The sequence below is a fragment of the Burkholderiales bacterium genome, from assembly GCA_036262035.1.
Lineage (GTDB): Bacteria > Pseudomonadota > Gammaproteobacteria > Burkholderiales > SG8-41 > JAQGMV01.
On record DATAJS010000005.1, the window covers coordinates 172,604 to 285,768 of the forward strand.

General features: G+C 67.3%; 107 protein-coding genes and 1 pseudogene (2 of these 108 running past the window's edge). 41 read left to right on the plus strand and 67 right to left on the minus strand.

Annotated elements, in window-relative coordinates:
- A protein-coding gene (gene lplT / locus VHP37_03740) for a lysophospholipid transporter LplT (protein HEX2825432.1) crosses the window boundary here: on the plus strand, positions 1–1,071 show its 3' portion. Its footprint begins 225 nt before the window's first position; only the last 1,071 of its 1,296 coding nucleotides appear in the window; its start codon lies off the left edge, out of view; the stop codon is at positions 1,069–1,071.
- 97 nt (positions 1,072–1,168) lie between these two features.
- Here the strand turns inward: lplT and VHP37_03745 are convergent, their stop codons facing one another.
- From VHP37_03745 to VHP37_03795, 11 genes and pseudogenes are all read right to left on the minus strand, one after another.
- Positions 1,169–1,669, minus strand: a complete 501-nt coding sequence (locus VHP37_03745) for a hypothetical protein (protein ID HEX2825433.1) — start codon at positions 1,667–1,669, stop codon at positions 1,169–1,171.
- Positions 1,670–1,720: 51 nt separating this feature from the next.
- On the minus strand, positions 1,721–2,320 hold the full coding sequence (locus tag VHP37_03750) for an isoprenylcysteine carboxylmethyltransferase family protein (protein HEX2825434.1): 600 nt from the start codon (positions 2,318–2,320) through the stop codon (positions 1,721–1,723).
- Between the two features lie 13 nt (positions 2,321–2,333).
- Positions 2,334–4,844 (minus strand): VWA domain-containing protein, encoded by a 2,511-nt coding sequence (locus tag VHP37_03755; protein HEX2825435.1) that lies wholly within the window; start codon positions 4,842–4,844, stop codon positions 2,334–2,336.
- 7 nt (positions 4,845–4,851) lie between these two features.
- Positions 4,852–5,676 (minus strand): CbbQ/NirQ/NorQ/GpvN family protein, encoded by an 825-nt coding sequence (locus tag VHP37_03760; protein HEX2825436.1) that lies wholly within the window; start codon positions 5,674–5,676, stop codon positions 4,852–4,854.
- Positions 5,677–5,794: 118 nt separating this feature from the next.
- Positions 5,795–6,283 (minus strand): TPM domain-containing protein, encoded by a 489-nt coding sequence (locus VHP37_03765; protein ID HEX2825437.1) that lies wholly within the window; start codon positions 6,281–6,283, stop codon positions 5,795–5,797.
- Positions 6,284–6,352: 69 nt separating this feature from the next.
- Entirely contained in the window at positions 6,353–7,228 is an 876-nt protein-coding gene (locus VHP37_03770; GenBank protein ID HEX2825438.1) for a TPM domain-containing protein, read from the minus strand.
- A gap of 9 nt (positions 7,229–7,237) precedes the next feature.
- Positions 7,238–7,894, minus strand: coding sequence for a LemA family protein (locus VHP37_03775; protein HEX2825439.1), 657 nt, complete (start codon positions 7,892–7,894; stop codon positions 7,238–7,240).
- Positions 7,895–7,959: 65 nt separating this feature from the next.
- Positions 7,960–8,532 (minus strand): annotated as a pseudogene (locus tag VHP37_03780) (uracil-DNA glycosylase).
- Between the two features lie 204 nt (positions 8,533–8,736).
- Complete coding sequence (gene rimI / locus VHP37_03785; GenBank protein HEX2825440.1) at positions 8,737–9,195, minus strand: ribosomal protein S18-alanine N-acetyltransferase; 459 nt, start codon at positions 9,193–9,195, stop codon at positions 8,737–8,739.
- Positions 9,173–9,856 carry a tRNA (adenosine(37)-N6)-threonylcarbamoyltransferase complex dimerization subunit type 1 TsaB gene (gene tsaB, locus VHP37_03790; GenBank protein HEX2825441.1) on the minus strand — a complete coding sequence of 228 codons (684 nt, stop codon included), beginning with the start codon at positions 9,854–9,856 and terminating at the stop codon, positions 9,173–9,175. The genes rimI and tsaB overlap by 23 nt, the downstream gene beginning before the upstream one ends.
- A gap of 32 nt (positions 9,857–9,888) precedes the next feature.
- Positions 9,889–11,826, minus strand: coding sequence for a tetratricopeptide repeat protein (locus tag VHP37_03795; GenBank protein HEX2825442.1), 1,938 nt, complete (start codon positions 11,824–11,826; stop codon positions 9,889–9,891).
- Between the two features lie 134 nt (positions 11,827–11,960).
- Here VHP37_03795 and VHP37_03800 point away from each other — a divergent pair, with 134 nt between their 5' ends.
- Positions 11,961–13,013 (plus strand): tartrate dehydrogenase, encoded by a 1,053-nt coding sequence (locus VHP37_03800; protein ID HEX2825443.1) that lies wholly within the window; start codon positions 11,961–11,963, stop codon positions 13,011–13,013.
- Positions 13,014–13,232: 219 nt separating this feature from the next.
- On the opposite strand, the gene VHP37_03805 is transcribed toward VHP37_03800, so the two are convergent.
- Both VHP37_03805 and VHP37_03810 read right to left on the minus strand, forming a co-directional pair.
- Complete coding sequence (locus VHP37_03805; GenBank protein ID HEX2825444.1) at positions 13,233–14,201, minus strand: tripartite tricarboxylate transporter substrate binding protein; 969 nt, start codon at positions 14,199–14,201, stop codon at positions 13,233–13,235.
- An 18-nt stretch (positions 14,202–14,219) separates the two neighbouring features.
- Positions 14,220–15,413, minus strand: coding sequence for a CaiB/BaiF CoA-transferase family protein (locus tag VHP37_03810; protein ID HEX2825445.1), 1,194 nt, complete (start codon positions 15,411–15,413; stop codon positions 14,220–14,222).
- Between the two features lie 182 nt (positions 15,414–15,595).
- Between VHP37_03810 and VHP37_03815 the strand changes: the two genes are divergently transcribed.
- Positions 15,596–15,952: a RidA family protein gene (locus VHP37_03815; protein ID HEX2825446.1), complete on the plus strand. Its 357-nt coding sequence runs from the start codon at positions 15,596–15,598 to the stop codon at positions 15,950–15,952.
- A gap of 104 nt (positions 15,953–16,056) precedes the next feature.
- Here the strand turns inward: VHP37_03815 and VHP37_03820 are convergent, their stop codons facing one another.
- From VHP37_03820 to VHP37_03830, 3 genes are all read right to left on the minus strand, one after another.
- The gene (locus VHP37_03820) at positions 16,057–17,187 is read right to left on the minus strand and encodes a DGQHR domain-containing protein (GenBank protein HEX2825447.1); all 1,131 of its coding nucleotides are present in this window, start codon (positions 17,185–17,187) and stop codon (positions 16,057–16,059) included.
- 184 nt (positions 17,188–17,371) lie between these two features.
- On the minus strand, positions 17,372–17,701 hold the full coding sequence (locus VHP37_03825) for a hypothetical protein (GenBank protein HEX2825448.1): 330 nt from the start codon (positions 17,699–17,701) through the stop codon (positions 17,372–17,374).
- 7 nt (positions 17,702–17,708) lie between these two features.
- A complete protein-coding gene (locus VHP37_03830; GenBank protein HEX2825449.1) occupies positions 17,709–18,074 on the minus strand; it encodes a hypothetical protein in 366 nt (121 codons plus the stop codon).
- Positions 18,075–18,235: 161 nt separating this feature from the next.
- Between VHP37_03830 and ompR the strand changes: the two genes are divergently transcribed.
- Both ompR and VHP37_03840 read left to right on the plus strand, forming a co-directional pair.
- Positions 18,236–18,970, plus strand: coding sequence for a two-component system response regulator OmpR (gene ompR, locus VHP37_03835; protein ID HEX2825450.1), 735 nt, complete (start codon positions 18,236–18,238; stop codon positions 18,968–18,970).
- 105 nt (positions 18,971–19,075) lie between these two features.
- On the plus strand, positions 19,076–20,383 hold the full coding sequence (locus VHP37_03840) for an ATP-binding protein (protein HEX2825451.1): 1,308 nt from the start codon (positions 19,076–19,078) through the stop codon (positions 20,381–20,383).
- A 203-nt stretch (positions 20,384–20,586) separates the two neighbouring features.
- Here VHP37_03840 and VHP37_03845 read toward each other — a convergent pair whose 3' ends face one another.
- From VHP37_03845 to ispD, 4 genes are read right to left on the minus strand one after another with little or no spacing between them, the layout of a single operon-like run.
- The gene (locus tag VHP37_03845; GenBank protein ID HEX2825452.1) at positions 20,587–21,069 is read right to left on the minus strand and encodes a cyclic nucleotide-binding domain-containing protein; all 483 of its coding nucleotides are present in this window, start codon (positions 21,067–21,069) and stop codon (positions 20,587–20,589) included.
- Between the two features lie 31 nt (positions 21,070–21,100).
- The gene (gene thpR, locus VHP37_03850; protein ID HEX2825453.1) at positions 21,101–21,628 is read right to left on the minus strand and encodes an RNA 2',3'-cyclic phosphodiesterase; all 528 of its coding nucleotides are present in this window, start codon (positions 21,626–21,628) and stop codon (positions 21,101–21,103) included.
- Complete coding sequence (gene ispF / locus VHP37_03855; protein ID HEX2825454.1) at positions 21,628–22,119, minus strand: 2-C-methyl-D-erythritol 2,4-cyclodiphosphate synthase; 492 nt, start codon at positions 22,117–22,119, stop codon at positions 21,628–21,630. Before ispF ends, thpR begins: the two co-directional genes overlap by 1 nt.
- Entirely contained in the window at positions 22,116–22,808 is a 693-nt protein-coding gene (gene ispD, locus VHP37_03860) for a 2-C-methyl-D-erythritol 4-phosphate cytidylyltransferase (GenBank protein HEX2825455.1), read from the minus strand. Before ispD ends, ispF begins: the two co-directional genes overlap by 4 nt.
- 110 nt (positions 22,809–22,918) lie before the next feature.
- Between ispD and amrB the strand changes: the two genes are divergently transcribed.
- From amrB to VHP37_03890, 6 genes are all read left to right on the plus strand, one after another.
- Positions 22,919–23,725 carry an AmmeMemoRadiSam system protein B gene (gene amrB / locus VHP37_03865; protein ID HEX2825456.1) on the plus strand — a complete coding sequence of 269 codons (807 nt, stop codon included), beginning with the start codon at positions 22,919–22,921 and terminating at the stop codon, positions 23,723–23,725.
- Positions 23,726–24,274 carry an AmmeMemoRadiSam system protein A gene (amrA, locus tag VHP37_03870; protein HEX2825457.1) on the plus strand — a complete coding sequence of 183 codons (549 nt, stop codon included), beginning with the start codon at positions 23,726–23,728 and terminating at the stop codon, positions 24,272–24,274.
- Positions 24,271–25,365 (plus strand): AmmeMemoRadiSam system radical SAM enzyme, encoded by a 1,095-nt coding sequence (amrS, locus tag VHP37_03875; GenBank protein HEX2825458.1) that lies wholly within the window; start codon positions 24,271–24,273, stop codon positions 25,363–25,365. Before amrA ends, amrS begins: the two co-directional genes overlap by 4 nt.
- A gap of 144 nt (positions 25,366–25,509) precedes the next feature.
- Positions 25,510–28,923, plus strand: coding sequence for a transcription-repair coupling factor (mfd, locus tag VHP37_03880; GenBank protein ID HEX2825459.1), 3,414 nt, complete (start codon positions 25,510–25,512; stop codon positions 28,921–28,923).
- 148 nt (positions 28,924–29,071) lie between these two features.
- Positions 29,072–30,547, plus strand: a complete 1,476-nt coding sequence (locus VHP37_03885; protein HEX2825460.1) for an ATPase domain-containing protein — start codon at positions 29,072–29,074, stop codon at positions 30,545–30,547.
- Positions 30,544–32,154 (plus strand): ATP-binding protein, encoded by a 1,611-nt coding sequence (locus VHP37_03890; GenBank protein HEX2825461.1) that lies wholly within the window; start codon positions 30,544–30,546, stop codon positions 32,152–32,154. Before VHP37_03885 ends, VHP37_03890 begins: the two co-directional genes overlap by 4 nt.
- Before the next feature lie 65 nt (positions 32,155–32,219).
- Here VHP37_03890 and VHP37_03895 read toward each other — a convergent pair whose 3' ends face one another.
- From VHP37_03895 to VHP37_03905, 3 genes are all read right to left on the minus strand, one after another.
- Entirely contained in the window at positions 32,220–32,585 is a 366-nt protein-coding gene (locus tag VHP37_03895) for a hypothetical protein (protein HEX2825462.1), read from the minus strand.
- An 83-nt stretch (positions 32,586–32,668) separates the two neighbouring features.
- A complete protein-coding gene (locus VHP37_03900) occupies positions 32,669–32,977 on the minus strand; it encodes a hypothetical protein (GenBank protein ID HEX2825463.1) in 309 nt (102 codons plus the stop codon).
- A gap of 18 nt (positions 32,978–32,995) precedes the next feature.
- Positions 32,996–33,367 carry a hypothetical protein gene (locus tag VHP37_03905; protein ID HEX2825464.1) on the minus strand — a complete coding sequence of 124 codons (372 nt, stop codon included), beginning with the start codon at positions 33,365–33,367 and terminating at the stop codon, positions 32,996–32,998.
- Positions 33,368–33,472: 105 nt separating this feature from the next.
- On the opposite strand from VHP37_03905, the gene serB reads away from it, so the two are divergent.
- Positions 33,473–34,312, plus strand: coding sequence for a phosphoserine phosphatase SerB (gene serB / locus VHP37_03910; protein ID HEX2825465.1), 840 nt, complete (start codon positions 33,473–33,475; stop codon positions 34,310–34,312).
- On the opposite strand, the gene VHP37_03915 is transcribed toward serB, so the two are convergent.
- The 13 genes from VHP37_03915 to VHP37_03975 form a co-directional block, all read right to left on the minus strand.
- On the minus strand, positions 34,306–35,343 hold the full coding sequence (locus VHP37_03915; protein HEX2825466.1) for a metal-dependent hydrolase: 1,038 nt from the start codon (positions 35,341–35,343) through the stop codon (positions 34,306–34,308). The genes serB and VHP37_03915 overlap by 7 nt on opposite strands.
- A 1-nt stretch (position 35,344) precedes the next feature.
- Positions 35,345–35,665: a non-heme iron oxygenase ferredoxin subunit gene (locus tag VHP37_03920; protein ID HEX2825467.1), complete on the minus strand. Its 321-nt coding sequence runs from the start codon at positions 35,663–35,665 to the stop codon at positions 35,345–35,347.
- A complete protein-coding gene (locus tag VHP37_03925; protein HEX2825468.1) occupies positions 35,665–36,228 on the minus strand; it encodes a NifU family protein in 564 nt (187 codons plus the stop codon). The genes VHP37_03920 and VHP37_03925 overlap by 1 nt, the downstream gene beginning before the upstream one ends.
- Before the next feature lie 102 nt (positions 36,229–36,330).
- A complete protein-coding gene (locus tag VHP37_03930) occupies positions 36,331–36,825 on the minus strand; it encodes an SUF system NifU family Fe-S cluster assembly protein (GenBank protein HEX2825469.1) in 495 nt (164 codons plus the stop codon).
- A 120-nt stretch (positions 36,826–36,945) separates the two neighbouring features.
- Positions 36,946–38,187 carry a cysteine desulfurase gene (locus VHP37_03935; protein ID HEX2825470.1) on the minus strand — a complete coding sequence of 414 codons (1,242 nt, stop codon included), beginning with the start codon at positions 38,185–38,187 and terminating at the stop codon, positions 36,946–36,948.
- Positions 38,188–38,195: 8 nt separating this feature from the next.
- On the minus strand, positions 38,196–39,494 hold the full coding sequence (gene sufD / locus VHP37_03940; GenBank protein HEX2825471.1) for a Fe-S cluster assembly protein SufD: 1,299 nt from the start codon (positions 39,492–39,494) through the stop codon (positions 38,196–38,198).
- Positions 39,491–40,279 (minus strand): Fe-S cluster assembly ATPase SufC, encoded by a 789-nt coding sequence (sufC, locus tag VHP37_03945; protein ID HEX2825472.1) that lies wholly within the window; start codon positions 40,277–40,279, stop codon positions 39,491–39,493. Before sufC ends, sufD begins: the two co-directional genes overlap by 4 nt.
- Positions 40,276–41,709, minus strand: coding sequence for a Fe-S cluster assembly protein SufB (gene sufB, locus VHP37_03950; protein ID HEX2825473.1), 1,434 nt, complete (start codon positions 41,707–41,709; stop codon positions 40,276–40,278). The genes sufC and sufB overlap by 4 nt, the downstream gene beginning before the upstream one ends.
- Positions 41,706–42,041: an iron-sulfur cluster assembly accessory protein gene (locus tag VHP37_03955; protein ID HEX2825474.1), complete on the minus strand. Its 336-nt coding sequence runs from the start codon at positions 42,039–42,041 to the stop codon at positions 41,706–41,708. Before VHP37_03955 ends, sufB begins: the two co-directional genes overlap by 4 nt.
- Positions 42,042–42,052: 11 nt before the next feature.
- On the minus strand, positions 42,053–43,201 hold the full coding sequence (locus VHP37_03960; protein HEX2825475.1) for a cysteine desulfurase family protein: 1,149 nt from the start codon (positions 43,199–43,201) through the stop codon (positions 42,053–42,055).
- Entirely contained in the window at positions 43,198–43,692 is a 495-nt protein-coding gene (gene iscR / locus VHP37_03965; protein HEX2825476.1) for a Fe-S cluster assembly transcriptional regulator IscR, read from the minus strand. Before iscR ends, VHP37_03960 begins: the two co-directional genes overlap by 4 nt.
- A 172-nt stretch (positions 43,693–43,864) precedes the next feature.
- Positions 43,865–44,584: a serine O-acetyltransferase gene (cysE, locus tag VHP37_03970; GenBank protein ID HEX2825477.1), complete on the minus strand. Its 720-nt coding sequence runs from the start codon at positions 44,582–44,584 to the stop codon at positions 43,865–43,867.
- Positions 44,585–44,726: 142 nt separating this feature from the next.
- Positions 44,727–45,452, minus strand: a complete 726-nt coding sequence (locus VHP37_03975) for an RNA methyltransferase (protein ID HEX2825478.1) — start codon at positions 45,450–45,452, stop codon at positions 44,727–44,729.
- 107 nt (positions 45,453–45,559) lie between these two features.
- Here VHP37_03975 and VHP37_03980 point away from each other — a divergent pair, with 107 nt between their 5' ends.
- Positions 45,560–46,372, plus strand: coding sequence for an inositol monophosphatase family protein (locus VHP37_03980; GenBank protein HEX2825479.1), 813 nt, complete (start codon positions 45,560–45,562; stop codon positions 46,370–46,372).
- On the opposite strand, the gene VHP37_03985 is transcribed toward VHP37_03980, so the two are convergent.
- The 4 genes from VHP37_03985 to VHP37_04000 form a co-directional block, all read right to left on the minus strand.
- Positions 46,369–47,031 carry a tetratricopeptide repeat protein gene (locus VHP37_03985; GenBank protein ID HEX2825480.1) on the minus strand — a complete coding sequence of 221 codons (663 nt, stop codon included), beginning with the start codon at positions 47,029–47,031 and terminating at the stop codon, positions 46,369–46,371. The genes VHP37_03980 and VHP37_03985 overlap by 4 nt on opposite strands.
- On the minus strand, positions 47,028–47,987 hold the full coding sequence (locus tag VHP37_03990) for a tripartite tricarboxylate transporter substrate binding protein (protein ID HEX2825481.1): 960 nt from the start codon (positions 47,985–47,987) through the stop codon (positions 47,028–47,030). The genes VHP37_03985 and VHP37_03990 overlap by 4 nt, the downstream gene beginning before the upstream one ends.
- Positions 47,987–49,081, minus strand: coding sequence for an acetamidase/formamidase family protein (locus tag VHP37_03995; GenBank protein HEX2825482.1), 1,095 nt, complete (start codon positions 49,079–49,081; stop codon positions 47,987–47,989). Before VHP37_03995 ends, VHP37_03990 begins: the two co-directional genes overlap by 1 nt.
- Positions 49,082–49,151: 70 nt before the next feature.
- A complete protein-coding gene (locus VHP37_04000) occupies positions 49,152–50,060 on the minus strand; it encodes a diguanylate cyclase (protein HEX2825483.1) in 909 nt (302 codons plus the stop codon).
- 125 nt (positions 50,061–50,185) lie between these two features.
- Here VHP37_04000 and VHP37_04005 point away from each other — a divergent pair, with 125 nt between their 5' ends.
- Genes VHP37_04005 through VHP37_04015 form a run of 3 tightly spaced genes read left to right on the plus strand, consistent with a single transcriptional unit; the run spans position 50,186 to position 55,896 of the window.
- Positions 50,186–52,354, plus strand: a complete 2,169-nt coding sequence (locus tag VHP37_04005; GenBank protein HEX2825484.1) for an AsmA family protein — start codon at positions 50,186–50,188, stop codon at positions 52,352–52,354.
- Between the two features lie 54 nt (positions 52,355–52,408).
- Positions 52,409–54,982: a DNA mismatch repair protein MutS gene (gene mutS / locus VHP37_04010; protein ID HEX2825485.1), complete on the plus strand. Its 2,574-nt coding sequence runs from the start codon at positions 52,409–52,411 to the stop codon at positions 54,980–54,982.
- Positions 54,979–55,896, plus strand: coding sequence for a hypothetical protein (locus tag VHP37_04015; protein HEX2825486.1), 918 nt, complete (start codon positions 54,979–54,981; stop codon positions 55,894–55,896). Before mutS ends, VHP37_04015 begins: the two co-directional genes overlap by 4 nt.
- 98 nt (positions 55,897–55,994) lie before the next feature.
- On the opposite strand, the gene VHP37_04020 is transcribed toward VHP37_04015, so the two are convergent.
- Positions 55,995–56,477: a peptidylprolyl isomerase gene (locus VHP37_04020; GenBank protein HEX2825487.1), complete on the minus strand. Its 483-nt coding sequence runs from the start codon at positions 56,475–56,477 to the stop codon at positions 55,995–55,997.
- Complete coding sequence (locus VHP37_04025; protein ID HEX2825488.1) at positions 56,468–56,974, minus strand: peroxiredoxin; 507 nt, start codon at positions 56,972–56,974, stop codon at positions 56,468–56,470. Before VHP37_04025 ends, VHP37_04020 begins: the two co-directional genes overlap by 10 nt.
- A 103-nt stretch (positions 56,975–57,077) precedes the next feature.
- Here VHP37_04025 and VHP37_04030 point away from each other — a divergent pair, with 103 nt between their 5' ends.
- The 3 genes from VHP37_04030 (at position 57,078) to VHP37_04040 (ending at position 59,192) form a co-directional block, all read left to right on the plus strand.
- Positions 57,078–58,205, plus strand: a complete 1,128-nt coding sequence (locus VHP37_04030) for a cupin domain-containing protein (protein HEX2825489.1) — start codon at positions 57,078–57,080, stop codon at positions 58,203–58,205.
- Positions 58,202–58,723: a hypothetical protein gene (locus tag VHP37_04035; GenBank protein HEX2825490.1), complete on the plus strand. Its 522-nt coding sequence runs from the start codon at positions 58,202–58,204 to the stop codon at positions 58,721–58,723. The genes VHP37_04030 and VHP37_04035 overlap by 4 nt, the downstream gene beginning before the upstream one ends.
- Before the next feature lie 163 nt (positions 58,724–58,886).
- Entirely contained in the window at positions 58,887–59,192 is a 306-nt protein-coding gene (locus VHP37_04040; GenBank protein HEX2825491.1) for a hypothetical protein, read from the plus strand.
- 157 nt (positions 59,193–59,349) lie between these two features.
- Here VHP37_04040 and VHP37_04045 read toward each other — a convergent pair whose 3' ends face one another.
- Genes VHP37_04045 through VHP37_04060 form a run of 4 tightly spaced genes read right to left on the minus strand, consistent with a single transcriptional unit; the run spans position 59,350 to position 62,783 of the window.
- A complete protein-coding gene (locus VHP37_04045; GenBank protein ID HEX2825492.1) occupies positions 59,350–60,117 on the minus strand; it encodes an MBL fold metallo-hydrolase in 768 nt (255 codons plus the stop codon).
- 10 nt (positions 60,118–60,127) lie between these two features.
- Positions 60,128–61,285, minus strand: a complete 1,158-nt coding sequence (gene bamC, locus VHP37_04050) for an outer membrane protein assembly factor BamC (protein HEX2825493.1) — start codon at positions 61,283–61,285, stop codon at positions 60,128–60,130.
- A 26-nt stretch (positions 61,286–61,311) separates the two neighbouring features.
- The gene (dapA, locus tag VHP37_04055; GenBank protein ID HEX2825494.1) at positions 61,312–62,193 is read right to left on the minus strand and encodes a 4-hydroxy-tetrahydrodipicolinate synthase; all 882 of its coding nucleotides are present in this window, start codon (positions 62,191–62,193) and stop codon (positions 61,312–61,314) included.
- A gap of 50 nt (positions 62,194–62,243) precedes the next feature.
- The gene (locus VHP37_04060) at positions 62,244–62,783 is read right to left on the minus strand and encodes a class I SAM-dependent methyltransferase (protein ID HEX2825495.1); all 540 of its coding nucleotides are present in this window, start codon (positions 62,781–62,783) and stop codon (positions 62,244–62,246) included.
- Between the two features lie 79 nt (positions 62,784–62,862).
- Here VHP37_04060 and VHP37_04065 point away from each other — a divergent pair, with 79 nt between their 5' ends.
- Positions 62,863–63,834, plus strand: coding sequence for a tripartite tricarboxylate transporter substrate binding protein (locus VHP37_04065; GenBank protein ID HEX2825496.1), 972 nt, complete (start codon positions 62,863–62,865; stop codon positions 63,832–63,834).
- A 118-nt stretch (positions 63,835–63,952) separates the two neighbouring features.
- On the opposite strand, the gene VHP37_04070 is transcribed toward VHP37_04065, so the two are convergent.
- Positions 63,953–64,294 carry an Hpt domain-containing protein gene (locus tag VHP37_04070; GenBank protein ID HEX2825497.1) on the minus strand — a complete coding sequence of 114 codons (342 nt, stop codon included), beginning with the start codon at positions 64,292–64,294 and terminating at the stop codon, positions 63,953–63,955.
- 178 nt (positions 64,295–64,472) lie between these two features.
- On the opposite strand from VHP37_04070, the gene VHP37_04075 reads away from it, so the two are divergent.
- The 4 genes from VHP37_04075 to VHP37_04090 all read left to right on the plus strand — a co-directional run bounded on the left by VHP37_04075 (position 64,473) and on the right by VHP37_04090 (position 69,713).
- Entirely contained in the window at positions 64,473–65,201 is a 729-nt protein-coding gene (locus tag VHP37_04075; GenBank protein ID HEX2825498.1) for a sulfite exporter TauE/SafE family protein, read from the plus strand.
- A gap of 26 nt (positions 65,202–65,227) precedes the next feature.
- Positions 65,228–66,061 (plus strand): fumarylacetoacetate hydrolase family protein, encoded by an 834-nt coding sequence (locus VHP37_04080; protein HEX2825499.1) that lies wholly within the window; start codon positions 65,228–65,230, stop codon positions 66,059–66,061.
- A gap of 66 nt (positions 66,062–66,127) precedes the next feature.
- Positions 66,128–66,985, plus strand: a complete 858-nt coding sequence (locus VHP37_04085; GenBank protein ID HEX2825500.1) for a phosphate/phosphite/phosphonate ABC transporter substrate-binding protein — start codon at positions 66,128–66,130, stop codon at positions 66,983–66,985.
- A 28-nt stretch (positions 66,986–67,013) separates the two neighbouring features.
- Positions 67,014–69,713, plus strand: coding sequence for a response regulator (locus VHP37_04090; GenBank protein HEX2825501.1), 2,700 nt, complete (start codon positions 67,014–67,016; stop codon positions 69,711–69,713).
- 134 nt (positions 69,714–69,847) lie between these two features.
- On the opposite strand, the gene VHP37_04095 is transcribed toward VHP37_04090, so the two are convergent.
- Positions 69,848–71,266, minus strand: a complete 1,419-nt coding sequence (locus VHP37_04095; GenBank protein ID HEX2825502.1) for a saccharopine dehydrogenase C-terminal domain-containing protein — start codon at positions 71,264–71,266, stop codon at positions 69,848–69,850.
- A gap of 89 nt (positions 71,267–71,355) precedes the next feature.
- Entirely contained in the window at positions 71,356–71,640 is a 285-nt protein-coding gene (locus tag VHP37_04100; protein HEX2825503.1) for a hypothetical protein, read from the minus strand.
- Positions 71,641–71,808: 168 nt separating this feature from the next.
- Here VHP37_04100 and VHP37_04105 point away from each other — a divergent pair, with 168 nt between their 5' ends.
- The 4 genes from VHP37_04105 to VHP37_04120 all read left to right on the plus strand — a co-directional run bounded on the left by VHP37_04105 (position 71,809) and on the right by VHP37_04120 (position 76,888).
- A complete protein-coding gene (locus tag VHP37_04105) occupies positions 71,809–73,236 on the plus strand; it encodes an aldehyde dehydrogenase family protein (GenBank protein ID HEX2825504.1) in 1,428 nt (475 codons plus the stop codon).
- 176 nt (positions 73,237–73,412) lie between these two features.
- Positions 73,413–74,921, plus strand: a complete 1,509-nt coding sequence (locus tag VHP37_04110; GenBank protein ID HEX2825505.1) for an AMP-binding protein — start codon at positions 73,413–73,415, stop codon at positions 74,919–74,921.
- Positions 74,921–75,535, plus strand: a complete 615-nt coding sequence (locus VHP37_04115; protein ID HEX2825506.1) for a class I SAM-dependent methyltransferase — start codon at positions 74,921–74,923, stop codon at positions 75,533–75,535. The genes VHP37_04110 and VHP37_04115 overlap by 1 nt, the downstream gene beginning before the upstream one ends.
- Positions 75,536–75,655: 120 nt before the next feature.
- Positions 75,656–76,888, plus strand: a complete 1,233-nt coding sequence (locus tag VHP37_04120; protein HEX2825507.1) for a YhjD/YihY/BrkB family envelope integrity protein — start codon at positions 75,656–75,658, stop codon at positions 76,886–76,888.
- Positions 76,889–77,015: 127 nt separating this feature from the next.
- Here VHP37_04120 and ppa read toward each other — a convergent pair whose 3' ends face one another.
- Entirely contained in the window at positions 77,016–77,558 is a 543-nt protein-coding gene (gene ppa / locus VHP37_04125) for an inorganic diphosphatase (GenBank protein HEX2825508.1), read from the minus strand.
- A gap of 143 nt (positions 77,559–77,701) precedes the next feature.
- Here ppa and VHP37_04130 point away from each other — a divergent pair, with 143 nt between their 5' ends.
- Positions 77,702–79,405, plus strand: coding sequence for a PQQ-dependent dehydrogenase, methanol/ethanol family (locus tag VHP37_04130; GenBank protein HEX2825509.1), 1,704 nt, complete (start codon positions 77,702–77,704; stop codon positions 79,403–79,405).
- 97 nt (positions 79,406–79,502) lie between these two features.
- Here the strand turns inward: VHP37_04130 and VHP37_04135 are convergent, their stop codons facing one another.
- A complete protein-coding gene (locus VHP37_04135; protein HEX2825510.1) occupies positions 79,503–79,694 on the minus strand; it encodes a hypothetical protein in 192 nt (63 codons plus the stop codon).
- Between the two features lie 194 nt (positions 79,695–79,888).
- Here VHP37_04135 and VHP37_04140 point away from each other — a divergent pair, with 194 nt between their 5' ends.
- Entirely contained in the window at positions 79,889–81,472 is a 1,584-nt protein-coding gene (locus VHP37_04140; protein ID HEX2825511.1) for a multicopper oxidase domain-containing protein, read from the plus strand.
- Positions 81,469–82,869, plus strand: coding sequence for an alkaline phosphatase PhoX (locus tag VHP37_04145; GenBank protein ID HEX2825512.1), 1,401 nt, complete (start codon positions 81,469–81,471; stop codon positions 82,867–82,869). Before VHP37_04140 ends, VHP37_04145 begins: the two co-directional genes overlap by 4 nt.
- A 173-nt stretch (positions 82,870–83,042) precedes the next feature.
- Here the strand turns inward: VHP37_04145 and VHP37_04150 are convergent, their stop codons facing one another.
- Positions 83,043–84,185, minus strand: a complete 1,143-nt coding sequence (locus tag VHP37_04150) for a hypothetical protein (GenBank protein ID HEX2825513.1) — start codon at positions 84,183–84,185, stop codon at positions 83,043–83,045.
- A 404-nt stretch (positions 84,186–84,589) separates the two neighbouring features.
- Here VHP37_04150 and nikR point away from each other — a divergent pair, with 404 nt between their 5' ends.
- From nikR to VHP37_04165, 3 genes are all read left to right on the plus strand, one after another.
- The gene (gene nikR, locus VHP37_04155) at positions 84,590–85,039 is read left to right on the plus strand and encodes a nickel-responsive transcriptional regulator NikR (GenBank protein HEX2825514.1); all 450 of its coding nucleotides are present in this window, start codon (positions 84,590–84,592) and stop codon (positions 85,037–85,039) included.
- Between the two features lie 64 nt (positions 85,040–85,103).
- Entirely contained in the window at positions 85,104–87,146 is a 2,043-nt protein-coding gene (locus VHP37_04160) for a TonB-dependent receptor (protein ID HEX2825515.1), read from the plus strand.
- Between the two features lie 29 nt (positions 87,147–87,175).
- Positions 87,176–88,021, plus strand: a complete 846-nt coding sequence (locus VHP37_04165; protein HEX2825516.1) for a hypothetical protein — start codon at positions 87,176–87,178, stop codon at positions 88,019–88,021.
- A gap of 44 nt (positions 88,022–88,065) precedes the next feature.
- Here VHP37_04165 and VHP37_04170 read toward each other — a convergent pair whose 3' ends face one another.
- From VHP37_04170 to VHP37_04180, 3 genes are read right to left on the minus strand one after another with little or no spacing between them, the layout of a single operon-like run.
- Positions 88,066–88,929: a CHAD domain-containing protein gene (locus tag VHP37_04170; protein HEX2825517.1), complete on the minus strand. Its 864-nt coding sequence runs from the start codon at positions 88,927–88,929 to the stop codon at positions 88,066–88,068.
- 7 nt (positions 88,930–88,936) lie between these two features.
- Positions 88,937–90,043 (minus strand): phosphate signaling complex protein PhoU, encoded by a 1,107-nt coding sequence (phoU, locus tag VHP37_04175; protein HEX2825518.1) that lies wholly within the window; start codon positions 90,041–90,043, stop codon positions 88,937–88,939.
- Positions 90,044–90,070: 27 nt separating this feature from the next.
- Entirely contained in the window at positions 90,071–91,840 is a 1,770-nt protein-coding gene (locus VHP37_04180; protein ID HEX2825519.1) for an ATP-binding protein, read from the minus strand.
- A gap of 165 nt (positions 91,841–92,005) precedes the next feature.
- Here VHP37_04180 and VHP37_04185 point away from each other — a divergent pair, with 165 nt between their 5' ends.
- Positions 92,006–92,335: a hypothetical protein gene (locus VHP37_04185; GenBank protein ID HEX2825520.1), complete on the plus strand. Its 330-nt coding sequence runs from the start codon at positions 92,006–92,008 to the stop codon at positions 92,333–92,335.
- Here the strand turns inward: VHP37_04185 and phoB are convergent.
- Positions 92,286–92,972 (minus strand): phosphate regulon transcriptional regulator PhoB, encoded by a 687-nt coding sequence (phoB, locus tag VHP37_04190; GenBank protein HEX2825521.1) that lies wholly within the window; start codon positions 92,970–92,972, stop codon positions 92,286–92,288. The two genes, VHP37_04185 and phoB, sit on opposite strands and share 50 nt — an antisense overlap.
- 141 nt (positions 92,973–93,113) lie before the next feature.
- Here phoB and ppx point away from each other — a divergent pair, with 141 nt between their 5' ends.
- Entirely contained in the window at positions 93,114–94,649 is a 1,536-nt protein-coding gene (gene ppx, locus VHP37_04195) for an exopolyphosphatase (protein HEX2825522.1), read from the plus strand.
- 15 nt (positions 94,650–94,664) lie between these two features.
- Here the strand turns inward: ppx and VHP37_04200 are convergent, their stop codons facing one another.
- The 6 genes from VHP37_04200 to pstS all read right to left on the minus strand — a co-directional run bounded on the left by VHP37_04200 (position 94,665) and on the right by pstS (position 101,063).
- Entirely contained in the window at positions 94,665–95,108 is a 444-nt protein-coding gene (locus VHP37_04200; protein ID HEX2825523.1) for a histidine phosphatase family protein, read from the minus strand.
- A 5-nt stretch (positions 95,109–95,113) separates the two neighbouring features.
- A complete protein-coding gene (ppk1, locus tag VHP37_04205) occupies positions 95,114–97,255 on the minus strand; it encodes a polyphosphate kinase 1 (GenBank protein ID HEX2825524.1) in 2,142 nt (713 codons plus the stop codon).
- A gap of 7 nt (positions 97,256–97,262) precedes the next feature.
- Positions 97,263–98,069, minus strand: a complete 807-nt coding sequence (pstB, locus tag VHP37_04210) for a phosphate ABC transporter ATP-binding protein PstB (protein HEX2825525.1) — start codon at positions 98,067–98,069, stop codon at positions 97,263–97,265.
- Positions 98,066–98,905 (minus strand): phosphate ABC transporter permease PstA, encoded by an 840-nt coding sequence (pstA, locus tag VHP37_04215; protein HEX2825526.1) that lies wholly within the window; start codon positions 98,903–98,905, stop codon positions 98,066–98,068. The genes pstB and pstA overlap by 4 nt, the downstream gene beginning before the upstream one ends.
- Positions 98,902–99,846 (minus strand): phosphate ABC transporter permease PstC, encoded by a 945-nt coding sequence (gene pstC / locus VHP37_04220; protein HEX2825527.1) that lies wholly within the window; start codon positions 99,844–99,846, stop codon positions 98,902–98,904. Before pstC ends, pstA begins: the two co-directional genes overlap by 4 nt.
- A gap of 170 nt (positions 99,847–100,016) precedes the next feature.
- Positions 100,017–101,063 (minus strand): phosphate ABC transporter substrate-binding protein PstS, encoded by a 1,047-nt coding sequence (gene pstS / locus VHP37_04225; GenBank protein HEX2825528.1) that lies wholly within the window; start codon positions 101,061–101,063, stop codon positions 100,017–100,019.
- Between the two features lie 244 nt (positions 101,064–101,307).
- Between pstS and VHP37_04230 the strand changes: the two genes are divergently transcribed.
- A complete protein-coding gene (locus VHP37_04230) occupies positions 101,308–102,327 on the plus strand; it encodes a 2-dehydropantoate 2-reductase (GenBank protein HEX2825529.1) in 1,020 nt (339 codons plus the stop codon).
- A 253-nt stretch (positions 102,328–102,580) separates the two neighbouring features.
- Here VHP37_04230 and VHP37_04235 read toward each other — a convergent pair whose 3' ends face one another.
- The gene (locus tag VHP37_04235; protein ID HEX2825530.1) at positions 102,581–103,456 is read right to left on the minus strand and encodes an ADP-polyphosphate phosphotransferase; all 876 of its coding nucleotides are present in this window, start codon (positions 103,454–103,456) and stop codon (positions 102,581–102,583) included.
- Between the two features lie 262 nt (positions 103,457–103,718).
- Between VHP37_04235 and VHP37_04240 the strand changes: the two genes are divergently transcribed.
- Both VHP37_04240 and VHP37_04245 read left to right on the plus strand, forming a co-directional pair.
- Positions 103,719–104,624 carry an ATP-binding protein gene (locus VHP37_04240; GenBank protein ID HEX2825531.1) on the plus strand — a complete coding sequence of 302 codons (906 nt, stop codon included), beginning with the start codon at positions 103,719–103,721 and terminating at the stop codon, positions 104,622–104,624.
- Positions 104,621–107,128 (plus strand): EAL domain-containing protein, encoded by a 2,508-nt coding sequence (locus VHP37_04245; protein ID HEX2825532.1) that lies wholly within the window; start codon positions 104,621–104,623, stop codon positions 107,126–107,128. The genes VHP37_04240 and VHP37_04245 overlap by 4 nt, the downstream gene beginning before the upstream one ends.
- 59 nt (positions 107,129–107,187) lie before the next feature.
- Here the strand turns inward: VHP37_04245 and VHP37_04250 are convergent, their stop codons facing one another.
- Positions 107,188–109,815, minus strand: a complete 2,628-nt coding sequence (locus VHP37_04250) for an EAL domain-containing protein (GenBank protein ID HEX2825533.1) — start codon at positions 109,813–109,815, stop codon at positions 107,188–107,190.
- A gap of 264 nt (positions 109,816–110,079) precedes the next feature.
- Between VHP37_04250 and VHP37_04255 the strand changes: the two genes are divergently transcribed.
- Positions 110,080–110,532 carry a cupredoxin family protein gene (locus VHP37_04255; protein ID HEX2825534.1) on the plus strand — a complete coding sequence of 151 codons (453 nt, stop codon included), beginning with the start codon at positions 110,080–110,082 and terminating at the stop codon, positions 110,530–110,532.
- An 89-nt stretch (positions 110,533–110,621) separates the two neighbouring features.
- Here the strand turns inward: VHP37_04255 and VHP37_04260 are convergent, their stop codons facing one another.
- Genes VHP37_04260 through xth form a run of 3 tightly spaced genes read right to left on the minus strand, consistent with a single transcriptional unit; the run spans position 110,622 to position 113,083 of the window.
- A complete protein-coding gene (locus tag VHP37_04260; GenBank protein ID HEX2825535.1) occupies positions 110,622–111,509 on the minus strand; it encodes an NAD(P)H-hydrate dehydratase in 888 nt (295 codons plus the stop codon).
- Positions 111,506–112,285, minus strand: coding sequence for a histidine phosphatase family protein (locus tag VHP37_04265; protein HEX2825536.1), 780 nt, complete (start codon positions 112,283–112,285; stop codon positions 111,506–111,508). Before VHP37_04265 ends, VHP37_04260 begins: the two co-directional genes overlap by 4 nt.
- A 21-nt stretch (positions 112,286–112,306) precedes the next feature.
- Positions 112,307–113,083, minus strand: coding sequence for an exodeoxyribonuclease III (gene xth, locus VHP37_04270; protein ID HEX2825537.1), 777 nt, complete (start codon positions 113,081–113,083; stop codon positions 112,307–112,309).
- Positions 113,084–113,148: 65 nt separating this feature from the next.
- On the opposite strand from xth, the gene VHP37_04275 reads away from it, so the two are divergent.
- A protein-coding gene (locus tag VHP37_04275; protein ID HEX2825538.1) for a Gfo/Idh/MocA family oxidoreductase crosses the window boundary here: on the plus strand, positions 113,149–113,165 show its start. The gene runs 1,369 nt beyond the window's last position; only the first 17 of its 1,386 coding nucleotides appear in the window; its start codon is at positions 113,149–113,151; its stop codon lies off the right edge, out of view.

Consider the following 113,165-nt stretch of genomic DNA (forward strand, 5'->3'; position numbering starts at 1 on the left):
CTGGTGAAGATCGCCGGCTGCCTGATTATGTTTTTCCATGAATGGCTGACCGTGCCCGGCGTCGCCGCCTTCTGGGTGGTGCTGCTCGCGTACAGCGTCGTCGGCCTGGGCGCGGCGGCTTATTCTCCGGCGAAATACGGCATCCTCACCGAGCTCCTGCCGCACCACCGCCTGGTCATCGCCAACGGCTGGATCGAGGGCCTGACCGTGGCCTCGATCATCCTCGGCACGCTGCTCGGCGGCGTGCTCATCAGCCGCGCGGTGTCGTCGATACTGCTCGCGTTCGACTTCCCCGGCATCGACACCGGCATCGACACCGCGCCCGAAGCGGCGATCGCGGTGATCGCGGTGTTCTACGTCATCGCCGCGATCTTCAACCTCTACATCCCCGACACCGGCGTCGACCACCGCCAGCCGAGCCGCAATCCCTTGTTCCTCGTGCGCGAGTTCGCGCACTGCGTGAAGCTCCTGTGGAGCGACAAGCTCGGGCAGATCTCGCTCGCCACCACGACGCTGTTCTGGGGCGCGGGCGCGACGCTGCAGTTCATCGTCCTCAAGTGGGCGGAAGTCGCGCTCGGCTATTCGCTGTCGCAGGCGACGGTGCTGCAGGGGGTGTGCGCGGTGGGCATCGCGATGGGGTCGGTCGTCGCGGCGCGCTTCGTGCCGCTGCGGCGGGCCGTGGACGTCGTGCCGGTCGGGGTCGCGATGGGCCTGATCGTCATCGCCATGAACCTCGCGACCAACGTGCACGTCGCGATTCCCCTGATGATCCTGATCGGCGCGCTCGCCGGATTCTTCGTCGTGCCGATGAACGCCCTGCTCCAGCACCGCGGCCACATCCTGATGGGCGCCGGCCATTCGATCGCGGTGCAGAACTTCAACGAGAACCTGTCGATCCTCGTCATGCTCTCGGTCTACGCCACGCTGATGTGGCTCAAGTTCTCGATCTACACCGTCGTCGTGATCTTCGGGCTGTTCGTGTCAGGGACGATGCTGCTGGTGAGGAAGCGGCACCAATACAACGTGAAGCAGGGCGGGATACCGGTGATTCCGGCGGATGCGCAGCACTAGGCGAAGTGACGGATGAGGCGGTGACGAAAGGCGTTTGCGCGGTGCGACCCGTCACCGTTTCACCCGTCACCGCATCACCCGTCACTTTTTCCGCAAATCAGACCGCCTCGAACTTCAGCCTCTTCACCTTCTCGAGATTGGTGCCTTCGATGCGGATCAACCGGGTCGGGCCGGTGCGGCTGGGGGAGTGGAGGTCGCCTTCGTTGTAGACGTGGGCGTCGCCGAGCTTGAGCTTGTACTCGCGCTTCTTCTTCACCTTGCCCGCTTTTTCGGTGCTCGCGGGCTCGAGCAGGTCCCAGTCGCTCATCGTGGTCTCGCCGCGCGCCTGGCCGTAGATCGCCCACGACGGGCCGTGGTCGTGCGGGGCGCTTTCCTTGGCGCCTTCGTAGTTGTGCGCGATGATGCAAAAGCCCATCTCGGGGTCCTCGTAGAGGATGTTGCGCTCGCTGGTCTCGCCGGCGAAGCTCTGCGCGACGAAGTCCTCGTCCTTCAGCGCCTTCTGGAGCAGCACGGCGACCTTGGCCCTGCCCTTAGGGGTGTTCTCGGCTTTGAGAATGTCGTGGGCCTGCGCGGAAAATTCCTGCACCGTCATCGCCATGGCGTCTCCTTCATCGAAAAGTCATGCGGGGAAACGTCGATGCTAGCACGGTCACAGCCAGCGCCGCACCCGCCGCCGATACGCCTCGTAGCGCTCGCCGTGCAGCGTCGAGAGATATCCTTCCTCGAGCCTCACCTGGAGCTGTATGAAGATCTCGGCCGCCACGAGCAGCGCGAGCGTCGCCGCCGCCGGATAGACGAGGACGAGGCCGAGCAGGTTCGCGCGCAGCGCGAGGAAGATCGGGTTGCGCGACATCGCGAACAACCCGCGCTCGACCAGCGCCGTCGGATGCTCGCGGTCGATGCCGATGCGCCACGATGCGCCCATCTGGGCCTGCGCGACCGCCATCAGGACGAGCGATGCGCCGAGCATCGCGCAGCCCACGATGAAGACCGCCTGAGAACGCAGCGCCGGCAGCGCGCCGAGCACGTCGAACGGCACGAGCCCGATCGCCAGAACCACGCTCGCGCCGCCCGCGGAGACCGCCTGCAGCCCGCGAGCGACGTAGAGCGCGACCTCGCCTTCCTTCGGCAGCACCAGCGGATTCACGCCGGTTCGCTTGCGCACGATGATCGACCGCGCGACGAAGAGGACCCCCACGAACACCATGTAATACGCGAGCAGCCCGTAGCGGAAGATCGGGTCGCCCATCGCGGGAGCGGCGCTAGCGCCGCAGGCGGAAATAGATCTCGGGGAGCTTGTTGGGCAGGCTGTTGATGTGGTCGAGCACGAGGTAGTGGCCGGGGCCGAAGATCTGCGGCAGATACTGGTTGGCCATCGTATCCACGGTGATGCAGAAGGGATGCACCCCTTTCGAGACCGCTTCCTTCACCGCCATGCGCGTGTCTTCGTGGAGATAACGCCGGTCGCCGCCGTCGTCGTAATCCTCGGGACGCCCGTCCGACAGGATGAGCAGCAGGCGCCGGCGCGTCTCGATGCCTTCGAAGCTCGCGGTCGCGTGCCGTATCGCCGCGCCCATGCGCGTCGCGAGCCGGCCCGACATGCCGCCGATCTGGCTGCGCACGTCCTCGGACAGCGGCTCGTCGAAATCCTTGATGTTGTAGTAGCTCACGTTGTCGCGATACTTGGAGCAGAAGCCGGCGATCGAATAGCTGTCGCCGACTTCCTCCATGCTCTCCGCGAACAGCAGCACGCCCGCGCGCACGCGGTCGACCAGGCGCCCGCCGCCTTCGGGCAGGTGCTGCATGATGGAAGTCGACATGTCGGCGAGCAGCGTCACCGCGATCTCGCGCTGGCGCATCTCGCGGCGCTTGTAGATGTCCGCCTTGGGCGAGCGTCCCGCGACTTTTTCGGCGACGTAGCTCACCACCGCGTTCAGGTCCATGTCGTCGCCGTCGAGCTGGCGCAGCTGCGGCGCCATGCGCGTCGGTTTCTGCGACTGGATCGCTTTCTTCAGGCGCTTCAGCGCGTTCGAATACTGGTTCATCAGGCGGCTGGTCTCCGCCATGTTCGATTCGCCGAGGCGCTTCTCCTGCACCCAGCTCCAGTTGCGCTTGTAGCGGTTCTCGCGGTAATCCCACTCGGGATACGGTATGCCTTTGTCGCTGCCGCCTTTGTCGCCGCGCTCGCTCTCCGCTTTCGCCGCCGCCTGCTGCGACGAGCCGCTCGACTCGCCGTAGCCCGCGACCTCCTCGCGCTGGCCGCTGTCCTGCTGGTCGCCGGCTTCGGCGTTCTGCGGCGTGCTCTCCTCCTCGCCCTCCTGCTGCTGCTCGTTCTGCTGCTCGGCGCCGGCCTGGGTCTGCTGGTCCTCGTCCTGCTGCTCCTGCGGATGCGCGAGCCGCGTCGAGTTCGGCGCGCGGCCGGGCAGATACGCAGCGTGGAACGCATCCAGGTCGCCGACGCGCGGCAGCGACGTCTCGGCGTAGATCGCGCCCGCCACGCGATACGAATCGGCGACGGTCGCCCCGCGCTCGAGCAGCGGTGCGAAGCGCGGATCGACGCCGCCCTGCCCGCGCGCGGCTTGCAGCGCGCCTTCGACCGTCGCGAGCGCGAGATCGTAGTAGGCGCCGGTCTCGGGATGCTTGGCGCCCGCGTCGCGCGCGGTCGCGGCGAGGCGGTGCAGATAGTTCGGGATGGCGCGCTGGACGCGGAAATCGACGCGCAGGTCCTCGCACAGGTCGAAGATGAGCTGGAAGCGCAGCGCGTCGTCGCCGTAGCGCACGAAGAGCGGCGCCCACGACACCGCGTCGCCTTCCGGGAACTCGATGTTCGCGGCCTTGAACAGCGCGCGCATGGCGTTGCGCTCGAAGGTGCCGTAGCGGATGTGCGCGGCGGCGTGCAGCACGCCGAGGATCGCCTCGCTGCGGCTCGGCATCACCGCGGGCACGAAGATCGTGCGTCCGTCGGTCTCGACGAAAGGCCGCCCTTTCTCCGGCGACCAGCTCGATTCCTTCAGATCGAAGGCCGCGCCGTACCAGACGTCGAGCAGCATGGTCAGCAGCCGGTTGCGGTCGGCGAGCCTGAAGCCCGGCAGGTGCTCGAGCAGGAGCGCGAGGCTCTCTTCCGATTCCAGCCTGAAATACGCCTCGCCGCGCGCGCGGCCCGACTGCATGATGTCCGCGCCGCGCAGCGCCCACGGCAGGATCGCCTGCGCGCCGAGCAGGTTACGCACGCGGATCGCGCCGCCGAGATACGTCGACAGCATCAGCTTGCGCGATTCGAAGAGCTCTTCGGCGGGCGCGCTCAACTGCTCGACGCCGGTGACGCCCTGACGTCCCGCGAGATCGAGCACCGGGGTCGTGAAATACGTCGAGCCGCTGTCGATCTGGCGCGCGCACCACACGAAGCCGATCTCGGCCCAGCGCTTCTCGCCGCTGTGCCCGAGCGACCCGAACGCGCGCGGCAGGTTCGCCATGAAGCCTTCGAGCGCGCGCCACGACCCGCGCCAGCGCATGAACTGCAGCGCCTGCTCGGTCCACGGCAGGACGGTTTCGGAAACTTCCTCGGCGGGCGCGCTGCCGCGGATGAAGGCGCGGCCGGCTTCGCGGTCGAAATCGAAGAGCGTGCGGCATGCGTTCAGCCACTCGACGGTCACGACCTCGCCGTGAGGCTCGATGACGGCGAGCGTCTCTTCGATGTCGCGGTGCGCGGCGTGGCTGTCGCGCTCGAGCTCTGCGAGCAGCGCCGCGACCGCGGGCTTACGTGCTGCGGCCATCGGCGCGTTACGCGAAATGCGCCTGGACGATCTCCATCAGCGCGTCGGCGAGCTCGACGTCGTCGGTGATCGGATTGACCATCGCGACCTGGCACGCGGCGATCGGATCGAGCCCGGCGTTCATCATGTTGGCGGCGTATACCAGCGCGCGCGTCGAGGTCGCTTCCTCCAGGCCGTGGTCCTTGAGCAGGCGCGCCTTGCGCCCCGCGGCGACGAGTTGGTGCACGATCTCGGGCGAGATGCCCTGCGCTTCGGCGAGCACGATCCTGCGCTCGATCTCCTCGGGCGGGAAATCGAAGTTGATCGCGATGAAGCGCTGCTTGGTCGAAGGCTTGAGATCCTTGAGCACCGTCTGATAGCCGGGGTTGTACGAGATCACGAGCATGAAGTCTTCGTGCGCGTCGATCTCCTGCCCCTTCTTCTCGATCGTGAGACGGCGGCGGTGGTCGGTGAGCGAATGGATCACCACGGTCGAGTCGGTGCGCGCTTCGACGATCTCGTCGAGATAGCAGATCGCCCCGGCTTTGACCGCGCGCGTCAGCGGTCCGTCCTGCCAGACCGTCTCCGCGCCTTCGAGCAGGAAGCGGCCGACGAGATCCGAGCTCGTCAGGTCTTCATGACACGACACCGTGACGAGCGGGCGCTCGAGCTGGAAAGCCATGTGCTCGAGGAAGCGCGTCTTGCCGCACCCCGTCGGGCCCTTGAGCATGATCGGCAGGCGCTTCTTGTAGGCGGCCTCGAAGATCGCGACCTCGTTGCCCTGCGGCTCGTAATACGGCGCGGTCTCGCCGACCTGCGGGACCTGCACGATGTCGCGTTCGACACCTTTCAATCGATTCACTGCGGTTTTCATCAACACACGGCCTTTGGTGGGAGTGCGGGTGTAACGATATTAATACAGTTCGGCGCCCGAGGTTTCCGGGTCCGAGCCTGCGAGCTTCGTGCCCTGCTCACAGTAAGGTCGGAGCGTTCGGAAGCTCGTCCGGATTCGCGCCCTCCGCCGGGAAATGGGCGGCGAGGCGCTCGCCGATCTCGGCCACGCCGGCCGCCGCGCCCTGCTCGAAGCGTCGCTCGCCGAACGCCGCCTGCATGCGCCCGCAGATGGCGTCCCACGCCGACTGCGGGATCGCGCGAGCGATGCCGCGGTCGGCGACGATCTCGATGCAGCGGTCGACGAGCTGCACGTAGACGAGCACGCCGGTGTTTTCCTCGGTATCCCACACTTTCAGCAGCGAGAACACTTCGAGCGCGCGCTCGCGCGGCGTGAGCCCGCGCAGGACCGGCAGAAACTCCAGCGCGCCTTCGACGGCGAAGCGGATCTCGCCGCGATGCGCATTCTCCGATGCGCCGATCGCCGCTTCGATGCGCGCGATCGCCGCCTGCGGAAAGGCGCGGCGCACGATCCACGGCGCCGCGAAGAGATGACGAAATGGGCGCATGCTCATTTCGTCATCGCGAGGCGCCCGCAGGGGCGCCGTGGCGATCTCGTGGCGCACGGATGCGACGCATCACCAGCGCCCCGAAGCCCCGCCGCCGCCGAAGCCGCCGCCGCCACCGCCCCAGCTTCCACCGCCTCCGCCGCCCCAGCCGCCGCCGATGCCGCCGCCGGGCCAGCCGCCCGAATACCAGCCGCCGCGGCCGTGGCGGCCCGCGAAACCGCCCATCAGCGACAGGAACATCGCGACGATCGCGACCACGATGCCGATCGCGATCGATCCGAGCATGAGCCAACCGGCGATCCCCGCGAGTCCGCCGATCACGCCCGAGCCCGCGAACCTGCCGAGCATCGCGCGCAGCAAGCCGCCGACGATGAAGACCAGGACGAAGCCGACCATCAGGAAGCTTTCGAGCCCGCCGCCGTCGCCGGGCCCCTGGATCTCACCCCGGCGGGCCGGCGGCAGCTTCTCGCCCTCGATCAGCGCGATGAGGCGCGTGACGCCCGCGTCGATGCCGCCGTAGAAATCACCGCGCTTGAAGTGCGGCACGATGTCGTCGGACACCACGCGCTTGGCGACCGCGTCCGGGATCACCCCTTCGAGGCCATAGCCGACCTCGATGCGCAGCGTCCGGTCCTTGATGGCGACGACGAGGATCACGCCGTCGTCGATCTTCTTGCGGCCGGGCTTCACCTGCTCGGCGAGGCGTATCGCATACTGCTCGATCGCCTCGGGCTGGGTCGTCGGTACGACGACCACCACGATCTGCGAGCCTTTCTTCGCTTCGAAAGCCCGCAGACGTTCTTCGAGCGCCGAGCGCTGCTGCGCGGTGAGCGTGCCTGACGTGTCGGTGACGCGCGAGGTGACGTTCGGCAGCGCCACTTGCGCCAGCGCCGCGAACGCGGCGAAGAGCAGCGCTGCGGCGGCGAGCGCCGCTCGCAGCGGCATCGTCATCGCTTACTTGGCCGGCGCGGGCGCCGGCTCGGGCCGCGGCGACTGCGCGCGGTCGCGCGAAGGCTGGCTGGTGCCGAAATCGACCGTCGGCGGCCGCGCGATCTCTTTCTCGTTCTCGACGGTGAACTGCGGCTTCTCCTTGTGCCCGAACATCATCGCGGTGAGGTTGGTCGGGAACGAGCGCACCGTCACGTTGTATTCCTGCACCGCCTTGATGTAGCGGTTGCGCGCGACGGTGATGCGGTTTTCGGTGCCTTCGAGCTGCGCCTGGAGGTCGCGGAAGTTCTGGTCGGACTTCAACTGCGGATAGGCTTCGGCGACCACGAGCAGCCGCGACAGCGCGCCGGTGAGCTGCCCCTGCGCCTGCTGGAATTGCTGGAACTTCTGCGGATCGGTGAGGATGTCGGGGCTGGTCTGGATGCTCGTCGCCTTGGCGCGCGCCTCGGTGACGCCGATCAGCACGTCCTTCTCCTGCTGCGCGTAGCCCTTCACCGTGTTGACGAGGTTGGGGATGAGGTCGGCGCGGCGCTGGTACTGGTTGACCACCTCCGACCATGCCGCCTTGATCTGCTCGTCCTGCGACTGCAGCGTGTTGTAGCCGCAGCCGGACAGGCCGAGCGCGACGATACAGAGCATGACTGAAGCGAGCCAGCGAGCCATGGCTATCCTTAGTTGAGCGCGAGAGCGCGCGATCCGTATGATAAATGGGTTTCGCGGCGCGCGTTTCAAGCGCCGGCGTTCGCGGCCTGCAGCCCGTGCATCGTCCTGCGCGCGAAGCACAGGTCTTCCCATGCCTTCGCCTTGTCGCCGAGGGTGCGCAGCAGGTACGCCGGATGGTAGGTGACGATGAGCGGCGTTCCGGCGAACTCGAGCACGCGCCCGCGCAGGCTCGCGATGCTCGCTTCCCTCGCCAGCAGGTTGAGCGCCGCGACTCGCCCCAGCGCGATCAGCAGCTTGGGTTTCACCAGCTCGATCTGCCGCCGCAGGAAAGGCAGGCATAGTGCCGCCTCGCCGGGCTCCGGATTGCGGTTGCCGGGCGGCCGGCACTTCACGATGTTCGCGATGTACACGTCCTCGCCGCGCTTCAAACTGATGGCGGCAAGCATGCTGTCGAGGAGCTTGCCCGCCTGGCCGACGAAAGGATCGCCGAGCGCGTCCTCGTCGGCCCCGGGCCCCTCGCCGACGAACATCCAGTCGGCGTTCTCGTCGCCGACGCCGAATACGGTGTTGGTGCGCTTCGCGTGCAGCGCGCACGACATGCACTGCGCGACCGCCGCCTTCAGCTCGGGCCAGTCCATGCGCATGATCGCGGCAGCGCGGTCGCCCGCGATCGCGGAATGCGTCGCCGGCGGTGCTGCAGGTGCCGAGACTCTCGCAGCAGGAGGCGCCGCTTCCGCGGCGAGCGGTGCTGCGGCGGGCGCGACGTCCTCGGCAACGGCGTCGCGCGAGCGCCACACCGCGAGCCCCATCTCCTCGAGCATCTCTTCGCGCGTGCGCTTCATCTAAAGAGCCATCTCCATCACCACCGCGTCTTCGCGGCCTTCCGTCGCGGGATAGTAGCCGCGGCGCAGGCCGATCTCGGCGAACCCCGCGCGCGCGTACAGCGCCCTTGCCGCGCCGTTCGACGGCCGCACTTCGAGGAACATCCTGCCCGCGCCGTAATCGCGGGCGAGCTTCGCCAGGAAAGCGGTGAACGCGGCGCCGATGCCCTGGCGCTGCCATTGCGGCGCGACCGTGAGGTTGAGCAGATGCGCTTCCTCGGCGCCGACCGCGACGACGGCATACGCGGCGAGACCTCCGTCGCGCTCGGCGATCCAGCAGTGATAGCCCGCTCCGATCGAATCGGAAAAGTTGCCTCGCGTCCACGGGCTCGGATGCATCCTGCGCTCGATCGCCTCGACCGTGTCGAGATCGGCCGCGGTCATCCTGCGGTAGGTGTCAGGAAGCCGCGCGTTGTTCATCGATGCGTAGCGCCACCTTGTTGCGCACGTAGACCGGCGCCGCGAGCTCGGGCGCGAGCGCTTCGCCCGCGGCGAAACGCGGAGCGGCGAGCCGCGCGATGTCGGCCGCGTGCGGATAGGCGTCGGGCTCGATACGCGCGAGCCGGTCGCCGTAGCGCGCTTGCAGCGCGTCGCGATAGGCGCGAAAGCCGCTCCCGCAGCCCACCCAGCCTTCACCCGGCACCTGCGGCCCTTGCGCCGCCGCGCACACGATCGGCTCGTGCACGGTGCGCCATACGCCCCCGTGCTTCTCGTAAGCGCCGAAATAGATCTCGTTCATGCGCGCGTCGATGCACGCGATCACGCGGTCGGCGCCGCTGCCTTCGGCCATCGCAAGGAGCGTCCCGACGCCGACGACCGGCAGGTTCGCGCCGAACGCGAGGCCCTGCACCACGCCGCAGGCGATGCGCAACCCGGTGAAAGAGCCGGGTCCTTCGCCGTACGCGATACCGTCGAGGCCGGCGAGCGCAGCTCCGCGCTCGCGCAGCAGCGCATCGACCATGCCGAGCACGAGGCGCGAATGCGTCTGTCCCGCGAGCTCGCCCCGCTCGACCGTCTCGCCGTCGAGATGGAGCGCGGCCGAGCAGTATTCGGTCGAGGTGTCGATGGCGAGGATGTTCAACGGGGCGCAATTCCAGTGAGCTCCGGCGGATTTTACCGTAGCAACGCCGCCGTTCTCGCCGCGCACCACGCTTTCCACATCGCTCGATAGGCCCGCTCCAGGTCGCGCGTATACCCCGCTTCGTCCATGAGCGCAGAGACCCGGAAACGCTCGCGTATCGCGGCGCGCCGTGCGCCGTCGGCGCGTCCGTGGCGCGCGAGGTCGGCGGCGATGCGCACGTAGGCGTCGGCTCCGTCCGCGATCCACTCGCCGAATCCCGCCGACGCGAGAATGCTCGAGCCGCTGCGCGACACCGACGTCTCGCCGCGCAGCGTGACGACCGGCACGCCCATCCACAGCGCGTCGCACACGGTGAAGCCGCCGCTGTACGGCGTGGTGTCGAAGCACACGTCGACCTCGCGGTACGCGGCGTAGTACTCCGATTGCGTGAGCCGCGGCAGGAGCCGCACGCGCGCGCGGTCGATTCCCGCCGCTTCGAATCTTTCCAGCAGGTCGCGCTGCGCTTCGCCGCGCGGCACCGTGAGCATCGTCAGCGTCGATCCCGGGGCCGCGTGCAGCGCCGCGATCCACAGCCCGAGCGTGGTTTCGGACGCTTTCGCGTAGCGGTTGAAGGAGCCGAAGCACACGGGCCGCTCCCCGTGGCCTGCATCGGAGACTTCGATGCGCGCCTCGTGCGGCGGGCGATAGCTCCAGAGGCTACGCGGCAGGCGCTGCAAGGTCTCGGTGTTGAAGGGCTCGGTGCCCGGCGGATCGAGCACGGCGTCGGTCAGCCGGTGCGTCATCGAAGTCAGGCCGCTCGTCGAGATATAGGCGAACCACGTGACCTGCACCGGAGCGGGACGGCGCGCGAACGCGCCCATGCGCGACGCGGTGGTGTAGCCCGCGAGGTCGACGAGGATGTCCACCCCGTCGGCCTCGATCCGCGCCGCGAGCGCGGCATCGTCGAGGTCCTGCACATCGCGCCACAGATCGAAGCGCGGACGCATGCGCTCGGTGTAGGCGTCCGCCTTCGACGACAGCGAATACGCGATCGGCGCGACCGCATCGGGGTCGTGATGCTCGAGCACGTGCTCGAGGAGCAGCGAACAGGTATGCGCATGCAGGTCGCCGGAAAGATAGCCGACGCGCAGGCGCTTGCCGGGCTCGGGGACATTCGCATGCGGCAGGACGCGCGCCGGCGCTTCGGCTTCGAAGAGCGCAGCGACGCGCCGGTGCTCGGCGGAGAGCTCGCGGGCGCCCAGCTTGTCCGAGAACAGCAGCGTGAAAAGAGCGACGACGCGCGTCCGCTGCGATGCCGGGTGTGCGTCGAGCGTGCGACGCGCGAGCGCGATCGCCTCCTCGATCCGGCCGATCTCGGTGAGCGCGAGCACCACGCCGAGCGCGGCGTCGGCGGAATCGGGCGCGGCCTCGAGGGCGCGCCGATGGCTGCGGAGCGCCTCGTCGATGTCGCCGGTGCGGTACAGCAGGAGCGAGTAGTTCCTGAGCGCGCCGGCGTGCGCCGGATCGACGTCGAGCGCGGCGCGCAGCTCGCGCAACGCAGCGGGCATATCGCCGCCGGCTTCGAGCGCGTCGGCGAGCACGATACGCGCGTCGACGAACGACGGAGCGGCGTGCACGGCCCGCGCGAGCGACACGGCGGCTTCGGCGTTGCGGCCGTGCGCGCGGTGCAGACGCCCGAGGTTGTAATGCGCCACCGCCGAGCCCGGCGCGAGCGCGGCGGCGCGCTCGAACGCTGCCGACGCGTCGGCGTCGCGTCGCTGGAGCTGGAGCGCGAGGCCGAGGCTCAGCCATGCAGCGGCGGAGCCGGGCGCGAGCCCCAGCGCCTCGCGCGAGAGCCGCTCGGCTTCAGCGTGCTCGCCGCGAGCGTCTGCCTGCTCGGCGCGATCGAGCAACGCACCCACCGCGCCGGCGCTGCCGCGCGCTTTCAGTGCGCCCGCTACGTTGCGCGCGAGTTTTCCGAGGAAGCTCATCGAGGCCGATTATCTACGCCGCGGGTCAGTGCGGCCAAGCCGCACCTCCCCGCGCAACGGCGCGCTCATGCGCCGGCGCGCGTCACAGCCCGGCGCATTATCATTCGCGCTTTACGACATCCGGAGCTGAGCGCGTGCGCACGTACAGGATTGCGGCAATACCCGGCGACGGGATAGGGATCGAGGTCATCGCGGCAGGCGTGCAGGTGCTCGACGTGCTGGCGCAGCGCGACGGCACGTTCAGGCTCGAGTTCGAGCACTTCCCGTGGAGCAGCGAGTACTTCCTGAAGAACGGCTACTACATTCCGGAAGGGGGTCTTACGAAGCTCAAGACGTTCGACTCGATCTTCTTCGGCGCGGTCGGCGCGCCCAACGTGCCGGACCACGTGTCGCTGTGGGGGCTGCGGCTGCCGATCTGCCAGGGCTTCGACCAGTACGCGAACGTGAGGCCGGCGCGGGTGCTGCCGGGCATCACCAGCCCCTTGCGCGGCGGCGAGGACATCGACTGGGTGATCGTCCGCGAGAATTCCGAAGGCGAATATTCCGGCGCCGGCGGCCGCGCGCACCGCGGACTGCCGGAAGAGGTGGCGACCGACGTCGCGTTGTTCACGCGCACGGGTGTGGAGCGCATCCATCGCTACGCTTTCGAGCTCGCGCGCTCGCGGCCGCGCAAGCACCTCACGCTCGTCACCAAGTCGAACGCGCAGCGTCACGGCATGGTGATGTGGGACGAGATCTTCTACGAAGTCGCGCAAGGCTATCCCGACGTCGAGACGCAGCGCGTGCTCGTGGACGCGGTGACGACGCTGATGGTCGGACGCCCGCGGTCGCTCGACACCGTCGTCGCGACCAACCTGCACGCCGACATCCTCTCCGACCTCGCGGCCGCGCTGACCGGCAGCCTCGGCATCGCGCCGACGGCGAACCTCAATCCCGAGCGCAGGTTCCCGTCGATGTTCGAGCCGATCCACGGCTCGGCGTTCGACATCACGGGCAAAGGCATCGCCAACCCGGTCGCGACGTTCTGGACCGCGTCGATGATGTTGGATCACCTCGGCGAGAAAGACGCCTCCGTGCGGCTCATGAAAGCCGTCGAGGCCGTCACCGCGAAAAAGCTCCACACCCCCGACCTCGGCGGCGAAGCGACGACCGAGCTGGTGACGGAAGCGGTGTGCGACGCGCTTTAACTTCCAAAAGCAATCGACCGCAAAGGACGCCAAGGACGCAAAGGAAAAGCAAAAGCGACGTCAAACGATTCGTCATTCCCGCGCAGCCGGGAATCCATTTTCAAAACCGTCAAAGTCAAATTGGATTCCCGATCACTTCCGCTACCGCGGGTCGGGAATGACGATGTTTATCGCCTCTCCTCTGCGCGCTTCTGTGCGCCTCTGCGTTAAAACACGCCGTCAATCGATCTTGGCGCCGGAGGCTTTCACCGCCTTGCCCCACTTCGCGATCTCGTTCTTGATGAACTGCGCGAAGTGCTCCGGCGTATCCGCGCCGATGTCGCCGCCTTCGGCCGCGAAGCGGTGCTGCACGTCCGGCTGCTTGAGGATGCGCACGAGCTCGCCGTGCAGCCTGGCGAGGACGTCCTTCGGCAGCCCGGCCGGCGCCATCACGCCGTACCAGTTCGTCACCTCGTAGCCCGGTACGCCGGCCTCGGCGATCGTCGGGATGTTGGGCAGCGTCGCCATGCGCTTCGCCGAGGTCACGCCGAGACCGCGGACGCGTCCCGACTGCAGGTGGGGCAGCGCGGGCGGGATGCTGCTCAGGTAGATCGCGATCTCGCCGCCCATCAAGCCGGTGAAAGCCGGCACCGCGCCCTTGTACGGGATGTGCGTCATCCTGATGTTCGTCATCGTCTTCAGCAGCTCGGTGCCGAGATGGCCGGTCGTGCCGTTGCCCGGCGAGCCGAACGTGACCGTATCGGGCTTCGCTTTGGCGATCGCGATCAGCTCCTTCAGGTTCTTCGCCGGAAACGACGGGTGGGCGACGAGCACGAGCGGCGAGGTCAGCGCCAGCGTGATCGGCTGCAGGTCTTTCACCGGGTCGTACGGCAGCTTCGAATACAGCGCCGGCGCGATGCCCACGTTCGCGAGCTGGCCCAGCACGAGGTTGTAGCCGTCCGGCGGCAGCTTGGTCGCGGCGGCGAGGCCGATCGTCCCGCCCGAGCCCGGACGGTTATCGGCGATCACCTGCTGTCCCCACGCCCTGGTGAGCTCGGTCGCCAGCGTGCGCGAGATCACGTCGGTGCCGCCGCCGGGGGGAAACGGGATGATCCAGCGAATCGGCTTGCTCGGATAGTTCTGAGCGTGGGCGGAGAATGCCGCGCAGACGGCAGCCGCGGCGATGCAGGTTCGGGTGATGCGTTTCATGCTTGCTCCTCGGTGTTGTCAACTGCGCGATGCGACGACGTTGCCGCTGACCATCGCATCGATCTGTTGCTCGGTGTAACCCACGCTCGCGAGCGCCTCGCGCGTGTGCTCGCCGGCCTGCGGCACGTCGAGCCGCGTGCCGAAGCGCCGGCCGCCCATCTCGATCGGCAGCACCGGCACCTTGGTCTTCGCGCCGTTCTGCAGCGTCACCGGCGCGAGCCCGCCGGAAGCGTTGAGGTGAGGATCGTCGAAGAGGTCTTCGGGCTTGGCGATGGGCGCGAAAGGCAAGCCCAGCTCCTCGCACTTGTCCATGAGCGCCTGCTTGCTCATCTTCGAGAAGATATCGGTCACGATCGGCAGGATGCGCGGACGCTCTTCGACGCGCTGCGGGTTGGTCTTGAGCGACGGGTCCGCCAGCAGGTCGGTCAGCCCGAACGCTTCGCAGAAGATCTTCCACTGCGTGTCGGTGACGACGCCCACGAAGACGAGCTCGCCGTCCTTCGTCTTGAAATTGTCGTACAGCGCCCATGCGCGGATGCGGTCGGGCATCGGCGTCACGGGCTTGCGGGTGATCAGGCCTTCCATCATGTGCTGCGCCATCAGGAAAGCGCAGCTTTCGTACAAGGCGCTCTGCACGTACTGCCCCTGCCCCGTCTCCTTGCGCTGGTGGAGCGCGCCGAGGATCGCGATCGCCGCGAACATGCCGCCCATCACGTCGATCACCGAAGCGCCGGCGCGCAAGGGTCCGTAGCGCCCGCCGGTCATGTACGCGAGCCCGCCCATCATCTGCACCACCTCGTCGAGGCCGGTGCGATGGTCGTACGGCCCCGGCAGGAAACCTTTCAGCGAGCAGTAGATGATGTCCGGCTTCGCCTTGCGCGCGCCTTCGTAGCCGAAGCCGAGCTTGTCCATCGCGCCCGGACGGAAGTTCTCGGTGACGACGTCGGCGCTCGCGATCAGCTTCAGCACCGCGGCCTTGCCCTCTTCCGATTTGAGATCGACCGCGATGCTCTTCTTGTTGCGGTTGTAGGTCGGGAAGAAGCCCGCGCCGGAAGCGACGAGCTTGCGGGTGTGGTCGCCGTCCAGCGGCTCGACCTTGATCACCTCGGCGCCCATGTCGGCGAGCACGAGGCCGCAGGTCGGCCCCATCACGACGTGGCAGAACTCGATGACGCGGATGCCTGCGAGCGGAAGGCGGCTGGTTGGGCTCATGGGGAACTCCTCGGAGGGAACGCGATTTTAGCCGTGATAGGACGTAGCGCCGCCAGGCGCTCTAAGCGCGCCTTTCGCGCGGCGAGGGTCAGCGAAGCTGGCCCGAAGCAGCGGCGTAGACCTTTCCGCGACTACAATTCGCGCGGGCCGTCGGCCGACGGCAACATCACGGAGAAAGCGAAATGAAAGATATCGTCAGGGTCGACCCGATCGGCGGAAAACTCTCGGACGCCGTAGAGCACAACGGCCTGGTCTACCTCGCGGGACAGGTCTCGGAAAAGCTCGACGGCGACATGAAGGCGCAGACCGAGGACGTGCTGCGCGCGATCGACGCGCTGCTCGCGAAGTGCGGCAGCGACAAGTCGCGGATCCTGACCGCCACCTGCTACATCAAGGACATGAAGCAGAAGCCGGGCATGGACGAAGCGTGGATGGCGTGGGTCGACCGGAGCAATCCGCCGGCGCGGGCGACCGTGCAGGTGGAGCTGGGGTCGCCGGATACGCTCGTCGAGATTCAGTGCATCGCCGCCAAGCGCTGAGGCGCCGCGTCGTCATTCCCGCGAAGGCGGGAATCCATTCCTGAAGTCGAGGCCTTGAAAATGGATTCCCGATCCCGCTCGCGCGGGTCGGGAATGACGGTCCGTCAGTCGCGCGACTTGGCGGGACTTTTGACCTCGATCCCCGCCCATTTCGCGAGATCGCGGTGGATGCGGGCCACGCGCTCGATCTGACCTTTCGCCGGGAAGCGCTCGTAAAAGCCGTCCGCGCGGAAGTTGCGCTGCTGCTCGGACCACGGGGCGAGGCGCTCTTCCCAGCGCTTGACGCGGCCTTCGGGCGGGTCGGCGTCCGCGCGCGCGAGGTCGGCGCAGGCGCGCACCATCGCCTTCAGCGTCACCGGCTTGGTGACCATGTAGTTGTCGTTGCCCCAGGTGTCGCCCCACACCTTCGCCGCGGCCTTGAAGAAGTCGCGGATGATCTCGTAGTACTTCTCGCCTTCGCGGTACAGGTTGGTGTGCGTCTTGATCTTCTTCCAGTCGGCGCTCACCCAGCGGTGCAGCTCGTTGAAGAGCTCCGCCTGCAGGATCCACTTGTCCTGCTGGCTGCGCCCGCCGAGACGGTTGATGCGGTACTGCAGCGGGCTGTCGTCTTCCTTGTACAGGTCTTCGACGAGGCGGGCCGCGAAGCGCCGGTCGGGATCGGCCCACGATACGCGCTCGTAGAGGTCGACGAGGTGCGACTTGTTGATGCGCGTCGGGGTCGAGTTGATGATGACGAACATCTCGGCGGCGAAGTCCTCAGAGCGCCCGTCGAAGATGACGCACGGCACGTTGATCGTCGCCGCTTCGGCCGGATGCTCCTTGAGGTAGAAGCGCAGGGCCGCGAGGCGGTGCTGCCCGTCGATGATGAGGTAGCGCGCGCTCGGCTCCTGGAGGTTGCCGATGGTGTCGCCGTTGGTCGCGGAGAAGCGCAGCGTCTCGGCCGTGAACAGCAGGACGGTGCCGGGGATCGGCGGCTGGCTCACCGCCATCTCGTAGAAATTCCTGAGCGCCCTCACCTTCGCCCTCGAAAGCTGGCGCTGGAAAGCCTCATCGGTGCGCTCGACGCGCGCGATGAACTGGGCGATCTCGTCGTTCTGCGGGACGGTGTGCGGCGCGATGTCCTCACCCTCGCCGTAGAAACGGCTGATGAATCGCACCTTGTCGAGCACGTCCTTGGCAGGGTAGCTGGCGAAGTAGAAAACGCCGTCTTTCTGCCTGATCCGCGTAGCTAGCATTGATCCAGTCTCCCGGCTTCTATTTTTATGCCTGCGACATTCTCGTGCTGCGGCCTGCGGCATACATTCTAGCCGCGGGAGTGTCGCTTGGGGAGAAAAATGGCCGAGAAGGGACGCTTAGCCCACGGATTTGTATGCTTTTGGTCTAGCGTGAAACCCGCGTAAACGCGCCCTGCCGCCGGGGTTACTTGGGATAGCGGCGGCCGTAGAGCTCGCGATTGGCCTTGTCGAGGTCGCGGTGGAAGGAGCGCCGGTCGTCCTCGCTCATGCGCTCGTTGCGGCGGTCGTCGTGGCGGTCCTGGCGCGCGTCGCGGCCGCGGTCCTGCCCGCCGCGCTCGCGCTCCCCGCCCTGGCGGCCGCCGCCCTTCTGCCACTGGGCCTGGGTGATCGCCCCGGCGTCAGACGTAGCCGCGCGCGCGAAAGCGTTCCCGTCCCACGCAGCGGAGGCTGCGGCGGCGGTCGTCAACGCGGCGATCGCGAATGCCAGGCGCAAGCGTTTCATGCGTTCGGTCATGTTTCCATCAGAAGCGCCTGTCGGCGCGGTAGTCATTATAGGCCGGGCCACCGTAATAAGGGCCGCGGTGCTCGCGGTCGCGCTTCTCGAACGCGACCTGCTGCGACAAGGCGTCGAGCCGCGCGTTCAGATGCTGCCACTCGCCCCTGGTCAGATAGCCGTCGGCGCGGAACGCACGCTCGTCGCGCGCGATCAGCCGGAGCTCGTGCCGAAGCCGGCCGTGCTCCCGGCGCGTGAGCTCGCCCGAGCGGCGGCCCTGCTCGATGCGCTGCTCGATCCGGTACTGGCGCTCGTCGATATTGTCCGAAGGGTGGGCGGCAAGCGCGGGCGCCGCCGCCGCGGCCATTGCCAGCGCGCCTATGAGCTTCTTCATGATTCGCGTCCTCGAAGGTGTCGATGTGATGCTATTCGGTTCGACGCGGCGCGGGGCGAGGTGTGCGGGCCAGTTTGTAACACTTTGTTTCCTGCGGTACGAGGGCAATAAACATTTACAAAGGGCTGGAAGCCCCGGGGACTAGCGGCTAGGATGCGCCCATGTCAGAACCCAAGACCAAGGTGCTCGTCGTCGACGACGACGCGCGGCTGCGAGACCTCCTGAACCGCTATCTCGGCGAGCAGGGCTACAGCGTGAAAGCGGTCGCCAACGCGACCGACATGAACCGCCAGCTCGCGCGGGAGCGCTACGACCTCATGATCCTCGACCTCATGCTGCCGGGCGAGGACGGGCTGTCGATCTGCCGGCGCCTGCGCGGCGGCAACGAGGACATGCCGATCATCATGCTCACGGCGAAAGGCGACGACGTCGACCGCATCGTCGGGCTGGAGGTCGGGGCGGACGACTATCTGCCCAAGCCCTTCAATCCGCGCGAGCTCGTCGCGCGCATACAGGCGGTGCTGCGGCGCCGTCCGCCCCCGGCGCCGCCGGGCGCGCCGAGCACCGAGAAGGAGCTCGCGGAGTTCGGCGAGTTCAGGCTCAACCTCGCGACGCGCACGCTCACCAAGGGCGGCGAGGACGTCCCGCTGACCACGGGCGAGTTCGCGCTGCTGAAGGTCCTCGTGCAGCACCCGCGCGTGCCGCTGTCGCGCGACAAGCTGATGGAGCTCGCGCGGGGACGCGAGTTCGGTGCTTTCGACCGCAGCATCGACGTCCAGATCTCGCGCCTGCGCCGCCTCATCGAGCCCGATCCGTCCAAGCCCGCCTTCATACAGACCGTATGGGGCTTCGGCTACGTCTTCATTCCCGACGGCAAGTCCGAAGGTGAAAAGTGAAGGACCGTGAAAAGTGAAACGTGAAACGTGAAACGAAGAGCTCCGTGATACCTACGTTTCCCGTTTCACATTTCACGTTTCACGCCTCATGAGCCGAGCAGGCTCATGAGGCTGTGGCCGCGCTCGCTGCTCTGGCGCAGCGTGCTCCTCATCGCGATCCTGCTCGTGATCGCGAACGTCGCATGGGTGCAGATCTTCCGCGTCAGCGAGCGCACGCCGCGCGCGCGCCAGACCGCGCAGCAGATCGCGAGCGTCATCAACATCACGCGCTGGGCGCTGATCACCGCCGATGCGACGCGGCGCTTCGAGCTCCTGCAGGAGCTGTCCAAGACCGAGGGCATCCAGGTCTACGTGATGGAGCGCGACGAGAAGCTGCAGCCGCTGCCGCCCCGCCCCTTCGTCCAGGAAGTCGCCAGCGAGCTCAAGCGCCAGCTCGGCCCGGACACCCGCATCACGCTCGACCGCGCCGGCATGCACGGCACGTGGGTGAGCTTTTCGATCGACGACGACGCGTACTGGGTCTACATGCCGCGCTCGCGCCTCGAGCGCAACGATCCGCTGCGCTGGGCGGGTTGGGGCGCGCTGGTGCTGATCCTCGCGATGGGCGGGGCGTACTTCATCGTCTCCCGCATCAACCGGCCGCTGCGCGAGCTCACGCGCGCCGCGCTGGCGGTCGGCCGGGGGGCGACGCCGCAGCCGGTGAGCGAGCGCGGGCCGTCCGAGACCGGCACGCTCGCGCGGGCTTTCAACCGGATGTCCGCGGACCTGAAGCGGCTGGACGACGAGCGCATGCTGCTGCTCGCGGGGGTCTCGCACGACCTGCGCACGCCGCTCGCGCGCATCCGCCTCGGGCTCGAGATGATGGATGACCGCGGCGACGCGGAGCTGCGCGAAGGCCTGGTGCAGGACATCGAGGACATCGACGCGGCCATCGGTCAGTTCCTCGACTTCGCGCGGCTGCGCGACGCCGAAGAGCCGGTGGCGCAGAGCGATCTCAACGCGCTCGCGGAGAGCGTGATCGCACGCTACGGGCGCGCGGGCAAACCGGTGCGGTTCGAGCCCGGCGACGTACGACCGCTGTCGCTGCGCCACCGCGCGATGCAGCGCCTGCTCGGCAACCTGATCGACAACGCGTTGAAGCACGGCGGCGCCGCGGGGGTGGACGTGACGACCGGCGCCGAGGGCGGGCACGTTTTCGTCGAGGTCCTCGACCGCGGACCGGGCATCCCGCCCGATGCCGCCGAGCGCATGCTCCAGCCTTTCACCCGCCTCGACACCGCGCGCAGCGGCAGCGGCACGGGGCTGGGCCTGGCGATCGTCGATCGCGTGGCGCGCATGCACGGCGGGCGGGTGTTGCTGCTGCCGCGCGACGGGGGCGGGTTGCGGGCCCGCGTCGAAATCCCGGCTGGTTAAAAGACAAAGTCAAAAGCATCAACACGGAGGACACGGAGGTTCACGGAGGGCACGGAGGAAAAACGTTCGGGTGGCTGTGGCTTCAGGCTATCGCATTCGGACGGAGCGCCGATGCCGGACGCTCGTGGCCGCATCGCTTTCCTCCGTGTCCTCCGTGGCTTTTCCTCCGTGCCCTCCGTGTTGCGCTTTGCTTTTTTAACGCCTCAGCGCCGCACGCGGATCGAGGTCATGCGCAGCCGGCAGGAGAGCACCCGGCCGAGGGCGAAGAGCAGGTCGCGGGCGAGCGCGGGCTCGTCGTCTCCGAAGCGCCTGAACTGATCGAGCTCGAGCCTGAGCAGCGTGCCGTCGGTGACGCCCCAGACGTTCGCCGAGCGCGGCTGACCGTCGAAAAACGACTGCTCGCCGATCACGCTGAAGGGGCCGATGCGGGCCAGGGAAGCGACCGACAGACCGTCCACAACGGTCACGCCGACTTCGAGGGTCCCTTCGGCGACGAAGAACAACCCGCGGTCCACCGCGTCGCGCTGGATCACCACCTCGTTCGCCTTGAACGGGCGTACCTGCGTGTCTTCCAGCAGCTTGCGCCAGTCCGGTGCACCCCAGCCCGGAAGCGCGAGGCAGTCGCTCGCCGCCGTCGGTGTCGCGGCTGCGGCGGCGAAGCTTGCGGCGTAATCGGCAGCTTTCATGACCTGTTCGTTGTGCGCTGCGAAAACCGAATTATACCGGTGGGCGCAACGGCCACCGCGCGAGTACGTCGTAGCGGCCGCCGGCCGACTCCGCCAGCACGAAGTCGCGCGCGCTCCATCGCGGCGCCGCGACATCGGCGGTGCGCGGGGGGCGGCGCGCGTTGCGCACCAGCGTCACGTGAGGCGCGTAAGGGCGATCCTCACCGCGATAACCCGCCGCTGCGAGCGCCGCGGTCAGATCCGCAACGAGCGAGGTCAAGGCCGACGGTGTCTCACGCGCGCCGGCCCAGACGATGCGGTTGTGGCGCCAGTAGCCGAGCACGTCGGTGGCGAGCTCGAACGGGCGCCCCGCCACGCTTGCGGCGCACTCGGCGAGCGTCGTCAGGTCGGAGCGCGCGACGCCCCCGACGAAGAACAAGGTGAGGTGGATCCTGGCGGCGGCGGTCGCACGGCCTGCGCATTCGGCCTGGGCCCGGACAGCGGCAGCGGAGAGCGCGGCGCGCACCGCGTCTTCGGGCCAGAGCGCGAAGAAGACGCGCGCGCGCTCGCCCGCGGCCATCAGTCGGTGAGGCGCTCGGGCGGGCGCTCGATCAGGGCCACCGCTTCGGCGGCGATGCCCTCCCCGCGGCCGATCGCGCCGAGCCCCTCGGCGGTCTTCGCCTTGACGTTGACGTCGGCGGCGTCGATGCGAAGATCGGCCGCGATGTTCTCGCGCATACGCGGGATGTGCGGGGCCATCTTCGGCGCCTGCGCTTGAATCGTGCAGTCGACGTTCACCACGCGATAGCCGTTGTTGAGCAACAGGCCGTGCACGTGACGCAGCAGCTCGCGGCTGTCCGCGCCTTTGTATTTCGGGTCGGTGTCGGGAAAATGCGTGCCGATATCGCCGAGGCCTGCCGCGCCGATCAGCGCATCGCAGATCGCGTGCAGCAGCACGTCGGCGTCCGAATGCCCCTTGAGCCCGCGATCGTAGGGGATGTCGACGCCGCCGATGATGAGCCTGCGGCCCGTGACGAGCGCGTGGATATCGAAACCCTGGCCGATTCTCATGTCGACGCTTTCAGGATGACCTCCGCCAGCTCGAGGTCCTGCGGGTAGGTGACCTTGAGGTTGCGGATCTCGCCCATGACGAGACGCGGCTTGAGCCCGAGGCGCTCGACGGCCGAAGCTTCGTCGGTGACGCCGGCGGCACAACTTCGGCGCAGCGCCTCGACGAGAAAGCCGTAGCGGAACATCTGCGGCGTCTGCGCCTGCCACAGCCCGTCGCGGCTCGCGGTGGCTTCGACGCGCGCATCAAGGTTCGCACGCTTGAGGGTGTCCGCGACCGGGATCGCGAGCAGGCCGCCGGCGTCGTCTTCGCCGACCTCGTCGATGAGCCTCGCGAGCGCCGCGCGGGACAGGCACGGCCGCGCCGCGTCATGCACCAGCACCCAGTCGCCGCCCGCGACCGCATCGCGCGCGGCGATCAGGCCGTTGTAAACGCTCGCCGCCCGCGTCTCGCCGCCGCAGTAGAGCGGCTGCACGCGGTCCGCGAGATCGCCGAACCCCGCTTCACGAAAATCGCGGTCGCCGGGTGACAGCACGAGAAAAACCTGCTCGATGCGCGCGTCGGCCGCGAGGCGGCTCAGTGTGTGGTGCAGCATCGGACGTCCGGCGAGGGGAAGATACTGCTTCGGGGTGCTGCTGCCGAGGCGGGAACCGGAGCCTGCGGCTGGAACGAGCGCGAAGTAGCGGTGCATGAAACGTTTTCGCCGGATGGACGCGCGATTTTAGCGCCTCACGGCTCTTTTCTTGCCGTACATTGTTCACAGCGCCTTGATTCGGGGCTCACGGCCCCCACATGACTTCGATGACTACCCCTGCCAGCAGCTCGGTGCGCCGCCCCGCCGTCGCGGGCCTCTTCTATCCGGGCGAACCGGACGAGCTTTCGCGTACGGTGTCGGACATGCTCGCCGCCGCCGCTCCGCACGCGGGCAAACCGCCGAAAGCGATCATCGCGCCGCACGCGGGCTACATCTATTCGGGGCCGATCGCCGCCAGCGCCTACGCGCTGCTCGCGCCGCTGCGCCACATCGTCAAGCGCGTGGTGCTGCTGGGACCCACGCATCGCGTGGCAGTGCGGGGCCTCGCCCTGCCCGCGTCGAGACACTTCTCGACGCCGCTCGGCACGGTCGAGATCGACCTCGATGCGGCGCAGCAGCTGCGAGGCCTGCCGCAGGTCGGGGTGAGCGAAGAAGCGCACGCGCTCGAGCACTCGCTCGAAGTGCACGTGCCGTTCCTCCAGACCGTGCTCGCGGATTTCAGGCTGGTGCCGCTCGCGGTGGGACACGCGAGCGCCGAGGAAGTCGCGCAGGTGATCGAAGCGCTGTGGGGCGGGCCGGAGACGCTGATCGTCGTCAGCTCGGACCTGTCGCACTACCTGCCGTACGCCCAAGCGCAGGGTACAGACCGCGCGACCGCCGATTCGGTGCTCCGGCTCGAGACGCACATCGACCACGAACAGGCGTGCGGCGCGACGCCGGTCACGGGCCTCACGCTCGCGGCGCGCCAGCATGGGCTCAAGCCCGAGCTGCTCGATCTTCGCAACTCCGGCGACACCGCGGGCGACAAGTCGCGCGTCGTCGGTTACGCCTCTTTCGCTTTCTACGGACAGTAAATGGACCTGCACGCCGGACAAATCCTCCTGCCCATCGCACGCGCCGCGATCGCACGCGAGCTCGGGCGCAACGCCGAGGCGGCCGAAGACGCCTCGTTCCTGCGCGAGGCGGGCGCGACCTTCGTCACGCTCAAGCACGGCGACCAGCTGCGAGGCTGCATCGGCTCGCTGCAGGCGTATCGGCCGCTGCTCGCGGACGTGAAATCGAACGCGGTCGCCGCGGCTTTCCGCGATCCGCGCTTCCCGCCGCTCGCGGCTCCGGAGCTCGATGCGACGCGCATCGAGGTTTCGTTGCTGTCGCCGCAAGAACCGATGTCGTTCCAAGACGAAGCCGACGCGCTCGCGCAGCTGCGGCCCGGCATCGACGGCATCGTGTTCGAGTACGGCTGGCATCACAGCACGTTCCTGCCGCAGGTGTGGGAAGATCTTCCCGACCCCGCGGAATTCCTGATGCACCTCAAGCACAAAGCGGGTCTTCCGCCGGACTTCTGGGATCCGGACGTGAAGCTCGCGCGCTATACGGTCGCCAAATGGACCGAGAACCGATGAACGATACGACCGACGCCAATCTTTTCCCCGGCCGCTGGTATCACATGCTCGACGACGGCCGCATGCAATGCGACCTGTGTCCGCGCGACTGCCGGCTGCACGAAGGCCAGCGCGGCGCGTGCTTCGTGCGCCAGCGCGTCGGCGACCGGATGATGCTGACGACCTACGGACGCTCGTCCGGTTTCTGCATCGATCCGATCGAGAAGAAGCCGCTGAACCATTTCTACCCCGGCTCCAGCATCCTCTCGTTCGGCACCGCCGGCTGCAACCTCGCGTGCAAGTTCTGCCAGAACTGGGACATCAGCAAGTCGCGCGACATGGACCGGCTGCAGGATCAGGCGTCGCCGGAAGCGATCGCGATCGCGGCCTCGCAGCACGGCTGCAAGTCGGTCGCGTTCACCTACAACGATCCGGTGATCTTTGCCGAGTACGCGATGGACATCGCCGACGCATGCCACGCGCACGGCGTGAAGACCGTCGCGGTCACCGCGGGCTACATCCATCCCGAGCCGCGGCGCGAGTTCTACGCCAGGATGGACGCGGCGAACGTCGACCTCAAGGCGTTCACCGACGAGTTCTACTTCAAGCTCTGCGGCGCGCACCTTGCGCCGGTGCTCGATACGCTCGAGTATCTCAAGCACGAGACCGACGTCTGGTTCGAGATCACGACCCTGCTGATTCCGGGCAAGAACGACAGCGATGAAGAGCTGACCGCGATGTGCAAATGGATCATGAAGGCGCTCGGCCCCGACGTGCCGCTGCACTTCACCGCCTTCCATCCCGATTACAAGATGGGCGACATCCCCGCGACGCCGGCGGCTACGCTCACGCGCGCGCGCAACATCGCGCTGAAAGAAGGCCTGCACTACGTCTATACCGGCAACGTGCACGACGCGGCGGGCGGCGCGACCTACTGCACCGGCTGCAAGAAACCGCTCATCGTGCGCGACTGGCACCGGATCGAGGACTACAAGCTGACGCCCGAAGGCGCCTGCCCCGATTGCGGCACCAGGGTGCCGGGGCGGTTCGAGGCGTTCGACAAGCAGTTCGGGAGACGGCGCATTCCGCTGTTCCTGAACAGAGCGGCTTGACGCGCGTCGCGGGATCGCCACGGCGGTCCTGCCGGAACCGCCTCGCGATGACGATGGGTGTCATTGCGAGGAGCGCAAGCGACGAAGCAATCCCGGTGCGGCCGGCACTCAGTCTCTATAATTCCCGACTTTTCCGCAGGTAACATGCTTCACCTCCCCGTGCCCGACGCCGGGCGCCGCGAATACACCGCGCCTTTGCACGGCTCCTCGGACGCGCTCGCCATCGCGACGCTGGCTGCACGCGCGCGGCCGCTCCTGGTCGTCACCGAGAACGCGTGGGACGCGCAGCGCCTGATCGACGAGATCCCGTATTTCGAGCCGAAGCTCAAGGTGCATCTGTTTCCCGACTGGGAGACGCTGCCGTACGATCATTTCTCGCCGCACAGCGATCTCGTGTCGGAACGGCTCGCGACGCTGTACCAGACGATGCACGGCGAGTTCGACGTCGTCATCGTCGCGGTGACGACCGCGCTCTACCGCCTGCCGCCGGTGTCGTACCTCGCCGGCCACACCTTCTTCTTCAAGCAGGGCGACAAGCTCGACGGCGCGGAGCTGCGCCGGCAGTTGACGCTCGCGGGTTACGCGCACGTGACGCAGGTCGTAGCACCCGGCGAGTACAGCTTCCGCGGCGGTCTCATCGACCTTTTTCCCATGGGCAGCGCAGTGCCCTACCGCATCGACCTCTTCGACGACGAGATCGAGACGATCAGGAGCTTCGACGTCGACAGCCAGCGCAGCATCTATCCGGTGAAGGACGTGCGGCTGCTGCCCGCGCGCGAGTTCCCGATGGACGAGGACGCGCAGAAGCGCTTCCGCCGCAACTTCCGCGAGGCGTTCGAAGGCGATCCTTCGCGCTCGCGCGTCTACAAGGACGTCTCCAAGGGCATCGCCACCGCGGGCATCGAGTACTACATGCCGCTCTTCTTCGAGGGCACCGCGACGATCGCCGATTACCTGCCGGAGAACACCACGGTGTGCGTGTACCCGCGCCTGGCGACGTGCATCGACGCGTTCTGGAGCGATACGAACAGCCGGCACTCGCTGCTCAAAGGCGATCTCGCCAACCCGGTGCTGCCGCCGAAGGCGCTGTTCCTCGCCGCCGACGAGCTCTTCGGCGCGCTGAAGGACTACCCGAGGCTCGAGCTCACGGGTGCAGAAAGCGGGAGCGAGCAGGAGGCGGCGACGGAGTCGCTGCCTCCGCTCGCCGTGGAACGTCGAGCCGACGATCCGCTGCACCGCATACGCGCCTTCGTCGACGGCTACGACGGACGCGTGCTGCTGCTCGCCGAGAGCGCCGGACGCCGCGAGACCATGCACGAGTACTTCCTCGAGCATGCGCTGTCCACCGCCGCGGCCGCGACGTTCGAGGACTTCGTCACCTCGAACGAGAAGGTGATGCTCGGCAGCGGGCCGCTGCACAACGGGTTCGTGCTGAAGAGCGCCCGCCTCGCGATCGTCACCGAGAACGAGCTCTATGCGGCGCAGGTCCGGCAGCAGCGCACCCAGCGCGAAGTGCGGCGCGCGACCAACGAGTACATGCTGCGCGACCTGTCGGAGGTCAAGGTCGGCGATCCCGTCGTGCACGAGCAGCACGGCATCGGCCGCTACCTCGGCCTGCAGAGCATGGATCTCGGCGAAGGCGAGACCGAGTTCCTCACGCTCGAGTACGCGGACGGCGCGAAGCTCTACGTCCCTGTCTCCAGCCTCGACCTCATCAGCCGCTACAGCGGCGCGTCGCCCGAACAGGCGCCGCTGCACACGCTGGGGAGCGGACAATGGGAGAAGGCCAAGCGCAAGGCGGCGCAGCAGGTGCGCGACACCGCGGCCGAGCTGCTGCACATCTATGCGCAACGCGCCTCGCGCGTCGGCCACGAGTTCCAGGTGAAGCAGCACGACTACGAGGCGTTCGCCGAGAGCTTCCCGTTCGAGGAGACCGCCGATCAGGCCGCCGCGATCACTGCCACGGTCGAGGATCTCAAGAGCAACAAGCCGATGGACCGCCTCGTCTGCGGAGACGTCGGCTTCGGCAAGACCGAGGTCGCGCTGCGCGCGGCGTTCGTCGCGGTCGCCGACGGCAAGCAGGTCGCGGTGCTGGTGCCGACGACGCTGCTCGCCGAGCAGCACTTCAACACGTTCTCCGACCGCTTCGCCGACTGGCCGGTGAAGATCGCCGAGCTCTCGCGCTTCCGCACCACCGCGGAAACGAACGAAGCGCTCAGAGGCATCGCCGAAGGCAGGATCGACATCGTCGTCGGCACGCACAAGCTGGTGCAGGGCAACGTCAAGTTCAAGAACCTCGGGCTCGTCATCATCGACGAGGAGCACCGCTTCGGCGTGCGCCAGAAGGAGCGGCTGAAAGCGCTGCGCGCCGAAGTCGACGTGCTGACGCTCACCGCGACGCCGATCCCGCGCACGCTCGCGATGTCGCTCGAAGGGCTGCGCGATTTCTCGGTCATCGCGACGGCGCCGCAGCGGCGGCTGGCGATCAAGACCTTCGTCTCGCGCTACAGCAAGGCGCTGATCCGCGAAGCGGTGCTGCGCGAGCTCAAGCGCGGCGGCCTCGTGTACTTCCTCCACAACGAAGTCGATTCGATCGGACAGATGGAGGAGATGCTGATGAAGCTCGTGCCCGAGGCGCGCATCCGCATCGCCCACGGCCAGATGCGCGAGCGCGAGCTCGAGCACGTCATGCGCGACTTCTACCAGCAGCGCTTCAACGTGCTGCTGTGCACGACGATCATCGAGACCGGCATCGACGTGCCGACCGCCAACACCATCATCATCAACCGCGCCGACCGCTTCGGTCTGGCGCAGCTCCACCAGCTCCGCGGCCGCGTCGGCCGCTCGCACCATCAGGCGTACGCCTACCTGCTGCTGCCGGAAGAAGGCAACGTCACTGCCCAGGCGAAGAAGCGGCTGGAAGCGATCCAGATGATGGAAGAGCTGGGCTCCGGCTTCTTCCTGGCGATGCACGACCTCGAGATCCGCGGCGCGGGCGAAGTGCTGGGCGAGTCGCAGAGCGGCGAGATGCAGGAGGTCGGTTTCAACCTCTACTGCCAGATGCTCGACACCGCGGTGAAGTCGCTGAAAAACGGCCGGGAGCCCGATCTCAGCCAGCCGCTGGGCATCAACACCGAGATCAACCTGCACGTCCCGGCGCTGCTGCCGAACGACTACGTCGCCGACGTGCACGAGCGGCTCGTCCTGTACAAGCGCCTGGCGAGCGCCGAGAACGAGGACGAGCTCACGCTCCTGCGCGAGGAGCTGATCGACCGTTTCGGCCCGCTGCCCGATCAGGCGCGCGCGCTGGTCGAAAGCCATCGCCTGCGGCTGCTCGGCAAGCCGCTCGGCATCGCGCGCGTCGACGCGACCGACGCGGCGGTGCAGCTGCAGTTCGTGCCGAATCCGCCGATCGAGCCGATCAAGGTGCTGAAGCTCGTGCAGAGCCGCCGCAACTACAAGCTCGCGGGCCCGAACGGGATACGCATCGAAGCCAAGCTGCCCGATCTGCCGTCGAAGATGACCGCGATACGGCAGGCTTTTACGGAGTTGGGTTAGCGCGAAACTGGCATACCTCTTGCAACGGGCGCGTCGAACTTACACTGCGAACTCCCTTGTCATATTCATTGATCGACATCGACCCGTGGCGACTCCAGGAGAACACACCAGAGAGGGTGCGGCGCCCTCGTCTTCCGACCAAGGACGTCTGTCCGGCCTCGCCGCGACCGGAATCAAGGGCCTCGACGAAGTTCTCGCCGGGGGTCTCACCCGCGAACGACTGTATCTCGTCGAGGGCCCGCCGGGCGCTGGCAAGACTACAACCGCGCTGCAATTTTTACTGGAAGGCCGGGCACGCGGCGAGAGCGGCCTCTACATCACCCTCTCGGAGACGAAGCAGGAGCTGACGGCGGTCGCGACGTCGCACGGCTGGACGCTCGACGGCCTGCACCTGTTCGAAGTGACGCCGTCCCAGGACGCGCTGCGCAGCGACCAGCAGTACACCGTGTTCCATCCGTCCGAGGTCGAGCTTTCCGAGACCACGCGAGCGATCCGCGAGATCGTCGATCGCGTGAATCCCAGCCGCGTCATCTTCGATTCGCTCTCGGAGCTGCGGCTCCTCGCCGGGTCCACATTGCGCTACCGGCGGCAGGTCCTCGCGCTGAAGCAGTTCCTCGCCGAGCGCAAATGTACCGTGCTCGTGCTCGACGACTCTTCGACCGCCGACCACGAGCTGCACGTCCAGACGCTTGCGCACGGCATACTCGTACTCGAGCGCAACCAGCCCGAATACGGCAACGAGCGCCGGCGGCTGCACGTGCTGAAGTATCGCGGGCACGCCTACAGCGGCGGCTATCACGACTTCGTCATCCGCAAGGGCGGCCTCGTCGTATTCCGGCGCCTAGTCGCGAAGGAAGCGCGCCACGGCTTACAGGCCGAGAAGCTCGCGAGCGGCATCGCGGGAATCGATGCATTGATGGGCGGCGGCATCGAACGCGGGACGAGCACGCTCATCGCGGGCGCGGCGGGGTGCGGCAAATCGACGCTGGCGGTCGGTTTCGCCGTGTCGGCCGCAGAGCGCGGCCAGCGCGCCGCGATGTTCCTCTTCGACGAGAGCGTGAGCACGCTGATGAGCCGGTGCGACGGGCTCAATCTGCAGGTTCGCCGCCACATCGAATCGGGGCACGTGACGGCCCAGCAGGTCGATCCCGCCGAGCTGTGCCCGGGTGAGCTGATGCACGCCATCATCGACGCCGCCGACGGCGGCGCGTCGGTGATCGTGATCGACAGCCTCAACGGCTATCTCAACGCGCTGCCCGAAGAGCGCTTCCTGCTGATACAGCTTCACGAGCTCCTGACCTATCTCGGGGAGCGCGGCGTAGCGACGATCCTCGTCGGCGCGCAACGCGGAATCATCGGATCGAACATGGCGACGCCCGCCGACGCGAGCTATCTCGCCGACGCCGTCGTGCTGCTGCGATATTTCGAATCCGGCGGCGAGGTGCACCAGGCGATCTCGGTCGTGAAGAAACGCGGCGGCGCCCACGAGCGGACGATCCGGGAGTTCCGGCTCACCGCCGGCGGTATCGAAGTCGGCGAGCCGCTGCGCCAGTTCCGCGGCGTGCTCACCGGGGTGCCGGTCTACGACGAGCGCTCGGCCATGCCGCTGAAAGAGGGGGCGTGACGGTGCTGCCGGGCCCGCGGTCCGAGATCGACGAGCGCGTGCTGATGCTCGCGCCCACCGGCCGCGACGGCGAGCTCATGTGCAGCGTGCTCGAGGACGCCGGCGTGCGCTGCAAGCGATGCGCGGACATGCTCGAGCTGTGCAGCAGCCTGCACGAAGGCGGCGCGGCGCTGCTCATCGCCGAGGAGGCGCTCGCCGACGGCGCGTATCGCGACCTCATCGCGGTGCTGGCGCAACAGCCGCCGTGGTCGGAGCCGCCGATCCTCCTGCTGTCCGAACGCGGGGCCGACTCGGAGATCATCAACGAGGCGCTCGACAACCTCGGCAACGTCACGGTGCTCGAGCGCCCGACGCGCGTGCCGACGCTCGTCTCGGCGGTGCACAGCGCGCTGCGCTCGCGCAGCCGCCAGTACCAGATCCGCTCCTACATCGCCGAGCGCGAGGGCTACGCCGAAGCGCTGCGCGCCGCGGACCGCCGCAAGGACGAGTTCCTCGCCACACTCGCGCACGAGCTTCGCAATCCACTGGCGCCGATGCGCACCGCGCTCGAGATCATGCGCATCGCGCCGAAGAACGAAAGCGCGCGCGACCAGGCGCAGTCGGTGCTCGAGCGGCAGGTGCGCCAGATGGCGCGCCTCATCGACGATCTGCTCGATCTCTCTCGCATCAGCCACGGCAAGCTCGAGCTCAGGCGCGAGCCGGTGACGCTGCGCGCGGTCATCGACAGCGCGATCGAGCTCACGCGGCCGTCGATCGAGGCGCTCGGTCACGCGCTCGAGGTCGATCTGCCCGCGGAACCGCTCCACCTCAACGCCGACCCCACGCGGCTCTCGCAGGTGTTCTCCAACCTGCTCAACAACGCCGCCAAGTACACGCCGCACAGCGGACACATACGCCTGAGCGCCGAGCGCCGCGGCGACGAGGTGTGCGTGCGGATCAAGGACAACGGCATCGGCATCGCGCCGGAGAACCTGCAGCGGGTGTTCGAGATGTTCACGCAGGTCGGCCGCTCGCTGGAGCAGAGCCGCGGGGGCCTGGGCGTCGGGCTGTCGCTCTCGCAGTGGCTGGTCCGCCTGCACGGCGGCGCGATCGAAGCGCACAGCGACGGATTGAACAGAGGCAGCGAGTTCGTCGTGCGCCTGCCGCTCGCCGCACCGGCGCCGGCGGCGAAGCCGCTCGCCGGCAGTACTTCGGCGCGGCCGCACGCTATTCCCAAGCGCGTGCTGGTGTGCGACGACAACCGCGACTTCGCCGACAGTCTCGCCTCGATGCTGAGGCTTGCCGGCAACGAGGTGTGCGTCACCTACGACGGGCTGGAAGCGGTCGCCGCGGCGGGCATCTGGCGCCCCGACGTCGTGCTGCTCGACATCGGCATGCCGCATCTGAACGGTTACGAGACCGCGCGCCGCATCGGAGACGGGCTCGCCGAGCGCAAGCCGCTGCTCGTGGCGATCACGGGCTGGGGACAGGAAGAGGACCGCCGGCGCTCAAGCGCCGCGGGTTTCGCGCATCACTTCGTGAAGCCGGTCGATCCGGCGACGATCATCCGCGTCGTCGCGGGCGCCGCTTCGACCGATGCGATGGACGACGAGCGGACGCCGGCGTGACGCGAAGCGCCGAACACTGAAAAAGGAAAAGGTCGGCGCGTTCGACGCGCCGACCCGATATCCGCTTACTTGCTGGTCGACGACGAGCTCGAGCCGCTGGGGCTGCTCGAAGACGCAGACGAACCGCCGCTCGGGGTGCTCGACGACGAAGAGCCGCCCATGGCGCCGCCGCCGCTGCTGCTCGAGGTGCCGCCCGATGCCGACGAGGACGAGTCGGTGCTCGGCGCGGTCGTGGTCGACGACGAAGAAGACGAGCCGCCCGGCACGACGACCGTCTCTTTCTTCTCGGTCGTGGTCGACGACGAGGAAGAACCGCTCGGAGCAGCGGTTGAGCCGCCCGGCACGACCGTGGTCGATTCCTTCTTCTCGCATGCCGCAAGCGCCAATGCACCCATCACCAACAACAGATACCCGCTACGTTTGATGTTCACGCTTCTCTCCTCTGAGGGTTCACACACGCAAAAATGCACTGCCGGTTTAGCAATTGATGTGCCGGCCCGGGGAACTTTCCTCGCTAAAGGCGTTCCATGGCCGTCGCGCGCACCACGAGCTCGTCCTGGGCAAAGCGGGTTTCCAACGCCGCGCGATAGCGCGACCACCAGTCGCGGTCGAGATGATCGACCATCACCTCGAACATGACAACTTCATCTTTATCGACGGGGCCGTCGCCTTCGCGCCAGGAACCCTCGGCCGGCGAGCGCAGGTACGCAGTCACCCCGCCGTGACGATCGGTAAGTTCGTCCGCGACGTCTGCAAAGCTCGCGCTGGAGAAGCGCTGTCCGGAATTGTCGTACAGCGGCAGGAGGAGCTGGACCAGGTACATCGCCCCTCCCAAGGTGGATCAGCGCCCGGTGTCCTCGCTCTCGTCTTCGATATCGACATCGGGCACCCGCTCGATGTGATCGGGCAACACGTCGCGATTCGCGGCGCCGCCGGGGTCCCTTCCCGCCGTCATGTGCTCGCCGGTACCGACCGAATCCGAATCGCTGTCCAGATCCGAGTCGCCGATGTCCACGCCGGCCGTGGGGGCGCGCGTCTCGAGGTCCTCGTTCGTGCCGTGGTCGAGCCCGATGACATCGCCTTCGATGATGCCCGGACCGCCCGCGATGTCGCTCGCGCTGTCGCTGGTGTCGCTGGGCCCGAGCGCGCCGGTGCCGTGCCCTTTCTGGATCTCGCGGTCCTTACCACGGCCGCCCATCAATGTGCTCGCCATAGCTGTCTCCTTTGCCCCGGCAGCCGCAAGCTGTGTGCCCAGGTGGGTGAAAACCTTGCAGGGGCCTCGGTATAATCGCGCCCTTTGCGCATTCGCTTTCGCAATATGGACCTGATCCTCCAAGGCACCGAGATCGAAACCGGCGATCTGAAGAACGCCGCGAAGCTCACCGGCTCGCAAGGCATCGAGCAGATGACGCCGAACGCTTTCCGGCTGCGCGGTGCGCGTGCCGACGACGGCGTCGCGGCGCTGTGCGAAGCCGCGCGCCTCGACTACGGCTACGTGCCGGATGGGCGCCGCCTGTCCGATTTCCGTCTGCTCGTGATGGACATGGATTCCACGCTCATCACGATCGAGACGATCGACGAGCTCGCCGACATGGTCGGGCTGAAAAAGGAAGTCGCGGCGATCACCGAAGCCGCGATGCGCGGCGAGATCGAATACAACGAGAGCCTGCGCCGCCGCGTCGCGGTGCTCGAGGGCCTCGGCGAGGACGCGCTCGCGCGCGTGTTCGACGAGCGCGTGAAGCTCACGCCCGGCGCCGACAAGCTGCTCGCGGCGGCGAAAGCCTCGGGCCTGAAAACTCTCCTCGTCTCCGGCGGTTTCACCTACGTGACCGATCGGCTCAAAACGAAGCTCGGGCTGGATTACACGCGCTCCAACTGCCTCGAGCTCGCCGACGGCAAGCTCACCGGCGAAGTCATCGGCGAGATCGTCAATGCCGACCGCAAGCGCGAGGCGCTGCTCGAAGTGCGCGACCTGCTCGGGATCCGTCGCGAACAGATCGTCGGCATCGGCGACGGCGCGAACGATCTGAAGTTCATGGGCGAATGCGGCGTCTCCATCGCGTACCACGCGAAGCCCATCGTGCGCGGTCAGACGACGTACGCGCTGAACTACGTCGATCTCTCAGGCGTGCTGCCGCTCTTCAACCACGGTCAGTAAACCGCGCGGCGCGCCTCGCCCAGCAACTGGAACGGCTTCCATGCGGCGTCGCCGTCGCGGCACATCCCGTACAGGAAAGGGGTGTTCCTCCCCGGCGTGAGGAATCGCAGGTCGTGGAACCACACGCAGGGGCCCGCGCCGTCGACCCGCAGGAGCGCAGGGTAGGCGGCGAACCAGCGGAAGAAGCGAAACGACGGCTGCGTATACGCTTCGCGCGCGAGCGCGAGCTCGTCGCCGGCGCCGTACACGCCGGCCGGCATCCACTCCGCGTCGGCGAGCGGCCGATACGGCGCGTCGAGCCGGTCGATGAACGGCGTCTCGGCGCCGGGCTCCGGCAGGGCGCGCTTGCGCACCAGGTTCACGTGGGCGTAGCGGTAGCGTCCGTCGTGCTCGACGAACACCGTCCAGTTGAACGGCGACACCGGCCGCGGCACCGCGCTGACGCGCGCGCCATCGAGTCCCGCTGCGCTCGCATAGCGCCTGCCGAAGTCGACGGCCTGCTGCTGGAGCGTCCACTGGAAGCCGACGTAGCCCGCGAGCACCGCAAGACCGATGACGGCCGGCGCGCGCGTTCGGCGCCATAGTGCCGATGCCGCGAGTCCCGCGAGGATGATGCCGCTGAACCACAGGTCGATGATGAACGTCGTCGACAGCGCGTAACGCGCATCCGACAGCGGCGCGAAGATCATGGTGCCGAACGACGTGATGAGATCGCCCGCGATGTGCGCGACGATACCGATCGCGGCGATGCCCAGATACGCGCGATAGGAAGGCTTGAAGCGCCACAGCAGCGCGAACGCCAGCGCCACGAATGCCGCCCACAGCGGCAGCAGCAGCAACGAATGCGTGACGCCGCGGTGCTGGTGCAGATACGTGAGCGGGCCCATGTAGCCGGTCACGAAATCGAGATCGGGAAAAGCCGCCGCCGCGGCGCCGACGAGCATGCGCCGGCCAAGCGGCAGCGCATCCGCGCGCGACGCAGTCGCGCGCGCAATCAACGCGCCGCTCAGCGCATGGGTAAGCGTGTCCAGTTCAGTCCCATCGGTCGTCCCGCACCTGCACCTCGCCGTTCTCGACGCGCACCGGAAACTTCGCCGTCGGCTCGTAGGCCGGCGCGGTGAGCGCCTCGCCGGTGCGGATGCAGAAGCGCGCGCCGTGGCGCGGGCACACGATCTCGTCGCCTTCGATCGAGCCGCCGGTGAGCTGGCCGCCGTCGTGGGTGCAGACGTCCTCGATCGCGTAATACGTGCCGTCGATATTGAAGACGACGATGCGCGCGTCGTCGATGTCGGCCGCGCGCCACTGTCCCGGCGCGAGCTCGTCGGCGCGCGCGACGGTGACCCAGTCGCTCATCAGACCGCGACGACTTCGATGTCCGGCTCGATCTGCTTCACCAGGCTCTCGATGCCCGCGAGCGTCCCGGACAGCGAGCTCGGGCAGCTTCCGCACGCGCCCTGGTAGTGGACGGTGAGCGTGTTGCCCTGGAGGCCGAGCACGTAGAGGTCGCCGCCGTCGCCCTGGAGATAGGGCCGCACCTGCTCGTCGAGGATCTCGTTGATGCGGTCGAGCCGCTCGCGGTCGACCTCGGACATCTCGGACACGTCGGGCGCGGCGGCCTGAGACGTCATGGCGGCGGTGTTCTCGTCGGCGGCGGGCGCTTCGCGGATCGGCTTGGCCAGATCGCGCAGAAGCTCGTCCCAGTCGGCCTGGCCGTCCTGCGTCACGGTGATCCAGTGGTCGACGTAGAACACGTTCGTCACGTGCTCGATGTCGAACAGCGCCGCCGCGAGCGTATCGTTCTCGGCCGCGCCGGCATTGTCGTACGACCGCGTGATCCCCCAGGTGAGCGGCTCCTTGAGGATGAACTTCATCGCGTTCGGATTCGGCGTCGGCTCTATTTCGGCGATCTTGGGCATCGTCTAGTCTAGTGTTGAGTGTTTAGTGTTGAGTGTTGAGTGGGGTTGAAGTGATTTTTCACTAAACACTCAACACTCAACACTTGACACTCGGCGTTGGCGTTAGGCAACGCCGCCGGGCGTCGGCTCGTGCATCGGGTCGTCGTCGGCCTCGGTCGACGTCGTGCCCATCGAGTTCAGCGCAGCGTGCAGGGTGTGCCAGGGCAGGATCGCGCACTTCACGCGCGTCGGCAGGTCGCGCACGCCGGAGAACACGGTCAGCCGGCCGAGGTGATGAGGCTGATTGGCCGTGTCGAGGTTGCCGGTGGCCATGTCGCGAAATTCCTGGATGAGCTGCTCGGCATCCGCGCGCGGCTTGCCCTTCACCGCGGTCGTCATCATCGACGCCGAAGCCTTGCAGATCGCGCACGACTCGCCTTCGAACGCGATCGCTTCCAGCGTCTCGCCGTTGACCTTCACGCCGAGCTGCAGGCGGTCGCCGCACAGCGGGTTCAGGCCTTCGGCCTGATGCGTCGCGTCGGCGAGCGCCCCCCAGTTCCGGGGCTTCTTGTTGTGGTCCAGGATCACTTCCTGGTAGAGCTGTTTGGAATCAGCCATTTTTCGTAAGAGGTGAGGAGATGAAGGTGATGAGAGTGATGAGATGAAGGTGATGAAGCGGTTCTTGTCACCTTTATCTCATCACCTTTTCCTCATCACCTCTACCTCATCACTTTTTCCTTATCCAAAGACCTTTTGTACTTTCCTGATCGCCGCCACCAGTGCGTCGACCTCTTCCATCGTGTTGTAGAACGCGAACGACGCGCGGCACGTCGCGGGCACCTTGAAGCGCTGCATCACGGGCTGCGCGCAATGGTGACCGGTGCGGATCGCCACCCCTTCCTCGTTGAGCAGCGTACCGACGTCGTGCGGGTGCACGCCGTCCACCGCGAACGAGAGCACCGCGGCCTTGCGCTCGGCGGTGCCGATGATGCGGATACCCGGCGTCGCGTTCACTTCGCGCGTCGCGTAGTCGAGGAGATCGGTCTCGTGCGCGGCGATGGTGTCGATGCCGACACCGGTCAGGTAATCGATCGCGGCGCCGAGGGTGATCGCGGCGGCGATCGGCGGCGTGCCCGCCTCGAACTTGTGGGGGATGGTGTTGTAGGTCGTCTTCTCGAAGGTGACGTTCAGGATCATGTCCCCGCCGCCCTTGAACGGCTGCATCTTCTCCAGCAGCTCGCGCTTACCGTAGAGGATGCCGATCCCGGTCGGGCCGCACACCTTGTGGCCCGAGAACGCGTAGAAATCGCAATCGAGATCCTGCACGTCGACGCGCAGGTGCGGCGCGGCCTGCGCGCCGTCCACGAGCACCGGTACGCCGTGCGAGTGCGCGATGGCGATCATCTCCTTGACCGGGTTGATCGTGCCGAGCGCGTTCGAGACGTGGGTCACGCCGACGAATTTGGTGTTGGCGTTGAAGAGCTTTTTGTACGCCTCGATGTCGAGCTGGCCCGCGTCGTCGATCGGTACGACGCGGATCGAAGCACCCTTCTCCTCGGCGACCATCTGCCACGGCACGATGTTCGAGTGGTGCTCGAGCGTCGTCAGGATGATCTCGTCGCGCGCGCGGAAGAACTTGCGACCGTAGCCGTGCGCGACGAGGTTGATGCCGTCGGTCGTGCCGCTGGTGAAGATCACCGCATGCTCGTCCGGCGCGTTGATGAAGCGCTGTGCCTTGCGCCGCGCTTCCTCGTATTCCGCCGTCGCTTTTTCGGACAGGTAATGCACCGCGCGGTGGATGTTCGCGTGCTCGCTCGTCTCGTATCGAACCCAGCGGTCGATCACCGGCTGCGGCATCTGGCTCGAAGCCGCGTTGTCCAGGAAGACGAGCGGCTTGCCGTTCACCGTGAGGTCGAGGATCGGGAAGTCCTTGCGGATCGCCGCGATGTCGAGAGCGAGTGCAGGATCTCTTGCAGTCATATCGTTCCTTACGCCGCCGCGCCCGTTTGCGCCATCACGAGCTTCTCCAGCCGCTGCACCAGCGAAGGCACGGGAATGCGCTCGATCACCGAAGCGCCGAACGCATAGGTGAGGAGGTTGCGCGCCGCCTGCTCGGGCAGGCCGCGGCTCCTGAGATAGAAAAGCTGGTCGGCGTCGAGCTGGCCGACCGTCGCGCCGTGCGCGCATTTCACGTCGTCGGCGAAGATCTCGAGCTGCGGCTTGGTGTCGACGGTGGCTTTGTCCGAGAGCAGCAGGTTGCGGCTCTCCTGCGCCGAATCGGTCTGCTGCGCGCCCGCCCTGACGCAGATCTTGCCGTTGAACACGGCATGCGCGGCACCGCCGACGATCGTCTTGTGGAGCTGCACGCTGCGGCAGTTCGGGTGCGCGTGGTCGAGCGTCGTGTGGGTATCCGCGAGCTGCCGCGTGCCGATCAGCGCGAGGCCGTCGACCTGCGCGAAACCGCCTTCGCCGCCGAGGTGCACGCCGAGCTCGTAGCGCGAGAGCCGCGCGCCGACGCTGATCGTCTGCGAGGTGTACGACGCGTCGCGCGCGAGCTTCACCGCGCATGCGGCGATATGGAACGCCTTGGCGCCTTCGAGCTGGAGCTTAACGTGCCGCAGATTCGCGTTCGGCGCGACGACGACTTCGGTGACGCTGTTGTTGAAGTACGCATCCGCCGTCAGCGCCTGGTATTCCTCGATCACCGTGCACTGTGCGCCGCGCTCCGCGACGATCGCGCAGCGCGGGTAGGCGGCGGTGCCGGCTTCGGTCGCGAGGTGCAGGACGTGGACCGGCTTGTCGCACGCCGCGTCCTTGCCGATCTGCACCACCGCCGCTTCCTTGAGGTGCGCGGTGTTCAGGGCGACGAAGACGTTGCGCTCGAAATCGGCGTGCCTCGCGAGGTGGGGCTCGAGCGCGACCCCGCGCTTGAGCGCTTCGGCGAGCGCGGCGACGACCACACCGGTGCAGCCGTCGGTATGCGAGAGCGCCGGCGCGTAGACCCCGTCGACGAACACGAGGCGGGCGCCGGCTTCGGGGACGACATAGCTCGCGATCGCATCCGCGGTCAGCGCAGCGCGGCCGCCCGGCGCTTTCCACGTCAGGCGCGTCAGCGGAGCGAGGTCGGTGAAGCGCCACTCCTCTTCGCGCGTGGTCGGCACCGCGAGCGCGTTGGCGCGCTCGAGCGCGGCGCCGCGGCGGTCGTTGAGCCACGCTTCCGGGGCGCGCGGGAGGTCCCGCGTGCCGGAAAGCAGCGAGTCGATGTACGGATGGACGGCGGTGGTCATGCGGTCGCGGCGGCCTTGTACTCTTCGACTACCCAGTCATAACCCTTGTTTTCAAGCTCCAGCGCGAGCTCCTTGCCGCCGGTCTTGATGATGCGGCCGCCCTGCATCACGTGCACGTAATCGGGCACGATGTAGTTGAGCAGGCGCTGATAGTGCGTCACCAGCACGAACGCGTTGTCGGGACGCTGCAGGCTGTTCACGCCGTTCGCCACGACGCGCAACGCGTCGATGTCGAGGCCCGAATCGGTCTCGTCGAGGATCGAGAGCCTGGGCTCGAGCACCGCGAGCTGGAGGATCTCGTTGCGCTTCTTCTCCCCGCCCGAAAAACCTTCGTTCACGCTGCGATCGAGGAACGAGCGATCCATTTCGAGGAGCTTGATCTTCTCGCGCACGAAGTCGTCGAACTCGAGCGGGTCGAGCTCGTCCTTGCCGCGCGCAGCCTGAACGGTGTTGTACGAGAGCCGCAGGAAAGCGCTGTTGGTGACGCCGGGAATCTCGACGGGGTACTGGAATCCGAGAAAGATGCCCGCCCGAGCGCGGTCCTCGGGCTCCATCGTCAGCAGGTCCTGACCGAGAAACTGCACCGTGCCGCCGGTCACTTCATAGGACGGATGGCCCGCGAGCACTTTCGCGAACGTGCTCTTGCCCGAGCCGTTCGGCCCCATGATCGCGTGGATCTCGCCCTCGCGGATCGCGAGGTCGATGCCCTTGAGAATCGGTACGCCCGCGACGTTCGCGGTGAGCCCGCGCACCTCGAGGACGATCTTGCCTTGTTCGTTTTTCATCCCACACTGCCTTCGAGCTTGAGCCCGAGGAGCTTCGTCGCCTCGACGGCGAACTCCATCGGGAGCTGCTGGAACACGTCCTTGCAGAATCCGTTGATGATCATCGACACCGCTTCCTCGGTGCCGATGCCGCGGCTGCGGAAATAGAAGAGCTGGTCCTCGCCGATCTTCGAAGTCGTCGCCTCGTGCTCGACTTTCGCGGTCGGGTTGTTCACCTCGATGTACGGGAAGGTATTGGCCGAGCACTTCTGGCCGATCAGCATCGAGTCGCACTGCGAGTAGTTGCGCGCGCCGGCCGCCCTGGCGCCGATCTTCACGAGACCGCGGTAGCTGTTGTTCGAGCGCCCGGCGGAAATGCCCTTGCTGACGATCGTGCTGCGGGTGTTCTTCCCGAGGTGGATCATCTTGGTGCCGGTGTCGGCCTGCTGCATGTGGTTGGTCAGCGCCACCGAATAGAATTCGCCGATGGAGTTGTCGCCGAGCAGCACGCACGAGGGGTACTTCCAGGTGATCGCCGAGCCGGTCTCGACCTGGGTCCACGAGATCTTGGACGCAACACCCTTGCACAGCCCGCGCTTGGTCACGAAGTTGTAGATCCCGCCCTTGCCGTTCTCGTCGCCGGCGTACCAGTTCTGCACCGTCGAATACTTGATGTCGGCGCGATCGAGCGCGACCAGCTCGACCACCGCCGCATGCAGCTGGTTGGTGTCGAACTTGGGCGCGGTGCAGCCTTCGAGATACGAGACGCTCGCGTCTTCTTCCGCGATGATGAGCGTGCGCTCGAACTGACCCGATTCCTCGGTGTTGATGCGAAAGTAGGTCGAGAGCTCCATCGGGCACTTCACCCCTTTCGGGATGAAGACGAACGATCCGTCGGTGAACACCGCGGAATTCAGAGCGGCGTAATAGTTGTCGCCGGTCGGGACGACGCTGCCCATGTACTTCTGCACGAGCTCGGGATGGTTCTGCACCGCTTCCGAGATCGAGCAGAAGATGATGCCGACCCTGGCGAGCTTCTCTTTGTAGGTCGTCGCGACCGACACCGAGTCGAAGATGACGTCGACCGCGACGCCGGCGAGCGCCGCGCGCTCGTTCATCGGCACGCCGAGCTTCTCGAAGGTGCGCAGGAGCTCGGGATCGACCTCATCCATGCTCTTCTTTTTCGCAGCCTTGGGGGCGGAGTAATAGTGGATGTCCTGGAAGTCGATCTTCGGATAATGCACGTTCGGCCAGCGCGGCTCTTCCATCGTGAGCCAGTGGCGATAGGCCTTGAGCCGGAAGTCGAGCAGCCACTCCGGCTCGTTCTTCTTCGAAGAGATGAGCCGGATGATGTCCTCGTTGAGCCCCTTGGGCGCGGTCTCGGACTCGATCTCCGTGCGGAAACCGTGCTCGTAAGGCTTGTTGACCAGTTGATCGAGTACGCTGCTCACGCCTTTTCCTTCACGCTGAAGCTCTCGCCGCAACCGCACATCGCGTCGACGTTCGGATTCTCGAACTTGAACGCCTGCTTGAGCCCTTCCTTGACGAAGTCGAGCGTGGAGCCGTTCAGGAAGTCGAGGCTCTTGCTGTCGACCACGACCCTGGTGCCGTGCGATTCGAACGTCGCGTCGCCCTCGCGGACCTCGTCCGCGTAGTCGTAGGTGTACGCGAAGCCCGAGCAGCCGACCTTCTTCACGCCCACGCGCAGGCCCAGCCCTTTGCCGCGCTTGGCGAGCTGCGCCTGGATCTGTTTCGCCGCGCTCTCTGTCAGTCGTATCGTCATGCCGTTGTCCGTCACGTCGTCATTGCGGTGAGACCGCGCAGCCGCTTCGCCAGCGCCTGCACCGTCCGGATGAAACCGTCGATCTCTTCGAGTCCGTTCTGCGCGCCGAGCGAAAGCCGCACCGCGCCGCGCGCGAGCTCGGGGTCGACGCCCATCGCGATCAGCGTCGCCGAGGGCTCGGTGCTCGCGCTCGAGCACGCGGCGCCCGCGGCCACCGCGTAACCGAGCTTGTCGAGCTCCACCACCAGGGTCTCGCCGTCGATGTGCGGGAACGCGAAGTACGTGGTGTTCGCGATCCGATGTTTCGCACGCTCGCCGAAGATCACGGCGCCGGCCTGGTGCAGGCCCTGTTCGAGCTTCGCCTTCAGGCCCACGAACCGTTCCGCGAGCGAGACGAAGCGCTCGCGCGCGATCTCCGCAGCCGCCCCGAAACCCACGATCGCCGGAACGTTCTCGGTACCCGAACGCATGCCTCGCTCGTGCCCGCCGCCCGCGATCAGCGGCCGCAGCTCTATACGCTTGTCGACGACGAGAGCGCCTGCGCCCTTCGGGCCGTAGATCTTGTGCGCCGAAATCGTCATCGCGTGCACGTCGAGCGCGCCGAAGTCGATGTCGATCTTGCCCAGCGCCTGCACCGCGTCGGTGTGCATCCACGCACGCGCATTGCGCGCCAGCGCCGCCACGGCGGCGACGTCCTGGACCACGCCGGTCTCGTTGTTCGCGAGCATCACCGACACGAGCCCGGTGGGCTCTTTCAACGCTTCCGCGACGTCCGCGAGGTCGATCTCGCCGTCGCGGGTCACGGCGAGCTTGCGCACCTTCCACCCCTGGCGCGCGAGCTCCTGCGCCGGTTTGGCGACGCACGGGTGCTCGATCGCGCTGACCGCGATCTGCGAGGGCTTGAGGTAGCCCGCGCCGCCGCGGATGAAGAGGTTGTTCGCTTCGGTACCGCCCGAAGTGAACACGACCTGCGTCGGCTGTACGTTCACGAGCTGAGCCACCTGCTCGCGCGCCCTGTCGACCGCCTTGCGCGCAACCGTTCCGAGCTCGTGCCGGCTCGATGCGTTGCCGTACTGATTCTTCAGGTACGGCAGCATCGCCTCGAGCACGCGCTCGTCGAGCGGCGTCGTCGCGTTGTGGTCGAGGTAGACGTGGGTCATTGCGTCACGGGCGTCTGCGGCTCGTCGGCCGCGACAGGGATGGGCTTCGTACGCATGTCGTGGACCGTGTTGACGCCGGCGTCTTTCGTGCGCTGGTCTTCGACGAGCTTGCCGAGCGTCACCGACTCGAGATAGGCAAAGATCCGCTTGTTCAACTCCGCCCACAGGTCGTGGGTCAGACACTTCTGCTCGTCACGGCAGTTCTCCTTGCCGCCGCACTGCGTGGCGTCGATCGGCTCGTCGACCGCGAGGATGATCTCGGCAACCGAGATCCCGCCCATATCGCGTGCGAGGCGGTAACCGCCGCCCGGCCCCCGCACGCTGTCGACGAGCGAGCGCCGCCGCAGCTTGCCGAAGAGCTGCTCCAGATAGGAGAGAGAAATCTTCTGACGCGAGCTGATCTCGGCCAGCGTGACCGGACCACCCCCCTGCCTCAGCGCGAGATCGACCATCGCGGTCACCGCGAACCTACCCTTGGTCGTCAGCCTCATGGCTCACCTCACTAAAAATCCGGTGAATCAGCGATTTACATCCGCTGCTTGCGTTTTTCAGCGGGGCGCGACCGCCGCCGTCCGCCGATGTGCGGCGATGCAGTTCCGCCGCCGCCTGATTTGGTCACAAATAACATACCGTTTTAGTCGACTATACGCTTATCCGACTGTTTCAGTCAACAATTCGGTTCAGGTGCTCGGGGTCGAAATGCGCGCTCTTTTCGTCCCCCAGTTTCACGCCCAGACGCCTGAGCTCCGCCAGGATGTGCTCGATGCGCTTGTCGGTGTCGGAGCTGTGATCGATCAGCTCGTGCAGCGCCTGCGCGAGCGGATCGTTGGCGTCGCGCACCACCCCGTATGCCGCGAACCGGCCGTTGTCGTGCGACTCGACGATGCGCGCCGGGATGCCGATCGCGGTGGCCCCGGCCGGCACCGGCTTCACCACCACCGCGTTGGAGCCCACCTTCGCACCGTCGCCGACCACGATGGGCCCGAGGATTTTGGCGCCCGCGCCGACGACCACGCCGTTGCCCAGCGTCGGATGGCGTTTGCCGGGGTTCCACGACGTGCCGCCGAGCGTAACTCCGTGGTACAGGGTGCAATCGTCGCCGATCTCCGCGGTCTGGCCGATGACGACCCCCATTCCGTGATCGATGAAAAAGCGCCGGCCGATCGTGGCGCCGGGATGGATCTCGATGCCCGTGAGCCACCGCCCGATGTGCGAAACGAAGCGCGCCAGCCACTTGAAGCCGCCGCGCCAGAGCCTGTGACCGAGGCGGTGGAAGAGCATCGCGTGGAAGCCCGGGTAGCACGTCACCACCTCCCAGGCGTTGCGGGCGGCGGGATCGCGCTCGAAGACCACGGCGATTTCTTCTTTGAGTCGGGCGAACATGACGTCGGCCGCGAATGAAAGCCGACTATTTTAATCAACTATCAAAGGTAGGGCAAAAAAGCGTGAACGGGTGAACGGGTAGAAACCGGAGGCGATGCCTCGGACAATCCCCTCCCCCTCAGGGGGAGGGTTAGGGTGGCCCTTATCGCTTTTTCGGCTTCGACATCGCCGTCAGGATCCCGCGCAGGATATTGACCTCCACGGGCTCGAGCTCCGCCCGGGCGAAGAGCCGCCGCAGCTTGGGCATGAGCTTCTTGGGCTGCTCGGGATTGAGGAAGCCGGTCTCACCCATGGCGTGCTCGAGATGCGCGTAGAAGCCCTCGACCTGCTCGTGCGTCGCGCGCTCCGGCACGGGCTCGGCCGGCGCGGGACCGAGCGCCGCGATCCGCAGCTCGTACGCGAAGACCTGCACCGCTGCGCCGAGATTCAGCGACGAATACTCCGGGTTGGCCGGTATCGACGCGACCACGTTGCATTTGTTGACGTCCTCGGTCGTGAGCCCGGACGTCTCGTTGCCGAAGACGAGCGCGACCGGTTGCGTCCCCGCGATCTCGATCGCGCGCGCCGCCGCCTCGCGTGCGTACATCGCGCTGACGGCGACGTCGCGGGGGCGCGCAGTGCACGCGATCGCAAAAGCGCATTCCTGCAACGCCGCGTCCAGGGTCGTTTCCACCTTCGCGCTATCGAGCACGTCCGCAGCGCGCGACGCGCGCCACACCGCTTCCGGATCGGGATAGCGCTGCGGGTTCACCAGATGCAGGCGAGACAATCCCATGGTCTTCATCGCGCGCGCGGCGGCGCCGATGTTGCCGGGATGACTCGTCTCGCACAGGACGATGCGGACGTTTGAAAGTGCAGGATTCAGCATCAGGACTCAGGATTCAGCTAAAACAGGTCCGAACCACTACAATACGCGCCTTCCCGGCAGTGCCGCTTTCGCTGAATCCCGAATCCTGATAGCTGAATCCTGAATCCATGCATCCGATGCTCAACACCGCGGTGAAAGCCGCACGCCGCGCGGGCAACATCATCAGCCGCGCGACTCGCAATCTCGACATCGTGGCGGTGCGGGAAAAGGCGGTGAACGATTTCGTTTCGGAAGTGGACCGCGAGGCCGAGCACGCGATCATCCAGACGCTGCACGAGGCGTATCCGGGGCACGCGATTCTAGCAGAGGAGAGCGGTGCGTCCGGCGCTTCGGAGTACCGCTGGATCATCGATCCGCTCGACGGCACCACCAACTTCCTGCACGGCTTTCCGCACTACGCGGTGTCGATCGCGCTCGAGCACCGCGGCCAGATCACGCAGGCCTGCATCTACGATCCCTCGCGCAACGACCTCTTCACCGCGAGCCGCGGCCGCGGTGCGTTTCTCAACGAGACGCGCATCCGCGTGAGCAAGCGCCCTCAGCTGCGCTCGTCGGTCATCGGCACCGGCTTCCCGTTCCGCGAGATGGTGCACCTCGAGCCGTATATCGCGATGCTGCGCGATGCGATGAAAGGCACGGCCGGCGTGCGTCGCGCGGGCTCGGCGACGCTCGATCTCGCTTACGTCGCGGCGGGCAGGCTCGACGCGTTCTGGGAAATCGGTTTAGCAAAGTGGGACATGGCCGCCGGATCGCTCCTCATCACCGAAGCCGGCGGCCTCGTCGGCGACCTCGAAGGCAACGAAGGCTGGCTCGAATCGGGCTACATCGTCGCCGGCACCCCGAAAGTCTTCGCCGAGTTCCTGCAGCTCATCGCGCCGCACCTCACGCCTGCGCTGAAAAGCCGCCGCCCGACGGCCTAGCGCTCGTCCAGTTTCAGCGCGAGCTTCGGGTCGAGCTTTTCCAGCGTTCGGCGGGCTTCGAGCGCGTCGCGATCCTTGCCGAGCCGCGTGTAGGCCCGCGCCAGCCCGAACCACGCGAGCGCGAGCTTCGGATCCATCGACACCGCCTGCCGATACGCCGCTGCCGCGTCGTCATAGCGGCGAATGTCGCTGTAGCTCTCGCCCAATAGATACGGCGTCGAGGGCGAGTCGCGCACCGCGAGCATCGCGCGCTCGAGCACGACCACCGCGCGCTGCGGATCGCCCGACGAGCGATACGCCTGCGCGAGGTTGTTCCATGCCATGCCGCTGTCGGGCTCCATCCTGACCGCTTCGCTGTACGCCGCGATGGCGCCGCGATGGTCGCCCGCCTGCGTCAAGGCGTAGCCTTTGACGATCCACCATTCGGTGGTGAACGAGTCTTTCTTGATGTTCTCGTCGGCGAAGCGCGCGAGCTCGTCCCAGCGGCCCGCGGTGTCGAGCTCGGCGATGCGTCGGCGGTTCTCGGAGCTCACGCGCTGCGTGTTGCCGACCAGCGTCGACGCGGCGCTCGTCGGCATGAGGCTCGCGACGAGCGCCTGCTGCGGCGTGCACGCGGCGAGCGCCGCCGCGACGACGGCGGCGGGCAGGAGCCGCTTCACTCGAGCTTGATCCCGGCCGCGCGGATCACTTTGGTCCAGCGCGCGTATTCGTCGGCGATGAGCTTGCCGAACGCGTCGGGTGTGCTCGTCTCCGGATCGATCCCCTGCTGGATGAAACGCTCCTTGATATCCGGCGCCTGCATCACGCGCACGATCTCGCGATTCAGACGTGCGACGATCTCGCGCGGCGTCGCCGCGGGTGCGACGACGCCGTACCAGATCAACACCTGCGCATCGGCCAGCCCCGCTTCGGCGATCGTCGGCACCTCGGGCAACCCGGCTATGCGGCTCTTGCCGGTCGTCGCGATCAATCGCACGCGGCCGGCTTTGGCCAGCGGAACGACGGGGGGCACGCCGGTGTAGACGATGCTCACGCGGCCGCTCACCAGATCGGTGAGCGCTTCGGCGTTGCCCTTGTAGGGCACGTGCACGATGTCGGTCCTGGTCAGCATCTTCACGAGCTCGCCGGTGAGGTGCGGGCTCGTGCCGACCCCGGGCGACCCGAAGTTGAGCTTGCCGGGATTCTTCTTCGCGAGGTCGATCAGCTCTTTCACGTTGCGCGCCGGCACCGAAGGATGCACCGCGATGACGACCGGGCCGGTCGCGAGCAGCGTCACCGGCGCGAAGTCGCGCACCGGATCGAACGGCGACCTGGGGTACAGCGCGGGATTCATCGCGAGCGGTCCGAGCGCGCCGATGGCGGTGACGTGACCGTCGGGCGCCGACTTCGCGACCGCATCGAGCCCGACCGCGCCGCCCGCGCCCGGACGATTCTCCACGATCACCGGGTGAGCCAGCGCTTCGGAGAGCCTGGGCGCGATGAGACGGCCGATGATGTCGATCGTGCTGCCCGGCGCGAATGGCGCGACGATGCGCACCGGCTTCGAGGGGTACTGCGTCTGCGCGGACGCCGCCGCGGCGAACACGATGCCGAGAACCGCTGTACCTGCCTTCATCAGCGGCGGTCCGACCAGAACGGCTGGTTGCTCTGGAACACGCGCTTCGGGATAGCGCCGTAGATCATGCCCACGTGGTTGACCGCTTCGGCGACGCTGAAGTGCGTCGCGACGCTCGCGAGCGAATACGCATCGCCGTCCGACAGGTTGCGCTGCTCGCGCAGGAATTTCGCCGACTCCTGGACCGCTTCGCGCAGCGCGACGTTCAGATCCACGTCCATGCCCATCACGTAATAGTTCTGCGAGTCCTCGGCGCGCGGCCACTTCATGCCTTTGCCCGCGCCCTTGTGCACGATGAACTGCAGCACCGGCGAGAGCGACGCCTCGATCGCGGTGCCGTTCACCTCGCCGTCGCCCTGCACCGCGTGCGAGTCCCCGGTGTAGAACATCGCGCCCGGCTGGAACACCGGCAGGTACAGGCTCGCCCCCGTAGTGAGCTTGTGGAAATCCATGTTGCCGCCGTAGATGCCGGGCGGCCGCGTCGACGGCAGCGTGCCCGCCGGCGGCGTCACCGCCATGATGCCCATGAACGGCGACAGCGGGATCTCGATGCCGGGCGCGAACAGCGCGACCTTGCGGTCGAGATCGAACTTGATGATCTTGGGATACGGTTTCGCGTGCAGCCCGGGCAGCACACCCGAGCCCTTGTTGCTGTTGTTGACGCCGTAGGGGGTGCGGAAGTCGATGTGCATCACCCGCACTTCGAGCATGTCGCCGGGCTCCGCGCCCTCGACGTGGATCGGCCCGGTGAGGACGTGCGCGCTGCCTCCCTTCGTGCGCAGCGGACCGACCTTGTAGTACACGTCCATCGCGTCCTTCAGAACCTGCGCCGGCTGTATGCCGCCGGCACCGAAGAAGGTGACCGGATCGACGCCTTGCGCCATGCCCTGGTGCGACAGCGTGTCGATCTTCACCGTCTGCCCCGACTTGATCGTGAGCACCGGATTGCGGCCGGGCGGTATGTAGCCCCACACGACGGTCGACGGCGTCGAAGCGAGATGCGCGTCGACGGTATAGGGAACGGGCGAGGTCGATACGCAACCGCCAAGGGCGGCGAGCGTGAGACACACGAGCGCGATGCGCGCGAGCACCATGGTTCTTCCCCCTTTTGAAGTTTTGCCGCGGAAAAAGTGTAGCACCCGCGGCGCGACGCTCGGGGAACGCTCAGTGAGCCTCGGCGATTTCGGGGTTCGCAAGCTCGACGCGGTTGCGCCCCGCCCGCTTGGCGCGATAGAGCGCGCGATCGGCGCGCGCGACCACGCCCGTGACGTCTTCGCCGAGATACGGGTCCACCGCGGCGACGCCGGCGCTGACGCTCACGTCGATCGGCGCTGCGCTGGTTCGTACCGGCTCGCCGCAGATCGCTGCGCGGATGCGCTCGGCGACGCTGCGCGCTCCGCTCGCGTCGCAGCCGGGCAGGATGAGCGCGAACTCCTCTCCGCCGTGCCGGCCGAGATCGTCGTAGCCCCGCAGCTGCGCGTGCATGCGGCGGCCCACTTCCCGCAGCACCTCGTCGCCGACGGCGTGGCCGTAGGCGTCGTTGATCGCCTTGAAGCGATCGACGTCGATGACCGCGACCGACAGCGGGCGGCCGTCCCGCTGCGAGAGCGCGAGCTCGTGGCGCAGCCGGTCGAGCACGCCCCGGCGGTTGAGCAGCCCGGTCAGGTCGTCGGTGATCGCATGCGCGCGAAGCTCGTCCTGGGCGGCGAGCAGGCGCTCGGCCGCACGCACGCGAACGCGCAGCTCCCGCAGATCGAACGGTTTACGCAGAAAATCGTCGGCGCCGGACTCCATCGCCTCGACGAGGTCGTCCATGAGATCGCGGGCGGTGAGCATGAGGACGTACTGATACCGCCGCTTCGCGCCGTGCCGGAGGCGACGGCAGATTTCCACGCCGCTCAACGCCGGCATCATCCAGTCGAGGATGACGAGATCCGGCGCGTCCACGCCGTCGAGGACGGCCCAGGCCTCGCGGCCGTCCGCGGCCTCGACGGGGTCGTGCCCCAGGTATTGCAGCAATCCCCGCAACTTCCGCCGTGTCACGGGATCGTCGTCAGCGACGAGTACTTTCATGGCAGCGCATGCTCTTTGTTGTTGTTCATGCGAACGCGCTTCGAGCGCGACAAGGCTGTAACGGTCGGTTGGACGGAAATCTTGAATGTTCATATTCTTCCGCATGGCAACATAGGAGACGCGGATTGCACACAGCCATCAAATGGACTCTGATCGGTACAGGCTCGGCGGTCGCCGTCGTCGCGGCCGTGGTCGGCTACGTCGCCGCGACGTTCGATCCCAACGAGCATAAGGGCGACATCGTCAAGGCAATCCGCGACAAGACCGGACGCACGCTCGTACTCAAGGGCGATCTCGGCCTGTCGCTATTCCCGTCGCTCGGCATGAAGCTCGGCGAGGCTGCGCTGTCGGAGCCGCGCAGCGAGCGCGAGTTCGCGCGCGTCGCGAGCGCCGTCGTATCGGTGAAGCTGATGCCGCTGCTGTCGAAAGAGGTGGTCGCCGACGCGATCGAAGTGAAAGGTCTGCGCGCGACGATCGTGCGTTCGAAAGCGGGTAAGCTCAACGTCGACGACCTCGCCGGCGGGGAGTCCGCGAAACCCGAAGAGAAGTCGGCGCCGCTCAAGGTCGACATCGCGCGCGTCGCCGTCTCCGATGCCGACGTCACTTATGCCGACGAAAGCGCGGGCACGCGCTATCGGCTCTCCAGGCTCGATCTCAAGACCGGGCGCATCGCGAACGGCGTGCCGACGCCGGTCGACTTCTCCGCGACGATCGCGTCCGAGAAAGACCGGACGCAGCTCGATACCAAGCTCAAGACCAAGCTCACGTTCGACCTGGAGCGCAAGCTCTACCGGCTCGAAGGACTCGACCTGTCCGCGCAGGGCAACTACGCCGGCATCACCGACCTGAAGGCGCGCGTCAAAGGCGACGTCGAAGCACGCATGGCGAGCGGCGAGTACGCCGCGAAGGACCTCGCGGTCACCGTGACCGGCAAACGCGCGGGCGGCGACCTCGACGTCAAGCTCGACGCGCCGAAGCTCGAGCTCACGCGCGAGAAAGTGGATGGCGGCAAGGTGGTGCTCGAAGCGCGCACCAGCGCCGCCGACAGCAAGCTCACGGCGAAGATCACCGCGGGCGGCGTGCGCGGCGCGTTCAGCGCGATCGCCGCCGGTCCGCTCGACGTCGACCTCGAATCACAGACCGCAGGGCGCACGGTCAAGGCGAAGCTCGCCGGCGCGCTCACCGCGAGCCTGGACAGGAAGACCGCCGCGCTCGACTTCTCGGGCAAGGTGGACGAGTCCAGCGTGAAAGGCAAGGCGGCGGTCACCGCGTTCTCCCCGCTCGCGCTCACGTTCGATCTCGACGCCGACCAGCTCGACGTCGATCGCATCCTCGGCAAGACGCCGAGCGGCAAGACCGCCGACGCGAAAGCGGCGAAACCCGCGGCGGCTCCCAGGGACGACAAGGTCGATCTTTCCGCGCTGAAGGACGTCAACGCGCACGGCACGCTCAAGATCGGCAAGCTCACGCTGCTCAACCTCAAAACCTCGCAGGTACGCGCCGACATCAAGGTCGCGGGCGGACGCCTCGACGTCGCCCCGATGTCGGCGCAGCTCTACGAGGGCGCGCTCAACGGCTCGCTTTCGGCGCAGGCCGCCGAGCACGCGGTGTTCGCCGTCAAGCAGACCTTGAGCAACGTCTCGGTCGGGCCGCTGTTACGCGACGCGGCGCAGGTCGATACGCTGGAAGGCAAAGGCACGGTCAGCGCGGATCGCACCACGCGCGGCGCGAGCGTCGATGCGCTCAAGAAAGCGCTGAACGGCACTGTCGCGGTCAAGCTCGCCGACGGCTCGGTCAAGGGCGCCGACATCGCGGGGACGATCCGCAACGCGCGCAACAAGCTCGATCAGCTCCGCGGCCAGGCGGTACAGTCGTCGAGCAAGACCGAGAAGACCGACTTCAGCGAGCTCACCGCGACGTTCAACGTGAAGAACGGCGTGGCGCACAACGACGATCTCTCGCTCAAGTCGCCGCTGCTGCGCGTCGGCGGCGCGGGCGACATCGACATCGGCAACGACCGCCTGAACTACGTGCTCAAAGCGACGCTCGTCGCGACGTCCAAAGGCCAGGGCGGACGCGAAGTGTCGGACCTGTCCGGCCTCACCGTGCCGGTCAAGCTCACCGGTGCGCTCGACGCGCCGCAGTGGTCCATCGATTTCGCCGGCATGGTGGCCGACCTCGCCAGGAAACAACTCAAGGACGAAGTGCTGAAGCGTGCCACCGGCGGGCAATCCGGCAGCGGCAATGTCAGGGACTCGGTCAAGGAAAGGCTGAAAGGCATCTTCGGGCGGTGAAGCGGGCCGGACCGCGTCGCGTAAAATCAGTGCTTCACCCGCGCTTCCCTGCCGATGCAACAAAGATCAGAACCCACTCTCGCCGCCCACACGCCGATGATGCAGCAGTATCTGCGCATCAAGGCGCAGCATCCGGACATGCTGGTCTTCTACCGGATGGGCGATTTCTACGAGCTCTTCTTCGACGACGCCGAGCGCGCGGCGAGGCTGCTCGACATCACGCTGACGCAGCGCGGCGCCTCGGCGGGCGAGCCCATCAAGATGGCGGGCGTGCCGTATCACGCGGTCGAGCAGTATCTCGCGCGGCTGGTGAAGCTGGGCGAGTCGGTCGCGATCTGCGAGCAGATCGGCGATCCGGCGACGTCGAAAGGTCCGGTCGAGCGCAAGGTGACGCGCATCGTCACGCCGGGCACGCTCACCGATTCGGCGCTGCTCGAAGACAAGCGCGACAACGTGCTGCTCGCGCTGCATCGCAATCGCAGCGTCGTCGGCCTCGCGTGGCTGTCGCTCGCATCCGGACGCTTCTCGATCATGGAGACCGCGCCGGGGAATCTCGCGAACGAGCTCGAAAGGCTCGCACCGTCGGAAGTGCTCGTCGCCGACGACGCCGCGTGGCCCGATCTCAACGGGCATTCGGCGATAAAAAAACTCGCGCCGTGGCAGTTCGACGGCGACGCGGGCCGCCGCACGCTGTGCAAGCAGTTCGGGACGCTCGACCTGTCGGGCTTCGGCGCGAACGAGCACGCCGTCGCGATCGCGGCCGCGGGCGCCCTCCTCGATTACGCCAAGTCGACGCAGGGCACCTCGATCGCGCACGTCACGGCGCTTAACGTAGAGCACGCCAGCGCGTACGTGCGCATGGACCCGGCGACGCGCCGTAACCTCGAGATCTCCGAGACGATCCGCGGCGAGCCTTCGCCCACGCTCTTTTCATTGCTCGACACCTGCGCGACGAGCATGGGCAGCCGCCGTCTGCGTCACGTGCTCCACCATCCGCTGCGCGACCGCGACGAGCTTCGCGCGCGGCAGAGCGTCGTCGGCGCGCTGCTCGCGGCAGGACTGCAGCCGCGCGTGCAGACGATCCTGCGCAGCTTCGTCGACGTCGAGCGCATCACCGCGCGCGTCGCGCTCAAGTCGGCGCGGCCGCGCGATCTCTCGGGCCTGTGCGCGACGTTGAAGCGCGTGCCCGAAGTCGACGAGGTGCTGGCAAACGCCGCGGGCGACAGGATCGCCGAGCTCGCACGCGCGCTCGAAGGCTTCGAGCCGGTCGCCGAGGTGCTCGGCTGCGCCATCAAGGAAGAGCCCTCCGCGGTGCTGCGCGAAGGCGGCGTCATCGCCGACGGATACGACGCCGACCTCGACGAGCTGCGCGGCATCCAGACCAACTGCGGCCAGTTCCTCCTCGACCTCGAAGCGCGCGAGCGCGCCCGCAGCGGCATCGCCAACCTCAAGGTGGAATACAACCGCGTGCACGGCTTCTACATCGAAGTCTCGCGCGCGAACAGCGAGAAGGTGCCGGACGACTACCGCCGCCGCCAGACGCTCAAGAACGCCGAGCGCTACATCACGCCCGAGCTCAAGACCTTCGAGGACAAGGCGCTGTCCGCGCAGGAGCGCGCGCTCGCGCGCGAGAAGCTCCTGTACGACAAGCTCCTCGACGACCTCGCGCCGCACGTGCCGGCGCTGACGCGCATCGCCAATGCGCTCGCCGACCTCGATGCGCTCGCGACCTTCGCCGAGCGCGCCAATGCGCTCGACTGGAGCGCGCCCGAGTTCGTCGACGAGCCGCTGATCGAGATCGTCGGCGGCCGCCATCCGGTCGTCGAAGCGCAGGTCGACACCTTCATCGCCAACGACGCCCGGCTGAGTCCGGCGCGCCAGATGCTGCTCGTCACCGGTCCCAACATGGGCGGCAAGTCGACTTACATGCGCCAGGCCGCGCTCATCGCGCTGCTCGCGAGCTGCGGCTCGTACGTGCCCGCGAAACGCGTGCGGCTCGGACCGATCGACCAGATCTTCACGCGCATCGGGGCGGCCGACGACCTCGCGGGCGGGCGCTCGACCTTCATGGTGGAGATGACCGAGGCCGCGTACATCCTCCACCACGCCGGTCCCGAGAGCCTGGTGCTCATGGACGAGATCGGGCGCGGCACGTCGACTTACGACGGGCTCGCGCTGGCGTGGGCGATCGCGCGCCATCTCGTCGAGAAGTGCCGCTGCCACACTCTCTTCGCGACGCACTACTTCGAGCTCACCGCGCTCGCGCTCGAGTTCAAGCAGGTGGCGAACGTGCACCTCGACGCGGTCGAGCACAAAGACAGAATTGTCTTTCTGCACGCGGTCGAGGAAGGTCCCGCCGACCGCAGCTACGGCCTGCAGGTCGCGCAGCTCGCCGGAGTGCCCGGCACGGTGATCCGCGCCGCGCGACGCCGCCTCGCCGAGCTCGAGGAGCAGGCGCTGTCGCGCGGGCCGCAGCGCGACCTCTTCGCGACCGGCGCGCCCGCCGAAGAAGCGCCCGCCGCGGAGCATGCCGCGCTGCAGATGCTGCGCGGCTTCGATCCCGACGCGATGAGCCCGCGCGACGCGCTCGACGCGCTCTACCGCCTCAAGCAGAAACTCGACGAATGACGCGGTTGCTCGCGCGCGCTGCCGCGCTGGCGGCGTCGGCGCTGTTGTGCCCGACGCTCTTCGCCGCACAACTGGCATTCGGCGCTTTCGGCGACATCCCGTACAACCGCGACGAAGAGCCGGCGCTGCCCGCGATCATCGCGGAGATGAATCGCGAGAAGCTCGCCTTCGCGATCCACGTCGGCGACTTCAAGGACGCGCGCACCGAGTGCTCGGACCGGCTTTTCCTCGAGCGCCTCGAGACCTTCGGTCTTTCGCATCACCCGTTCTTCTACACGCCCGGCGACAACGAGTGGGTCGATTGCCGTCGTGCGCGCTGGGCGCCGCGCGATCCGCTCGAGCGGCTCGCCCGGCTGCGAGAGCTGTTCTTCGCGAGCGATTCGAGCCTCGGGCAACGCGCGCTGCCCGCGCAGCGCCAGGCCGCGCGCGGTTATCCCGAGAACATGCGCTGGATCGCGGGCGACGTGGTGTGCGCGACGCTCAACATTCCCGGGCCGGACAACCATCGGTCCGCGATGCCGGCGGAATCGAAGCGCCGCACGCCCGCGGTGCTCGACTGGATGCGCGAGGCGTTTCGCACCGCACGCGAGCGCAAAGCGCCGGCGGTCGTCCTCGCGACGCAGGCCGATCTGTTCAGCGGCAGCAGCGCTTACGCGGAAATTCTCCAGACGCTCGCCGACGAATCCCGCCGTTACGCGGGCGAAGTGCTGATCTTGCACGGCGACACGCACGTCTATCGCTTCGACAAACCGCTCGTCGACGCGAAGACCGGCGCGGCGGTCGCAAACGTCAGCCGCGTGGAAGTGCCCGGCAGCCCGTTCGTGAACTGGGTCTACGTCACCGTGACGGTCGAGGACGGACGGGCGAGGTTCGGGGCGATACCGGGCAGCGATATCGCGACGCGCAACCGCTAGGACCCGTCATCCCCGCGTAGGCGGGGATCCATTTTCCAACGTCAAAATGGATTCCCGATCATTTCGCGCGAGCGCGCGGTCGGGAATGACGATGCTCGTCAGTGGTGGTGGTGTCCGCCGGGCCCGTGCACGTGGCCGTGCGACATCTCTTCGTCGCTCGCCTGGCGCACGTCGGTGATGGTGCACTCGAAGTGCAGGGTCTGGCCGGCGAGCGGGTGGTTGCCGTCGACGACGACCTTGCCTTCCGCGACGTCGGTGACGGTGTAGACGAGGGTCTCGCCGGACTCATTCGCCTGACCTTCGAACTGCATGCCGATCTGCACGTTGTCAGGGAATTTGTCGCGGGGCTCGACGTGCACGAGATCGGCATCGTAATCGCCGAAGCCGTCGTCGGGCGTCAGCCGCACGCGGCACGTCTCGCCGACGTCCTTGCCTTCGAGCGCTTTTTCCACTGCGGGAAACATGTTGCCGTAACCGCCGTGCAGGTATTCGACCGCTTCTTCGGTCTCTTCGATCATTTGTCCGTCGCTTCCGAAGAGCTGGTACTTCAGCGATACGACGGTGTTCTTGGCTATTTGCATTTACCTAGGCCTTTGACGAGGTTGAGCACTTCTTCAGCGTGACCTCGCGGTGAAACGCCATACAGTGCGTGTTTGAGCAGTCCTTCGCGATCGATGATGAACGTCGAGCGCACGATACCGGTCCGCTTGCGACCTTCGATCTCCTTCTCCTGCAGCACGCCGTAACGCTGGCAGACTTCGCCGTCCGGGTCCGACAGGAGTTGCACGCAAAGACCGTGCTTGTCGCGGAAAGCCCCGTGCGCCAGGCAGTCGTCGCGGCTCACGCCGAGCACGACCGTCGACAGGCGCGTGAAGTCGTCTTCGAGCTCGGAGAAATCGATCGCTTCCATCGTGCAGCCGGGCGTGTCGTCGCGCAGATAGAAATAGAGAACGACGTTGCGCCGACCCTTGAACTCGCCGAGGCTCACGATGTTCAGGTCCGCGTCGGGCAGATCGAACGAAGGCGCGACCTGTCCGGGTTCCAGTGTGATTCGATGCTCCCCTCGCACCAGCTCCACGCGGAAACTCCCTGAAAACGTAAGCGGATTGTGTGAACAAACCCGGCGCGGGTCAAGAAGCGTTCGGCAGGTCGGACCACACCCATCGCTATAATCCTTTTACATGAAATCAGGATTTCTCGCCGGTCTCGGCCCGCGCGAGTTCATGCGGCGACACTGGCAGAAACAACCGCTGCTCGCTCGCGGTGCGCTGCCGCGCTACGCGACGCGCGATCGCATCACCCGAGAAGACCTCTACACGCTCGCGGCGCGCGACGACATCGAATCCCGGATCGTCGCGAGACGCGGCGCGCAGTGGAGCGTGCGCCACGGCCCGTTCACCCGGCAGCAGCTGGTCCGCATGCCGCGGCGAAACTGGACGCTGCTCGTCCAGGGCGTGGACCAGAAGCTTCCGCAAGCGGCAGGCCTGCTTCGCGAGTTTGCGTTCCTCCCGCACGCGCGGCTCGACGATGTCATGGTGAGCTATGCGGCGCCCGGCGGCGGCGTGGGTCCGCACTTCGACAGCTACGACGTCTTTCTCGTACAGGGCAGCGGCGAGCGGCGCTGGCGCATCGGCAGCCAGGCCGACCTCGAGCTCGTGCCCGATCTGCCGTTGAAGATACTCGAGCGCTTCGAGCCCGAGCAGGAATGGGCCGTGCAGCCGGGCGACCTTCTTTACCTGCCGCCGCAATACGCGCACGACGGCGTCGCGGTCGACGAGTGCATCACCTATTCGGTCGGCTTCAGGGCGCCCGCGGCCGACGAGCTCGCGAGCGCTTTTCTCGATTTCCTGCAGGACCGGCTCGACGTCGAAGGCCGCTACGCCGACCCCGGCGTGACGCCCACACGCGAGCCCGGACGGCTGCCGCAGCGCATGGTCGACTACGCTGCGCGGATTACCGATCGGCTGCGCTGGTCGCGCGCGGACGTCGAGCGCTTCGTCGGCGCGTACCTGACAGAGCCCAAGAACAACGTGGTCTTCGAGCCGCCGCAGCGGCCGCTGAAACCCGAGGCGTTCGCGAAGCGCGCCCAGGCGCGCGGCGTGAGGCTCGCCGCCGCGACGCGGATGCTGGTGTCGAACGGCGATGCCTACATCAACGGCGAACGTCACGTGCCGGCCAGGCGCGACATCGGACGGATCGCAACGCTGGCCGACGCCCGCGAGCTGCCGCCGGGTTTCGGCGGCGCCTCCGGCGTCACGTCGCTGCTTTACCGCTGGTATGCGGCCGGCTACATTGAGCTTGCACCATGAGCCCGATCCCGACTTTCACCGTGCCGCCGTCCGGCCTGCCCCACGCCGAGTACGCGCGTTTCGAGAGCATGCGCCAGTTCGAAGCCATGCTCGACGAGCTCATTGCGCAAACGCAGCGCATCATCCGAGTGTTCGACCGCTCCTTGAGCGCCGTCTGGAACACGACCGCGCGCTGCGATCTCGTGCGCGATTTCCTGCGCGCCGATCCGCTGAACCGCCTGTATCTCGTGGTCCACCAGGCGGAAGGGCTGGACCGCGTCTGCCCGCGCTTCATGGCCGTCCTGCAGCGCTACGGCCACGTGGCCAGGCTGCGGCAGACGCCGCGGGCCGCGCGCCACCTCTACGACCCTTTCGTCGTATTCGACGGCAGCCATTACCTGCACCGCTTCCACTACGACCACATGCGATATGCACGCGGCATGAACGACGTGGACGGCGCCCGCGAGCTGGTCGACCGCTACACCGAGCTGTGGGAGGTTTCCAAGCCGGTGTCGACCGGCGGACCCGTCGGGCTTTAGCGACGCTTTGCGCGGTTTTCCCGAGACCTATTCGAGACTAAACACCGGCGGCGCATGCTGGTAAAATGTTCATGACGATCGCGTAGGTCGCTCACGGACGGCATGCAGTGCAGCCGTCCGTTTTCGCTCCAACCCGTGTGATGTTTTCCTAGAGGACAAAAACATGAATCGCTCGCTCCTTATCGCCGCCATGATCGCGGTCGGCCTCGCAGCCTGCAGCAAGAAAGAAGAGAAGACCGTGACCACCCCGCCGCCGGCCTCCACGCCGTCGACGAGCTCCAGCAGCACCACCACCACCCCGTCGCCGACGCCCGCCCCGGGCGCCGACGCCTCGAGCAGCTCCAGCAGCAGCACCGGCGCGAGCAGCACCGCCCCCGCCGCCGGCGCCTCGTCGAGCTCGAGCACGCCCGCTGCGTCGCCCACGACGCCGAGCTCGCCCAGCGAGTCGAAGCCGGAAGAGAAGAAGTAAGCGACGCACGAAGCAGAAAAAACCGGCCTTCGGGCCGGTTTTTTTTCGTGCGTCGTCGCGAGGAGCGATAGCGACGTGGCGATCCGTGGCGCACGGAGCGGACGCTCCGGGATTGCTTCGGCCCTGCCGGGCCTCGCAATGACGCCGACGGATTATCTTAAGTAATGGCGCGCCAGGCGAAACCGTCCGCCTGAGTGGCGATGCCGATCCACGCCGCTTCGCAGTTGAGCGCCGCCGCCATCGCCGAGCGCGCGAGGTCGGGCGTGTTGTTCTGCGCCGAGAGGTGGGCCGCGACGAAGTGCTGTAGCCGGCGGCAGTCGATGCCGCGAACGATGCGCGCCGCCGTGTCGTTGTCGAGGTGCCCGAGGCGACCGGAGATGCGGCGCTTCAGGCTCGGCGGATAAGGCCCGTTCATCAGAAGATCGAGATCGTGGTTGCACTCGAGCACCAGCGCCTCGATGCCCGACAGCATGCGTTCGATGTGCGGCGTCGACGCACCGGCGTCGGTGAGCAGCCCCAGGCGGCTGTCCCCGTCGCTGAAGACGAACTGCGAAGGTTCGCGCGCGTCGTGCGGCACGGGGTACGGGTGGATCTCGAGATCGCCGATCGCGAACGGAAAATGGCTGTCGATCAGCGTGAGCTGCGGGATCATCGCGCCCTGCGCCCCTATCGCATTGAGCGTGCCGTACGTGAGATAGACCGGGATCTCGTAGCGCCGCGCGAGCCTTGCCGCGCCGCCCGCGTGGTCGTCGTGCTCGTGAGTGATGAGGATGGCGGCGAGGTCGGGCGGCGCGAGACCGAGCTTTGCCAGGCGCCGCTCGGTCTCCGCGACGTTGAACCCGCAGTCGACCAGGATGCGGGTCGTTCCCGCTTCGACGATGAGGCCGTTACCTTCGCTGCCGCTGCCTATCGATGCGAAGCGGATCAAGCGCTCGTCACTTCAGTTGATCGTAGAGCAGCGTCAGAATGCGGTTCGCGGTCGCCGAGCGCTCCGCCGCGCCGTCCTTGTTGAGGACGTTCACTTGCGCGCGCTCGCCTTCGTCCTTCACCAGCACGCGATACTGCTCGGCCTTGCTCTTGTCGTTGCTGCTGCCCCAGAACTTGAAGCGCGAGAAGAAGCCTTTGTCGCTGGCGCTCTTGTTGTCGACCTCGGGATCGATGTAGCGCACGAAATACAGCCCCTTGGAACGGTCGCGGTCTTCGACGGTGAAGCCGACGCGGTCGAGCGCCAGGCCGACGCGACGCCACGCGCGGTCGAACTGCTCGTTGAGCGCGAGCGAGCCGGCGCCGTCGCGCGACTTGTTGAGCACCGCGCGCGGCGCCTGCGGCGCCGCGGACGACGCGATCGCGGTCTTCGCGCGCTCTTCCTGCACGCCCAGGCGGACCATCATCCGGCGCAGCATCTCCGCTTCGAGCTCCGGGCTCGGCGGGCGCGGCTGCCATTTGGTATCGCCGCCCTGGCTGGTACCGGACGCGAGCCCGGTGTAGACCTCTTCCATGCCGCGATGGCTGATGTAGATCTCGGTGGTGCCGGGCTGCGTGCCGCGCTCGAGCCGCGTGCGGAACTTGTCGCGCTCGCTCGTCGAATAGACCGCGTCGAGGAGCTTGCCGAGCGTGTTGCGGACGAAGCCGTCGGGGATCTTCGCGCGGTTCTCGGCCCAGTCGGTCTCCATCACGCCCGCCTCGGGCATCTCGACGTTGACGATGAAGCCGATCTCCTGCCAGAAATCCTTGACCGCGGGCCAGAGCTTCTCGGGATCGCCCTTGACGACGAGCCAGCGTTGCGTGCCCGCGCGCTCGACACGCGCACTGTCCTGCACCGGCAGCACCGCGCCCGAACCGGGCTCGGCGACGCGGCCTTCGCGGCCGCGCTGGTACTCCGAGAAGGTCGCGGCGCCGCGCGAGTCGGGGATGGCGAAACGGTCGTCCGCGGCGGGACGGGTGAGGTCCGGCGGCACGTCGAGCGGCGGCAGCTTGCCCGCGCTCTTGTACTCGATCTTCTTGGTCGGTATTTCGAGGTTGAAGCCGCTGCACGCAGCCAGCGCCAGACACGCGGCGATGCACACGCTCACGCGCGTCCACAATTTACTCATATTCTCTCCAGTCGCGCGCGAGCATGTCAGGCGAGTCCCGCCTGCCGCATCGCTTCGCGAACTCGTTCGTGCAAACCGCTCGCAAGTTTTGTCAACGGCAGCCGGATGCCGCCGCCGATGAGGCCGAGCTGCTGAACCGCCCACTTCACGGGGATAGGGTTCGCCTCGCAGAAAAGGTCGCGGTGCAGCGCGAGCAACTTGTTGTTGACCTCGCGCGCGCGCGACACGTTCCCTTCGATCGCCGCGACGCACAGCTCGTGCATGAGCTTCGGCGCCACGTTGGCGGTGACCGAGATCACGCCGTCGCCGCCGAGCAGCATCAGCGCGAGCGCGGTGCCGTCGTCACCGCTGTAAACCGCGAAGTCCTCGGGTTTCCTGCGCAAAAGCTCGGCGCCGCGCTGCATGTCGGCGGTCGCGTCCTTGATGCCGACGATGTTCGGGATCTCGGCGAGGCGCAGCACGGTGTCGTTCTGCATGTCTGCGACCGTGCGGCCGGGTACGTTGTACAGGATGTGCGGCATGTCGACCGCTTCGGCGATCGCGCGGAAATGCCGATACAGCCCTTCCTGCGACGGCTTGTTGTAGTACGGGACGACGGTGAGGCTCATCTCGGCGCCCGCTTTCCTGGCATGCTCGGCGAGCTCGATCGCTTCCTTCGTCGAGTTGCCGCCGGTGCCGGCGACGATCGGGATGCGCTTCGCGGCGTGCTTGACCGCGAAGTCGATGACCTGGCGGTGCTCTTCGAAGTCGACCGTCGGCGATTCGCCCGTCGTGCCGACGACGACGATGCCGTCGGTGCCTTCGGCGATGTGCCAGTCGATGAGCCGCCTGAAGGCGTCGAGGTCGAGCGCACCGTCGTCGCGCATCGGGGTGACGATGGCGACCAGACTGCCCTTGAGCTTGGCCATACTTCTTCCTGACAAAACAGTGATCTGGCGCGCGAAATGCGACGGCCGGGTTAACGCGCGATTGTATCCCAAGAGGCCGGGGCGACGGCACAGATGCGCTGCACCAGGGCCGGTTTGGGATGCTCGACCAGGACGTCCTCGTAGCCCGCCACGCGCAGCTTCCCGCGCACGATCTCCAGCAATTCCCCCTCGCGCAGCAGGAAATCCGGGTTGGAGGGCTTGCCGTAGCGCTCGTTGCCGGCGGCGAAGGTCTCGTAGAGGAGGACGCCGCCCGGTGCGAGCGCCGCCAGCAGGTTCGGAAAAAGCGGCCGGTGCAGGTAGTTGGCCACGATCACCGCGGCGTAGCGCCTGCCGGCGTACGGCCAGGGGCCGTTCTCGATGTCGGCGCACACCGCGCTCACCCCCGGCACCGACCTCAGCGCCTCGATCGCCGCGGCGTCGCGGTCGACCGCGTCGACCGCGCGTCCCCGCGCGGCCAGCCACCGGGCGTGCCGGCCGCGGCCGCACGCGACGTCGAGCACCGGGCCGTCGGGAATCAGCGATTCCCAGCGCAGCATCCAAGGCGCAGGGTCGGGATTGTCGTGGGGCATGTGTGATACTTCGAGGGGAATCCGCATCCTTCTAACACAACCGGCCGGCCAATGAGCCCGTCGGCGAGGAGGAAAGACGATGGAACGAATCGCGCGTTTCATTCTGGGCACCGTCGCCTGCGCCTGCTGGGCGATCCCCGCGGCAGCCCAGCAATACCCGGTGCGGCCGATCCGCATGGTCATCGGTTTTCCGCCGGGCGGCGGCACCGACATCGTCGGGCGCATCGTGGCGCAGAAGCTCTCGGAAGCGCTCGGCCAGCAGGTGGTGCCCGACAACCGCGGCGGCGCCTCGGGCCAGATCGCCACTGAGCTCGTCGCCAAGGCGCCGGCCGACGGCTACACCGTCCTCATGGCGCACATCTCGGCGCTGTCGATCCTGCCTTCGCTGCTGTCGAAGCTGCCGTACGACCCGGTGAAGGATTTCGCGCCGGTGTCGCTGGCCGCGATCTCGCCCAACCTGCTCGTCGTTCACCCGTCGCTGCCGGTGAAAAGCGTCAAGGAGCTGATCGCGCTGGCCAGGGCGCGGCCGGGCCAGCTTCAGTTCTCGTCGGTGGGCTCGGGCAGCATCCAGCACATCGCGGGCGAGATGTTCAAGCTCCAGGCCCGGGTGAACATGCTGCACGTGCCGTACAAGGGGGCCGGGCAGTCGATCATCGACCTCGTGGCGGGCCAGGTCCACATGGATTTCGGGACGATCCCGCCGGCGCTGCCGCACGTGAAATCGGGACGGCTGCGGGCGGTCGCGGTCACTTCCGAGAAGCGCTTTTCGCTGCTGCCGGAGATACCGACGATCGCCGAAGGCGGCCTGCCGGGCTTCGACATGAGCACGTGGTGGGGCCTGGTCGCCCCGGGCGGCGTTCCGAAAGAGGTGGTCGCGAGGCTCCACGGCGAGACCGCGAAGCTGTTGCGGGAGAAAGACGTGAAGGACCGGCTCGCGAACGTCGGCGCCGACCCGGTCGGCAACTCACCCGACGAGTTCGGCGCCTTCATCCGCGCCGAGCGGACCAAATACGCGAAGGTGGTGAAGGACGCTCAGATCAAGCTGGACTGAGCGGTGCGTGCGTCACGCGATCGCTTCGGCGTTCCTGCCGGAGCCGCCTCGCGATGATGTCATTGCGAGGAGCGCCAGCGACGAAGCAATCCCGGAGCGTCCGGGATGACGGTTCTTCCTAGGCTGCGGGAGCGAACGGAGCCAGCTCGCTGAGCAGCACCTGCACCAGCGGCTGGGCCGCGGCGAAAGCGGCATGGGCGCCCGCGGCGTCGTCGGCGCGCGCGAGCTTCTCGACCGCCGCGACCTGGGTGAATACTTCGGGCGCCTCGAAAGCGCCGACCGCGCCTTTGAGCGAGTGGGCTTCCTCGTAAGCGCTCTTGAGGTCGTTCGTCTGCAGGGCCGCCCCGATCGACTCGAGCTGGGCGGGGGCGGTCATGATCAGGATCTGCGCGATCTCGCCGAAAAGCTCCTGGTCGCCGGCCAGGCGCTCCAGGGTCGTCTCCACGTTCAGCACGGTCATCGGTCTCTCCACTTGCGAAGTCGGGGCTCCAGGCTGCACTTAACGGCCGCAGGGACGCCGGACTTTAGCGGGCGCGCCGCCAAATATTTCCCACCTCCGCTAAAGGATGATCGGCGGCCACCGTTAACCCGAGGGTAGAGCTGCGCCAGCGGCTTATCCATTTATTGAGGAATTACAAGTGGCTGACACCATCCTCGTCCTCTGCGTCGTGCTGAGCGCGTATTTCGTGCGCGGCATCACCGGATTCGGCTCCGGCCTCATCGCCGTGCCGCTCCTCGCGCTCTCCCACCCGCTCACGTTCGTCGTGCCGCTGGTCCTCGCGCTGGACTTCACCGCGTCGTTCGTGCTCGGCGGCGCCAACCGCAAGAACGCCGATTGGAAGGAGATCAAGCTCCTCGTCCCGTTCGGCGTGATCGGCGCGTGCATCGGCGCCCTGGCGCTGATGAAGCTGCCGTCGGGACCCGTGCTCTGCACGCTCGGCGCGTTCACGATGTTCTTCGGCTTCCGCAACATCTTCGGCGTGAGCTCCGACAAGAAGATCTCGGGCGCCTGGGCGGTTCCGACCGGCATCGGCGGCGGCGCGGTCGGCGCGCTGTTCGGCACCAGCGGGCCTCCCTACATCATCTATCTCACGCACCGCCTGAAGGACAAGAGCCAGGTGCGCGCGACGTTCTCGTGGCTGTTCGTGATCGACGGCGGCTTCCGCCTCGGCCTGTTCCTGGTCGCCGGCCTGCTGCTCGAGACCAAGCTCCAGGTCGCCTACGCGCTGTCGCTCATCCCGATGGCGATGGGCCTCTACACCGGGAACAAGGTCCACCTCGACATGACCTCCGAAGCGATGCTCAAGGTCGTCGGCGCGCTGCTCGTGATCAGCGGTGCGATGCTGTTCGTCAAAGTCATCCTGTAACCAGATTCGTTTTTAGGAGCCAGCAAATGAAATTCATGCGTTTCGAGCACGACGGCAAGACCGGTTTCGGCGCCATGGAAGGCGACACCCGGGTCCGCGTCTACGAAGGCGACATGTTCGCGGGCTGCCGCCCCACCTCGACGCTCCTCGAGCTGTCGAGCGTGAAGGTCCTGATCCCCTGCGTGCCCGGCAAGATGGTCGCGCTGTGGAACAACTCGGCGATCCAGATCGAGCAGCTCAAGCGCGAGACGCCGAGGGAAGTGCTGTGGTTCCTCAAGCCGCCCTCGTCGTTCGCGACGACCGGCGACGCGATCGTCTATCCGGTGGCGCACACCGAGAAAGTCGTGCTCGAAGGCGAGCTCGGCATCGTGATCGGCAAGAAGTGCAAGAACGTGACGCCGGTGGAAGCGCGCGACGTGATCTTCGGCTACACCGTGATCAACGACGTGACGGCGCAGGACGTGGTCAAGCGCGACCACACCTTCCCGCAGTACGACCGCGCCAAGGGCTACGACACGTTCGGCCTGTTCGGTCCGTGCATCGAGACCGAAGTCGACCCGATGGCGCTGCGCATGCGCTCCTACGTGAACGGCAAGCTGGTGCAGAACTTCCCGGTCACCGACTACGTGTTCAACCCGTACGAGACCGTGGCCGAGATCGCCAAGACCGTGACGCTGCATCCCGGCGACGTGATCTGCATGGGCACCTCGCTCAATGCGGCGCGCATCGTCCCGGGCGACACGTGCGAGATCCGCATCGACGGCATCGGCGCTCTGGTCAACCCGGTCATCGCCGAGCAGCGCGTGAACCCGCGCGTCGAAGGCGACGAGCCGCGCGTGAACCTGCAGGCGGCCGCCTGACCATTTGATTATCAGTACAGCGGCCGCCGCACGGCCGCACAACCGACAGAAGCAATCGGAACAGCGATGAAACTGACTACGCTCAAGCGCGCAGCGCTCGGATTGGCCGCACTCCTCGCGCTGGGGACCGCCGCGCGCGCGGAGGAGCAGCCGTACGCGTTCAACGTGCTCAACCAGCGCTCGGTCGCGCTCACTTCGCAGTACTGGAACCCGATCCTCATCTACGTCGCCAAGAAGAGCGGCGTGCCGCTCGAGCTGAGGCTCGCCCGGACCACGAAGGAAGCGAACGCCCTTGCGGAACAGGGGCAGTACCATTTCCTGTACACGAACCACTTCTTCACGCCGGAACGCGACCGCCTCGGCTTTCACGTGATCGCCCGCCCGGCCGGCCCCGGCATCCGCGGCCAGATCGCGGTGCCGGCGGACTCGCCGATCAAGTCGCTCGCCGAGCTGAACGGCAAGGAAGTCGCGTTCGCCAGCCCCGACGCGTTCGCCGCGTACTGGCTGCCGATGGACGCGCTGCTCAAGGCGAAGGTCAACGTGAAGCCGGTGTTCACCGCCAACCAGGAAGCGGGCCTCGCCCAGCTCAAGGTCGGCACGGTCGCCGCGGCCGGCGTCAACGACTCGATCATCCAGCGCTACGCGCGCCGCGAAGGGTTCGAGTACCGCCTGCTGTGGAACTCGGAGATCTACAACGACCTGTGCATCATGGCGAGCTCGAAAGTGCCCCCGGCGAAGCTCGCCGCGGTGCGCGACGCGCTCATCGGCATGATGAACGATCCGGAAGGCCGCAAAGTGCTCCAGGCCGGCGCCGATCTGCTCAAGATGAACAAGGATCACCTGGGCTTCATCGCGTCGTCGGACCGCGATTACGACAACTATCGCGCGTTCTACAAGAAGACACTGGTCAAAGCCGTCAACTAAAGCCGAGCGCTCCAAGGAATCGTTCGCCATGAAAGCACTGCGGTTTCTGAACCTCTGGTCCCGATGGGGCCTGATCCCGCGCCTGATGGCGGCGGTCGGCTTCGCCAGCCTCGTCGGAGGCGGCATCCAGAACTACCTCCTGGTGCTCGAAGGGGCGGCGGAGCATTCGGCGCGTCACGAGCGCGAGGTGCACGAGACGCTGAAATTCCTGGCGCCCCTCGTCGCCGACCAGGCGGTGCTCGGCGACTACGCCGCGATCAACCAGCTCCTGAACAACCAGGCCAAGAAGCTTGAGATCAACGTCCTCAAGTGGACGGACAAGAGCGGCCGCAACCTGTCGGGCCGCGACACGCCGGACAAGCTCGAAGCGCCCCGCTGGTTCACCACGCTGGTGCCGATCGCGCACGTCGAGGCGACCCTCGAGGTCGAGACCGGCGGCGCCAACTACGGCACGCTGTACGGCGAGATGAACTCGGTGCCCGCGAGCAACCGCCTGTGGTCGCAGTTCGTGCACCAGCTCCAGATCGTGTTCGCGACGCTGCTGCTCACCCTCCAGGTGATCTGGCTGATCTTCCGCGGCAACCTCGGCACGCTGCGCATGCTGGCGATGTCGGCCAACCGCTTCAGTCTCGGCGAGCACGCGGTGCGCGTGAAGTCGGACGGCGCGCCGGAAGTGCGCGCGGCGGCCGACGCGTTCAACAACATGGCGAACAACATCGAGAGCCTCATCGCGTCTCTCGGCGAGTCCGAAACGACCAACCGCCGCCTCGCCGCGATCGTGAAGCAGTCGTCCGAGGCGATCTGGACGCGCGACCTCTCCGGCCGCATCACCACGTGGAACGCGGGCGCGACGGTGCTCTTCGGCTACACCGCCGACGAGGCGATCGGCCACCGCATCAGCGTCGACAAGACGTCGACCGACGAGGACGCGAAGCGACTCGAGCGCCTGAAGTCGGGCGAGACCTTCTCGTACGAGACCCGCGCGGTCACGAAGAACGGCCGCGAGATCGACATCGAGGTCGCCGCGGCGCCGCTGCACGACGAGAACCACAGCGTCGTCGGCAAGATCTGCGTCGCGCACGACGTGACCGAGCGCAAGCGCGCCGAGGCCGAGCTCTCCGCCGCGCGCGAGGCCGCCGAGGCCGCGAACCAGGCGAAGTCGAGCTTCCTCGCCAAGATGAGCCACGAGATCAGGACGCCGATGAACGGCGTGCTCGGCATGACCGAGCTGCTGCTCGAGACCGGCCTCACGCCGACGCAGCGCCGCTTCGCGGAGACGGTGCAGCGCTCGGGCAAATCGCTGCTCGCGATCATCAACGACATTCTCGACTTCTCCAAGATCGAGGCGGGCAAGCTCGACCTCGAGCACATCGATTTCGACCTGCGCCAGACCATCGAAGACACGATCGAGCTGCTCGCCGAGCGCGCGCAGAGCAAGGACCTCGAGCTCGCCTGCAACCTGCCGGTGAACCTTGCGGCGCGCGTCAAGGGCGATCCGCTGCGTCTGGGCCAGGTGCTGACGAACCTCGTCGGCAACGGCATCAAGTTCACCGAGGAAGGCGAAGTGTCGGTGTCGGTATCGACGCGCGACGAGACCCCCGAGAGCGTCACGCTGCGTTTCGAAGTGATCGACACCGGCCCCGGCATCACCAAGGAAGCGCAAGGCCGCATCTTCGAGAACTTCTCGCAGGCCGACGGCTCGACCACGCGCAAGCACGGCGGCACGGGTCTCGGCCTCGCGATCAGCAAGCAGCTCGTCGAGATGATGGGCGGCGAGATGCGCGTCGAGTCGACGCCGGGCGTGGGCTCGACCTTCTGGTTCGAGGTGAAGTTCGAGAAAGCCGCGCAGGAAGCGGCGGACGAGCCGGCGTTCCGCAACAAGCTCGAAGGCGTGCGCACGCTCATCGTGGCGCGCAACGCGACCACCCGCGGCACGCTCAACGCGCAGATGACCAACTGGGGCATGCAGAACCGCAGCGTCGAGACCGGCGAACAGGCGATGGGCCAGCTCACCAACGCCGCGGCGCGGGGCGCGCCGTACGACATCGTGATCGTCGACAGCGCGATGAACGGCTCGGGCGCGCTCGACCTCACGCGCAAGATCAAGTCCGACCCCGCGCTCTCCGACGCGCGGGTCATCTGGCTCACGCCCGTCGGCCGTCACGGCGACGTGCGCGAGCTGCGCCAGGCGGGCGTGCTGATGTGCCTGTCGAAGCCGGTGCGCCAGTCGGCGCTTTACAACGGTCTGATCGGCGCGGTCACGGGCGAAGGCGATGCGATCGCCGACATGGCGCCGGCCGAGCCCGCGAAGGCGCCGGCCAAGCGCGAAAACCGCGGCAAGCTGCTGCTCGCGGAGGACAACGCGGTCAACCAGCAGGTCGCGCTCGCGATCCTCAAGATCGAGGGCTATCAGGTGACCGTCGCGAAGAACGGCGTGGAAGCGGTCGCCGCGTTCCAGAAGGACGCGTTCGATCTCATCCTGATGGACTGCCACATGCCGGAGATGGACGGATTCGAGGCGACACGCAACATCCGCCGCATGATGAAGGACGGCGAGCTGAAGCGCATTCCGATCATCGCGCTCACCGCGAACGCGATGCAGCAGGACCGCGACGAGTGTCTCAGCGCCGGCATGGACGATCACCTGTCCAAGCCGTACACCCGCCTGCAGATGCGCGCGATGCTCGACCGCTGGCTCGCCCAGCCGGCCGAAGCCGCAGCGGCCTGAGACTCAAAAGGGGGAAACAGGGAAGAAAAACCGGGGCATAACCCCGGTTTTTCTTGCTTTTAAAGGAAAGGGAGGTTCAAGGAGGGAAACCTTGGTTTCCCTCCTTGGCGTTCACCGCCCCTTCAGGGTCGTCGTCAGACGACCCTGAAGTTTTTGAACTGCCAGGGATCGTCGGTATCCAGATCCTCCGGGAACGGATGGTTCCGTCCCTGCAGCGGCGTCCAGTCGCTGTACGCCCCCGCCTGCTCGCCCAGATACGGGCTGGCGATCTCCAGCACGCGCTCGAAGTCGACGTCGTCGGGATCGACGATCCCTGCGCGCGGATTCTCCATCGCCCACACCACCCCGCCCAGCACGCCGGCGGCGACCTGGATGCTGGTCGCGTTGTTGAACGGCGCGAGCTTGCGGGCTTCGTGCACCGAGATGCGCGAGCCGTACCAGTACGCCCCCTTCGCGTGCCCCATCAGCAGCGCGCCGAGCTCGTCGACGCCGTCGGTGATCTCGTCCATGAAGATGCGCCGCTGCTCCTGCCCGATCCAGCCCTTGCCCGCGAGCTCGTGCACCGACGACACGGTGTCGTCGCACGGGTGATACGCGTAATGACACGTCGGCCGATAGAGCACGCGCTCGCCTTCACGCACGGTGAAGTAGTCGGAGATCGAGATCGACTCGCTGTGCGTGATCAGGAAACCGTGGAACTGCCCTTCTCCCGGCGTCCACGAGCGCACCTTCACCGAAGCCCCCGGCCGCGTGAGGTAGATCGCGGCCTTGCAGCCGAACTCGTGCTCGCGCCCGTCGTGCGGGAAGTGCTTCTCGTGCGAGCCCCAGCCGAGCTCGCACGGCTGCGAGCCTTCGCCGATGAAACCGTCGACCGACCAGGTGTTGACGAACTCGAAGCGGCGCTTGCGGGGATCGGCGACCTGCGTGTCGCGCTCGGCGCAGTGTATCGTCTTCACGCCGAGCTCCATGCCGAGCCTGCCCCATTCCGCGCGCGTACGCGGCGTCTTCACCTCGCCTTTGATGTCGCGGGCGATGTTGAGCATCGCCTGCTTCACCCAGTGCGAGATGAGGCCGGGGTTGGCGCCGTGCGTCGGGAGGACCGTCGGTCCGCCGTTCGGATACTTCCCCTTCATGTCCATCACCGCCTCGCGCAGCCCGTAGTTGCTGCGATGCGAAGGCGAAACGCTCGGGTCGGTGTAGCCCCCGAGCCACGGCTCGATGCACGTGTCCAGGTACATCGCGCCCTGCTCGCAGCACAGCTCGATGAGCGCGACGCTCGAGACGTCGACCGACAGATTGAGGAGAAAATCGCCCCTGCCGAGCAGGGGCTCGAGGATGGCGCGGTAGTTCTCGCGCGTTAAGGGACGGACGTCGAACTTGATGCCGTAATGCTTCGCCTCGGCTACGCCCCGATCGTCACCCGTGACGATGCAGATGCGCGAAGGCTCCATGTCGATGTGACGCAGCAGCAGCGGCAGCGAGCCTTGCCCGACCGATCCGAAGCCCACGATGACCAGGCGTCCCTCGAATTTGACGTGCTTTTTGCTCTCCATTTCATAAACTGCCTATCGCGTGACCAAAGACGGCGCGGAGTGTAACAGTTAATGAGCGGCTGCCCAATATATGGGCGGCTTTCTCGTGGTCAATAAGGAGGGAAAGCAGGCGGCGGGCCGTAATAAGGCGGATACGGCTCGTTGGGCCGCGGCGGCGGCGGATAGCGCGGCGGCGGCGGGGCGGGCACGATCGGCGCGGGCGACAGCGCCTTCATGTCCGCTTCGTCGAGCCGCCACACCGTGCCGGGCTGCGGAGAGCCGTCCAGGGTCGCGGCTTCGGACGCTTTCATCGTGACGACCTCGCCGTAGCGCGGCGGCTCGGCGACGCAGGCCCCGAGCAGCGATGCAACGACCAACGGAATCAGGCAGCGCATGCGTGTGACCTCCGGAATGTGCGACGCTATGATAAGCCTCACCCGTCGTCCTGGCGTGCGCCAGGACCCATTCGACGCGGCAGCGTCGTCCCCGCGAAGGCGGGGATCCATTCGACGCAGTAGCGTCGTCCCCGCGAAGGCGGGGATCCATTTTGAACTTGGGCCGCCATGCCAACGATAGGCGAAGAAGTCGCAACTCCCCACCAAACCGTCGCCGCGCTCATCCGCCGCGCGCGCGCCGCGCAGCAGATTTACGCCCGCTACGGCCAGCAAGCGCTCGACGAGGTCGTCGCCGCCGTCGGCTGGGCGATCATGGAGCCCGCGCGCAACCGCGCGCTCGCCGAGATCGCGGTCCGCGACACCGGGCTGGGCAAGGTCGAGGACAAGATCGACAAGAACCACCGCAAAACGCTCGGGCTCCTGCGCGATCTGAAGGGCGCGGTCTCGACCGGCGTCCTCGCCGATGACCCCGAGCGCGGAATCGTCGAGATCGCCAAACCCGTGGGCGTGGTCGCCGCGGTCGTGCCTTCGACCAATCCCGGCGCGACGCCCGCGAACAACGTGATCAACGCGCTGAAGTGCGGCAACGCCATCATCCTGTCGCCTTCGCCCAAGGGCTACTCCACCGCCGCCCGGCTGCTCGACTACATCCACGAGGAGCTCGATCGCGTCGGCGCGCCGCGCGACCTCGTGCAGCTCCTGCCGCACCCGGTCACCAAGGCGCTCTCGCAGGCGCTGATGCAGCAGGCGGACCTCGTCGTCGTGACCGGCTCGCAGGCGAACGTGCGCGCCGGCTACTCGAGCGGCACGCCGGCGCTGGGCGTGGGCGCGGGCAACGTCGCGGTGATCGTCGACGCGAGCGCCGACGTCGATGCCGCGGCCGCGAAGATCATGCGTTCCAAGATCTTCGACCACGCCACGAGCTGCTCGTCGGAGAACAGCGCGATCGTGCTCGACGCGGTGTACGCGCGCACGATCGCCGCGCTCTTGCGCCAAGGCGGCGCACTGCTCACCGCCGAGGAGAAAGCGCAGCTCGGAAAAGCGATGTTCCCCGGCGGCAAGCTCGCGTCGGCGGTGACCGCGCAGCCGGTCTCGCGCATCTGCGCGCTCGCCGGTCTCACGCGGCCCGCGCTCGCCGCCGCGAAGTGCCTGATCGTCGAAGAGACCGGCGCGGGACGCGAGCATCCCTTCTCCGGCGAGAAGCTCTCGCCCGTGCTCACGGTCTACCGCGCGCGCGACTTCGACGACGCGATGGCCGTCATGCGCTCGATCTACGACTACATGGGCAACGGCCACTCGTGCGGCATCCACACCGGGGACGAGTCGCACGTCCAGCGCCTCGGCCGCGAGATGACCGTGTGCCGTGTGATCGTCAACCAGGCGCACGCGATCGCCAACGGCGGCAGCTTCGACAACGGGCTGCCCTTCTCGCTGTCGATGGGCTGCGGCACGTGGGGCGGCAACAGCTTCTCCGAGAACCTCAACTACCGGCACTTCATGAACGTGACGCGCATCGTGCGGCCGATCCCGCCTCGCGAGCCTTCCGTCGAGGACGTCTTCCACGAGTACTGGGCGAAACACAAGATCAAAGCATGAACACGGAGGGACACGGAGGGCACGGAGGGCACGGAGGAACGCGGAGGAGAAGCGAAACGATTAGGCGTCGTCCATGCGTCGTCGCGTGCGGTGATAATGTTGTGAGCGTGCGAGGTGATATCGATTTCCTCCGTGTCCTCCGTGTCCTCCGTGTTGAAGCTTTTTGCTTTTAAAACATGAAGACGATCCGCGAGTACGTCGATAAGCGAGCTACCGAGACGCCCGACGCGACTTATCTCATCGCGCCCGAGACCGGCGCGGCGATGACGTACGGCGAGCTCAGGCGCGCGTCGGTCGAGCTCGCGCGATTCCTCGGCTCGCGCGGCCTCGCCAGGGGCGACAAGGTCGCTCTGATGCTGCACAACAGCTACCAGACCGCGCGCCTCCTGATCGGCGTGATGTACGCGGGCTACACCGTCGCGCCGCTCAACCTCGTCGCGCAGCAGAGCCAGATCGTGTACGTGCTCGATCACTCGGACACCGTCCTCGTGTTCACGAGCGCCGAGCTCGAGCCGCGGCTCAGAGAAGCGCTGACTGCGGTTACGCGCGAGATTCAGGTGGTGGTGATCGATCCGGATTCGACGACGGAGCTGCAGGCGGGGGCGCCTGCGCCACAGCCTCTGCATGCAGTCGCCGAAGACGACGACGCATTGCTGATGTACACCTCCGGCACCACCGGCGTGCCCAAAGGCGTGCTCCACACCCACGGCAGCGTGGTCGCGGGCGGCGTGTACACGAGCGAGGCGCATCGCCTCGGACCGTCCGACCGCGTGCTGTGCGCGCTGCCGCTGTATCACATCAACGGCCAGATCGTGACCGCGGTCGCGCCGCTGGTGCACGGCGGAAGCGTGGTGATGCCGCATCGCTTTTCGGTCGGCCATTACTGGGAGCTCGTCGCTGCGCACGCGTGCACGTGGATCAACGTGGTGCCGACGATCATCGCTTACCTCCTGAACGCGCCCGCGCCGCGCGAGCGCGGGCTCGACGTCTCGCGCGTGAAGTTCTGCCGCTCGGCGTCGGCGCCGCTGCCGCCCGAGCTGCACCGCGCGTTCGAGACGAAGTTCGGCATCGGCATCATCGAGACCTTCGGCATGACCGAGACCAACGCGCCGTGCTTCACCAATCCTTACGACGCAGACAAACGCAAGGTCGGCAGCCCCGGGCAGGCCTACGGCAACGACGCGAAGATCGTCGATCCCGCGACGCTCGCGACTCTGCCGCCGGGTGCGGTCGGCGAGATCATGCTGCGCGGCGCGAACGTGATGAAGGGCTACTACAAGGACGCGCAGGCGACCGCCAAGACGCTGCACGCGGACGGCTGGATGCACTCGGGCGACCTCGCCTATATGGACGAAGAAGGATTCGTGTTCGTCACCGGCCGCATCAAGGAGCTCATCATCAAGGGCGGCGAGAACATCGCCCCGCGCGAGATCGACGAAGCGCTGCTCGAGCATCCGGCGGTGCTCGAAGCGGCCGCGGTCGGCATCCCCGACGCGCTGTACGGCCAGGACATCATGGCGTGCGTGGTGCTCAAGCCCGATGCCGCATGCTCCACCGCCGACCTCGACGCGCACTGCCTGAGCGTGCTCGGGCGCTTCAAGTCGCCCAGGCAGATCCGCATCGTCGAGACGCTGCCCAAAGGCCCGTCGGGCAAGGTCCAGCGTCTGAAGCTGCTCGAGCTCTGATGGGGCTGTACCAGCGGTACCTGCTGCCACGGCTGATCGACCTCGCGATGCGCGTGTCGGAGGTCAGGCGCTATCGTGCGCTGATCGTGCCGCGCGCGCACGGCGACGTGCTCGAGCTCGGCATCGGCTCGGCGCTCAACCTGCCTTACTACGGCGCGCACGTGCAGCGCCTCGAAGGTGTCGACCCCTCGGTCGAGCTCCTCGCAATGGCTCAGCACCGCGCGTGCGATGCGCCGTTCGAGATCGAGCTCCTGCCCTCGCCCGCCGAATCGCTGCCGCTCGCCGATGCGTCGTTCGATTGCGTGGTGACGACCTTCACGCTGTGCAGCGTCGGCGATCCCGCCGCCGCGATGCGCGAAGCGCGGCGGGTGCTCAAACCCGGCGGCAGGCTCCTCTTCGCCGAGCACGGGCTCGCGCCCGAGGAGAGCGTGCGGCGCTGGCAGCACCGGCTCAACCCGGTGTGGCGCAAGCTCGCGGGCGGCTGCAACCTCGATCGCCGGATCGACGACATCGTCGAACAGGCCGGCTTCACGTTGGGCGACATACAGCGCGGCTACGCCCGCGGGCCGCGGCCGTTCGCTTACATCTACTGCGGCGAGGCGCGCGCGAGTTAACGTGAAAATGGGTCCCGGATCTCATGCGCTACCGCGCACAGGTCCGGGACGCCGCGACGATCGTCGCGGCGGCATGCACCTTGCAGCAAGGCGGTATCCGATACCGGCCAAGGTGTGCAGATGAACGTGAAGCAGGCATGGGCGCTCGCCAGGCAGAGCATGAGCTCGTGGTCCGAGGATTACGCGCCGAGCATGGGTGCGGCGCTCTCCTACTACACCCTGTTCTCGATCGCGCCGCTGCTCATCATCGTCATCGCGGTCGCCGGCATCTTCTTCGGCGCGGACGCGGTGCAAGGCGTGATCTTCGCGCAGCTCCAGTCGCTGATGGGGCAGGAAGCCGCCGAGGCGATACAGGACATGCTCGCGACCACGAGCGATCCCGCGGCCGGCGGCATCGCGACGATCGTCAGCGTGGCCGGTCTCGCGATCGGCGCGACGACGGTGTTCAACGAGCTGCAGAACGACCTCGACCGCATCTGGCGCGCGCCGGCGCGCGAGCGCTCGAGCGGGATCTGGACGCTGCTGCGTACGCGCCTGCTCTCGTTCGGGATGATCCTCGCGGTGGCCTTCCTGTTGACGGTATCGCTCGTCACTTCGGCGGCGCTGGCGACCATCGGCAAGTGGTGGGACGGCTGGTTCGGCGCGTGGGAAGGCGTGGCCTACGTGCTCGACGTGGCGATCAACTTCGGCATGCTCACGCTCATCTTCGCCCTCATCTACAAGATGATCCCGCGCGTTCACGTCGCGTGGCGCGACGTGTGGGTCGGGGCCGGCGTCACCTCGGCGCTCTTCGTGCTGGGCAAGTTCCTGATCGGCCTCTACATCGGCAAGAGCGACATGACCTCGTCGTTCGGCGCGGCGGGCTCGATGGTGCTCGTGATGGTGTGGGTCTACTGGTCGGCGCAGATCTTTCTCTTCGGCGCCGAGTTCACGTGGACGTACGCGAACCTGTACGGGTCGCGCAAGGAAGTCGCGAAGCGCGAAGGGACCGTGCCGGGCGCGCCGCAGGAAGTGCCTGCGAAGAGCGTGGAGAACACCGGCGCACCGGCCGCCGACGCAGGCAGCGCCAAGCCGCGCGCGCCCAGAGCGACCGACATGCCGCCGATCCCCATCGGCACCGCGCCGCTGACGACGCGCCGCGCCGAGCCGCCTTACCCCGTCGCGCCGACGAGCATCACGACGGCAGCGATCGCGCCGGAAGACGCGAGCGTTCGAACGTCGGGCAGGAACAAGCACATCGCGGTGGAAATCGCGCTATCGACCGCGCTGGCGATCGGCATCGGCGTGGCGGCCAGGCTCCACGGGTTCAGACGCCTGTTCAGGCATCACGGCAACGGCAAGGTGACGGCCTGACAGGCCGTCATCCCCGCGAAGAGCCTGCCCCCGAATGCTTTAGTCGGGGGCGGGGATCCATTTTGACGTAGCCCGAAAATGGATTCCCGATCACTTCGCGCTGGCGCGCGGTCGGGAATGACGGTACCTAGAAGTTCGCCGGGCGTTCGTTGAATCTCTGGACGCTCTCGACCACGAGCCGCTTGGCCAGCGCGCTGTCCCCCCAGCCTTTCAGACGCATCCACTTCCCTTCTTCCAGATCCTTGTAGTGCGAGAAGAAGTGCTCGATCTGCCGCATCAGCCCCGGCGGCACGTCCGACACTTCGTTCACCCCGTTGTATTGCGGCGCGATCTTCGGCAGCGGCACGCACAGGATCTTCTCGTCGCCGCCGGCGTCGTCCTCGGTCTCGAGCACGCCGACCGTGCGGCACGCGATCACCGTCCCCGCGATGAGGGGTATGGGCGTGATCACCAGCGCGTCGAGCGGATCGCCGTCGTTGGACAGCGTGTGCGGGACGAAGCCGTAGTTGCACGGGTAGTGCATGGGGGTGGCGAGAAAGCGGTCCACGAGAAGCGCGCCCGAGGCTTTCTCGAATTCGAACTTGATGCCCGGACCGTAGGCCGGGATCTCGATGACCACGTAGAGCTCGTCGGGAACGCGCGGACCGGTCGGGAGTTTTTCGAGCTGCATGCTGGTAGGGAGGGCGAAAAAGGGTCGCCATGATACATGCGATTTGCTTGCCGGGCACCGCGGTCCCGGTGCACTATTGATTCGCGCGCCCCATAACGATAAAGCTCAGCGACCGGCGCCACGTCCAAAAACGGAGGAGCCAAATGCTCAAGGTCGCATCCACCGCGGCGGCGCTTTGCGCGGCCGCATCCGCCGCGCTTGCGTTTTCCGTACTGTCCACCCCCGCCGCGAACGCCCAGTCCCTCGCCGATCTCGCCAACGACGAGAAGAGCACCGACAACGTGCTCACCTACGGGATGGGCTATTCGCAGAACCGCTTTTCCCCGCTCAAGCAGATCCACAAGGGCAACGTGAAGCGCCTCGTCCCGGTATGGAGCGTATCGCTGTCGAGCAACCTCGGCGAGCAGGGTCAGCCGCTGGTGCACGACGGTGTGCTCTACGCGGGCAACGCCGAGTACACGGTCGCCATCGACATCGACAGCGGCAAGCAGCTCTGGCGCACGCCGGTCGGCTTCGATCCGCAGGTGCCGCGCGTGGTGTGCTGCGGCCAGTCGCTCAAAGGCATCGCGATCTACAACGGCAAGATCTTCCGCGGCACGCTCGACGCGCACATCGTCGCGCTCGACGCGAAGACCGGCAAACAGGTGTGGAAGACCCAGGTCGCCGACTGGAAGAACGGCTTCTCGATCACCAGCGCGCCGCAGGTCGCGAACGGCGTGGTGATGACCGGCATCTCGGGCGCCGAGTTCGGGATCCGCGGCTTCATCGACGGCTACGATCCGGAGACCGGCAAGCAGCTCTGGCGCCGCTACACCGTCCCCGCACCGGGCGAGAAAGGCAGCGAAACGTGGCCCAAGGACGATTCCTGGACGCGCGGCGGCGGCTCGACGTGGATGACCGGCTCGTACGATCCTGAGCTCGACCTCGTCTACTGGGGCACCGGCAACGCAGGGCCGTGGGATCCGCGCGGACGCCCCGGCGACAACCTCTATACCGCGTCGCTGCTCGCGATCAAACCCAAGACCGGCGAGATCGCGTGGCACTACCAGCTCGTGCCCAACGAGATGTTCGACCTCGACGCGACGTGGGAATGGATCCTCGGCGACCTCAACGTCAACGGCAGCAAGCGCAAAGTGGCGATGCACATGAGCCGCGGCGGTTTCCTGTACGTCGTCGATCGCGCCAACGGTCAGCTCGTCTCGGCGCAGCCGTTCGAGAAGATCAACTGGGCGACGCACGTCGACATGAAGACCGGCCGCCCGGTCGAGTCGGATATCTCGAAGAAGATGCGCGCCGGCGAGCAGATCGAGCTGTGGCCCGGGCAGTGGGGCGCGAAGAACTGGTCGCACGCGGCATTCGATCAGAGCAAAGGTCTGCTCTATGCGAACACCATGCACCATTCGCGGCTGGTCAAGTTCGCGCCGGTCGAATACAAGGTCGGCCAGCGCTATGTCGGCTTCGAGAACCGGCCGGTGCCGGATCGTCCCAAGGACGAGCCGATCGCGCACATGGACGCGGTCGATCCGCTGACCGGCAAGGCGAAGTGGCGCACGCCGATCATGGACATCCCGCACTACTCGGCGATGCTGGCGACCGCGAGCGGCCTGCTCTTCACCGGCAAGGAGACCGGCGAGTTCATCGCGGTCGACGCCGACACCGGCAAGACGCTGTGGCAGTTCCAGACCAGCTCGGGAATCAACGCCCAGCCGATCACCTACACCCACAAGGGCAAGCAGTACGTCAGCGTGCAGGTCGGGGTCGGCGGGGTGAACGTCGCGCGGATGGGCGCTCAGCTTGCGAACGTGCCGCGGGGCGGGTCGGTCTGGACGTTCGCGCTGGTGGATTGATGACCGTCATTCCCGCGGAGACGGGAATCCATTTTGACTCGGCGGTTTGAAATGGATTCCCGATCGCCCGCTACCGGGGTCGGGAATGACCAAGCCTTTATGCCCTGCGGCGCCGCTCGTCCTCCGATTTCCACGCGACATACCCGTGCGCGACGGCGTCCTCGGTGCATTCCTTGAGCGTCTTGAAGGTGCGGTCGGAGACCTGCTCTTCGCCCTCCGGATCGACGACGCGCCAGGTCCACGACCCGTCCTCGCCGATCGGGAAACTCCACTGTTTGCGTCTTTCCACGTTCTCCCCTGTTCCGCCGCCGGCCATCAAAGAAGGCCCTAAGGCAATAGCGGTACCCGGGGCCCGCCACATTGTAGGGGTGTTGGGCCCGCACCGACGCGGCAAAATGACGCAATCGAACGCCGGTCGGCCGCGGTTGTCACTCTGTCTGCGCTCGCATAATCTCGACATTCGAAGCCGATCGCATCCTTGAAGTGAACTCCACCCGCCGCCGTCTCCTTGCCGCCGCCGGCGCGACAGCCGCCGGCGCTGCCGCGTGGATGTTGTGGCCGCGCCGCGAGCCCTTGCCCGCGGCCCCGCCGCGCCTGGTCCTCGCGCCGGACCCGATGTTCCCCAACCCGCTGCTGCTGCCGCAGGACGAAGGCTATTTCGGCATCGCCGACGTCGACGGCGCGGTAGCCCTCGTCGGCCGCCCGGTGACCCACGAGATCGTCCCCGGCAAGCCCGCCGCGATGCTCGGCTACGTCCTGGATCGCGGTGAGCACAGCTACGTCAATCCGCTGCTGCGCGCTCAGAAAGGCGCCAACCTGCGGGTGCGCTACCTGAATGCGCTCGACGAGACGAGCATCGTGCACTGGCACGGCCTGACGAACGACACCAACAACGACGGCCATCCGCATTACGCGGTGGCGAGCGGCGAGATATACGACTACCAGTTCACCGTCGCCAACCGCGCCGGCACGTACTGGTATCACCCGCACCCGCACCATCTCGCCGGCAAGCAGGCCTACCTCGGGCTCGCCGGCCTGTTCATCGTCGAGGACCCCGAGGAGATCGCGCTCTCGCGGGCGCTCGACGTCACGCTGGGCACGACCGACGTGCCTCTGCTCATTCAGGACAAGCGCCTCCGCGCCGACGGCAGCCTCGATTACAAGCCCGGCGCGCAGGAGCACTTCCACGGCTTCTGCGGCGGCAGCGTGCTCCTCAACACCACGCCGTCGCCGTGCCTGGACGCCGAGGCGCGGCTCTACCGCTTCAGGCTCGTGAACGGCTCCAACGCGCGCATCTACCGCCTCGCGTTCATGGACTTTGATCGCGCCCTGCCCTTCCATGTCATCGGCGCCGACGGCGGCCTGCTCGAGCGCCCGGTGCCGGCGCAGGAGCTTTTCCTGGCGCCCGCCGAGCGCGCGGACGTCGTGCTCGATCTCTCCGCGGCCGCGCTCGGCTCGCGCGTCATGCTCGCGAGCCTGCCGTTCGACGCGATGGCGTTCTCGTCCAAGGCCGGCGCGGCCGCGGCCCAGGCCGACGTGCCGGCGAACGGCGCGCCGCTCGACCTCATGCTGATTCGCGTGGTCTCCGGTCCGACGTCGAACGGCGCGCTGCCGCAGACGTTGTCGCGCGTCGAGCCCGCGGCGCCGGGCGACGCCGCGACCCGCCGCTTCACGCTCGACCAGGCGAAAGGGGTGTGGCGCATCAACCGCGGCACGTATCGCATGACCGAGACCGAGTTCAGCGTTGCACGCGGCTCGCGCGAAGTGTGGGAGTTCCACAACCCGCATCCCGCGATGCCTCACCCGATCCACGTGCACGGTTTCCAGTACCGCATGCTCGAGCGGCGCGGCAGCCCCGACCACCTCGCGCGGCTCGCGGCCGACGACCGCGGGCTTCCCGCCGCCGAGCTCGGCTGGAAGGACAGCGTGCTGCTGTGGCCCGGCGAGACCCTGCGCATGCTCATCGATTTCACCCATCCGTTCGCGGGCGACCAGATCTACATGCTCCAGTGCCACAATCTCGAGCACGAGACGCACGGGATGATGGTCAACTTCCGCGTCGCATGAAGGTATCGCGGCGCGGCTTCATCGGCGGCGCCGTCACGGCCGCGACGCTGCATGCGCTCGGCGCGCATCGCGCCGCGCATGCCGCGCAAGCCGCAAATCGCCGCCGCAGCGAGTACGGCGACGTGCGTCCCTTCGCCGACCGCGACGGCCGCACGATACTCGCGCTGCCCGAAGGCTTCGCATACGCGACGTTCAGCAGGACCGGCGAGCCCTTCGGCGACGGTCTCGCAGTGCCTCGCAGCCACGACGGCATGACGTGCGTGCCGGGACCGAAAGGGCTGTTGCGGCTCATCCGCAACCACGAGGTGATCAACGCCGCGGGCGATTTCTCGCGAGGCTTGCGCGTCCCGCGCGAGCTCGCGTACGACGCCAAAGGCATGGGCGGCTGCATGGCGCTCGATTTCGATCCGCGCGCCAGGCGACTCGTGCGCCAGTTTTTCGCGCTCGGCGGAACGATCGCCAACTGCGCCGGCGGGCTCTCCTACCGCAACCAGGGCTGGATCACGTGCGAAGAGGTCCCGCGGGGCATCGCGGAAGGCTACGAGAAACCGCACGGCTACGCTTTCCACGTGCCGGCGCACATCGAGAACACCGTCGCCGCGACGCCGATCAGGGCGATGGGGCGCTTCGCGCACGAAGCGGCGGTCGCGTCGGCGTCGGGCCGGGTCTACGAAACCGAAGACTCGGGCAACACGTCCGGTTTCTACCGCTACACGCCGCGCACGCCCGACGATCTCTCAACGGGCCGATTGCAGATGCTCGCGGTGAGAGGCGCGCCCGAAGCGTCGCTGTATACGGGACAGACGATCGGCGCGGCGCTTCCCGTGGACTGGGTCGACATCGAGAACCCCGATCCCGATCTGGAGCACGGCGCTCCGTCATGCTTTCGTCAGGGCCGCGCGCGCGGCGGCGCGGCCTTCAACCGGCTCGAAGGCATCTTCCGCGGTCTCGACGGCGAATCGATCTACTTCGTGTCGACGAGCGGCGGCCCGGCGCGCTACGGACAGCTCTGGCGCTACGCGCCGGCGGACGATCGCGCGAAAGCGGACGAGCTCACGCTCGTTTTCAGATCGCCTTCGGGCAGCGTGCTCGAATCGCCCGACAACCTCACGATCAGCGCACGCGGCGGCATCCTTTTCTGCGAGGACGACGCGATCGGCAACGGCGACGCCCATCCTCTGACGGGCAAGCTCACCGAGATCAACCGGCTGGTCGGCCTGAGCGTGCGCGGCGAGCCGTTCACCTTCGCGGTGAACCTGCTGAACAGGAGCGAGTTCGCCGGCGCGTGCTGGAGCCCCGACGGCGAGATCCTGTTCGTCAACCTCTACGGCGATTCGACCCCGGGCAGCGGCATGACCTGCGCCATATGGGGTCCTTGGACAGACGGCCCCTTATAGGGCCGCCTGCCCAAGGACCCCGGCGCAAGCGCCGGTAAACGCCCCGGAGGGAAACCAAGTTTTCCTCCGGGACCTCGCTTCCTTTAACTACGGCGTCCGGACGAGCGCCGCGCAGCGGCACAGGTCGCGCAGGTCGACATACGCCGCTCTTCGGGCTGCGTAGCGCTGCGCGTCTAACGCCGGCCGTGGTTGTCGTCGTGCCGATTGCGGTCCTTGCGCGGCGTCAAACCGACGTCGGGATGGATCCACATCGCGAGCAGTTGTCCGCCTTCCACGAGCTCCGCGTCGCTGCTCGGCTTGTGCGACTGCACGTCGAGCAGGAACCAGCCTTCGCCGAGGACGTCCTCGGCGTCGATGATGCCGGACGACTCCTCGTCGTTGGTGACGAACCCGGGCTTCTTCGAATCGGGATCGAAGAATTTCGGGTTGTGCGCGGCGACCTGGACGAGCTCCCGCGTGTCGATGGCGTAGAGCCAGATCTTCGCGATGCGGTTGTCGCCGCCCGGGTCTTCGTCCATCACGATGCGGCCGCGCTTGTCGATGGTGACGTTGTCGAGCATCTTGTGGCCTTCGTCGCCGCGCAGCAGGATCTCGATGGTGCCGCCGTTCTCGGGACGCTCGATATCGTCGAAGCGCACGCGCCACAGCCGGCAGTTGTTCGCCGAGCTCGCGGTGGTGACGAAATAGAAATCTCTCATCCGTCCTTCGCGCGGATCCCAGCAGCCGTCTTCGCAACGCTGGAGCCGCGCCACGCCCGCCGCGATCGACTGCGCTTCGAGATCGCCGCCGGAAAGGCTCGACACGTCGCCGAAGCTGTTCAGGCCGAAGCGGCCTTTGCCGATGTAGCCCGTCGTCGCGTTGCCGAGGCCGAACTGATCGCTCTCTTCGGCGACCTGGCCGATCCCGTCGGCGGTGATCGTCATGCCGTACAGCCAGCCGTCGGTCAGGCCGGCGCGCTCGACCGGATGCCCCGAGCTCTTCTTGCTGCCGATGTAGAAATAGACTTCGCTCGGCCGGCCCGAGGGCGGCGTCGCAGAGGTCGAGAGATTGCTGTCGTCCGTCAGCGCGACGATCGTCTTGGCCTGCGGGTGGGGACATGCGACGGCGTTCTCGTACGCCATGCGACCGAAGCGCGGGAGCTGCCACGCCTCGCCGCTGTTGGTGCCCGTCGCCACGCGCGCCCACGCGCGGCCTTCGCTCACTTCCTCGCCGTTCAGGTAGACGCGCTCGCGCGTGCCCTGGCCGTGGGCGAAGAAGGCGCTGACCGCGGGCAGATCGCCGGAGCAGTGGCGCTCCCACGTCGTCGTGCCGGTCACGTAGCGACGGCTCGCCGCGTCCCACAGGAAGACTTTCGAAGCACGGTGAGTATCGACACGAGCTTGGCGCCCGCGATCGACGGTGCGAGATACGGCTCGACGCTCGTGCTCGGTCCGTGCGTGGCCCCCTGGGCATGCACGCTGGACGGTGCGAGCAAAGACGCACCGGCGGCGACGACGGGCGTCGCGAGCGCGCCTTTCAGGAACGAGCGCCGAGGCGCACTCAGTTCATTAGGAGTCATGGTCCCCTTTCGTATTGGACGTTCTGGAGATGGCGCGGCGCGCGGCCGCTCGGATTCCGCACGCAGTCTAGGGACCGACTGTGACAGCGCGGTGACGCTCGTCCCGCCAATTCATGAGACGATGGGCGGACGAACCCTCAAACCCGGGAACGCGGCCCTCTCATGGAACGGATCACCATCTCTCTCGAAGACGACCTGGCGCGCGAGTTCGACGCGTTCATGCACGCCAAGGGCTATACGAATCGGTCCGAAGCGATCCGCGATCTGCTGCGCGCGGAGCTGGACCGGCAGCACCTCGATGCGCGCGCGGCGCCGGCGTGCGTCGGCGTGCTCTCTTACGTCTACGATCACCACGAGCGCAATCTCGCCGCGCGCCTGACAGGACGCGCGCACGACCACCACGACCTGGTGATATCGAGCATGCACGCGCACCTCGACCACGAGAGCTGCGTGGAGACGCAACTGCTTCAGGGCGCCACCGCGCAGGTCAGGAGATTCGCGGACGCGGTCGTCGCGGAAACCGGTGTGCGGCACGGGGCGCTCAATCTCATACCGGTGCAGAGCGCGAAGCGGCCTGCCCACAAGCACCTGCACCTGAGGCCTCTGACCTGACGGCGGGTTAGACCGCCCGCCGTTCGTATGATACTTTCGAAAAAAATCATACGAAGCGGCTTACGTGCTCACGAGACGAGGACTGGCCGGCACGCTCCTGATGTGCTGCGCCCTGGCCTGCAATGCGGCAGGCATTCCCACCCTCGATCCGGTCGAAGTGGTCGAATCGCGCGACGGCCTCGTCGGTACCGCCGATTCGGCGAATCAGGGCACCGTGGTGCGGCAGCAGATCGAAGCGCGGCCGACGTACCGTGGCGGCGAGATACTGGAGCACGTGCCGGGTCTCATCGTCACGCAGCACAGCGGCGAGGGTAAAGCCAATCAGTATTTCCTCCGCGGCTTCAATCTCGACCACGGCACCGACTTCGCGGTGAGCGTGGACGGCGTGCCGGTGAACATGCGCACGCACGGTCACGGCCAGGGCTACAGCGACCTCAACTTCCTGATTCCCGAGCTCGTCGGCGGGCTGCAGTACCGCAAAGGCCCCTACTACGCCGAAGAGGGCGATTTCTCCGCGGCGGGCGCCGCGCGCGTGCGGCTCTCGAACGCTCTCGGCCGCGGCATCGCCGAGGCCGGCATCGGCGGCCAGGGCTACAAGCGCGCGCTCGTCGCGAATTCGCCCCGGCTCGGCCCCGGCCGGCTGCTCTACGCGCTGGAGCTGTTACACAACGACGGGCCCTGGAGCAGGCCGGACGACTATCGCAAGGTCAATGGCGTGCTGCGCTACAGCCAGGGCACGCGCGCGAACGGCTTCGACGTGACCGCGATGGCGTATCGCGGCAAGTGGGACGCGACCGACCAGATCGCGAAACGCGCCGTCGATTCGGGACAGATCGGCCGCTTCGACACGCTCGATCCCACCGACGGCGGTCGTTCGAGCCGTTACGCGCTCTCCGCCGCGTGGCGCCGCGCGCAGGGCGAAAGGAAGACCGAAGCGAACGCCTATATCGTCCGCAGCGACCTGAAGCTCTTCTCGAACTTCACCTACTTCCTCGACGATCCGGTCAACGGCGACCAGTTCGAGCAGAGCGATCGGCGCGTCGTCTCGGGCGCCAATCTCGAACATACGTGGGCCGCAAAGCTCGGCGGCCTCGACGTGGCGAACAGCGTCGGGCTCCAGCTTCGCAACGATCACATCGCGGTCGGGCTGTTCGGCACGCGGGCGCGCGAGCGGCTAGCCACCACGCGCAGCGACCGCGTCATCGAGACCAGCGCCGGCGTGTTCTTCGAGAACGTCGCGTACTGGACGAAGCTCCTGCGTACGGTCGCCGGCGTGCGCGCCGACTATTTCAGCGCCGACGTGAACAGCGACACCGCGGTGAACTCGGGGCGCACCACCGACCGCAAGGTCAGCCCCAAGCTGTCGGTGGTGCTGGGCCCATGGGCCCAAACCGAGCTCTATCTCAACTACGGGCGCGGCTTCCACAGCAACGACGCGCGCGGCACGACGATCGCGGTCGATCCGAAAACCGGCGATGCGGCCCAGCGCGTGCCCTTTCTGGTGAGCGCCACCGGTTACGAAGCCGGGGTGCGTACCGCGATCGTGCCGAAGCTCCAGACGTCCTTGTCGGTGTTCCGGCTCGACGTCGATTCGGAGCTGGTGTTCGTGGGCGACGCCGGCACGACCGAGGCGAGCCGTCCGAGCCGCCGCACGGGTTTCGAGCTCTCCAATCTGTACTCGCCGACATCGTGGCTGCTGCTCGACGCCGACATCGCGTTCAGCGGCGCACGCTTTCGCGACAGCGATCCGGCCGGATCGCGCATACCCGGCGCGGTCGAAGGCGTCGCGACCTTCACGGTGGCAGTCGACAAGCTGGGGCCGTGGTACGGCAGCGCGCGGCTGCGCTATTTCGGCCCGCGGCCGCTCATCGAGGACGACAGCGTGCGCTCGAGCTCGACCACGCTCGTGTCGGCCCGCGTCGGCTATCGCTTCAGCCGCTCGCTGCGCGCTCAGCTCGACGTCTTCAACCTGTTCGATCGCCAGGCGAGCCAGATCGACTACTACTACGACTCGCAGCTGCGCGGCGAGGTCGCGCCGGGCGCGGACGTGCATTTCCATCCGACCGAGCCGCGCTCGTTGCGCGCGTCTATCATCGCGGAGTTCTGACCGGACCAATCAGCCGCAGGAAAAAGAACATGACCCGGTTCGCCGCGTACCTCATCGCCGCACTGCTCGCCTTCGGCGCCGTCGCGCAGGCCGCTGCGGCGCCTGCGCTCGAGCAGATCGGTGAGTTCAGGGCCGTCGAGGCGAACCAGGGCGTCGGCGTCGACGCGGGCCACTTCTACGCCGTCGACAACCACGCGATCGGCAAGTACGACAAGAAGACCGGCAAGCTCGTGAAGAAATGGCAGGGAGAGAAAGGCGGCGCGATCCTGCACCTCGACAGCGCGATGGTCATGGACGGCAAGCTCTACGCCGCGCACTCCAACTACCCGCAATGGCCGATGACGAGCTCGCTCGAGATCTTCGACGCGGAGACGCTGGAGCACATCGGCAGCCACAGCTTCGGCATCCGCTGGGGCTCGCTCACCTGGGCGGACTGGCACGACGGCCACTGGTGGATGGTGTTCGCGAACTACGACCGCCTCCTCGGACCGAACAGGACGCCGTACGGGCACAAGGCGAACACCGTCATGGTGAAGCTCACGAAGGATTTCCAGCCGGTGCAATCGTGGACGCTGCCCAAGGCCATCCTCGATCGCTTCGAAGACATGAGCAATTCGGGCGGCTCGTGGGGTCCGGACGGCTACCTCTACCTCAGCGGCCACGATCCCGCCGAGATCTATCGCATGCGCCTGCCGAAAGCGGGCTCGGTGCTCGAGCTCGTGGACGTCATTCCGATGAACATCCGGGGCCAGGGCATCGCCTGGGACCGGTCACAGCCGGGGGTCATCTACGGCGTCATCCGCGCGACGGTGAAGGAGCGCGCGCTCGGCGGCACTCACAAGGTCACGGCGTTCAGGCTCGTGGAGAAACCCTGAGCGGCGCCTGCCGCAATTTGCTGCGCAGGGTGCGCGCGCGCAGCCTATGTCAGGGCGAGCCGCTTCACGAAAGCCCGCGGCTTTTTCCGCAGGAGCTTCGCGGCGCGCTCGAGCGCGCGCCGCTGCAGCTTGCCCCGGCGCTCGGCGATCTCGCCGGCGAAGCTCGCGCTGTGCGCGTGCAGCGACGCTTCGGTCGTCGAGAGGTGTTGCTCCAGCACGCAGAGATCGTGGTCCTCGCCGAGCTCGCTCGCGAGCTTGTCCGCGCGCTCGACGATCCCGGCGGCGCGCGGAAGAGGCGTGCCGTCCACCGGCGCGAGCGCCTCGCGCAGATACTTCACCAGCTTGCGAAGCTCGTGCAGGCTCGCGGGCGAGCGCTCGGCATCGGCGGCGGCGAACGCCTTCCTCGCCTTGCGATACATCCGGCGAATCGACCGCTCGAGCGTGGCGCCGTGATTCGGAACGTCCCAGAGCGCGGTCCGGCGAACCGTCCGCTCGAGCGCACCGGCGCTCTTCGCGGCGCGTTTCTCCGCCTCGAAACGCCTGCGCGCCTCGCGGTGCTGCGCCCGTAGCCGCCCGCGCAGCGCAGTGAGCAGGAGACGCCTCGCGCGCCCGCGCTTGCGGGCGAGCAGGTCGTTTACCGTATCGAGCATCACCTTCGCATCGCGCAGCTCGGAGAGCGGCCGCGCCGCGTCGCGCACCGCCGCGTTTTCGCGCGTATAGGCCGCACGTCCCGCGGCATCGCGAAGGAGCCGCAGCTTCGCCCGCGCGCTCTTGAGCTTCTTGCGCGCCGCGTGGATGGCCACGTCGTCGATACCGCCGCCGGAGAGGCCGAGCGCCGCTTCCGCGAGCTGCCGCGAGAGCGCCGCTTTGACTGCCGCGGGATGCGCCGGCTTCATGTGCTTGCCCATCGTGCAGTCAACGCGATTTCGCCAGCAACTCCTCGAGCCTTCGGCGCACATCGTCCCGCGTCTTCCTGAACGCGGCGAGCGCATCCTCCTCCGATCCGGCGGCAGCGGCCGGGTCGTCGAGCGCCCAATGGTGCTGCACCAGCCCGCCCGGCGGCAGCGCGCACGTTTCCTCCGCGCACACCGTGATCACCGTGTCGACGTCGCCGAGCGGTATGTCGCCGATCGGCTTGGGCTTTTGCGACGCGATGTCGATGCCGACTTCCTGCATGACGCGCACCGCGTGGGGATCGACGGCGCCCGCGGGATCGGCGCCCGCGCTGCAGACGCTCACGCCCGCCGGGAAGAGCTGTCGCGCGAAACCTTCGGCGATCTGGCTGCGCGCCGCGTTGCGCGCGCCGATGAAGAGCATGCCCCGCGGCATCTGCCTGCCGCCGGTGATCTCGGCCATGCTGCCCATGTGGCGCACGTCCTTGCCGACGACCATGAAGATCACCATCTCGGCGAGGTTGGTCGCGTGGTCGCCGATGCGCTCGAGGTACTTCGCGATCGATTGTGCGCGCACCGCGCGGTAGATGTTGCGCGGGTCTTCCATCATGTAGGTGAGGAGCTCCCGGAAGACCTGGCCGTAGTAGGCGTCGACGACGCGGTCCCGGTCGACGACCTCCCGCGCGCGCTCGGGGTCGGCCTCCACGAACGCGTCGAGCGCATCGCGCACCATCGCCTGCGCGGTCTCGGCCATGCGCGGCAGGTCGACATAGGGCTTGAGCGTGGGCTCCGTGTTGAGCTCGACCACCCGCTCGCAGATGTTGACGCACGCATCGCCGATGCGCTCGAGATCGGTCACCAGCTTGAGCGCGGTCGTGATGAGCCGCAGGTCGGACGCGACGGGCTGGCGCTTGGCGAGTATGCGCAGGCACAGCTCGTCGATCTCGACTTCCAGCCGGTTGATCTGGTGGTCGTAGTCGATCATGCGCCGCGCCAGCTCGCTGTCGCGCTCGGTCAGCGCGCGCATGCTGTTGGCGATCATCTCCTCGACTTTCGCGCCCATCAGCAGAAGCTGATCGTGCAGCTTTTGCAGCTCGGCGTCGTATTCGCGGTCGGTCAGGGTGGGCATAAGCTACCTCGGTTGAGCAATTCGTTTTCAGGCGGCCGCTTCGCGCGCCGCGGACTGCAAGGTGAACCAGAACGTCGCGCCCGCCCCCGGCCGGCTCTCGACCGAGACGCTGCCGCCCATGGCCTCGACCAGATGCTTCACGATCGACAGGCCCAGCCCGGTGCCGCCGAGCTCCCGCGAGCGCCCCGTATCCACGCGGTAGAAACGCTCGAACACGCGCTGCAGGTGCTCGTGGGCGATACCCGGTCCGCTGTCTGCGACCGACACGCGCACCATGCCTTCCGCGGTATCCGCGAAGACCCGTACGGTCGCGCCCTCCGGACAATACTTGAGCGCGTTGTCGACGAGATTGCCGAGCACATGATCGAGCGCGCGCCGGTCCGCCCGCGCGAAAACGCCCGCGGGCACCTCCTGCGTGAGCGTGATGTGCTTCATCTGGGCGCGGTGCGCGTGCTGCGCCAGCGTGCGATCCGCGCAGACGTGAAGATCGACGGGCTCGAGCTCGAGCTTGAGCTCGCGCGATTCGATGCGCGAGAGCTCGAGCAGATCGTCGATCAGGTTCGACAGGCGCTCGGCGTTGCGCTGGATGAGCTCGACGAAGCGCCTCGCCGCTTTCGTGTCCTCTTCGTCGCGCAGGGTCTCGGCCGCCGCCTTGATCGTCGTCAGCGGGCTGCGCAATTCGTGCGAAGCATTCGCGACGAAATCGCGGCGCACCGCCTCGAGCCTGCGCAGCTCGGTGACGTCGACGAACACCGCGAGCACGCCGCGCGGCTCGTCCTGCAGCGTCACCGCGCGCACCAGCACCCGTCGACGCACGAGCCCCGCGAGATCGATCTCGCCTTCGCTGTATGCTCCGCCGGCCGCGTTCTCGAGCAACTGGTTCAGCTCCGCGTTGCGAACGACCTGCAGCACCGACCGGCCCAGGGGATCCGGGCCGATGAGCAGCATCGCGCGCAGCGCCGGATTGGTGAGCACGACGCGACGGTCCGCGCCGACGACGAGCACGCCTTCGTTCATGCTCGAAAGGATGCCGGTGAGCAGGTCGCGCTCGCCGCGAAGCTCGCCGAGGCTGCGCGACAGGCTGTCGGCGAGCTGATCGAGCGCGCGGCCGAGCGCGACGATCTCGTCGTGCCCCTCGGTGCGCGTGCGCACGTCGAGGTTGCCCGCCGCCATGCGGCGCGCGGCCTCGGTGAGCTCGCGCAGCCGGCGCGAGGTGAGCGCGGCCGCGGAGAACGACAGGAGCGCGGCGACCGCGAGGGCGAACAGCGCCGCCGCGGCGAGCGTGCGGCGCATCTGCGCGATCGCCTCGTCGACCTCGACCAGCGGCAGCGCGACCCGCGCGACGCCGATGGCCCGGCCGTCGCGCACCATCGGCACCGCGGTGTACATCATGCGCGTGCTCACGGTCGTGCTGAATCTCACGCTGCTGCCCTGGCCGGTGCCGAACGCCTCGAGCACCTCGGGACGCTCGCGGTGATTCTCCAGCCGCGCGAGCTGGCCGCGCTCCACTTCGGAGTCACCGGCAACCGTGCCGTCGGGCCGCACGAGCGTCACGCGCACGCCGGCGATGCGGCCGAGCGAGTCGGCGAGCGCGTCGGCGCCGGCCTCGTCGAGGGAAGCCGCGCCCGTCGCCGCGCGGTCGGCGATGAGCGCCGCGCGCTTGAGCATGTCGCCGCGGATGCGCTCGGTGAGCTGGCGTTCGAGCGCGTGCGAAAGGTACAGCTCGGCGGCGGCGACGGCCACGCCGATGAGCACGAGCGCCCCGATGAAGAGCTTCGAGCGTATGCCGAGCCTCACGGCTGCAATCGTCCTTCGGACCTGCGGGCAGTCGTGTAATTCATGGAGTTTTGCCTCGAAGGCACGCTCCACCCGGCGTATACCTCCGGGGTCGCGCGCCTTTTCAAATTCTGTAACACGCGCCGGTTACGCTCGGCGCCGGTTCAAATTACGGAGCACTGCAGCATGATGATCATCGACGCGATCCGTTCGGCCGCAACGCAGCACGCGGTCTATTTTCTGGTCACCGCGTACATCGAATCGCTTCGACACTTCGAGCGCTCTTCGGGCGTGCCGTCCGACGTGCTGGATCTCCCGCTGCGCGACAACGCCGACCTGGAGCGCCGGGCGCGCCAGCTCGACCAGCACAGCGTCGTGCCGCTCGAAGCGATCGTCCCCGTCTCCGAGCTCGCCGCGGTCCTCGAATGCGCGGCCGAGCGGCTCGTCACGCTGGACTCGATCGCGCTCATCCCGAGCGCGAGAAGCGATAGCCGGCGCTCCGCACTGTCTGTATGAGGCGCTGGTGGTTCGTGGGCTCGAGCGCCTTGCGCAGCCTGCGGATGTGCACGTCGACCGTGCGCTCCTCGACGAAGACGTGATCGCCCCACACGTTGTCGAGGAGCTGCGCTCTCGAATACACCCGGTCCGGGTGCGTCATGAAGAAGTGCAGCAGCCGGAACTCGGTCGGTCCCAGGTCGAGCGCCTGTCCGTCCGCGATCACGCGGTGGCTCGCCGGATCGAGCTTCAGCCCTTCCACTTCCACTGAGTCGTCGGTCACCTGCGGCGCGCGCCGGCGCAGCACCGCCTTGATCCGCGCGTTGAGCTCGGCAGGGCTGAACGGCTTGGTCATGTAGTCGTCGGCGCCGGTCTCCAGGCCCGCGAGCTTGTCCTGCTCCGCGCCGCGCGCGGTCACCATGATGAGCGGTATGCCCTCGGTGCGGCGGTTGCCGCGCAAGGCTTTCGCGAGGTCGATGCCGCTCATGCCGGGCAGCATCCAGTCGATGAGCACCAGATGAGGCAGGGCGTCGCGGATCAACTCCAGCGCCTGCTCGGCGCTGCCGGCGCGCTGGGCGACGTGGCCGGCTTTTTCCACGTTGTATGCGATGAGCTCCTGGATATCGGGCTCGTCTTCCACCACCAGTATCGTTGCCACGTGCCGTCCAGCTGAGGTTGAGCGTGGATAATATTAACGATGCGTGACGATAGTGTGACAGCCGCGAAGGCAAAAAGCGGTGGTACCGGGCCGAGGCTTTGCATATACTGCCCGGCATGAGCCTTCGTCCGCGCTCGAAGCATGGCTGAGTACGAGACCCTCGCGGCGGTCGACCTGGGCAGCAACTCGTTCCACTGCCAGGTGGCGCGCGTGGTGGGCGACCAGTTCTACCCGCTCGACAACCTGCGCGAGCCCGTCCGGCTCGGCGCCGGACTGCGTGCCGACAAGACGCTCGACGAAGCGGTGCAGGAGCGGGCGCTGGCCTGCCTGGAGCGCTTCGGAGAGCGGCTGCGCGGCCTCGACCGGCACGCGGTGCGCGCGGTCGGCACCAACACCCTGCGCGTCGCCAAGAACTCCAAAGCCTTCCTCAAGCGCGCGCGCGCCGCGCTCGGTTTTCCGATCGACGTCATCGCCGGGCGCGAAGAGGCGCGGCTCATCTTCATCGGCGTGCAGCACGGACTGCCGCCGCTGAAGGAAGAGCGCCTCGTCGTCGACATCGGCGGCGGCTCGACCGAGCTCATCATCGGCTCGAAGCTCAAGCCGCAGCGCCTCGAGAGCCTGTACATGGGCTGCGTGAGCTACAGCCTGCGCTATTTTCCGGACGGACGGCTCACGCGTGCGGCCTTCAAGCGCGCCGAGATCGCCGCGAGGAACGAGCTCCAGCCGATCGTGTCGCAGTTCTCCGCCCGCCACTGGGCCGAGGCGATCGGCTCGTCGGGCACCGCACGCGCGCTCGCCGAGATCGCGCAGATCAACGGGCTGGGCGACGGCACGATCACCTCGGCGTCGCTGGAGAAGCTGCGCGCGAGCATGACGCGCGCGGGCGACACCGAGCACCTCGATCTCACCGGCGTGCGGCCCGACCGCGTGCCGGTGCTGCCCGGCGGGCTCGCCATCCTGATCGCGGTCCTGTCGGAGCTGCGCATCCCGCTGATGACCGTGGCGACCGGCGGCATGCGCGAAGGGCTGCTGTACGACCTCATCGGACGCGTCCACCGCCACGATATGCGCGACGTCACGGTCGCGCAGTTCATGCACCGCTACCACGTCGACGCGCCCCAGGCGCGGCGCGTGGCCGCGCTCGCGCTCGCGCTGTATCGCAAGCTCGGCGGCCAGAGCGACGAGGCGATGCTGACGCTCGACTGGGCCGCCAAGCTGCACGAGATCGGCATCTCGGTCGCCTACAGCGGCTATCACCGCCACAGCGCGTACATCCTCGAGAGCGCCGACATGCCGGGCTTCTCGCGCGACGAGCAGAAAGAGCTCGCGCTGCTGGCGCTCGCGCACCGCCGATCGCTCAGGAAAGTGCAGCCGCAGCTCGAGGAAGGCGCGGTCGATCTGTCCGCGGTGCTGGCATTGCGGCTCGCGGTTCTCTTCTACCGTGCGCGCACCGATTTCCCGCTGCCGTCGCTACAGGCGAAGGTGCAGGGTAACCGCGTAAGGCTCGCGGTCGACCCGGGCTGGCTCGAGCGCAATTCGCTCGCGGCCACCGCGTTGCGCGACGAGGCGCTCGAATGGGAGCGCATCGGCCGCGAGCTCAGGATTCCGGGGCTCGGAGACGTCGACACCGCGCCCGATGCCGCGGCGCTCGTCGCCGAACCGTTCACGGCGAAGTGAGCGGCCGCCGGGCCGTCACACCAGCGCCGGCGTCATCACCGCGACGACGACGACCTCCCCGTCGTCCTTCGAGCGCAGCCACCACAGCCCGCCTTTCGGGACGTGCCACGGCAGCGGCTTGCCGGTGAGCGCGAGCGCAGCGGCCTCGCCCAGCGTCGGCTGATGGCCGACGACGAGCACCGCGGTCGGAGCGTTCGGCCAGCCCGTGGCCGCGAGCACGTCCGCGGGCGCCGCACCGGGACTCACGTGCTCGTCGGTATGCAGGTCGCGTGCAAGCGCTTCGGCCGTCTGCCGCGCGCGCACGGCGGGGCTGACGATGACGCGCGTGGACGCCGGAAGATGGCGCTCCAGCCACTCGGCGACGTGCTTGGCCTGGTTGCGGCCTTTGCGCGTGAGCCGCCGCGCCATGTCGTCGCGGCCGTCTTCGGCATCGGCGTGGCGCCAGAGGATGAGGTTCATCGAGCCTACGCCGCGGTCGCGCTCGACAGCAGTTGCAGCAGCCGGTCCTGCGAATTGACGCGCCTGGCGCCGCCCGCGGCGGCCTGCTCGTAGGCGCCGTCCTGCGCCATGATCCAGGTGAGGTCGGTGTCCTCGAGATAGGCGGTGAGACCTTCGGCGATGACGCGCTTCCTGAGCCTGGGATCGAATATCGGAAAACACACTTCGACGCGGCGGAACATGTTGCGCGGCATCCAGTCCGCGCTGGAGAGATAGACGTTCTCCTCGCCGTTGTTGTGGAAGTAGAAGATGCGCGAGTGCTCGAGGAAGCGCCCGACGATGGAGCGGACGCGGATGCGCTCGGACACGCCGGGGATGCCGGGACGCAGCGCGCACACGCCGCGCACGATGAGGTCGATCTCGACGCCCGCCGTCGACGCGTCGTAGAGCGCGGCGATCACCGCCGGCTCGAGCAGCGCGTTCATCTTCGCGATGATGCGCCCGGGCCTGCCGGCGCGCGCGTGGGCGATCTCGTTGTTGATCGCGCGCAGCAGATTCTTGTGCAGGTTGAACGGCGCCTGCCAGAGGTGCTGGAGCTTGGTCGCCTTCCCCAGACCCGTGAGCTGGGTGAAGATGTCGTTGACGTCGGCGCCGATCTCCTCGTTCGCGGTGAGCAGGCCGAAATCGGTGTAGAGCCGGGTCGTGCGGGCATGGTAGTTCCCCGTCGACAGGTGCACGTAGCGCCTGAGCAGGCCGTCCTCGCGTCTCACCACCATCAGCATCTTGGCGTGCGTCTTGTAGCCGACCACGCCGTACACGACGTGCGCGCCGACCTCTTCGAGGCGCTGCGCCCAGTTGATGTTCGCTTCCTCGTCGAAGCGCGCCATCAGCTCGAGCACGACCGTGACCTCCTTGCCGCTCTTCGCCGCGGCGATGAGGATGTCCATGAGCTCGGACTCGGCGCCGGTGCGGTACACCGTCTGCTTGATCGCGACGACGTTCGGATCGCGCGCGGCCTGCTGCAGGAACTCCACCACGGGCGCGAACGATTGATACGGGTGGTGCAGCAGCACGTCGTTCGCGCGCAGCGTCTCGAAGATGTCCGCCCCCGCGCGCTTGACGCCGGGCACGCCGGGCGCGAACGCGGGGAACTTGAGGTCCGGCCGGTCGACGCCGTCGGGCACGTTCATCAGCCGCACGAGGTTCACCGGTCCGTCGACGCAATACAGGTCCTGCTCGGTGAGGCAGAACTGGTTGAGCAGGAAGTCGACGATGTGGCGCGGGCAGTTGTCGGCGACCTCCAGCCGCACCTCGTCGCCGAACTGGCGCTGCGGCAGGCCGCCGCGCAGCGCGGTGCGCAGGTCCTTCACCTCTTCCTCGTCGACGAAGAGCTCGCTGTTGCGCGTGAGGCGGAACTGGTAGCAGTCGACCACCTTCATGCCGGAGAAGAGCTCGGAGACGTGCGTGTGCAGGATGGACGACAGGAAAACGAAGTCGTATTCGCGGGTCGCGACGTCGGCGGGCAGGCGGATGATGCGCGGGAGCACGCGCGGCGCCTGCACGATCGCGGTGCCGGAGTTGCGTCCGAACGCATCCTTGCCTTCGAGCTCGACCGCGAAGTTGAGGCTCTTGTTGAGCACGCGCGGGAACGGGTGCGCGGGGTCGAGCCCGATCGGCGTGAGCACGGGCATGACCTGCCGCAGGAAATAATCCTTGATCCACGCGGCCTGCTCTTTGGTGAACTCGCCGCGGCGCAGGAAGCGTATGCCTTCGGCTTCGAGCCTGGGCAGGATCTCGTTGTTGAGCAATGCATACTGCGCGCTCACCAGCGCGTGCGCTTGCACGGCGACCTGCTCGAAGACCTGCTGCGGGCGGATGCGGTCGGGACCGGCGGCGGGCGTCCCGGCTTCGATCTCGGCGTGCAGACCCGCGACGCGGATCTCGAAGAACTCGTCGAGGTTGCTGCTGACGATGCAGAGGAACTTCAGCCGCTCGAGCAGCGGGTAGTTCCCGTTCTCGGCCTGGGCGAGCACCCGCCGGGTGAACGCAAGCTGCCCGAGCTCGCGGTTGAGGTACAGGTGCGGGCCGGCTTTGGGATGCTTCGCCGGCGCCGCCGTGTCGGCGGACAGCGAATCGGCGAGCAGTCCGGGCAGTCCTGCGGGATCCATGTCCATGTCAGCCGAAACGACCGGTGATGTAGTCCTCAGTCTCTCTCTTCTGAGGCTTGATGAAAAGGCTGTCTGTTCGCCCGACCTCGACAAGCTCGCCCAAGTACATGTAGGCGGTGTAATCGGATACCCGGGCGGCCTGCTGCATATTGTGCGTCACGATCACGATCGTGAAGTCGCGCTTCAGCTCCCCGATCAGCTCTTCGATGCGGGCGGTCGAGATGGGGTCCAGGGCCGAGGTCGGCTCGTCCAGCAGCAGGACCTCGGGCTTTACCGCAATGCAGCGCGCGATGCACAGGCGCTGCTGCTGTCCTCCTGAAAGACTCGTGCCGCCCTGGCGCAGCTTGTCCTTGACCTCGTCCCACAGCGCGCCCTTGCGCAGCGCCCACTCCACCCGCTCGTCCATCGCGGAGCGCGAGAGCTTCTCGTGCATCGAGACGCCGAACGCGATGTTGTCGTAGATCGTCATCGGGAACGGGGTCGGCTTCTGGAACACCATGCCGACGCGCGCGCGCAGGTCGATGAGATCGACGTCGCGATCGAGGATGTTGCGGCCGTCCAGCGTGAGCTGCCCTTGCGCGCGCTGCTCCGGATAGAGCTCGTACATGCGGTTGAACGCGCGCAGCAGCGTCGACTTGCCGCAGCCGGAGGGGCCGATGAAGGCGGTGACGCGGCGCTTGTAGATGTCCAGGTCGATGTTCTTGAGCGCGTGAAACCGGCCGTAATAGAAGTTGAAGTTCCGTGCGGCGATCTGCACGGTCTCCTTCAGCGGCTCTACGGTGCGCTGGGCTATGGCGAACGCCGGTGCGCTCATTGCTTCAGACCTTCCTTGAACATGACGCGTGCGAGCACGTTGAGCAGCAGCACGCCGGCGGTGATGAGGAACACGCCGGCCCACGCGAGCTGCTGCCAGTCCTGGAACGGGCTCATCGCGAACTTGAATATGGTGACCGGCAGGTTGGCCATCGGATCGGCGAGGCTCACGCTCCAGAACTGGTTCGAGAGCGCGGTGAAGAGCAGCGGCGCGGTCTCGCCGGCGATGCGCGCGACCGCGAGCAGCACGCCGGTGACGATGCCGGCGCGCGCGGCCCGGGCCGTCACCAGCGTGACGACTTTCCATTTCTGCGCGCCGAGCGCGAAGACCGCTTCGCGCAGGCTGTCGGGTACGAGGATCAGCATGTTCTCGGTCGTCCTCACGACGACCGGAACGACGATCAGCGCCAGCGCGGCGACACCCGCAAGGCCGGAGAAGGTCTTCATCTGCGCCACCATGATCGCGTAGATGAACAGACCGATCACGATCGACGGCGCGGAGAGCAGGATGTCGTTGACGAACCGCGTCGACGCACCGAGCCAGCCGCGCTGTCCGTACTCGGCGAGATAGATGCCCGCGAGCATGCCGATCGGCGTGCCGATGAGGCTCGCCGCGCCGACCATGATCAGGCTGCCGGCGATCGCGTTCGCCAGGCCGCCTTCACTGCCGGGCGGCGGGGTCATCTTCGTAAAGAGATCGAGGGAGAGACCGCCGACGCCGAGACGGATCACCTCGATCAGGATCCAGGCGAGCCAGAAGAGCCCGAACGCCATCGCGCCGAGCGAAGCGCCGAGCGCGATCCGGTTGACGAGCTTGCGCCGTCCATGGAGCGTCATGCGCGCGCCCCTTCGGTGCGGCTCAATCGCGACAGCAGCAGCTTGGAGGCGGCGAGCACGAGAAAGGTGATGAAGAAGAGGATCAGGCCGAGCTCGATCAGCGCGGACGAATGCAGGCCGGGGTTCGCTTCCTGGAACTCGTTGGCGAGGGCCGAGGTGATGCTGTTGCCGGGACTGAAGAGCGACGCGTTCGACAGGAAGTTGGTGTTGCCGATGACGAAGGTCACCGCCATCGTCTCGCCGAGCGCGCGTCCGAGGCCGAGCATGACGCCGCCGATCACGCCGACCCTGGTGTACGAGAGCACCACCTTCCACGTCACTTCCCAGGTGGTCGCGCCGAGCGCGTACGCCGATTCCTTCAGCATCGCCGGCGTCACGAGAAACACGTCGCGCATCACCGCCGCGATGAACGGGATGATCATGATCGCGAGGATGACACCGGCGGTGAGCAGGCCGATGCCGAGCGGCGGTCCGCGGAAGAGCACGCCGATGCCGGGCAGCCGGCCGAGCGTGGCGGCGAGCGCCGGCTCGACGTACTGACCGAACAGCGGCGCGAATACGAGCAGGCCCCACATGCCGTAGACGATGCTCGGGATCGCGGCGAGCAGCTCGATCGCGGTGCCGAGCGGACGGCGCAGCCAGCGCGGCGAGAGCTCGGTCAGGAAGAGCGCGATGCCGAAGCTCACCGGAACGGCGATGATCAGCGCGATCGCCGAGGTGACGAGCGTGCCGTAGATCGGCACGAGCGCGCCGAAGCGGTCCGCCGGCGGGTTCCACTCGGACTGCCACAGGAACGAAAGTCCGAACTTCTCGATCGTCGGCCACGAGGCGACGATCAGCGAAACGATGATGCCGACGAGCGTGAGCAGCGTGACGACGGCGAAGAAACGGGCGAGGTTGAAGAACAGCGCGTCGGCAAGCGCGGAGCGGCGGCGCGGCATGCGGGGAGTGGGTGACGGCCGGTCGACGAATTCGCGGTCGGGAGCGCGTGCATCGGGGTGTGCGACGGTGGCGTGCATGTCATCTCTTCTCGGATTGCACGTGGAAGCGGCGCCGGTGTCTCCACCGGCGCCGGGATTGCGCAGTGAAACGATCTGCTGCCGAAGCGCGTTTATTTAGCGGCCGCCCACAATGATTTGCCCGAGCCGTCCCTGATGCCGGCCGCCCATGCGCCTCGCACGAGCTTCACGACGGTGTCGGGCATCGGCACGTAGTCGAGATCCAGCGCGAGCTTGTCGCCGTTTTCGTAGGCCCAGTTGAAGAACTTGAGCACTTCCGCGGTCTGCTGCGCCTTCTCGGCGTTCTTGTGGAGCAGGATGAACGTCGCGCCGCTGATCGGCCAGCTCTCCTTGCCCTGCTGATTCGTCAGGATCTCGTAGAAAGCGGACTTGCTCCAGTCGGCGCCCGCGGCGGCGGCCTTGAACGCGCTGTCGCTCGGGCTGACGTAAGCGCCGGCGGCGTTCTGCATCAGGGTGTGCGCGAGCTTGTTCTGCCTGGCATACGCGTATTCGACGTAGCCGATCGAGCCCGGGACACGCGACACGAACGCCGCGACGCCTTCGTTGCCCTTGCCGCCGAGACCCACCGGCCACTGCACCGACTGGCCTTCGCCGACTTTCTGCTTCCACTCGGGGTTCACCTTGGAGAGGTAGTTGGTGAAGATGAACGTCGTGCCCGAGCCGTCGGCGCGGCGCACCACGCCGATCGCCTGGTTGGGAAGCTGCTTGCCGGGATTCAGCTCGGCGATCGCCTTGTCGTTCCAGTTCACGATCTTGCCGAGGTAGATGTCGCCGAGGACCTGGCCGTTCAGGCGGATCTCGCCCGGTTTGATACCCGGGACGTTAACGACCGGTACGACGCCGCCGATGACGGTCGGGAACTGCACGAGACCGTCCTTGTCGAGCTCCTGCGGGCTGAGCGGCGCGTCGGACGCGCCGAAGTCGACCGTTCTCGCCTTGATCTGCCGGATTCCGCCCGACGAGCCGATCGACTGGTAGTTGACGCGGTTGCCGGTCGCCTTCGCGTAGGCCTCGGCCCATTTCGCGTAAACGGGCGCCGGGAAGGAGGCGCCGGCGCCCGTGAGGTCAGCCGCTTGCGCAAGCGGCGCGACCGCCAGCAAGGCAGCCGCAAGTAACTGTTTCGTAGAGACGAAACGCATGTTTTCACCGTGTGGTCATGATCGAAGGCGCCAGTGTATGCAGCCTGTGTGACAGGAAAATTACACAGACGAATCGGGGTCAGACCCCGATTTTTTTATCCTTTGTTTTCAGTGCGCGAGGCCTGTTTCGAGGGGCTGAATCGGGGTCTGTCCCCGATTTCGGCCGGTTCAAGAATGCGTCCCGGCGGCCGTTACACCGGGTGCACCCCGTCGACGGGGCCATCCATCATTGAGGAAGAGAACGATGAGAATCTGTGTAGTCGGCGCCGGCGCCATCGGCGGCTATCTCGCGGTCCTGTTCGCGAAAGCCGGTCACGAAGTCACGGTGATCGCGCGCGGCGTGCACCTCGCCGCCATCCGCGAAAACGGCCTCACGCTGCTCGACCACGACGGCAGCCAGATCGGCTGCGAGCGCGTCAAAGCGACCTCGCGCATCGCCGAGGCGGGCGTGCAGGATCTGGTGCTGCTCACGGTCAAGGCGCACCAGGTCGCGCCGATCGCCGACGACCTCGCGTCGCTCTTCCATGACGAGACGGTCGTCATCCCGATGCAGAACGGCATCCCGTTCTGGTATTTCCAGCGCCACGGCGGCGAGCTCGAAGGCACGACGGTCGAGTCGGTCGATCCGGACGGCATCTGCGCCACGGCGGTCGACCCGCGCCGCATCCTCGGCTGCGTCGTCTATCCCGCGACCACGATGGTGGCGCCGGGCGTCATCAAGCACATCGAAGGCAACCGCTTCCCGCTCGGCGAGCTCGACGGCACCGAGAGCGAGCGCGTCCAATCGATCACGCAGGTGTTCGTCGAGGCGGGACTGAAATCGCCCGTGCTGACCGACATCCGCTCGGAGATCTGGCTCAAGCTGTGGGGCAATCTCTCGTTCAACCCGATCAGCGCGCTGACGCACTCGACGCTGGTCGACCTCTGCCAGCACCCGCTCGCCCGCGAGCTCGCGCGCAACATGATGCTCGAAGCGCAGGCGGTGGCCGAGAAGCTCGGCCGCACGCTGCGCGTGACGGTCGACCGCCGCATCGAAGGCGCGGAGCGCGTCGGCAAGCACAAGACGTCGATGCTGCAGGACGTCGAAGCGGGCCGCGATCCGGAGATCGATCCGCTCGTCGGCTCGGTGATCGAGCTCGGCCGCCTCGTCGGCGTGCCGACGCCGAACATCAGCGCGGTCTACGCGTGCGTGAAGCTGCTGTCGTCGACGATGTCGGCGGGGAAGGGCGCGGTGCGTCTCGCGCCGCTCGCTCGAGCAGCGTAAGCACGCGGCTCGTCATTCCCGCGAAAGCGTCCGCCGTCATTCCCGCGAAGGCAGCCGCCGTCATTCCCGCGAAGGCGGCCGCCGTCATTCCCGCGAAGGCAGCCGCCGTCATTCCCGCGAAGGCAGCCGCCGTCATTCCCGCGAAGGCAGCCGCCGTCATTCCCGCGAAGGCGGGAATCCATTTTGAACCGTCAAAGGTCAAAATGGATTCCCGATCATTTCGCGCTCGCGCGCGGTCGGGAATGACGGTTTCCTAAACGTCCCCGGCTTCGAGACGCTTGCGGATCTCCGCAAGCTCCTTGCGCCGCTTCGCGTCGACCTTCGGATAGCTCATCGGGATCGCCTCCAGCGCTTCGATGAGGATCTTCGACACGATGAGCCGCGCATTGTGCTTGTCGTCGGCGGGGACGACATACCACGGCGCGTGCTTGACGCTCGTCTCGCCGAGGCACGCCTCGTACGCTTTCATGTAGTCGTCCCAGTACGCCCGCTCGGTCAGATCGCCCTCGTTGAATTTCCAGTTCTTGTCGGCCTCGTCGAGGCGCGCGAGGAAGCGCTCTCTCTGCTCCTCCTTCGACAGGTGCAGGAAGATCTTCACGATGCGCGTGCCGCCGGCGTAGAGGTGCTTCTCGAAGTCGCGGATCGAGCGATAGCGCTTGCTCCAGACGTCCTTGCCGTCGGCTTCCTTCGGCAGCGACTGCGCCTCGAGCAGCTCGCGGTGCACGCGCACGATCAGCACTTCCTCGTAATACGAGCGGTTGAAGATGCCGATGTGCCCTCGCCCCGGCAGCTGCTGTGAGGCTTGCCACAGGAAGTCGTGCTTCAGCGCCTCCGGTCCGGGGTGTTTGAAGCTGTAGACCACACACCCCTGCGGATTGACGCCCGACATCACGTGCTTGATCGCGCCGTCCTTGCCGGCCGCGTCCATCGCCTGGAACATGACGAGCAGCGCGTAGCGGTGATCGGCATAGAGCACCGGCTGCAGCTCGCTCAGCTTGCCGACGTGCTCGGCGAGTTGCTTTTCGTAATCGTCCTCGGAGCCGTAGTACTTCTTCACCTTCGTCGGCCATTTCGAAAGGTCGACTTTGTCGCCGCGCTTCACACGGTAATCGCCGGTCTTGATCTTCACGCGTGTCGCTCTCCCTCGGTCGGTCCTGCCCAAGGGTATACCAGGGCGCGATCGTCCCGGCGCCGCCTTCGACTTTCGTGACGCCTCAAGCGTTTTGCGGAACGTGCCGTAACGGGGGATGGCGCCGGTGCGCGGCGAGGATGCTGCGCAGCAACCAATGACGATATCATCGACCCTTTGCGGTCTTACGCATCGTCCTAGGCAAGGAACCCGGCAAATTGTTCCATCCATTTGCAGCAGCCGTGCCCGGAGTCATCCCCCAGTGACAGCGCTGCTCGCAGCGGGCCTGCTGCTGGCGGTAGCGGCGGCAATCGCGGTCGCGGTCGTGCTGCTGCGGGCCGCCCGCGCCGAGCGGGCGAGACATGCGGCGGCGATCGGGGAGCTCCAAGCCGCGCTGGCGCGGCGCGACAGCGAGATCGAGTGCGCGAAGCAGGAGCTCGCGCGGCGCGCCGCGGAGATCGAGTCGGTGAGCAAGGAGCTCCAGACGTTTGCGTATTCGGTGTCACACGACCTGCGCGCGCCGCTGCGCCACATCGGCGGCTACGTGCAGCTTCTCACTCAGGCGCTCGATGACAGGCTCGACGAAGAGCCGCGGCGTTACCTCAACGTCGTCGTGCAGGCGAGCCGCCAGATGGGCGAGCTCATCGACGCGCTGCTGTCGTTCTCGCGCTTGTCGCGCGCCGCCATGAGCCCCGCGCGCGTGGCTCCGCGTGAGGTCGTCGATGCGGTCATCGCCGGGCTGGAGGCGGACACGCGCGGACGCGACATCGAATGGCGGATCGGCGAGCTTCCGCTCGTCGAGGCCGACCCCGCGATGCTGAAGACCGTCTACGCCAACCTCATCGGCAACGCCGTCAAGTACACCGCCCGCCGCGAGCGGGCGGTCGTCGAGATCGGCGCCGACGCGCCCCAGGACGGGCGAGCGGTGCTCTACGTGCGCGACAACGGCGTAGGCTTCGACATGGCCTACGCCGATCGCCTGTTCGGGATTTTCCAGCGCCTGCACCCGCCCGAGGAGTTCGAAGGCACAGGTACCGGGCTTGCCACGGTACAGCGCATCATCGCCCGGCACGGCGGGCGCGTGTGGGCGCAGGCCACACCGGGCGAAGGGGCCGCGTTCTATTTCACCTTCGCCATGCCTGCAGAATCCGACCTCAACCAAGAATGAGCCAGGCCATCCGCGTACTGCATCTCGAGGACAGCCCCGTCGATGCCGACCTGATCGGCCGGCGTCTGCGCGAGGCCTATCCCGACAGCGACATCACGTGGGTCGAGGAGCGCGAGGGCTACGAGAAGTGCCTCTCCGGCGACCGCTTCGACGTCATCCTCTGCGACTACAACCTCGCCGGCTACGACGGCCTCGCGGCGCTGCGCAAGGCGCACGAGCTGCAGCCGGGCGTGCCGGTCATCATGGTCACCGGCACGCTCGACGAGGACCAGGCGGTGGAATGCGTGCGCGCCGACGCCACCGACTACGTCCTGAAGTCGCGGCTGCAGCGGCTGGCCCCCGCGGTCGCCCGCGCGCTGCGCGAGACGCTCGAGCAGCGCGAGCGCCAGCAGGCCGAGAACCTCCTGCGCCAGAGCGAGCGGCGGCTCCAGCTCGCTCTCGAAGCCTCCGAAGTCTCGGTGTGGGAGTTCGACATCGAGTCGGGCCACGTCGCGTTCTCGCGCGAGCTCGGGCCTTTCCTCGGCTACGGCCCTAGCGAGGTGCCGGCGCGCATCGATACGTGGGAGGCGCTGGTGCATCCCGACGACGTCAAGCGCCTGCGCGTCGCGCTCGCCCGGCACTACCGCGGCGAGACGCCGCGCCTTTCGATCGAGTACCGCATCCGCGCCAAGGACGGCGAGTGGCGCTGGCTGCAGACCGTCGGGCGCACCGTGCGGCGCGACGCGAACGGCCGCGCGATGCTCATGTCCGGGACGCACCACGACGTCACCGAGCGCCGCCGCGCGGGCGAGATGCTGCGGCTGCAGGAGCTCGCCATCGACGCCGCCACCAACGCGATCCTCATCGTCGACGCGCGCAGCGCCGATCTGCCGGTGGTGCACGTCAACCGCGCGTTCGAGCGCATCACCGGCTATCGCCCCGACGAAGTGATCGGCCGCAACTGCCGTTTCCTCCAGCGCGAGGACCGCGACCAGCCCGATCTCGACCGGCTGAGGGTAGCGATCGCCGCGGGCACCGAGGCCGCGGTGCTGCTGCGCAACTACCGCAAGGACGGCACGCTCTTCTGGAACAACCTGCGCATCTCGCCGCTGCGCAACGACGAAGGCGTGGTCACCCATTTCGTCGGCGTGCAGAGCGACGTCAGCGAATTGAAGCAGTACGAGGCCGAGCTCGAGTACCGGGCCAACTACGATTCGCTCACCGCCCTTGCGAACAAGAACCTGCTCAACGATCGCCTCGATCACGCGATCTCGCTCACCGACCGCTCGCACCGCAAGTTCGCCCTGCTCTACCTCGACCTCGACCGCTTCAAGATCATCAACGACAGCCTGGGGCACGCGAGCGGCGACGCGCTGCTGAAGACCATCGCCCAGCGGCTGCGCACCTGCGTGCGCGAGTCCGATACCGTCGCACGCCTGTCGGGCGACGAGTTCGCGGTGGTGCTGAACGAGGTGGAGAACACCGCCGCGATCGCGACCATCGCGCAGAAGATCCTGACCGAGGTCGACCAGCCGGTCGCGATCGACAGCCGCGACGTGTTCACCTCGGCGAGCATCGGGGTGTGCATCTTCCCCGACGACGGGAACAACCGCGAGGAGCTGCTCAAGCACGCCGACACCGCGATGTACCGCGCGAAACAGGCCGGCCGCAACCAGGTGTGCTTCTACACGCCGGACTTCAACGCCGACGCGCTCGAGCGCCTGCAGCTCGAAGCCGACCTGCGCCGCGCGGTCGCGATGCACGAGTTCGAGCTGCATTACCAGCCGCGCATCGATCTCGACAGCGGGCGCATCACTTCGGTCGAGGCGCTGATCCGCTGGCGCCGCGCCGCGGGTGGCGCGCTCGTGCCGCCGATGCAGTTCATCCCGATCGCGGAAGAGACCGGCCTCATCGTGCCGATCGGCGAATGGGTGCTGCGCACCGCATGCCGGCAGATGCGCGCGTGGCGCGATGCCGGCTTCGCCGACCTGCGCGTCGCGGTGAACCTGTCGCCGCGGCAGTTCAGGCAGCCGGGGATCGTGAACACGATCGGCGCCGTCCTCGAGGAAAGCGGCCTCGAAAGCCGCCACCTCGAGCTCGAGATCACCGAGTCGGTCGCCATGCACGATCCCGCCGCGACGCAGAACGTGCTCGAGAAGCTCTCGGGCATCGGCGTGTCGCACGCGATCGACGACTTCGGCACCGGCTACTCGTCGCTCGCGTACCTCAAGCGCTTCCCCATCGATTTCCTGAAGATCGACCAGTCGTTCGTGCAGGGCGTGCCGCACGACTCCGACGACGCGAACATCGTGCGCTCGATCATCGCGCTCGGCCGCAGCCTCGAAGTGACCCTGATCGCCGAAGGCGTGGAGACCGAGGCGCAGAGCGATTTCCTCCACGCGCAGGGCTGCCACGAGATCCAGGGATTCCTGGTCTCGAAACCGAAACCGCCGGCAGAGCTGGAGGAGATGCTGAGGGAGTCGGCGGGGATGGCGAAGACGGCGAGCGAGGCGCTGAAATCGTGAGCGATGAGGTGATGAGGTGATGAGCCAGTCCGGTCACTTCATCACTTCATCACCTTCCTTCACGCTTCGGCCACGTTAGTGGACGAAGCCTCGGTCAGCAGCACCGTCGCCTCCGCCCACGGCACCGGCGCGCTGAAGTAATAGCCTTGCACTTCGTCGCAGCCCAGCCTGCGTAACAGCTCGAACTGCGGCCGCGTCTCGACACCTTCGGCGATGACGGTGAGGTGGAGGGTGCGCGCCATCGCGATGATGGCGTCGGTGATCGCCATGTTGCCCGCATCGCCCGGAAGGTCGGAGATGAACGAGCGATCGATCTTGAGCGTGTCGATGGGGAAGCGCTTCAGGTGCGCGAGCGAGGAATAGCCGGTGCCGAAATCGTCCATCGCGATGCGCACGCCGAGCTCTTTCAGCTCCTCGATCACCGCCGCGGCGCCCGCGGGATCGTGCATGACCATGCTCTCGGTGATCTCGAGCTCCAGGTACGAAGGCCGGCAGCCGCTCGATTCCAGCACGCGCAGCGTGTCCTTCACCAGCCCCGCGTGCAGGAACTGGCGCGGCGAGAGGTTGACCGCGATGCGCGGCGGCGCGATGTGCTTGGCCTGCCATTCGCGGTGCGCCCTGCACGCGGTGTGCAACACCCAGTCGCCGAGCGGGACGATGAGCCCGTTCTCTTCGGCGATGCGGATGAACCGCGCCGGCGGCAGCACGCCGAGCTGCGGATGGCGCCAGCGCACCAGCGCCTCCATGCCGACGATGCGCCCGGTGCACGCTTCGATCTGCGGCTGGTAATAGAGCTCGAGCTCGTCGCGCTCGATCGCGCGCCGCAGCCCCGACTCCAGCGACAGCCGCTCGATCGCGTCGTTGGAAAGATGCGCCGAGTAGAACTCGAAGCCGTTGCGGCCTCGCTCCTTCGCGCGATACATCGCGATGTCGGCGTTCTTGAGCAGCGTCTCGGGATTGCTCCCGTCCTGCGGATACGCGGACACGCCGATGCTCGCGGTCACGCGATATTCCTTGCCGCCGATCATGAACGCCGCGGCGAGGGCGTCGATCAGCTTCTGGCTGACGCTGCCGACGTACACCGGGTCGTCCACTTCCTCGAGCAGCACGACGAACTCGTCGCCGCCGAGGCGCGCCACGGTGTCGCCCGCGCGCAGGCTGTCGGTGAGCCGCCGCGAACATTCGCCCAGGACGTAATCCCCCGCTTCGTGACCGAGCGTGTCGTTGATCAGCTTGAAGCGGTCGAGGTCGATGAAGAGCACCGCGAGCGTGCGCGCATGACGCTCGGCGTTCGCGATCGCGGAGGCGAGCCGCTCGCTGAACATCGCGCGGTTGGGCAGCTTCGTCAGCGCGTCGTGCATCGCCATGAACTTGACCGCTTCCTCGGCCTGCGTGCGCACGAGGTATTGCCCGACTTCGCTCCCGATCGCTTCGGCGATGTTGACGAGCACCGGGTTGGGGTCGCCCGCGTCGCGGTGGAAGAACTCCATGACGCCCAGCGCGTGGCTCCCGCGCAGGAGCGGGAAGGCGAAGCCCGCGTGCAGGCCGGCCTCGACCGCGTGCGCCTTGCGCCTGAAATCGCTGGCAGCGCCGATGTCGGTGATCCACACCGGCTTCTTGGCCCAGAACGCGCGGCTCGCCAGACCGGTGCCGTCGGGGCGCGGCTCGAGCTCGGTGCGCGCGATCGCCGCGTCGAAGTCGCGGATCGCCGGGCCGTCGCCCGCCCAGCTCTCCGCCCGATGCAGCAACCCGGTCCGGGCGTCCCAATGCCAGCGCACGCCGTAGTGCCAGCCGAGACCGGTGCAGATCGTGCGCAGCACGGTCGTCATCGCTTCCGGGACGCTCGCGGCTTCGGCGAGCGCGCGCGTCACCGCGTGCTCCATCGCCTGCCGCTGCTCGGCCTGCTTGCGCTCGGTGATGTCGACGATGGTCCCGATCATGCCGTCGATCGCGTCCAGCCCGGCATACGGCGCCCGGTAGCAGATCACCTCCCGCACACGGCCGTCGGCCGCGGGGAGCGGGCATTCGTGCGTCTGCGCGTCGGAACAGAGCAGGGCATCGCACCAGTCCGCGATCGCGGGCGCGTGCGGGAAGAGCTCGCGCGCGGTCCTGCCGACCGCGACCGTGCGATCGATCGCGAAGAACGCTTCCCACGCCTTGTTCACGCCGCGATAGCGGCCGTTCGCGCCCATGAGGAACACCGGGTTCGGGAGCGCCTCGATCATGCCCTGCGTCATCCGCTCCGCTTCGGTCCGCCGCGCCTCGCGAGTCATCAGCCAGAGCTCGACGAACACGCGGACCTTGGTGCGCAGGATCTCGGGGATCGCGGGCGTGACGATGCAGTCGACGGCGCCGAGCGAGTAACCCTTCGCCTGCTCCATCGCCTCGGCGTACGCGGTGAGGAAGATGATCGGGGTGTGCGCGGTCCTGGGACGCTCGCGGATGTAGCGCGCGGTCTCGAAGCCGTCCATGCCGGGCATGTTGACGTCGAGCAGCACGACGGCGAACTCGCGCTCGAGCAGGTGCTTCAGCGCCTCGTGTCCCGAGCGCGCGGTGACGACGTTCTGGCCCAGCTCCTCCAGCATGCTTTCGAGCACCAGGAGGTTCGCGGGCCGGTCGTCGACGATGAGTATGTTGGCCCGGTCAGTCCAGAGACCCGCCGGCTCGCCTTTCGTATTGCTCGTCACTGCGCCTTCCTCTCCACGCGGCGTCGGGCTGGAAACCTTTCCGCCCGATCTGTATCGAACCCATGGCCGATGCAACGCCCATGCCGTCGCGGCGCCCGTTGGAGCTCAACGCGTGACATTCCGCACGAAGCGATGCGAGATTCGGCATATAAAGTGCTCGATAATCCGACTCCTATGCACCGTTCCCCCGCGTCCAGGCTTCGCGCGGCCGCAGTCGTCGCTGCCGCGGCGTTCGCTTTCTGTGGCGCATTCGTTCCTGACCGCGTGGCGTTCATCGCCGCCGCGCACGCCGCGGAACCGTCCAAATCCGCGCCGCGCACCAAAAAAGCACGCGCCCCGCGCGATACGCCTTTCGGCCGCGAAGGCGACCCGAAGAAGGCGACGCGCACGGTTCGCATCGAGCTCTCCGACACGATGCGCTACTTCCCGGACCACGTGACGGTGAGGAAAGGCCAGACCGTGCGCTTCAACCTGAAGAACTCGGGCGAGCTGCCGCACGAGATGGTGATCGGCACGATGGACGATCTGAAGAAGCATGCCGCGACGATGCGCAAGCACGCGGCGACAGACCCCGAGGATGCCAACATGGCGCACGTCGAGCCCGGCCGCAGCGGCCGCATCGTGTGGCAATTCACCCGGGCGGGGGAGTTTTACTACGGGTGCCTGGTGCCGGGGCACTTCGAGGCGGGGATGATCGGGACGATCGTTGTTCGATAGCCTCGGGCTACCGAACAACGATCCTGTTACGCCTCGGAGGGAAACCCATGGTTTCCCTCCGAGACCTCCTTTCCTTCAACCCCGATCGGTCAACACTGCAGCATCGCCATCAGCGCCGGCACTTCTCCCGGCAGCTCGCGCGCGAGATAGCCGAAAGGCCCGATGCGCGCGGCGAGACGATCGCCGGCCCGCGCGTGGAGCGCGACGCCCCACGCCGCGGCCTGTTCGAGCGGAGCGCCGCGCGCCAGCAGCCCGGCGATCACGCCCGAAAGCACGTCGCCCGAGCCCGAGGTCGCGAGCCCCGGATTGCCGGCGCTGTTGCGCCAGACGCGCGTGTCGGGCGTCGCGATGTGCGTGATCGCGCCTTTGAGCGCGACGACCGCGTTCCACCGGCCCGACGCGTCCACCGCGGCCGCGATCGGATCGCTCTCGATCTCGTCCTTCTCGCGCCCTTCGAGGCTCGCCATCTCCCCCGCGTGCGGCGTCAGCAGCACCGGGCTCGCGAAGCGGCCGCGCGCCTTCACCACGCCCATCGCGCCGGCATCGAGGACGACGCCGGCGTGCGCGAACGTCTCGAGCAGCGCGGCCGCGAGATCGCGGGTCGCGTCGACGTACGGCAGTCCCGGCCCGATCAGCACCGATTTCACGTGAGGCGCGATCTCTTCGAGCACGTCCATGCAATCGGGCTCGATGCTGCCGTCGTCGCGCTCGGGCAGCGCGAAGACGCGCGATTCCGGCACCGCCGTGCCGATCGATCGCGCGATGCTCTCGGGCGTGGCGATCGCGACCTTGCCCGCGCCCGCGCGCAACGCCGCGGTCGCGGCGAGCACCGCCGCGCCGATGATCTGACGGCATCCCGCTACGACGAGCACGCGCCCGCGCTCTTCCTTGTCGCCGTCGCGTTCCGGCAACGGCAGCGGCCACGCGCGTAAGGTCGCGTCGTCGAGCTCGACGACTTCGGCCTCGCCCGCGCTCACGGCTTCGGCGCCGCGGGAACGTCGGGCTCGGCGGTGACCGGCGCGCCCGCTTCGACCAGCGGCGCGACGAAGCTGACCAGCTTGCCGACGAGCTTGCCGTGCTTAGCCTTAGTGGCGTCGAACTCGTACGAGGTCACCGAGCAGTTCGGGATGTTGTGCGCGCGGTCGATGTCGAGTATCTGGCGCTCGTCGAGGCGCTCGAAGAGATAGCGGAAGCAGCTCACGGTCACCTGGTGCGCGACGATCAGCACGCGCTCGCACCGATACTCGCGCGTGATGGTGTCGATGACGTTGCGCAGCCGCAGGATCACGTCGCACCAGCTCTCCCCGCCCGGCGGCCTGAAATAGAACTTGCCGACGTGGCCTCGCTGCTCCGCGAGCTCGGGGTGCTTGGCGACGATGCCGTGCTTGGTGAGCCGGTCGAGGATGCCGAACTCCTTTTCGCGCAGCCGCTCGTCGACGTTGAACGTGTCCGGATCGAGGCCCGCGGTCTCGACGACGATGCGCGCGGTCTCGCGCGCCCGCACGTACGGCGAGCACAGCACGACGTTCGGCTGCGACGGCTCGGGCATCGCGCCGAACCAGCGTCCCAGCGCCCGCGCCTGCTCGCGGCCGAGGTCGGAGAGCGGCACGTCCATGTCGCGGAACGCGATGTCGATGTGGGGCAGACCGGCGGCCTCGGCGGCATCGCGCGCGACGTTGCCGGCGCTCTGGCCGTGTCTCACGATCCAGATCGTCTGGGGCCACTTCTGGTTGACGTTGGTCGGCGTGTCCATCTTCGCGCGGCTTTCGAGCAATTAGCTCGCCCGAAGAGCCACCCACGCCGGCGCGTGATCGCTCGCCCCTTCCCTGCCCCGCACCGCCTTGTCGACCCCGGCCGCTTCGAGACGCGGCGCGATGGCCGCGGAGAGCAGCAGGTGGTCGATGCGCAGGCCCGCGTCGCGCTCCCAGCGCTTGCGCATGTAGTCCCAGAACGTGTACATCGGCTCGTTCGGATGCACAGCGCGTATCGCGTCGACCCAGCCCTGGGCGAGCAGGCGGCTGTAGGCCGCACGAGGCTCGGGCTGGAGCAGCGCGTTTTTGCCGTACGAATTCTTGGCGTAGATGTCGAAGTCGGTCGGCACCACGTTGTAATCGCCCGCGAGCACGACCGGCAGGCCCGACGCGTACAGCGACGCCGCGTGCGCGTTGAAGCGCTCCATCCACGCGAGCTTGTAGTCGAACTTCGGCCCCGGCTGCGGGTTGCCGTTCGGCGCGTAGAGGCAGCCGACCAGCACGCCGCTCACCGCCGCTTCGAGGTAGCGCGGCTGCTTGTCGGCGGGGTCGCCGGGAAGCTCGCGGCGGCTCTCGATCGGCTCGGCGTCGCGCGCGAGGATCGCCACGCCGTTCCAGCCGTTCACGCCGCGATACACCGCGCCGTAACCCGCCTTCTCGATCGCCGCGCGCGGAAACGTCGAGTCCGGCGTCTTCGTCTCCTGCAGGCACACGACGTCGGGCGTGGCTTCGCCCAGCCAGTCCAGCAGGTTGGCGAGCCGCTTGTTGACGTTGTTGACGTTGAACGTGGCGATTTTCATCGGGGCGTATCGATTCAGGGACTGCGGTAAGCTGCCAGTTTCGACCGAACGACGCAGAGCAAGCCATGAACCTCCATCGTCT

Bases quoted from the DNA above. Each gene is read 5' to 3' on its own strand.
- VHP37_04095 (HEX2825502.1), bottom strand. From the start codon at position 71,266: ATGGAGAGCAAAAAGCACGTCAAATTCGAGGGACGCCTGGTCATCGTG.
- nikR (HEX2825514.1), top strand. From the start codon at position 84,590: ATGGAACGGATCACCATCTCTCTCGAAGACGACCTGGCGCGCGAGTTC.
- ppx (HEX2825522.1), top strand. From the start codon at position 93,114: ATGGCTGAGTACGAGACCCTCGCGGCGGTCGACCTGGGCAGCAACTCG.
- VHP37_04115 (HEX2825506.1), top strand. From the start codon at position 74,921: ATGGGGCTGTACCAGCGGTACCTGCTGCCACGGCTGATCGACCTCGCG.
- VHP37_03810 (HEX2825445.1), bottom strand. From the start codon at position 15,413: ATGAGCCCAACCAGCCGCCTTCCGCTCGCAGGCATCCGCGTCATCGAG.
- cysE (HEX2825477.1), bottom strand. From the start codon at position 44,584: ATGTTCGCCCGACTCAAAGAAGAAATCGCCGTGGTCTTCGAGCGCGAT.
- VHP37_04170 (HEX2825517.1), bottom strand. From the start codon at position 88,929: ATGGGCAAGCACATGAAGCCGGCGCATCCCGCGGCAGTCAAAGCGGCG.
- amrB (HEX2825456.1), top strand. From the start codon at position 22,919: ATGACTACCCCTGCCAGCAGCTCGGTGCGCCGCCCCGCCGTCGCGGGC.
- ispF (HEX2825454.1), bottom strand. From the start codon at position 22,119: ATGAGAATCGGCCAGGGTTTCGATATCCACGCGCTCGTCACGGGCCGC.
- VHP37_03775 (HEX2825439.1), bottom strand. From the start codon at position 7,894: ATGGCTCGCTGGCTCGCTTCAGTCATGCTCTGTATCGTCGCGCTCGGC.
- bamC (HEX2825493.1), bottom strand. From the start codon at position 61,285: ATGAGTAAATTGTGGACGCGCGTGAGCGTGTGCATCGCCGCGTGTCTG.
- VHP37_03845 (HEX2825452.1), bottom strand. From the start codon at position 21,069: ATGAAAGCTGCCGATTACGCCGCAAGCTTCGCCGCCGCAGCCGCGACA.
- VHP37_04130 (HEX2825509.1), top strand. From the start codon at position 77,702: ATGCTCAAGGTCGCATCCACCGCGGCGGCGCTTTGCGCGGCCGCATCC.
- VHP37_04110 (HEX2825505.1), top strand. From the start codon at position 73,413: ATGAAGACGATCCGCGAGTACGTCGATAAGCGAGCTACCGAGACGCCC.
- VHP37_04035 (HEX2825490.1), top strand. From the start codon at position 58,202: ATGAGCCCGATCCCGACTTTCACCGTGCCGCCGTCCGGCCTGCCCCAC.
- VHP37_03955 (HEX2825474.1), bottom strand. From the start codon at position 42,041: ATGACGATACGACTGACAGAGAGCGCGGCGAAACAGATCCAGGCGCAG.
- pstS (HEX2825528.1), bottom strand. From the start codon at position 101,063: ATGCGTTTCGTCTCTACGAAACAGTTACTTGCGGCTGCCTTGCTGGCG.
- VHP37_04015 (HEX2825486.1), top strand. From the start codon at position 54,979: ATGACGCGGTTGCTCGCGCGCGCTGCCGCGCTGGCGGCGTCGGCGCTG.
- pstB (HEX2825525.1), bottom strand. From the start codon at position 98,069: ATGAGCGCACCGGCGTTCGCCATAGCCCAGCGCACCGTAGAGCCGCTG.
- VHP37_04020 (HEX2825487.1), bottom strand. From the start codon at position 56,477: ATGCAAATAGCCAAGAACACCGTCGTATCGCTGAAGTACCAGCTCTTC.
- VHP37_03755 (HEX2825435.1), bottom strand. From the start codon at position 4,844: ATGGCCGCAGCACGTAAGCCCGCGGTCGCGGCGCTGCTCGCAGAGCTC.
- VHP37_03990 (HEX2825481.1), bottom strand. From the start codon at position 47,987: ATGAAGGCAGGTACAGCGGTTCTCGGCATCGTGTTCGCCGCGGCGGCG.
- VHP37_04000 (HEX2825483.1), bottom strand. From the start codon at position 50,060: ATGAAAGTACTCGTCGCTGACGACGATCCCGTGACACGGCGGAAGTTG.
- VHP37_04090 (HEX2825501.1), top strand. From the start codon at position 67,014: ATGAAAGCACTGCGGTTTCTGAACCTCTGGTCCCGATGGGGCCTGATC.
- rimI (HEX2825440.1), bottom strand. From the start codon at position 9,195: ATGAACAACGCGCGGCTTCCTGACACCTACCGCAGGATGACCGCGGCC.
- pstC (HEX2825527.1), bottom strand. From the start codon at position 99,846: ATGCCGCGCCGCCGCTCCGCGCTTGCCGACGCGCTGTTCTTCAACCTC.
- ppa (HEX2825508.1), bottom strand. From the start codon at position 77,558: ATGCAGCTCGAAAAACTCCCGACCGGTCCGCGCGTTCCCGACGAGCTC.
- ispD (HEX2825455.1), bottom strand. From the start codon at position 22,808: ATGCACCGCTACTTCGCGCTCGTTCCAGCCGCAGGCTCCGGTTCCCGC.
- sufC (HEX2825472.1), bottom strand. From the start codon at position 40,279: ATGAAAAACGAACAAGGCAAGATCGTCCTCGAGGTGCGCGGGCTCACC.
- mutS (HEX2825485.1), top strand. From the start codon at position 52,409: ATGCAACAAAGATCAGAACCCACTCTCGCCGCCCACACGCCGATGATG.
- VHP37_03935 (HEX2825470.1), bottom strand. From the start codon at position 38,187: ATGACTGCAAGAGATCCTGCACTCGCTCTCGACATCGCGGCGATCCGC.
- VHP37_04030 (HEX2825489.1), top strand. From the start codon at position 57,078: ATGAAATCAGGATTTCTCGCCGGTCTCGGCCCGCGCGAGTTCATGCGG.
- VHP37_03980 (HEX2825479.1), top strand. From the start codon at position 45,560: ATGCATCCGATGCTCAACACCGCGGTGAAAGCCGCACGCCGCGCGGGC.
- VHP37_04245 (HEX2825532.1), top strand. From the start codon at position 104,621: ATGAGCCAGGCCATCCGCGTACTGCATCTCGAGGACAGCCCCGTCGAT.
- VHP37_04185 (HEX2825520.1), top strand. From the start codon at position 92,006: ATGATGATCATCGACGCGATCCGTTCGGCCGCAACGCAGCACGCGGTC.
- VHP37_04105 (HEX2825504.1), top strand. From the start codon at position 71,809: ATGCCAACGATAGGCGAAGAAGTCGCAACTCCCCACCAAACCGTCGCC.
- VHP37_04060 (HEX2825495.1), bottom strand. From the start codon at position 62,783: ATGCCCCACGACAATCCCGACCCTGCGCCTTGGATGCTGCGCTGGGAA.
- VHP37_03900 (HEX2825463.1), bottom strand. From the start codon at position 32,977: ATGTACCTGGTCCAGCTCCTCCTGCCGCTGTACGACAATTCCGGACAG.
- mfd (HEX2825459.1), top strand. From the start codon at position 25,510: ATGCTTCACCTCCCCGTGCCCGACGCCGGGCGCCGCGAATACACCGCG.
- VHP37_03975 (HEX2825478.1), bottom strand. From the start codon at position 45,452: ATGCTGAATCCTGCACTTTCAAACGTCCGCATCGTCCTGTGCGAGACG.
- xth (HEX2825537.1), bottom strand. From the start codon at position 113,083: ATGAAAATCGCCACGTTCAACGTCAACAACGTCAACAAGCGGCTCGCC.
- amrS (HEX2825458.1), top strand. From the start codon at position 24,271: ATGAACGATACGACCGACGCCAATCTTTTCCCCGGCCGCTGGTATCAC.
- VHP37_03995 (HEX2825482.1), bottom strand. From the start codon at position 49,081: ATGGTGCTCGCGCGCATCGCGCTCGTGTGTCTCACGCTCGCCGCCCTT.
- ppk1 (HEX2825524.1), bottom strand. From the start codon at position 97,255: ATGGATCCCGCAGGACTGCCCGGACTGCTCGCCGATTCGCTGTCCGCC.
- serB (HEX2825465.1), top strand. From the start codon at position 33,473: ATGGACCTGATCCTCCAAGGCACCGAGATCGAAACCGGCGATCTGAAG.
- VHP37_04080 (HEX2825499.1), top strand. From the start codon at position 65,228: ATGAAATTCATGCGTTTCGAGCACGACGGCAAGACCGGTTTCGGCGCC.
- VHP37_04145 (HEX2825512.1), top strand. From the start codon at position 81,469: ATGAAGGTATCGCGGCGCGGCTTCATCGGCGGCGCCGTCACGGCCGCG.
- VHP37_04040 (HEX2825491.1), top strand. From the start codon at position 58,887: ATGAATCGCTCGCTCCTTATCGCCGCCATGATCGCGGTCGGCCTCGCA.
- VHP37_03815 (HEX2825446.1), top strand. From the start codon at position 15,596: ATGAAAGATATCGTCAGGGTCGACCCGATCGGCGGAAAACTCTCGGAC.
- VHP37_03750 (HEX2825434.1), bottom strand. From the start codon at position 2,320: ATGGGCGACCCGATCTTCCGCTACGGGCTGCTCGCGTATTACATGGTG.
- VHP37_04085 (HEX2825500.1), top strand. From the start codon at position 66,128: ATGAAACTGACTACGCTCAAGCGCGCAGCGCTCGGATTGGCCGCACTC.
- VHP37_03930 (HEX2825469.1), bottom strand. From the start codon at position 36,825: ATGGCTGATTCCAAACAGCTCTACCAGGAAGTGATCCTGGACCACAAC.
- VHP37_03920 (HEX2825467.1), bottom strand. From the start codon at position 35,665: ATGAGCGACTGGGTCACCGTCGCGCGCGCCGACGAGCTCGCGCCGGGA.
- VHP37_03820 (HEX2825447.1), bottom strand. From the start codon at position 17,187: ATGCTAGCTACGCGGATCAGGCAGAAAGACGGCGTTTTCTACTTCGCC.
- VHP37_03925 (HEX2825468.1), bottom strand. From the start codon at position 36,228: ATGCCCAAGATCGCCGAAATAGAGCCGACGCCGAATCCGAACGCGATG.
- VHP37_03745 (HEX2825433.1), bottom strand. From the start codon at position 1,669: ATGGCGATGACGGTGCAGGAATTTTCCGCGCAGGCCCACGACATTCTC.
- VHP37_04200 (HEX2825523.1), bottom strand. From the start codon at position 95,108: ATGAACCTCATCCTCTGGCGCCACGCCGATGCCGAAGACGGCCGCGAC.
- VHP37_04265 (HEX2825536.1), bottom strand. From the start codon at position 112,285: ATGGACACGCCGACCAACGTCAACCAGAAGTGGCCCCAGACGATCTGG.
- VHP37_04065 (HEX2825496.1), top strand. From the start codon at position 62,863: ATGGAACGAATCGCGCGTTTCATTCTGGGCACCGTCGCCTGCGCCTGC.
- VHP37_04230 (HEX2825529.1), top strand. From the start codon at position 101,308: ATGAGAATCTGTGTAGTCGGCGCCGGCGCCATCGGCGGCTATCTCGCG.
- VHP37_03905 (HEX2825464.1), bottom strand. From the start codon at position 33,367: ATGGCGAGCACATTGATGGGCGGCCGTGGTAAGGACCGCGAGATCCAG.
- iscR (HEX2825476.1), bottom strand. From the start codon at position 43,692: ATGAGGCTGACGACCAAGGGTAGGTTCGCGGTGACCGCGATGGTCGAT.
- VHP37_04120 (HEX2825507.1), top strand. From the start codon at position 75,656: ATGAACGTGAAGCAGGCATGGGCGCTCGCCAGGCAGAGCATGAGCTCG.
- VHP37_03795 (HEX2825442.1), bottom strand. From the start codon at position 11,826: ATGAGCTTCCTCGGAAAACTCGCGCGCAACGTAGCGGGCGCACTGAAA.
- amrA (HEX2825457.1), top strand. From the start codon at position 23,726: ATGGACCTGCACGCCGGACAAATCCTCCTGCCCATCGCACGCGCCGCG.
- VHP37_04100 (HEX2825503.1), bottom strand. From the start codon at position 71,640: ATGCGCTGCCTGATTCCGTTGGTCGTTGCATCGCTGCTCGGGGCCTGC.
- VHP37_04165 (HEX2825516.1), top strand. From the start codon at position 87,176: ATGACCCGGTTCGCCGCGTACCTCATCGCCGCACTGCTCGCCTTCGGC.
- VHP37_04070 (HEX2825497.1), bottom strand. From the start codon at position 64,294: ATGACCGTGCTGAACGTGGAGACGACCCTGGAGCGCCTGGCCGGCGAC.
- VHP37_03960 (HEX2825475.1), bottom strand. From the start codon at position 43,201: ATGACCCACGTCTACCTCGACCACAACGCGACGACGCCGCTCGACGAG.
- sufD (HEX2825471.1), bottom strand. From the start codon at position 39,494: ATGACCACCGCCGTCCATCCGTACATCGACTCGCTGCTTTCCGGCACG.
- VHP37_03830 (HEX2825449.1), bottom strand. From the start codon at position 18,074: ATGAAGAAGCTCATAGGCGCGCTGGCAATGGCCGCGGCGGCGGCGCCC.
- phoU (HEX2825518.1), bottom strand. From the start codon at position 90,043: ATGCCCACCCTGACCGACCGCGAATACGACGCCGAGCTGCAAAAGCTG.
- VHP37_03805 (HEX2825444.1), bottom strand. From the start codon at position 14,201: ATGAAACGCATCACCCGAACCTGCATCGCCGCGGCTGCCGTCTGCGCG.
- thpR (HEX2825453.1), bottom strand. From the start codon at position 21,628: ATGGCCGCGGGCGAGCGCGCGCGCGTCTTCTTCGCGCTCTGGCCCGAA.
- VHP37_03765 (HEX2825437.1), bottom strand. From the start codon at position 6,283: ATGCGCCCATTTCGTCATCTCTTCGCGGCGCCGTGGATCGTGCGCCGC.
- VHP37_03840 (HEX2825451.1), top strand. From the start codon at position 19,076: ATGAGGCTGTGGCCGCGCTCGCTGCTCTGGCGCAGCGTGCTCCTCATC.
- ompR (HEX2825450.1), top strand. From the start codon at position 18,236: ATGTCAGAACCCAAGACCAAGGTGCTCGTCGTCGACGACGACGCGCGG.
- VHP37_03770 (HEX2825438.1), bottom strand. From the start codon at position 7,228: ATGCCGCTGCGAGCGGCGCTCGCCGCCGCAGCGCTGCTCTTCGCCGCG.
- pstA (HEX2825526.1), bottom strand. From the start codon at position 98,905: ATGACGCTCCATGGACGGCGCAAGCTCGTCAACCGGATCGCGCTCGGC.
- VHP37_03825 (HEX2825448.1), bottom strand. From the start codon at position 17,701: ATGACCGAACGCATGAAACGCTTGCGCCTGGCATTCGCGATCGCCGCG.
- dapA (HEX2825494.1), bottom strand. From the start codon at position 62,193: ATGGCCAAGCTCAAGGGCAGTCTGGTCGCCATCGTCACCCCGATGCGC.